Below are 115,343 nucleotides of genomic sequence, written 5' to 3'. Positions count from 1 at the left end.
CGTTTTTGACTTAACGACAAACGAGAGTTTGCCGTCGTCCACAAGCACTTTATGGCCCACTTCAATATCGTTCAAAATATATTGGTAAGTACAGCCGATCTCGTCTTTGTTTCCTAAAAAATCCCCATGATTATTGATCGAGATGATATCTCCTGCTTTCAATTCAACGGGCCCTGTGAGTTTGCCCGTTCTGATTTTTGGGCCTTGCAGGTCGGCAAGGATTCCGATCGAGGTGCCTGCTTCCTGTTCGCATTCCCTGAGGAGTTCGTAAATTTCTTTGTGATATTCGTGGGTAGCGTGAGAGAAGTTCATCCGGGCCATATCCATTCCGGAATAGATGAGATCGAGGATTGTTTCTTTATTTGCGGAAGCAGGTCCGATGGTACAGATGATTTTCGTGCGTTTTAAGGGGAGCTTTCTCTCTATGGGCATGCGTGAATTTTACTATTTTTTGCTAAACCTGCAAGCAAATTGCACGGTTTGATTTGACTATGTGTTTTTTTCAGGTCAGAATGATGGTGATGAGTTCCAACGGATTGGCTTTAATTTATCACTCTCAGTACAACCTCGAATTACCCGGACATATTTTTCCGGCACATAAATACTCTCACCTCTACAACCGGGTTAAAAAAGACCCGGTGTATGCGCAGTGGGATATTCTACTCCCCAAGATAGCGGAAGAACATGATTTGGAACTGGTTCATACCAAAGAATATTTGGATGATTTGTTCAGTTATGATCATACTCCACGCACAATGTATTCGGAATTACCACTCAATCGCAGTATTGTGGAAAGTTTCTGTTATGGAGTGGGTGGAACGATTTATGCAATGGAACTTACCAAGAAACACATGTTTGCTTTCAATATGGGCGGAGGTTATCATCATAGTTTTCCCGACAAAGCGGAAGGATTTTGTTATTTGAATGATATTGCGATTGCGATTAGAAAGTCAAAAGAGACAAGACCGAATGAGAAGGCTCTTATCATCGACTTGGATTTACACCAAGGCAATGGTAACTCGTATATTTTTCAATACGATGACAATGTTTACACGTTTTCGATGCACCAAGGCAATATTTACCCTAAAAAGGAAAACTCGGATTTTGATATTCATTTGGAACCGGGAACAAAAGATGATCAATATCTAACAATACTTAGAGATGCATTGATAAAAATTAAAAAAGAATTTGAACCTACTATCATATATTATCTTGCAGGCGCCGATCCCTATGAAGACGATTCTCTAGGAGAATTGAAACTTACAATGAAAGGTATGAAGGAAAGAGACAGACAAATACGACAATTCTCTTTGGAGACAGGAGCTCCGTGCGTGATCACTTTGGCCGGCGGTTATGCGAGAGATTTTAGGGACACAGTCGAAATTCATTTCAATACGATTTCGGCATTCGGAGAAAAATAATGGGAGTGTTTTCTTCGACGGACAAAAATAAAGATAATCCCAACTGGTTGAATTTAGATGAACTTTCGTTAGTCGATGTATCGCGTGAATTGAATACTTCTTTGAATATGGAACCGAGATTGTTCAATAGGTTCCGGAAAGAAGAAGTACAGGAACTTTTATTGGAATCCGGTTTGCTCAAGGCTGTTCAGTCCAGAGGGTTTCCCAATTGCGTACTCTCTCTTGAAATTCTAAATGATTACGACAACAGAGTCTATATCAAAACAGGCAAAGACAAAATCCTGGTTCATATGCGACTCAAGGTTTCCCAGTTTCATATGAAGGGGGACGACGAACAATTTCCCATGATTTATATCGATTGGCTTTTGACTCAGAATCTGAATTTTACGGATGATAAGATAAAGAAGGAACTTTATTTCGGACAGGAATATCCGGGACTCAATGTTCTAAATGAGATAACAGATTTTATACGACTTCTCTCTAAGAAACTGGGAACTTCGGGTGCTTTTAATGTTCCCGAGTATTTTCACGATGCGGTGCTCTTTTCCAGGAAATTCCGATTCATTGATCCGGAAAAAGAAGGCACTTTTCGCGCATTGATCCATTCTTTCAAGGGAATCAACCTTAGGCTTCTTTCTTCTCAAATTCACCAAAACAAAGTTTGTTTTGTATCTGGAGAACCTTATGAATGGAAATATGGAGAAATGATCTCTTGTACCGATATTTATTTAGAAAAGAAGGTTTTCCAAGACAGCTACTTTAAAAAAGTTGAAGAAATAAAACAAAAGCTTAGGTTCGTTCTCAAATCCGCGAACGAATCGATATAGCATAAATGGAAAATGGCAGATTATACCTTTAAACCTGAAATTCTAATCATAGATGATGACTCTGAGATTTGTGAAACTCTAGAGCTTCTTATCAATGGATTGGGTTATTATGTGCGCTATTTTACCAATCCATCCCAAGGTTTGGAATACTTCGAAAGAGAATTGAACCCGATTGTTTTTTTAGACGTGAATATGCCATTGATTTCAGGTTTGGATGTGTTGCCTAAAATCAAGGCGATTGATTCTAAAACTCAAGTATTGATGATGACCGGGGAAAGAGACATTCAAACCGTTGTATCCTCATTGTATCATAGAGCCGCCGATTTTATTTTAAAACCTTTTCATTTGAAAGCCGTTGAAGCAGCCATTTCCCGATCTTTTGAATATTATAATCTCTTAAAAGACAAAGAGTCCCAAGACGAAGCGATTACAAGAGACTTGAGACTTGCAGCACGCATTCAAGTGCGAACTATGAGTTTACCGAAACTCAAACACAGAATTTTTGCCGAAGTTTTTCCCGTTCGTTATGTTTCAGGAGATTTTTACCAAGTCGTTTCTTTGGACGAAGACAGAACTTTAATCCTTATGGGAGACATCGAAGGTCACGGAGTCACATCCGGACTGATTGCCATTTTGATGACTACGATTCATCGTGAGATCGCAAGAACTACTTCATTGAAACCCGGCATCCTTTTGGATCGATTGAATCAGGAGTTATGCAGGGAAATCGGAACTCACAGTATGACAGCTGTTAGTATTCTTGTGGATCATTCCAAAAAAACGATCACATATGCAAGAGGCGGACATCCTTTCCCGTTGGTTTTCAAAAAGAATTCTTTGGAAATGGAAATTCTTCAGGAAAATTCCGGACAACTTTTAGGCATCTTGGATTCCATTCAATTTACAGAGAAGACAGTCACAGTCGAAGAAGGTGACATTTTGTTATTGTATTCGGATGGATTGTTAGGTTCCACATCTCATCCTCTTGTCCAAACTTTGACTCATCTTCCCGGTGGGTTGCAAAGAATTGAGTCCATGCAAAAGGAAATCCGAAACTATATAGATTATCTTATCTCCTCGGCTAAAGCTCAGGATGACATATCTTATTTGCTTCTAGAGATTTAACATACTTTGTATTTGTAATCGTCGCCCTTGTGATAAAGTCTTTGTACCAGACCTTATCCTTGGGTTTTTTTGCCGCATAAGCGGCTCGCCATTCTTTTCTTAAATCAACCAAATCTTTCAACTGATTGTTCTTTTCCGGGAATTCGCAAAGACTATTTGTAATTCGTTCCGCTTTGAATAGGAAAAAATCTGTTTTAGCATAAAACTTCTTTTCCGTTTTGGGAAGATTACGAATCAGTTCTTTATTTTGTTTAGAATATTCTAATACTAATTGATTCGTTTGTTTTAGAACGATCTCTTTTTCCGGAGAAGTTTTAGAGAGAATGATTGCATTTCCTATTTGTAAAAATAAGGAGAAGGCAAGAAGAGGCAGAAAGTATACAGAAATGGAATCAATCTCCTTCCAAAGAACCCATGCAATCCATGTAAGAGGAATCCAATAAAATCCCATCAGATCCCAATCCGCGGGAAATCCCAATTGCGGGTTGTGGAAAAAACCGTGAAGTAGAAATGCAAAAGCAGCGATCAATACCAGTTTGTTTTCTTTTCTCCTGAAAATTTCCTTAAACCGGTTCCGATAAAAAATCAGGGAAAAAATCAAAATGGAAAAAGGAACGGATGCATTCCACCAAATAACGGATAGTATTTCTTTGAAATGGTTTGCGGAAACCAATCTTTTCAAAGGATAGAAAGGAGGGTGAAGTACATGACTACTTTGTCTGTCGATAGTCGGGTCACTTACGAATAGAAAATATCCGAATCCGATTCCAAGTAAAACGGAGCCGAGTATGGTACATAATAGCAGATCCTTCCATTTATTTTCTTTCGGAGAAAATTCATACCAAAGATAGAATAACAACACCGCCAGGTAACCCGCTACCAGATGAAAGTAGATTCCGATGGAAACCAAAATCGTAGCGGTGAAAAGTATCCTTCTATAGGAATTTTCTTTCCTGATTTGTTTTCGAAGAATGAATATAGTTAGAAAAATAATCAAACTAACAAGCGTATAATTCTCGGCGTAACCGAAGAATAATAAAAATCCTCCGGCTCCTAAAAATAAAAAACCGCCTGATACTTTACGGGTTCGGGATGTTTGATTTGGCAAATACCATCCGAGTAAACTTAAGATGATCAGCCCGGAAAGACTGGATAACAAACGATAGGAATTTCTAGGATCGGATTCCATTCCGAGGAAAGTAAGCAGTCTGGATACGAAGCTATGGATCGTGGTTTCTCCGATCTCATCCATCGCCAGCTGATATCCGAAAAGATCCGTTTCCAATGCATTGGTTTCCAGAAGCAAAATTCCGTCTCCCCAACTCAAATCCGCCAGAGGGAAAACGAGCATCAGTAGAAAATAAAGAGCAAAACAAACCGGTAAGATCGGATATAGAATCTTAGATTCGAATCTATGAATCGGATTCAGTAATTTGTCTTGTTTGATATAAAAGAATATCGTGAAAGTTGCAAATACCAAAGAGACCGGAATCAGCAGGTTGGAACTCAAGAGAATGAACCAAGGTGGTGTTTTTAACAAAGAGGAAAGAATATAAATCAGGTAAGGTAAAATTAGAAGAAAAATCATTTTGTTTGGAGGTTCTCTTGGAGATAGGATTTAGGCAGATCTTCGCTTGTTACATAGGGAAAAAAACCTTTGCGAATGTTAAAGAAGAATATTTCGGGCAAACTAAAAAAGACTCCTTCTGCAGCCTGTTTCAATCTTTTTCCTTTGTCCCAAGGGAGATAAAATAATCCTATGCCGGTATTCCCTATCCCCCATGTAATATTTGTTAGTCCGTAGATAGGACGAAGTCCTATGGTATCATCTGTGAAAAAAACAAAAGAAGGATCGAAAGAATTTTTTTTATATGTAGAAGAAAAAAATGTCACATCTTCTTTGATGTTGGAAAAAAATCCCAAATTCGCTTCCCTTTTTTTTGCAAGCCGGTAGGAGAGAAATTGTTTCGGCTCTTTGGTTTTGTAATTCGATTTCACCTGGTGGTATGCGATTGCCGGGACGAAAGAAAGAGAATTTGTTTTTTCGGAAACGGTTCCTCCCAGTCTTTCCTTTCTGGTCGCCGGATCCGGATAAAAAATATTAAGATAACGGAACAATTCATTTGTGCAATTTTTAGAAATCAGATGATAAGAATAGATACCCGATACCAATTTTTCGTAATGATTCGATCTTGTTTGGTACGTCAGCAGAAGATTGGAGTCGTTCGTTAGAGATGCATTTGTCAAAGTGATTTTGATTTTTGCTGCGGCCTTAGGATAAGTATCCATATCGGTAAATTCCAGATTTTCAGTGTAAATGGAATGCACTTTGCCGCCTATGGTTTCCCAGTCTTGAAAGGAAGTTGGATCGTAAAAGGAAAAGAATCTATTCTTTGTCAGTTGAAAAAGTTCTTGAGCTTCTTCTTTTTTTTTCGCCCAAACTTCTTTTGGAATTTCCAGACCGGTTATCTCTCTATAGAATAAATTCTTTTTTGTTTTTTTAGGAATTACGAAATATCCGGAGGAAAGGGAGAGCTCTATACTTTGCAATCGAATGAGTGTAAGTATTTCCTCCCAGCCTTTGCAAAGATCGGATTCCAAACAATATGTTAGTTCCGATTTCAAATTCCCTGAGTAGAGCTTGAGTTTTGTTTTTTCCTCATCCGTTAACAGAAATTCTTTTTTAAAATCCAGTCTGATAAACTGATCCAAGTTTGGTGTTCTATTTTCTTTTTGAAAATTTCGAACAAATTCTTTTTGTTTTTTATCTTCCCACCGGCTAATGGAAGATATATATCTGGAAGGGGGAGAGAGGGATAATGTTTCCGGATATTTTTTCGATTCATCCGATTCCGGATTTGTTTCTGTTTCAGTGATGAGCGAATCAAAAGAATTTTCCGGTTCATTCGGTAAACTCTCGTTTGGTGTATTTGTTTTCCAATATCCTAGTCCCGGTATTTCCCATTCCAACGTATTATTTTCCGCTTCCCGGATCTTTTTTACGAACAAGGCTTCCTTTTTTCTTTCTTCCCTGTTCTCAATCCATTTTCTTTGGATGATATAAATACCGTTCCATTTGATCTTCAGGTCTTCCTTTGTCATGTCGGACAAATCAAGCGGGACTAGTTCGATGGATCTGTTTTCCCAAACGGAGTAATGAAATCGGAATACTTCCCAAGGTTCTCTTACGATATGAAATACTTTGTCTTCGGAATCATATTGAAGATGATAGAGTTTGTCTCCGATGAGAAGGCCGGAATGTCCCCCACTTGATTGGCCTGTATTTGCATTTACATAGACAAATTGGATCGTTTCGGCGGGAGAAGGGGGAGGTGCTTCTTCGGATGCGAGGACTTGGAGAAAGCCGCAAAATAAAAGTAAGGCGGCAGAACGCCGCCAAAATCTTTTTAGCGTAAGGATTGGTAACCTTCTTTCAATAAGGAAGCCATTTGTTTGTGATTGAGGGAAACTTTGGAAGTGATCTCTTCCAATTCGGAATAGGAAGCACCTGCAGCGCGGATTCCTTGCCCCATCGCAATATAAGTGGCAGGGTGATTTTTCCAATGAACTAACCCGTGTTCTTTTGCGATTGCATCCAAATCATTTTCCAGATCTTTCTGAGAGTTCGGGTGATTGTGATATAAAACGAGAGCTGATTTTACATCTTCTCTGTATTCTCTTAGGGCTTCTTCTTTTCCACCGGAGGATGAACCAGAAATGGAAGTCACACTTGTGCTAAGCATTTTGAATAAACTGGAAGTGGAGTCCGATATGGAGAATCCCACTCGGCCACTGACGCCGGATGCGGAATCTAAAAAAGAGCATTGTGAAGTTAGAACCAAGGCAACTAACATGGAAACTATGAGACTGGCTTTGTTTTGAACCATAAAAACCTCTATGAAGCGAATATCTCCAATACCATAATTCCCATTTTGCAATGGTCAAGATTTTTTCTTTGTTTTTATACCGATAGGACTACGCTTCCGTAGGCGGGCAATTCCATCTCGATACTGTCTTTTTTTGCGGACAATTCCAGATCGACAATGGTTCCCGTCCAATAGTCAAGATAAGGTTCTTTGGATTTGATCGTGAATGGCAACCTGATCTTTACCTTTTTAGTTGTCTCTGTTGGATTCCAAATGCCTAAAAAACCGGCAGGGTTGTACATTGCTTGTGGAAAATCTTCTTCAAATATTCCTATCGGAATCGGAGTGTGCGCTTGGCAATCCGCATTCAATTGAAATGCTTTTTTGAGAAGTTGCAATCGTTCCGGTTCCAATTTTGTCAAATCGTCGGAAACAAGCAACATTCCCCCGGAGATTGCCATGATGGAAGCCATAAGAATGGTCTGGCTTTCGTTCATTTTATTTTTTTTCTTTCTGACAAGAAGACAATCGGGATCGTTTAACCAAAGATTGCGATGCATGGAAGCGCGGGTGAGGTCGTTGGTAAGCGCTGTTTTTGTGGAGAGCGCGTTTCTGTCTTTTAAAAAGACCCGTATCTTTTCCTGGTTCCAGAAAGGAGTGACGTCGCAAGAGATCCGCATTCCGTCAAAAAATCCAACGGAAGGCAACATGGGAGCACCGCACCCGAGTAGAAATGTATTTTTCCCTACGGTTTTGCGGATCAATTGCAGCGCTTCCATATAACGGCCTTGAGGCGATAGACTTTTTTTGTAAACTTCTCCGGGAAGTAATCCCGCATAAAGAAAATCCAATTTCAAATAGGAATAACCCCATTCTTTGACAATTGTGGAAAATACTTTTTCCAGATACGAAAGTGAAGTAGGATGAGTGATGTCAAGTGCGTACGTTGCGTCAAGCCCCCATAACGGCTGATAAAGTGCAGGAATCGGCTTTCCGTTTTCATCTTTCAGAATCGCTTCGGGGTATTTTCGGAAAAATTCCGATTTTTTCCGAACCAAAAAAGGAGCAAGCCAGATTCCAGGCTTAAGCCCCACACGTTTGATTTCATCCGCAAGGATTCGCATTCCTCCCGGAAATTTATCATTCGGAACAAGCCAGTCTCCTATTTCCTTTTGGTATCCGTCGTCAATTTGAAAAAATTCGATCGGCAGATTTTGTTCTCTAACCTTTGCTAGGTTCTCCAGAATGTTTTTTTGACTGATCTTTGTGTAATAATAATACCAGGAGCACCATCCCGTAGGTACTTTTTTGGGAAATACGGGTGTTCCCAATTTTTCTCCCAGTTCACGAAAATAACCGGCTAGTTTTTTCTCAGGATCTTTTACGAAAGATTCGACTTTGATTTTGGAAATCGCGAGTTTTGCGTTGGGACGTAAGTCGGGCAAACAGTAAAAATCGTAGATAGCCGATACTTTCCCCATTTCACCTGAATCCGTTAGACGGACATTGAATTTGATTCCGAATTCTCCCCTGTCGAGAGAAGCAAATAACAATCCGTGCCCATTGTAATTGGAATATAAGAGAGCGAAATATTCGGAAATGTATTCTCCCGGTTTGCCGGAATGTTTGGAATAAATGTTTTCTTGGGAATATTGCAAAAATGCAAGTCTGGGAGAGCGGTCTTCTTCACCGGAATTCATCTTTTTGGAAAGAGACCAGGATTGGTACCCGTGTTGGAATAATTGAAATCCGTTTCCGTCCAGACGCGTATCCAGGTCCAATTCCAGAAAATCAACGGAAAATCCCACTTCGGGCCTTGTGGATTCTCTCCAGATCAGCTTGGGAGAAAGGATCGTTTCCGCCTTACTTACGGAAGTGGAGACAATTTGAAGTTCGAATTTTTTACATTCACTGACGAATAAGCCTGGTTTTGTCGGGAGAAAGGAAGATAAGGTAATGGAATCGTAAACTCTGTATTGAATTTTCATTTAGGAAAAATCTATTTGATGATTTAGATGGGACTGAATCTATAGTAAGCCATTATGACCCAAAAACGTTCAAGTATAAAACCGGTAGTCTTTCAAGGTGACTTAAGCGACGAGTTTTTCGATGCCTTCAAAAAAGACGATCGGTTGGCGGTCGACTGTGAGATGATGGGATTGAATCCGAGACGCGACAGACTCTGCGTTGTGCAAATCGGAGACTCTAAAAACAGAGTGGCTCTGGTTCAGATTCTCCCCGGCCAAAAAGACGCACCTAAAATTCAAAAATTATTCGAATCCAAAGACATTGTTAAGGTTTTTCATTTTGCACGCATGGATCTTACTTTTCTCCGTGCCCGTTTGGGAATCAAAGTGCAAAGCGTATTCTGTACTAAGATAGGAAGCAAACTCGCCCGCACTTATACCGACAAACACGGATTAAAAGAACTCATTCGCGAGTTTTTTGAAGAGAACATAGACAAAAAAAATCAATCTTCCGATTGGGGCAAAAAAATCCTTACCAAAGATCAGGTGGATTATGCTTCAACGGATGTTCGGTTTCTGATTTCTTTGGAACAGATTCTCACAGAGATGATGATTCGTGAAAATAGATTCGAAATCGCTCAGAAATGTTTTAACTTTTTGGAAACCCAGGTAGAACTGGATTTGCTCGAAGTTCCCAATCTATTCGAACATTGATGGCAAAAAAGCCACCCGCAAAAATTTTCATCTGTAAATCCTGCGGAGCCCAGTCCCAGAGATGGGCGGGGAAATGTTCCGACTGCGGAGAATGGAATAGCATAGAAGAATTGGTGGGAAACGGAGGCGCGAGGTTTGAAACTCCCGCGGTCGTTCGTTCACATGATAGACGTTATGCGCCTCCGGTGCCGATCACTCAAGTGGAAGAGTCCAAATGGGATCGGATTTCCACAGGTCTTTCCGAGATCGATTTGGTGCTCGGAGGAGGAATCGTTCCCGGAAGTCTTATTCTGATCGGAGGGGAACCGGGAGTGGGCAAGTCCACACTTGTGCTTGAAATGGCGCGGGAGATTGTGCGTGCAGGAAAGGTTCTTTATATTTCGGGAGAAGAGTCGGCTGCGCAAATCGCACTTCGTGCAAAACGAATGGGGATTGAAGATAAGAATCTACTTCTTTCTTCCGAGATCTATGCGGAAAATATTTCCGCAATGCTTACGGATACAAATCCTGTTGTTCTATTTGTTGATTCCATTCAAACGATCTTAAAAGAAAATCTGGTGAACCAGGCAGGCACCGTCACACAACTACGCGAGTCGACACAAGTGTTTTTGGAGACTGCAAAACGTACCGGCATTCCTATTTTCCTTACAGGTCATATCACGAAAGAGGGACTCATCGCAGGTCCGAAAGTATTGGAACATTTGGTGGATACCGTTTTATATTTTGAAGGTGATCGTGTGAACTATTACCGTATCCTTCGTGCTGTGAAAAACCGTTTCGGTGCCGTCGGCGATACTGCTATCTTCGAAATGGTGGCCGGTGGATTGAAACAAGTGACGGATCGGAACAGTTTGTTTGTTACTTCTCATTCGGAAGAAAGATCGGGGAGTGTGATCTCATCGGTGATGGAAGGTTCCCGTGCGATCGCAGTGGAAGTGCAGGCACTTGTCACCAAATCTTCATTTGGTCAGGCAAGAAGGATGGCGGAAGGGTTGGACAATCGAAGGGTGATTCTACTTGCCGCAGTATTGGAAAAATATTTGGGCCTCGCACTTTCCCAATCGGATATTTTCAGCAATCTCGCTGGCGGCCTTACCATTGACGAACCGAGTTTGGATTTGGCGATTGCAGTTGCCATCGGTTCCTCATTCAAGGAAAGAGTTGCACCGCGTAACACTGCTTATTTGGGTGAAGTGGGTCTTTCGGGGGAAGTTCGTCCTATCGGTCAAATGGCTCTTCGATTGAAGGCGCTTGCCGGAGTGGGGATCGAGTCGGTAGTCATTCCTTCGGGAAATAAAGAAGAGGCTCTTTCCTTATTCCCAGCAAACAAAATAAAGGCGATCGGTCATTTGAAAGACTTGGGAGATTGGTAAACCGGCATAAAAAATAAATTTCAGCTTTTTCACCCAGTCTGATTTTTAAAAATTTCTCTCTCTTTCTCTCCTTACTTGCTTTAAAGAACATAGATCCACTCATGATTAATAAACAAGTGTCGACTTGTTTGCTGAATGTTTACGCATTTTGTTCTGAGTGAATGGCGTTCTCTTGTCATTTTGCTCCTAAAATTTTCGATTTCATGATATTTTGAAAAATCTTCCAAATTTTATCAAATTTATTGACAGGAATTTACATCATTGTCACATATTTGACAACTGAAAGGTAAAGGAACAGCCATATGAAAACAAAATTAGTTACGGGAATTTTTGCCCTCTTTCTCGCGATCCCATCATCGGGATTATTTGCAGGCCCATTAGATGGTCAGTGCATCGCACTCGTACACGGAATCTTAGGATTCGATGATACGAAAGGTCTTGCTGCAGGTTTGGTAAAATATTGGGGTGGATTGGATGCATACCTCAGAACTCAAGGTGCAAAAGTAACTACTCCTGGTAGCTCCGCAGCGAATAGCATTCCTGTTCGTGCTGAACAAATTCAGTCTGCCGTAACTTCCTGGATGAGCTCTAACGGTTGTTCTAAGGTTCAGTTGGTAGGTCACTCTCAAGGTGGACTTGTTGTTCGTTATATGGTTAAGAATTTAGGTTTTGCGAGCAAAACTGCTACGGTAACTTCCGTTGACTCCCTTCATAAAGGTGCTCCTCTTGCTGACATCGTTTTAGGAGTGATTCCTTCTTGGTTGCAACCATTCGCAAACTCCGCACTCAGTTTGCTTGCTAAATTGGTTTACCGTGACGGTCGTCCACAAGACGTAATCGCAATGGGTAAATCTTTGACTGTAAGTTACGTAAACAGTTTTAATACTACTACTCCTAACGTTTCCGGATTGAAATACTATTCTTATGGAAATGCTATGGCTTGGGCTGACCTTATTCAACATCCACTTATGGCACTCACTCACCCGATCACTTGGGCTGGTGGACTCTTCTACGGATTGGGTGGAGCAAATGACGGAGTGGTTCCATTGACTTCTCAAAAATGGGGAACTTACAAAGGTGAAGCTCCTTCTTATTGGTTCGCAACAGGTATCGACCATTTACAAGCAACTAACTTCGAATGGAGTGGTCAAACTTACTTCGACGTGAACGGTTGGTATTTGAACATTGCTAAGAACGCGAAAGCGGCTCTTTAATCACTCATAAAAAAAGATTGGATTAGAAAGGTAAGGTTGTGCTGCGAAGCACAGCCTTTTTTTGTTTGTAAGGACGGTATATAATGCTAGTTATACCATTGAGTACAAAATGAACGGTAGTTCGAAAGATTTCATGATATTTTGAAAAATCTTCCGAATTTTAACAAATTTATTGACAAGAATTTATATTATTATCATATATTTGCCAACTTGAAAGGTAAAGGAACAGCCTATATGAAAACAAAATTAGTCACAGGGATTTTTGCCCTACTTCTCTCCATTCCATCGTCTGGACTATTTGCAGGTCCGTTAGACGGTCAGTGCATCGCACTCGTACACGGAATCTTAGGATTCGATGATACCAACGGACTTGCCGCCGGCTTAGTGAAATACTGGGGTGGATTGGACGGTTATCTTCGTTCTCAAGGCGCAAAAGTAACTACTCCAGGAAGTTCCGCAGCCAATAGCATTCCTGTTCGTGCCGATCAAATTAAAACAGCTGTTACATCTTGGATGAGTTCCAACGGTTGTGCGAAAGTTCAGTTGATCGGCCACTCTCAAGGCGGACTTGTTGTTCGTTATATGGTCAAAAACCTAGGTTTCAATACGAAAACCGCAACTGTAACTACTGTTGATTCTCTTCATAAAGGTGCTCCTCTTGCCGATATCGTTCTAGGAGTGATTCCTTCCTGGTTACAGCCTTATGCAAACTCCGCACTCAGCTTACTTGCTAAGCTCTTATATCGTGACGGTCGTCCTCAAGACGTAATCGCAATGGGTCAATCTTTGACAGTAAGTTATGTAAACAGTTTCAATACTACTACTCCTAACGTTTCCGGACTGAAATACTATTCCTATGGAAATGCTATGGCTTGGGCGGATTTGATTCAACATCCCATCATGGCACTCACTCACCCGATCACTTGGGCAGGCGGGCTATATTACGGATTGGGTGGGGCAAATGACGGTGTGGTTCCGCTGACTTCCCAAAAATGGGGAACTTACAAAGGAGAAGCTCCTTCGTATTTACTCGCAACAGGTATCGACCATTTGCAAGCAACCAACTTCGAATGGAGCGGCCAAACTTTTTTCGATGTTCAAGGTTGGTATTTGAACATTGCTAAGAACGCAAAAGCGGCTCTTTAATCATTTATAAAAAACGAATTAGAAAGAAGGTTGTGCTGCAGAGCATGACCTTTTTTATTTAGAAAGGATATATGGATAAAAAAAATATTTTCATCATCAGTGGTCTCGCGCTAGTCGTAGTCATTTCTGTTTTTTTCTTAAGTAAAAAACTCGGTAACTCAAAGGATAACTCTAGTTATACGGAATCCGGAAGTCCGGACGGTAGTTCCGATCCGAACTTGAATCCGTTGGGAAGCTCTTCTCAGTTTTGGGATGAGGCGCTTTCTCCATTTCGGGATGAAGAGAAAAAAAGTTACTTGGAACTGGTGGGAGATCTCCAATCCGGAAAAATCAACTTTGTTTGGGAAATTTGGGCACTCAGACGCAAATGTGATCCCAGTTATAAAGCGGAGCAATGCAATGCTACCTTGCTTGCTTATATAGATGCTAATTATGAAAGTCCTGATAAGGAAAAAATAAAAGACCTGTTCGAGAGTTATTTTAAATACGAAACCGCAATTCACCAATTGGAAATCCCCGCAAGTACCAGTTTCGAAGATAAATACGAAATTCTGAAGGCGAAGAGAAAGCAAGTATTAGGTGATGAAAAAGAAGAATTGATTTTCGGAATGGAAGAAGCACAGGTTCAGTTTATGGAAGGTTCCAGAAATTTTATCGTTTCTTCCAAAAACATGAGTCCTGAAGATCGGGTTCGCAAATATCAAGATCTCAAAAAGAAAACTTACGGATCTTATTATGAGTCGGTAGTCGGCAGAGAAGACAAGTTCGATCATTATCAAACAGAGATCGAGTTGAGAGAAAAAGAGTTCGCAGGACTAAATGCCGAAGAAAAGGAAAAAAAATTAGCAACTCTCGAGACCAAATACTTTGGAAAAGAAAGAGCTGCTGCCATGGCAAAAGTTCGTAAAGAAGAATCGGATGAAAAACATAAAATCTCTGATTACGAAAAACAAGAAAAAGAATTTTTATCTCAGAACTCCAGCTTAAGTGCTTCCGAAAAGGAAAAAAAATTAAAAGAACTCAGAGTGAAAATTTTGGGTGAAGAGGAGGCGGACGCATATGCCCGCCGTGCTCAATTGGAAAAAGAAACCGGAAATTAAGGAGCGGAAGGTTTGGATCTATCCAAATCTTTTTCTTTTTTATATTCTTCGTAAGCTTCCAGTGTGTCGGCATAATCATTGCCGGCATTCCATACGATAAATCCGTTACCTCCAGAATCTTTTGCACCTAACATCTGCACCTTGATATAATCTTGATAGGAAAGTCTGCTCGGCCCTATCATCATCCTAAATCCTTGCACCCATGCGATTGCACGGGTTCCTTCTTTGGCTCTTTCCATAGTAAGATCCAATCCGTCTTTGATCGTTCCGTAAGGATCGGCGACTCTTTTCGTCAGCCCGTAAAAATGAGAAGGGTAGAGCATAGGGTAGAGTGCGTCCAATTTTTCGCTGAACGGCTCGACCTTTTGGCCGATCACGTCGTTTTCTATGAAAGGCACTCTTCCGAAAATATCAGCACTCCAGGTTACGTCCGAGCCGCAAACGTCTTTGGTTTTTTCCTTATGATCGGAGATGATGGAAAGAATACTTTCATATCTTTTTTCATAGCTCATACTGAATTTCGTTCCACCGTCCGCATAACGAATGTAATCCAATTGAATCTCTTTGAATCCTGCAAGGCAAGCTGTGCGAATTGCTTTTTGGATGGATAACATCAGACTCGGTGAAGGGGATTTTTCAAGCAGTCCTCCTTCGAAATTCACCACGCGTGCAATCGGATAGATCCCCCGTGACTTCAGGTCATCAACCTGATCTTTGGTAGGGGCAACCGGTTGAATGTCCAGGACCGCAGCATTCATTCCCCTTTCCTGCATGGTTGTAAAAAGTACATTCCAAAACTTTTTATCACGAATGGTTTTTGTATTAATATACAATCCTTCGATAAACGGAGGTGCTTCTCCGGAATAGGACTTTGCTTTTTTGGCGTCTTGTGATCCAATCGTAGAACAAAAATTGACTAGGATGGAAGTGAATACTAGTAATATGGGAGTCAGAAATTTCATTGGCTGTTTTTTTAGTCAGTTTTAAGAATGGAATTGGAAATTCAATCGAATCGAATGACCGGATGAAAAAGTTTCGAAGATTTTATACAGCAGGCAAATATGATCGAGATTTCTAAGGATTATGAATTGAAGTCTTTTGGACGTTTTTCAGAGGATCTTTCGATCCCGGAACGTTTGAAAGACAGGTTGCTCGAGCTGACCGGTTCTTTCAAAAAAGTGGGAAATCTTTATCTTTCTCATTTGGGGGATGACGGGAAAGTCACCGGTTTGGAAAAAAAGGAACTGGTCGAAGGACTGGAAGAGGTTTTGATCTTCGTAGTGATGCTTCGTCGGATTGATTTTGCACCTTCCCAGGATAGAGTTTCAATCGAAAAGTCGGAAGGAAAATTCAAACTGGAACTTAAGTTTGTGGAAAAATCCTTATGGCAGTTTACAGGTGTTATGTTGTCTGATTATCAAATCAGAAATCGTAACTTTAAAGAATGGTTTAACGTGACTCTTTCGGATGAAATCAAAAAATTCCTGGCGATTTACGGAAGTGCTATTGCCGATAAAGAGATCACTCCTGATGAAAGATCGAGTATTACCGCTCAGTTGGACAAACTCTTTTTGGAGATTGTAGAGATGATCGTTTATATTGAAAGGTTTATGTTATTTCAATGACCGATTTACGAGCTAAAACAGCGATCGCCTTTTGTGATGAATTTTTAAAACATGATACCGGAATCGGTCATCCGGAAACAAAAGGTAGGTTGGAATCCATTTTAGCGAAATTGCAAAATCTTTCTTCAGATAAATTTGTCTGGCAAAAAGAAATAACCGGGGCAACACCGGAACAAATCGGTATGATTCATGATTTGAATTATATTCGTTCTTTTGAAGATGCTTCCGCCACACATTCGTTCGGTTATTTTGATGCGGATACTCCGTTTTCTTCCGTCTCCTATCGGGCAGCAACTCTTGCCGCGGGTGCAGGAATCCATTTGGCGGATCGTATACTTGCGAGTGAAATTCAAAACGGATTCGCTTTGGTTCGCCCTCCCGGTCATCACGCCGAGTCTACTCATGCCATGGGATTTTGTTTTTTCAATAATGTGGCAATCACTGCCAAATACCTTCAGTCGAAAGGAATCAAACGGATTTTGATTTTGGATTGGGATGTGCATCATGGAAATGGCACACAACATCAGTTTTACGAAGATGACTCCGTATATTTTATATCTTTTCATCAATACCCTTTTTATCCGGGAACCGGAGCGGGACAGGAAAGAGGATCGGGAAAAGGAAAAGGTTTTACCCTCAACTTTCCTCTTCCCAGAAGTTCGGAAGAGTATGATTATCTGAAACTTTGGCCGGGTTTACAAAAAGAGATGGAATCGTTTCAACCGGAATTCGTTTTGATTTCCGCTGGATTCGATGCTCATAAGAATGATCCTTTGGGTGGAATGCAATTGACTACTTCATCGTTTGAGACATTTACTTTTAAGATTTTGGAAGAAGCCAAATTGTATGCAAAAGGAAGAGTTCTCTCCTTTTTGGAAGGAGGATATGATTTTACCGCTTTGGCAGAGTCGGTGAATGTACATTTGCAGGCTTTGGCAGGGTAATTGCGTATTTCATTTTCTATAAACGGATATGTCTTATAGAAAAATTTTATTTTCCTTTCTTATTCTAATCAAAGTTAGCTTTCCTTGCTTTCTTATTTCCAAAGATCAAACTGTTAAAGAGAAACCGATTCATTACGATGATTTTTCTCCTTCGGATGCGAAAGAAAAAGATTATCTTTCCGTTTTATTGATTCAAATTGAAAACCGGAATATTTATGAAGAAAAACATTGGAAGAACTTACTTCGATATAAAAAAAATATCTTCGGCTCGTTTGTCAGTGAAGTGGATTCGGAATATTATTTTCTTTCAAAGAAGGGAAAAGAAGATCCCAAGAAAGAACTCTTCGCCACTCTCCGGAGTTTTTTTGCGGACGAAAGTTCCGATTCCGAAGAGATTTTACACCCGCAATGTTCTTTTCCGGAGAGATACGATTGGTTGAAGAAACAATTGGATTTTGATCCGAGAATTCTGAAAGAAAGGAAATGTTTGCGTTTTGAAACCTGGAAACAATCACTCGGGGGACAAGGCCTACGGATTGTATTTTCTTCTTATTATATGCAATCACCTGCCTCCATGTTCGGTCATACTTTGATCAAAGTGGATTCCCGCCTCAACGAAAGTTCCGAGCTATTGGACTATGGAGTGGGGTTTGCCGCAAATACCGGAGATGCGAATGTCATTTATTACATGTTTGGCGGTCTAACGGGGAAGTTCCCGGGAACGTTTTCCATCTTTCCCTATTATCTAAAGGTAAACGAGTATAACGATTTGGAAAACCGTGATCTATGGGAATACAAATTAAACCTGAATGAAGAAGAACGTGCTCGATTTCTCCGTCATCTTTGGGAAATGAGAAGAAGTCATTTCGATTACTTCTTTCTCTCCGAGAATTGTTCCTATCATCTTTTGGGAATATTGGATGTTTCGGGAACAAACCTGTATTTGTCTTCAAAGGCGGGAAATTTGGTATCGCCTGCGGATACGATCAAATTGTATCTGAACGAAAAGGATTTGGTAATAGAGTCTTTTTACAGACCGTCCATGTATTCAAAGATTAAACAAAAGTTAGTTGCAATGACCGATACTGAGAAAGAATGCTTTTGGAATTTATTATCCGGTAAGATAAGCTATCGGGATTTGGAAGGAAAGGAAATTCGAAAATCATTGGTGATTGATGCGATTCTGGAAGCGTATCGCTACAAACAAACCAGATCTAAAAAAGAAGAGGAAGATCCTCTCTATGAACCGACCCTTCATTACAGAAGTAAATTGACGGATACATATTCGATTAACGAATCCATTTTCGTTTCCACTCCTCCCGAATTTTCACATTCTTTAAGTCGGGTGGGTGTATCCTTGGGAACTTCAAATTTGGGAACGTTCTCACAGTTCCAATACAGAGTTGCCTATCATGATTTAATGAATGCAAGCAGAGGGCATTCTCCCAATTCGGAATTACAATTTTTTAACGGAACCATTCGGAAATACGAATCCAAACCTTTGGAACTCACTTCGATGAGTTTACTTCGCGTTGTTTCCCTTTCTCCTTATAATCCTTTATCAAAACATTTATCGTATCTTTTCGATGTCGGTTGGGATACTGTTTTGTACAAAGAAAAAGATCCGATCCGGGAAAATGATACCGTTCGCAAGCAAGCAGGGAATTTGGAAGGGCTTGTCGGTTATTCTTTTCAGAATGAATTTAAGAATTTCAATCCATCTTCCACATTTTCCGTATTGGTGGGAGGGAAGGCGCAAGGGGCTGCTATTTTTCAAAATGGACTCAGATACGGTCCGGAGCTTATGTTGAATTATTTATGGGAGATGGGAGATTGGAAGCTGCAATTGGCGGGTAGTTATTATTATTTTCAAGCGAGTCGTGAAGCAGCCAATTTTGCAAATACGGCAAAGATACGTTATTCGATCACAAAGAACCATGAATTGCGAATTGAAGTCAATTCGCAGAGGTCATATGATGAATTTCTTTTTTCTTATCAGTATTTGTTCTGAAATATTAAGTGTCGGAGGCATTTCATTATTTCATATCGGTTTCTTTATTTAGATTCCGAAAAAATTTCATCCAACCATAAGAATAATTTTTTTGAATTTAAAATGGTGAAATGATTCGCCTTTTCTATTTCCAGTGTTCTGAGTGACGGATTCAATTTCTTGGAGTACACTTTGTCCGAAAGATAACGAAGACTTTGTTTTTCCACGATTCCGTCCCCTAAAAAATTTTGAATCGGATTTTCGATCGTATCGACAAGTGAGTAGGCTTCATAGGCATCGACTTCATCCAACTCACCGAAATATGTTTCCTGAAAGTATTGCGAAATGGGAGCCCAAAAGGATTTTTGTTCTCTACGGATTAAGCCAAAGGAAAGGTCTTTGATGGCATCACTGCGCAAATTCCCGATCATTCCTATGATTTTCAAGGCGGCGTTCGGGCTTTTTTCCAAAATCAGGCCCAACCAGAATCCCAGTTTTTCTAAATACGAACCTCTGTTTGGTGATGATATGGATATTACTTTTTGAAAATTTTCGATCCAAGGTTTGTTTTCTTCTTTAGCATGATATAAACAACTTCTCAATACCAAACTGCCCAGACTGTAAGCTACTATATGAGGTCTCGCTTCCGGGCACTCTGTGAAAAATGTATCCAGCAAATTCATTAATTTTTTTCCATTCTCATGAATGGGCATTCCATGATTATAACGAATGTAAAGCGGGTGGATGTTTTTTTTGGATAGTTCCGTGGAGATTCCCAAAGAGCGGACTTTTCTTTTTTTATAAGGAATCCATTTTTCCAACCAGACTGTCTCATCCGTAAATAGTCCCGGTAGAAACAGAACGGATTCTTTTTGTCCCGATTCCCTGAAGGATTGCGCTGCTTCCGACACGGAAATATCTTTTCCTATATCTCTGAAACTCATCTCTATTTTGGTGAGTATGATCTTTTGGTCGTGAGAACTTCCTATAATACTTGAGATCACCCGGTTGTCGAAAACCATTTGGTTCCCTTGTCTTCCTGCCGCATCCACGGCGAACGAAGCTTTCTCGAAAGCGACATTTGTGGAGTGAATCGCCTTTTCCATCGTTTCCGTAGTGTGGTCTCCTGTTTCCTTAAGAACGACACCTGCTTTTTTGAGTGCTTCCCTCCAGTCTTCTTTGTAAAGAAATGCATTGGAAAGCAAATCCAAACCGGCGCCTGTATTTTGCAAAGTTCCCTTCACTAATACTTTGATGCCTTTGAGTAAAGACTCTGTGGAATTATGGGTAAACTGGACTGTTTTGCCTGCGATGGAATGTACGATGGTTTGGATCACAAATAGAGTTTAACTGATTTTGATCTTAAATCACTGAAAAATTAGGCGGCTTCGGATTTTTTTAACCAAAACAAAAAAGGCTGATTTGTTGAAATTCAGTTGAACTCTAACAGGAAATAGGTGCCGGATACGCTATGATTTGTTCCGTCTCCGTTGTTATAACGGGTGATTTTTAAATTTGTATTTCCCGATGCTCCGCATCCCGAGTTTCTGAATTCATACGTAAGGGAAGATGAATCCAGTGCGGTGTCTTCCGCAACGGAACCGGTTCGATTGGAAGTGATCATCATGGATTTTAAATAATTTGTCACACCTCCGCCCGGGATCACATCACAAATATTGGTTTCGGAAGAGCTAAGAGTAAAGTCTTTCGGTTTCACAACCAAACCGGAAGGAACGGACACTGCAAAATACTGTATGGCAATCGTCCCTTGGGTGAATCCCCGTTGGAAGGAAAGTTGCGATGTGGATGAGAAAGACCCGGAGGTAAAGTAATTTTGTTCCTGACCTGTTCCTCCGTTCGGAGTATAAGAATGATTGAAGATCAAAAATGTTTTGGAAAGATCCACCGCCGAACCTAGATTTGCCGTTGTGCTTGAAGCCGTGTCCGCTATCGTAGCTGTTCCCGATTGAACTGTCGCCGAATGCCATTGCACAACTTGCCACTCTACCGTTGTAGCTGTACACCCGTTACATGAAAAATTCAGATTGTTTGCGTCGGCAAAAGATACCTGAACTTGTTTCCGATTGTCATTGGCCGAGCCTGTAGAAGTCGTTCTTACATAAGATATGATAAATGCTTTGCTGGTATTGACTGTTTGGGATAAGGCTGTCGTCGCCGTTCCTGATGTTAAAACGGTAGCACCCCTTTGAACCGAAATTCCGGAACTGAAATCCATTACATAATAATTGGTAGTTACGTTCGTGCCCGATGCCCCTTTCTTCACTTCGACCTGGGTTCCCGAAGAATTAAGCTGGCAAGTGGTCGCATTGACTATATCAGATCCTGCGGTTTGAAAATTGCAAATTACAAAGGAGGTAGCAGGATCAACTGTCGTTCCCAAAGAATAAGTGGTAGAATTGGAAGTCGTTGCCTGGGTTCCATTTTGAATATTTCCGTTGAGGGCAACCGGGACATTGTCCGTATCAATCGAATAACCGGCGCTTGCTGTCAGTCCGCTAAAGGAAATATCTCCGTTCGGAGAAGCGGGAACTGTCGTGGCAATATTGATTGTGCCGCTTGCCACATTGACATTGGATACCGCTTTAACTTGAATGGTTTGTGCAGTAGTGCTTCCACTTAATAAAGTGATTGAAAAACTACCATCCGAGTCATAACTCACATCTCCGGACTTTTTAATATTTATCTGGTTTTGCGTATAAGTGAAGCTGACTGTAATATCGGAAGTAGGCGCTACACTCGGTGCAACCGTAAAAGAATGAACTTCTCCCGCCTTCATACTTAAAGAGACCGGACTCGGGGAAAGAACAAGGCTTCTTGTATTGGAAGTGACCGAAGCGGAAACGGTTTTGGACTTGGAATTATAATCCGCATCGGAACTGAATGCAATAAAACCGATGTTAACCGATTCAGTTGTGTTTAAAAGGGATCTTAGGTTTACCGTTTGTAAAGTAGAATAGTTGGCGGGAGTGAAACTCAATCCCGGATGGGAAGAAGTCACTCCGTCTACTGCAAGTTTGGCTCCGGGGAAACTCACGGTTAAGCTTACATTATTTGTTGGTAATACATTCAGTCGAACTCCGAAGGAACCTGTTCCTCCACCGTCTATGGAAACAGTATTCACACTTGTGACAATGGCTGCGGTGGCAACTTGAATGGTTACTGAAAGTGATTTGGACAAACTATTGTACGGGGTATCCGTGCTTTGCGTAGCTAATGAAATGCTGGATGTATCGTTTGCGTTATTTAAAGCATCCAAGCTGAAATTTTGAAGAGTATCGAAATTGTTTTCCGTAAAAGTCAAACTGACGGGAGAAGCGCTTGCACCATTTACTTTTAGTTTGGTGGTATCGAAGGATAATGAAATAGTTACATCATGAGTCGGTTTCGCGGAAAGTTTGACTGCCAAAGTAGTAAGTGTGGCGTAAGTCACTGTCAAACCGGAAGAGCTGATTTGAATTCCTGTTTGGCGGTCCACGGCAACCGGTATTTCGGTGGAGTTGTTTGCGGAGGAAGATCCGCCGGAACTAAGGAGTAAACTTAAAAAGCCGACCTGTTCTTGGGTAATTACCTTCGCACAAGATATGTATATTGGAAAGGCAATGATCAGGAAGTATCGAATGGATCGGTTTAGGTTCATTGGATTCTCGTAGAGAAAATCTCTACATTTAAGCTAGCTCTTGAGCCCAAAATAGCAATCTTAATCCTTTTCTTTGCCAAGGAAAAAGATTAGGGAAAAACCGAATTATGTCTTAAAACTTGGTCTCCGTTCCTATAAATCGGGAAGATTTCGTTTCTACGATTTTGCGGATGATTTCTTTGCCGGATTCTTCGTCTTTTGTGGCAACCAGACTTCGGATGGAAAATACTCTCAAAGCATCCGTTACGGAAAGAGTTCCGTCGGCAGAATCCTTTCTTCCCGTAAATGGAAAACTATCAGGTCCCCTTTGGCATTGTGCGTTGATATTGACTCTTGCCACTTGGTTTACCAGTCTGTCAACTAACAGGCCGATGGTTTTCGCATCCTTCCCGAATATGCTTGCTTGTTGTCCCATATTGGAATCCCTCACATATTCCAAAGTCTCTTCTATATTTTCATAGGGGACAATCGGAACGATGGGACCGAATTGTTCTTCATGATAAACTCTGCTTTGTTTGGAAACAGGATATAATACCGCTGGGTTCATGAAGGACTCGGTGACCATTCCGCCTTTCGAGTTGTGAATTTTTGCTCCGTGAGTTACCGCATCTTCAATGAGTTCGGTAAGCCATTTCGTTTTTCCTTCTTCGGGAAGGGGAGTGAGCATAATATCTTTTTCCCAGGGCATTCCTCTTTTCCAGGTTTTCAATAAGGTAAGGTATTTTTCCAAAAACGGTTCCGCTAGTTTTTCCGGAACAAAAATGATTTTGAGTGCGGTACATCTTTGTCCGTTGTAGGCAAGCGAGCCCGCTAAAACTTCCGGAACTACAGCATCCAAATCGCAGTCCTCAAGTAGGATGGCAGGATTTTTCGCATTCAATCCCAAAACAGATCTTAGGCGATTGAGTTTTGGGTGTTTTTTTGTGATGATATTTGCAGTCGTGCTGGAACCTATAAATGCGAATACATCCACTTTGCCCGATTCCATAATGGGAGAAACCACTTTGGCCCCGTCGCCATACAATGTATTGATGACTCCTTTCGGAAAGGCTTTCTGAAAACATTCCAGCAAAGGTTCGAGGAGGAGCACTCCGAATTTCGCAGGTTTGAATACCACTGTATTCCCCATCGCAAGTGCTGGTATCAAAGTACAGAATGTTTCATTTAACGGATAGTTAAACGGGCCCATGCAGAGTACAACTCCGTAAGGAGCTCGTTTGATTTGGGCCAGGATTCCTTTTTCCGTTATGAATTTGGAGGAATCCTTTTCCATAGTTTTGAGAGCTTCGATAGTATCGTTGATATATTCTATCGTGCGTTCGAATTCTTTGATGCTGTCTTTGTGTGTTTTTCCTATTTCCCACATAAGAAAAAGAATGATTTCTTCGCGTTTCGTCTGCATAAGCGAAATGAAATTTTCAATAGCAGCTATTCTTTGTTCTACGGTGGATTGAGGCCATTCCCCCGCCCCTTGGTTGTAGGCCTTTACCGCGGAGTCAAGAGCTTCCAAAGCTTCTGCTTCACCGAACGAAGGATAACTTCCAAGTACCACTTGTTCCAAACCTGTTTCCGTTTCCAAAAAAATCGGAGAGAGAACGGTTTCCGTTTTTCCCGCCCATGTCCTTAATTCACCGTCCATGAGATAATGTTTTTGGTGTTTTGGGGAAATTTGAAATTCTTTGGGGATCAGGTCCTTTTTGGGAAAAGAAAAACTCATACTTGAGAGGGTTTTGTTCCAGCTTAAAAATGCAAGGATTTCCAAGAGAGAATCCCGATACTAAAAACGTGGAAAGTTTGCAAGAGGACTCTGTGCAATGGATTGAACTTTCGGAAAGGTTATTACGTAAAGTTCAGGAATTGGAATGCCTTATGGAAGAAGTCCGTTCGGATATGGAAGCCTATCGTGCGGCAAGAGAAGAGTGGCATATTTGGCATCAGGAATGGAAGAAGGTCCGGGAAGTAGGGTAGGCAAAAAGGCGAACTTATTTATAAAAAAACGAACAGAATTGCGATCCGAAAAGACAGAAACAGCGGTCTGTGGTAGTTAGGACGCATTGGGTGGCGGGTCTGGTACCCCACCCATCAATCAGGGCGGGGAGAGGATACTAAAAATTCACAACTCCCCAAACCCCACTCCCAAAAAATCAAAACGCCATCCCAAACAAAATTTTCAAATACACACCGCTTGTGCTCGTGTCTCGGCTTGCTCGCGAACCTGACTCGAATAGGGAATTTACCAGAAACGGCGTCGCCACATTCGGAGTGTAACTGGATGGAAAATAAATATTCGGCTCTATGGATCTTTTCGTATTCTCGGAGAACGACCGATAGGCGCCCATTTCAAATCCGGTCAGAAAATGTTCAAAAAATATAAATTTCAAACCTAGTCCAAAATCCAATACCAAAGGTGTTTTGTTTACATAATGGCTTGAGTAGGATTCGTATTCTCTTGTCAATTGGTTGTAAAGAGTGTTAGTCGATGAAAATTTAAAATCAGGCATGGTTGCCATTCCGAAATTCAAATAAAGAGGGGAACTTAAGATATAATAATTGAGAAATAATTTGAAAAAACCTCCTTCTTTCCTTGAACTGTAACTTTGTATGTTTTCATTGTTATAAGTGGCTGAACCGTACGCTGTTCTTTGGTAACTAAAATAATTGAAAGAAGCTCCCACCGTAAAACTCTCATTCAAATTATAAGCCACTGAAATATTGGGAACATGAATCTCCCGGCCTACTTTTCCGAAATAATCATTCGGAGCAAAATAAAAATCCATATAAACGGAGGTTCTTTTTTCCAACCGCCTTTGTTTTTGCGCTTCAAAAATACTGTTTTCATCCGCCTCGACCGAGCCGCCCAAACACAAAAGCAAAACCGGATAAAAAACCAGATGAAATAACAAATTCCGCATTTCTTTGTTATATGATATATTTCTATTTAACTGCTTCATCCATTCTCCGTTTCTCTTCGTCCCACCAAGAGCATCCGCACCACAGGCTCCACCTGGCAAACTCCGAACATTCTAAAACAATTCCACAGAAAGACAAGAAAGGTTTACAGACAAAACGGTTTTATCAGAGAAGAGGGTAGTCGGGCGAGTCCCCTTCGGGGCCCGAGCTTCTCCGGGCTCCGCTAACGCTGCGGTCGCTTCCGCGACCAAGCCCTCCGCATCTCTCTCGCGGAATTGTGATCGACTAACGGACTACCAACGGAAAAGAGCGGGTTTGTTGTTATCAGCTCCGTTGGAAGTAACCACTAATAGCTTCCCGGAGATTGGGTCGATTCTGATAGATGTTCCTACTCCGGAGTCAGTTCCTTGTCCTAAGGAAATATCAATGACTGTGCAATTGGATCCATCTAGATCACATCGGAAAAGACTTGGTTTGCCGTTATTTGTCTGGTTGGTCGTTGCTACAAGCAACTTGTTTAAAGCCAGATCAATAGTCGCAGAAGGCTTGATTCCGGACATAGCACTTTGCCCAGAAGAAATATCAGAATGTGTGCAATTGGATCCATCCAAGTTGCATCGGAAAAGGCTAGGTCTGCTTCCATTTGATCCATTAGATGCCACAACAAGCAATTTATTCGAAATCGGGTCGATTAAACTGAAGGGGTTAGATCCGGAATTGGTTCCTTGCCCGGCAGAAATATCCGTATGTGTGCAATTAGACCCGTTTAAATCACACCGAAATAAACTAGGTTTGCTGTCATTGAATCCATTCTGAGTCACTACTAGAAGTTTATTTGCAATCCGGTCAATCTTTGCAGAAGGAAAAGCACCCGAAGTACTTCCTTGCCCTACTGAAATATCTATAAATGCACAGTTTGAACCATCTAAATTACAACGAAATAAACATGGTTTACCATCGTTCATATTATTCATCATAACCAGAAGGAGTTTGCTGGAAGCAAAGTCGATTGCTGCAGAGGCACTACCTAACGAATTATTTGCTTGTCCTGCTGAAATATCTGTGTGTGTGCAATTAGAACCATCCAAATCGCATCGAAATAAGCTTAGCCCAAAATTGGTTGTATTATTCACCGTTGTGACTAGCAGCTTATTTGAAATTGGATCGATAAGTACAAAGGGAGAATACCCAGAATTGGCCCCTTGCCCCGCGGAAATATCAGTATGAGTACAATTAGAACCATCCAAATCGCATCGAAATAGACTAGGTCGATAACCATTTGCCCCATTTGCGGTCGCTACAAGTAATTTGTTGGAAATCGCATCAATGACTACGGACGGAGGACCTGATCCCGAAAATGCCCCCTGTCCCGCCGAAATATCCACATAATTCCCCGAACCAGCTGTCCCCGGCGGAGTAGAAATCGTAAAGACCCGTTGTTCCTGGGAAAGTGAACTGATACCACCTACACCATTCCTTGCTTCGACTTTCACATAATACATTGTATCACTGCTTAAGCCTGTGACCTTATGATAAAGACCACTAATCCCTGTTACACTGATGGAAGATGTGGTTACAGGACTTGTTGTGCTATAATAAACTCTGTATTCTGCGGCATTGGCGACAGGGGCCCATTGCACAAAAACTTCTGTTCCGACACCTAAAACAGAAACCTGCGACGGTGTAGCAACAGTCGTATCAATCATATAATTTTCACTGGAAACAGTGGAAGTATTTCCTGCCAAGTCGCGGGCAATGAACTTTACATAGGTGGTTGCAAGATCTGTTGTAGCAATTGCACTCGAATATAAAGTTCCCGAAGTGATAGCTCCCGTTGTTCCTGTAATCGCCGGACTAGTAGGAGCGGAACCAGTTTGCGAAGAGTATGCGATTTTATCACACCCGGCTCCTCCCGCATCATTACAAGTCAGTGAAATCGATGCCAAATACATATAACTACCGCTTGTCGGACTTGCAGTGATGGTGGGAGCAGTATCATCTCTTGTGATGGTAAGTGCGTAAGAACCTACAAGTCCGTTGCTTGTTCCTGTAACGCAAACTCGAATCGTAGTGTTTCCCAGACTCAAAGCGCTCGCATTGAAAGTGGTTGCGGTGTTGGAAACGGAAGCTGTTGCATTTCCGTTGGAAAGCTCAACTCCATCCGTACAATTTGTTCCACCGGATCGAACACTATAAGTTCCATTCATACTGCTTGACCAAGTCAGCTGCGAAGAATTGATCGCACCACCGTTGTTGCTCACATAAACGGAAGCGAGGCTTGCTGTCACAGCGGGAACATTATTGTCGATCACATAAGTCTCCGTATGAGCACTTGCAGATTCTTGGTTCCCCGCCAAATCCCTGCAAAGATAACGAACAGTATACGTTCCGTTTCCTTCCGCTCCGATCGTGAAAGTAGTGCTAGGTGGATTTTTTATCAGTCCGCTTATCGGACTAAAACCGGGAGCAGTTCCGTTGGTAGTATAAACTATGTTACTTGGGGCAATGTTGTCGGAACATAGGATCGTTAGATTTTGTGCGGAAGTGTAAGTTCCTCCGGCGGGTGTAATGACAGAAGTAGGGGGAGTTGTATCGTTTGCCAATTGCCCAAGAATAGGATTGTCCACAATTCCGTCCCCGTTGGAATCAAAACCTTGCCCGGGAACGACAGTTACCTGGTTCCCACCTCCGTTCGGCAGAGTTGTTAAACTGATCGAACCTCCGCTCCCAATCGTAATATAATAATCAATGACACCGTCTCCGTTGGCATCGACCCCGTTCGGAACCCCGTCTCCATCCGAATCGATTAAAATCAAACCGGGAGGTTTGTTGTTTGCCGAACCATTGTTCGAGTTGATTGCAATTGCATCCGCCACTCCGTCCCCGTCTATATCAACGACGGTTCCAGTCACATTGCCTTGTCCCCCGAAACTGACCGTTTGTCCCGGGTTAAGCGTCTTGGGGCCGCTGGAATTTGTGGTACCTCCGCCAAGCCCCAATACCATAGCCATGGAAGGGGCCCAATCCTCCGGGGCGAGAGGCCCGCAATGGTAGAGAAAAAATACCAGAAACAAACCGGAACTGTACCTAAACTTGCGCCCGGTTAGGCTCTTCCCTCTAAAAGGAGTTAGGTATAAAAATGGGTTTTGCATTGAATTTTAATTTCCGGTCCGCAAATTTTTCTACTATGTAACAATTATTACTGCTTTATTCCTTTTCGTGGTGAAAAAAGGAATAAAATATTCTTTTATTCGCATTTTATTTCTATTTTAAGAAACAAGGATTAGTTTCTCTGTTTTCTCAGAAACTTTATAAAATACCTTAAGTAAAAATGGCACTCCGGATGAGAAAGATTTTCTTCATTATAATTTTCTTATTTTCGATTCCTGCGTTCGCAGACAAACTCATTCTGAAAACGGGAGAGATTCTTTTGGGGAAAATTTGGGTTTCCGACGAATCTTTTCTTTGGGTGGAAGGTCCCAACGGAATCTACCGGGTTGCAAGACAAACCGTTGCAAAAGTAGAACCAAATGAATTGACCGGAAAAAAATTACGACTGGCATTGGCCGACGGCTCGGAAGTGAAAGGGCGGTTTTGGGCTTGGAATTCGGAATATTTGGAGCTCGGGAGCGAAACCGGCAAGGATTTAGTGCGTTATCCATGGAATTTAGTGAACCGATGCGAATTTTTCGAAGATTCAGAATAAAAAATTCCCTTTTTTCTCTCTCTCAAGGAATGAACTAGTAGAGGGCTTTTGGATCGGGAGTTTCTAAGTAAATTATTTCTAGCAAATAAGGGCGCACTTTTATCCTACTTGCGTAGGTTAGGTGCCGATTTTCACACCGCCGAAGATTTGACTCATGAAGTCTTCCTGCGTCTGTATGAAAAATCTCAGAAAGGTTTGGAATCAGTTGAATCCATTCCCCCTTTGATGATGGGAATAGGTAGAAACCTTTTTCTAAGACACCTTAGAAAAGCGGGTCAAGTGCATTTGGGATTTTCCGGTGCAGAGATACCCGCTTTGGTTCAAGGTAAAAGAAGAGAATTGATGCTTGTATTTGATTCTATTCTCTCTGGTGATGAGCTTCCCGATCGGGAAAAGGAGATTTTATATCTTCGTTTCTCCGATGGGAGAAAGTTAAAAGAAATCGCAGAGATTGTTAAGATAGATGAAAAAACAGTTCGCTCTTCTTTGGAAAAAGGTGTTAAAGTGATACGGAAGGTTTTTCTAAAAGAAGGCTGGACCTGGGAGGATTGGGAATGAAGCAAACTCCGTGGTGGGAATCTGACAATCCGGATGATTGGCCCAAACCTTTGCAAGAGCTTACTTGGAATTCAGACGAGAGAAAGGCCTCTACCTCTATTCAGCGTAGAAAGTGGTTAAGCTCGCTTTCTATACTTTCTTTTCCAATTTCGGCAGCGGCGATTTTCGCCGCTGCCTTTTTCCTCTTTAGCGGAAAAGACAAGCACCTAAATACTGTTAATCAATCTGTTTTAATCACCGATGTGTATGGGAACGTAGGATTGCGTCGAACCGGATCGAATGATGCTTCTGTTTTATCTCCCGGTTCCAATCTTTTGGCAGGGGATCTTTGGATACTTTCCGATCGGAGTAAAGTGCAGATTTCTCCTTCTCCCGGGATCTCTGTGCGATTGCAAGGACCGGGCATTGTCGCTTGGAAGGAAGTCATTTCAGAAGGGATCCCCCGTTTGCATCTTAACATTCGTTCGGGGGAAGTGGTTGTTTTGTCCGACCCGAGAGCGGCAAAATCTTTGGTTTGGGAAAGTACTCACCAAACCTATGTTCTACTAGGAACATTTGCCCGACTGAAAGTAGAAGGAAATTCCGATTCATTGGATGTATGGGAAGGGGAAATTCAGCTACTTTCTAACAAAGTCGCATTAGGTTCTGTTCGGGAAGGAAAATCATACCAAGTCCGGGAGACAGACGGAATTTACTCCGACAGCACTTCTTTGCTTTCTTATGCGTCTTTGCGGGAAGGGGGGATCATCAGAACGGAATTGGATCAAAAACCAATTATCGTTACAAATGCCCAGGAATCCCAATCAGACTCGGAGGGAAAACCTGTCAGGACTTGGAAAGAGTTGACCGCTCTCTATGGAAATGCCGCTAAGATTAAATTCAAAGATGGAACGGAAATCATCGCTGTATGGTATGTAAAAGGTGGCAAGTGGCATCTTCTTACACCGGATGAAACCAGAATTGTCGCACCAGAATCCATTTTATCTTTAGAAAACTAAGTATATAAATTTTCACTCTCATATATTTCATGAATCGAATTTCAGCTTTATCCGTTTTACTCTCGTTTGGTTTTTATTTTGCAGTTGGTCCTGTTTTCTCCGAAGAAGTTACGGATGATTTGCAAATGAGGGTTTTGGAAGAAGAAAACAAAGAACTCAAACGACAAGTCAAAGAAAAAGAGGAAGCTTCCCGGGTTTTTAAAATCAAAAAAGAAGCTTCCGAACTGCAGGAACAGGGAAATCGAAAAGTAAAAGAAAGTTCCATTGCGGAAAAAGAAGAATTGGAAAGAAGATGGATTGCAAAAAAGAAACGAGCGGATCAGCTTCGCAGAAATTTTTATTATCCGGGGATAGGTTATTTCCAAGCAGGAGAAATCAAAAAGGGGATCATTTCTTCCGGACTCTTTAGTCTTTGTCTATTGGGAGGGATTTATTTTCAAAATGAAGCTAACTCCAGTTTGACCCAGGCAAAATCCAGCAAATTGCTTCCTTGGGAATACACAAAAAGTTATTCTGAGTATGAATCCTCTTATCGAACTGCCAATTTACTTTTTCTCCTGGGAGCGATTACTTATTCATTCGTGATGTATGATTCCTTTCGGGCGGCCGAAGAAGAGACTCCCAATACAGGAATCAAAACGAATGTGGGTTTTGCTCCCGTCCAAGGAAACTCTCTTTATTCTCTGGAGGGAAACCAAGCCAAACTTTCTCAACAATCGGAAGTGAATGCTTCGATCCAGTGGTATCTTCGTTTTTAAATTTCGGGAAGCCTCTCTCATCATAGGTATTGGCAAAAAGGCGAACTTATTTGTAGAATTTTTTTACTTGCAAGAGATTGGTTTGAAATACCGCCAAACATGTGATAGAGAAAACACATTGGGTGGCGGGTGGTTAACCCCACCCAAAAGATCAGCTACGCTGATGGTTCTTCGAACACTTCTCCGCTTCTATTGGCGCGAAGAAGGGGCGGGGATACTAAAGATTCCACCCAATACTCCGATGAAAATATCGGTCGGACCCTGGTAGTGTTTCCAGTTCCTGCAGCAACGGTAAATGAGAGCTCAGTTTTTATTTCCCGGAAAAAAGAGCTAGCATCCTCCGGCGAGAAAGAATAAATTTATTTACTGAACTCGCATTTCATTGGTAAATATGTTGCAAGCGACAAACAAATGACAGATTTGAAAATGAAACTTCTTTTTGTTTGTAATATTCTGATGGTCTTATGCGGGATCGACTGCCATCCTCCGAAATTCCGCAATCCTTCGGATACTAGAGTCATTTCCTCTGATCGGATTCTTACGGATATATTGCAATGGAGTCAAATTAGCAACAGATTGCCGCAAAACAGTAGTAGTGGCACCGGACAAAATTCCGCTCTCTACAAAGTCAATTTCACAGTTTTCAATATAGGGGGACTGATCGGTGCTTCCACGATGAGTTTGTCACTCAACGGAACTACTCCTATGAACATCCTGTCCGCAGGAACTGGTTCCGTAACATCCGTCTTCCCTTTGCAAATACCAGCAAATGCAGGTTATACTGTAACGGTGGCCTCCCATACGAACTCGGGAAATGTTTTCTGTAACGTTCCTTCCGGCTCGGGAACCATTTCGAATTCCGACGTGAGCGTAAACGTTTATTGTTTCGGCCTGAATTATTCCACCACTCTGAATATGCCCTCCACTATTTTTTCCAACCAGGGGACTTTCTTTACACCGACCGCAGCCACTGGAGGAGACGTAACTTTGAATTTGGTTTTGAATGCATCCCCTTCGAATGCACTTTCTTTCAGTACAGCTGCCGGATTTCTAACTACTTCGGGAACCCTGAATGGAGTCGCATCCATTGGTTTCAATATCTCTTCCTTTGTCACAGGATTCGGAACTGTAACTCCTTCCATCGGTTCGGTAACTTTCACTAACATGAATGTGACAGTGCCCTGACTTCCTTTATTTCTTTCCCAGAAAAACTCTTTTCCTCCCGCATACCCCCTAGAACCTTTGTCCCATGGTAGAAAAAGCGATGACCCCCTTCGGTGAAATAGCACCGAAAACCCCAGCCACTCTTGATAAAATCAAAAAGAACATCTATGGACGTTACCTGGAAGAATTCACAGTTGGGGATATTTATGTTCACCCCCGCCAATTCACTGTGGATCGCAGTTTCGCTCAAGAGTTCGCAACCGTATTTATGGATGCAAATCCTTTGTATCTTTCCGCAGAGTATGCGAAAGCCCACGGCTTTCAAGATTTGCTCGTGCCTCCTCTTATGGTTTTCAACCTGGCGCTTTCCATCGGCGTGCAAAATAACAGTGAGAAGGCGTTAGCTAACCTCGGTTATTACAATGCTCAGTTCTTGCAACCGGTTTACCCTGGCGACACTCTCGGTTCCCGCACAAAGATTCTTGCGGTCGACGACAAAGGTCCTGATAAACCGGGGATCGTTCACGTGCGAACACTTTGTCTCAACCAAAAAAACGAAGTGGTTTTGCAATACGAAAGAAAGATCATGATTTATCAATCCAACGGAAAACCGAAAGGAAATTCCAAACCTGGTGACAAATCCGCATTCTTTCCCGAATCGGCAACTCCCGCACTCAAACTTCCCAAATTGCAATTCCCAACTCAACTAAAGGATGTTACTTGGGGACATACTTATTTCGAAAATTTCCAACCGGGTCAAATCTATGTGCACCAAAACGGCCGTACGATCACCGACGAGCATTATCAATGGACTTTCCGCGTAGGAAACACTCATCCTCTTCATTATGACAAATTGTATTCCGCAGGAATCTCCGGTCCTATGGGCGGCGAACCGGTGGTATACGGCGGACTCGTGTTTGGTTGGTTAGTTGGAAATGCTTCCCGCGATATTTCCGAAAACGCCCTTTGGGAAATCGGATTTACGGAAGGATACCACACTCAACCTGCTTTCTCGGGAGACACTGTAACTAGCATTAGTCGCATTCTTTCCGTAGAAGACAAAGGAACCGAATACGGCATCCCTGCCGGCGAAGTTCAAATCCAACTCATTGGACTCAAAAACATCAAAGCAAACGACGCTCTTGATAAATTCGGCGCGGATCTATTCCTAAAAGAAAACGACAAAAAGAAATTAGGAAAAGAAAAAATCCCCGAAAAGATTTTCGAAATCGAAAGAAAACTTCTCATCAAAAAACAACCGTAAGCTGGGCGTTACCCAAACACTTGCAGGTCTTTTTTAGTTTTTCATCCGATTGATTTCGCAGTGTTTGGGTCCGGGCTCGTCCGGACTCCGCGTTCGCTCCGGTCCCCCGCCGTTTTAACAAACGGACGGGCGACTTAATCCTACCGATCCCTAACGCGAAGAAACCTGGAATAAAAGTGACATATTCTGTGGTACCTATTACATTTACATAATCCATGATCGTCACAACTCCCAAAAAAGTTCCTCCTATGGAAGAGATTGGAGACCAGATCTACAAAATCGTCCTTCCTCAACCGTTTTATGCCCCCAACAATATCTATCTATTCGTAGATAACGACGGTTTGACCTTGATCGATTCGGGTTATATCGAATCCGTTCCTATGTTGCAGGCGTCTTTGAAAACCAGAGGGTTTTCCCTTCGGGATATCAAAAATATCATTTATACTCACAATCATCTGGATCATATTTCTTCGTCTCTGGTTTTAAAATCTTACGCGCCTAAGGCGGTCTATTACGGTTATCGTGCCATGCAAGACGGAGTGGGGAACTATCTGGATTCCATGCGACTTTTCGAGCAGGCGACTGAGGATCTGTTCACTGTTGCTTTCGGAGATCCCGCCCAATTGGAAAAAATCATTTCCGAATCCAGAAGTGGCTGGGTGAATTTTTACAGCAAATTCCAGGAAACCAAAAAAGGAGATCCCATTCTTAGGATCGACAAGGCGATCGACCATAACGATTCCATGGAGATAGGAGACAGACTCTTTCGTTTTATTTACACTCCAGGTCATAATCTTTATCATATCACTCCCGTGATTCAGGAGTCCGGTGTGTATTTTTCAGGGGATCTGATCATTGCCAACCTAACAGCGATTTATTCCGAAATGGATGGTAGTTTGGGAGATTATTATTTTACTCTTTCCAAATTATTAGAAGAGCCGATCAAAAGGCTTCTTCCTGCGCACGGTCATGAGATAGAAGATCCTATAAGAACGATCACTTTGGTAAAAAAAACTTTATCCATTTTGGAAAAAGGCGTAATCCGAAGGTTGAGAGAAAGTCCTTCCGATCTTTTGAATCTGATGGAGGCCGCCATCGGTAAAAAAGTTCATAACGGAGGTCATCTTCCCACCGCTCTCGGATTGATTTATTCCATTATTAAAAAATTGGTTTTAGAGGGACTCATTCGAATCGAAAAAAGAGACAGTGGTTATGAGATCTTTCATTTGAAAGAATAATTCCAAACTTCCACCAAATTACCTTCGTAAATAAGTTCCGCTTTTTTTTCCAGAAGCTTCGCTCGTAATCTTAAAAGTTCTTCCTTCGGATGAAATACCGGCTCCGTAAAATCCGGTGATAGGATCACATAACAGGAATGAGGAAGGTTTTGTTTCGATGTTGATTTCGTTCCGATTTGTTCCTGAAAACATTCCGATTCAAATAAACGAATCGGTCGGACGGGAATCTCTTTTGAAACATAGAAAGACAAATTGTACTGACTATAAACAACTCCGTTGTTTGGGATCGATTTTTTACTTTCCAAGAGTTCCGTTTGAACCGTTCTTTCTGTTTGTTTTTGTTGTAATTGTATTTCCGTTTGGATACTTTCTTTCTGAAAATGCAAAGGATAGTTTCCATCCAAAGAGTTCTTATAAAATATAAGTCCGACGATTAAAAAAAATCCCCAATAAGGAATTTCTTTTTTATTTCTCAACCAAACTACCCCGGAAAACAAAACAAAAGGGAGCAGTGTATAGGAGTAATAGGAATATATTTCATGGTGCCAAGGTCTGGAGGATATAGCATGTGTTAGGTAAATTAAACCCCATGCGATTCCTTCCGGGACTACGGACAGAATTCCTAGTCCCCCGCTGACTGCGATTTCCAAAAAGATCCTGACTGTTTTCTCTATCCCTTCCACTTTTTTATAATTTCCCACATACTCCCGGGATAATTCATCGGACCAGGAAATTGTAGAATTTCCCAGAACCCAGTGGGGATAAATCCAAAATGCAAACAAGAAGTAAGATATAGATAGAATTAAAATTCCGAAAGGCAAAGAGTTGAATCGGATATTTTTATAAAAGGGAATTTTTCTTCCTGAAAACCATTCGCCAAACCAACTAACAGCCGCAAATAATCCGATGTATACACCGACATCTTCTTTTACGGATAAAAACAAGGCCAGGCTGATGAATAATCCGGACCAAAGATAAATCGATTTGGTTTTATTTTTATCCCGGATTGACAGATAAAAATAAAAAAACAAAGCGGAGAAAGGTAAAACCAAAACTTCAAAATGATAACTTGTTCCCAACCGATAGATATAAAGTTGATTTAAAAGCGCGATCCAAAGTATCCAAAATACGGCCCCATGAGATGGGCTTTCTTTTTTTACCGATTCTTTGTACAATAAAAATCCCCAACCGAAAAGACCCAAAACGGTATAAGTATAACATCCAATCGCATAACCCACTCGATCCGGAAACAATCCGGCAAAAGGCAGATAAAAAACAAGCCCGGGAGAAAAATGATGCAATAGATAAGAATCTTTTCCCGATTCGGAGTAATATGCGGAATGAAATCCGTTACCTCTGAGTATCTCCCGAATGACTTCATCCATCCCGATGTAATCCGAGTCCTGGAAGAAAAATCGGGAAGAAAAATCCAGACTGATCTCATAAAAATGGAATCCGAAACTGATTATATAAATCAATAGACTGAATAAAGTTATAGATTGTATGAAAACTGCTCGGGAGAATAAGACTCTCAACCGGTTGAAAGCAACTAGAATCGGGGAGGGCAGGAAAAGAATTTTATTTTGTTTGAAATTCGAATTTCTAAAGTAAAAACAAAATAAGGAAGCAGTTATACAAAAAAGAAAAAGCCCTTTTTGAAGGGGCTTATGCAATGAGTAAGGAATGGCAAATAAAAATGCAGTGACAATGCTAAATATAAAAAATAAAAAAACCACCTAACGAATAAAGTACAATACCTTTCTTTCTCCGATTCTTTCCCTATTGATTTCTACACGGTTGCGATAGTAGTATCCTTTTTCGGGGAACACTTTGGAAAAGTATTCGTAAATGTCCATTTCAAATATCAACATACATTCCGCAACGTCGGTCGCTCCGATTTCCATCGCTTTGGAAGTGTCCACCATTACATGACGGGAATTGATAAAGTCGGGAGCAATTTCGGTCGCAATCAATTCAAAATTGGTTTTTGTGATGGTTCCGCCGACGGAAGTTTTTTTGCCTCTGCTCTTTGCTTCCGAAATGATTTTTTTAGAGATGCGGGTAACTTCCGGATCATCCGGTTTTTTATCCATGGATGCAGAGAGATCTGATCTAGCAGCTGTTACTTGCTGCAAATCGCCAAATGCTTGTGAATCGAAAATATCCAGAAGGTTTCTATATCCGGTGATCGTTTCCAGATTGATCGCTTTTTTTATTTTATCGAACTCGATAGCAGGGATCAGATTTTTCAATGTGGAGATGAAATTTCTAAGAGCGTATTCCGATTCCACCATGGGTGCGGAAATGCCGGCTACACCAATTTTATTGCATATTCTAATATCGTTACGTGCTTCGGGGCCGCCGATTTTAACGGAAAGCGGTAGAATTCCCTGGCAGATTTTTTGGAGTAGAGTGATTTCTCCCTCTCCCATATCTTCTGTTTCTGTTCCGGTCTTTAGACAAACAAAGGCGTACTGATCCTTCATTTCTTGAAGAGTTAAACGCAAAATAGAGAGGCTTTTTTCCATACTCAAGTAAAGGGCTCCAGGTATGGTATCGGTGAAATCCCGGATTCGTACAAGCCTTTCTCGGCATTTTTCCCTTTGTTGACAGAAAATTCCGCAAATCTAGGGTCACCGTATGGGAATTTTTTCCTCCAAAACCAAGCCAAATCCTCCAAAAACCAAGAAAGAAGAGCCCCAAGAAGGTATTTTTGCATCCAGTTTTTCCTTTGCATTCATCGTAGTTCTCGTTTTTGCTTTCAAGTCTTCCATACTTGACGCGAATAATATCCCGTCCGGGTCGATGATTCCCACTTTGAAAATCGGTGATTTTTTATTCGTGAACAAGATGCGTTATTCCATCCGAATGCCATTCACGGAAAAAGAAATCTTTCGAATCGACGACCCAAAACGGGGAGATATCGTCACTTTTATCCCGCCTGCCACAGCGCTAGCGCAGGAAGAATCCCGCACCGGAATCTTCGCCAAACGTTTCGTTAAGCGAGTCGTGGGTTTGCCCGGCGATACGATTCGTATCACAAGAAAATTCGTGGATACGAAAGACAGAGGCAGAGTTCATTTTGCATACTTCGAATACAAACCGAAAGACGGAGCCGAATTTTTATCCTACTCTCCCAGAGAAGTTCCTATTGGAGACGAGCTTTCCGATTTGGACAATATTGATGCTTCTCAAAGAGCTCTTTTTGTGGAACAAAAACCAGGCTTCGAACATTATATTCTGGAAGGATTTGAAGACGATCGAAGAGCCCATATATTCGAATGTTGTGATTTTGTAAAAGGTCATTTGATACCGGAAGGTCAGTATATGGTGATGGGTGACAATCGGGATGATTCTCACGATTCGCGCGCCTGGGGATTTGTGGGCAGAGAGGATATTCTGGGAAAGGCGCTTGTGATTTATTTCTCCATCGACTGGAAGGATTTTACCTGCGAGTATAAATCAGGTAAAGAGTTGGCTGAAAAAGGGGCCGAGTTCGCAGAACGTTATCAAGGCGAAGAATTGGAAAAAAAATGTCATCCTAGCGAAGTATTTTCCTCTTCTTCCTATAGATACAGAGAAGAAGAAACCCGTTTCGGTTGGATTGAGCGAACTTTAAAATACAGACTTTGGAGGCTGAACGTTCGATGGGATCGGGTCGGTCGTATCTTAAACTAATCGTTTTATGAAACAAAAAATTATTAATATCATACCATTTCTTATATTAATAATTTTTTCCTCTTATTATATCCATAAGCGCATCAAATTAGACGGGTTAGGCGTTCCTATGATTCAATCCGATGCGCAAATCAAATACTATCAACTCATTCAGTATTCGGAAGGTGGTTTGCAAAATCACAAATGTTTGTATCCGGGGAAAAACATAGATCCGGATTATCGTTTTTTTCCTTTTGATTATACATGGGCTGTAAAGGGAGAAGGGAAAACTTTTCGAGAGGAATGTGTTTTCCAATATCCGTATTTTTTTGCTTTGGCATCCATACCTATTTATTCTCTGTTCGGCGTTTTTGGGTTAACATGGGTTTGTTTGTTTCTGTATTTGGTTACATCTTTTATCGTATTGGGTTATATCGAAAAAATCGTAGGTTTGAAATCCGTTCTTTTTCGCTCTCTCCTTGCAGTGATTGTTATCTCGGGTTATCCGATTTATTCCGCTTATGAATACACTGAAACTACTTTAGCGGTAATCCTTGTTTTGGTTTTTTTATTTTATATTTTGGATCAGTCTTCCGCTTCACCAAAATTCTCCCGAAAGCCGGTGATCGGGCTTCTTCTTGGATTTGTTGCATCCATTGCTCCATACTTTCGTTCCGAGATGTTTATTTATCTGTTCTTAGCAGGTGCATTGTATCTTGTATTGAATTCGTTTCAAATCTTTCCACTCATTCGAAAAAACAGATTTACCCTCATTGGGTTTTTGATCGGAATCGCTTTCTTTGCGGTTTGGAACCAAATAGAGTTTGGTAATATATTCGGTGTTAGGGGACGAATTTCCCTCGGAGATCTTTCCGGTTCCGGCATTGGGCGTCAGTTGGTTTTGATCAAAAGTTTCTTTTTGGGAGATTCTGAAAAATTGGGATTTTTGAAGGCTGGCGGATTACTCGTAGTTCTAGGCCTTGTTTCCTTATTATACCCCCGCTTTAAAAATTTCCCGACCCATTCTTTGGAAATTGTTTTTTGGAGTATATTCGGTATCTTAAGCGTGATCATCGTTTCCATTCTTTCTCCGTATAACCCGGGAGGGTTGTTTGCCGGTCTTCGTTTTACGGATGTTAGTTTTTATTGTTTGGTGATAACAGCGGCTTATTTTTTATATCATTTGGAAAATTTTGACTCTTTCGGATTCAAAAAAGGGTTTCTGGTTTTTGCCGGTATAATCCTAATTTCGCAAGTTTATTTGCAAAGCCGTCTTCTCAAATCGTTTTTTCCATTGATGAATCGGGTGCAGGAGTCTCAGGTTCAGTTGTTAAATATTTGGAAGGAAGGAGAAAAGGAAAATCTCCCTGTAATTCACAAAAATCTTTTCGATGCTTTGTTAATCTCCGTTTCCTATCTGAACCAATATCATTTTTTGGCAATTAACGAAAAAGAAGCAAACGATCTGCAGGACATTCTCTATAAAAACGATTTTCCCGGATTCCATCTTTTTTGGTATGACGGCGAAAAACCTTACGATAACAATAGTTCCAAGAAACTATATGATGAAAAGATTAACAATCGTTATGAATTTCCTGCTCGTCATTATCAATTGGTTTCCGACAGGACCGAGTTAGGTTATCGAATCCAACGTTATCGAAAGATAGGGGAAAAATAGCCGGATGGATCCTAAGGATCAAAAACCGGAAGACAAATCCCCTCTCGCAATGGCAGGGGTAGGGTTTGAATTTGTAACTTCCATACTGGTTTTTGTATTGGGTGGATATTTTCTGGATGAAAAATTCGATACAAGTCCTCTTTGGCTGTTAGTAGGTCTTTTCGGAGGTTTTGGTTATTCGTTTTATATTCTGATCAAAAGAACAAAAGATCTCTGAACGTTTCCAATTTGCGCCTACCTATCTCAAAAAAAAAGTGACTGGATTTTCCGATAAAGAAATTCTGGTCTTAGAATGTTAAATTCGGACTTTTGCAATCTATGCTCTTTCAGCCAAGACCCTGCACAGGTTTCTTATGTACTCACCACTTCTCTCGTCCTAGTCGTCGTCACTCATCCAAATAGTCTTAGCTTTCCGTCGTTATAGCCTTCCCCCTTTGGGGCTTCCCGCCGGACGGAAAGCCTTATCGCGGGAAGAAAAACCCTAAGGACTATTTTATGCAAACCTCTATTACTGTTTCTGAATATTGTATTCGTTTTTTTGAATCCAAGGGAATTCGTATCCTCCCGGGATTGCCCGGCGGCACCATCTTACCGGTGTACGATGCTATGGCAATGTCCTCAATCACTCATGTTCTTGCGCGTCACGAGCAAGGAGCGGGTTTTATTGCCCAAGGAATCGCTCGAACCACGGGGGAAGTGACCCCGTTTTTGATTTCCTCGGGTCCCGGAGTATCCAATGCAATCACTGCAGTGGCAGATGCATTTCGGGATTCGGTTCCAATACTCGTCATATCAGGTCAAGTCCCAACAGGGCTTATCGGAACGGATGCATTTCAGGAATTGGATACTCTTTCTATCGTGGGATCCATCACCAAACGAGCGTATCTGGTAACAGACCCGAACCGTTTTCCGGAGATTTTGGAAGAAGCTTTTACGTTATGTAAGGAAGGAAAGCCGGGACCTGTTTGGATTGACCTTCCCAAAGACATTCAAAATGCCCCGATTGGCAACTTTGAAGAAAAAAAACCGATTCAAGACGAGGATAGAGATATGGAATTTTCCATCTCTGCAGATCCGTCACGGGAGTTATTTAATGAGGCGACAGAGTTATTGAAAAATAGCAATAAACCATTGTTATATATTGGCGGAGGAGCTGTGAAATCGGAGGAGTTGATTCGAAAAATTTCCAATCAATTCCGAATCCCGGTAGTTTCCACATTGATGGGACTCGGGATATTTTCCGAAGAAGATGAATTGTATTTGGGAATGATGGGAATGCATGGAACTGCGGTCGCAAATGAAGCATTAAGGGACTGCGACTTACTACTTGCATTCGGAGTGAGGTTCGACGATCGTGCTACCGGCAACTTGGAATCTTTTTGTAAAAACGCGAAAGTCATTCACATAGACATCGATAAAAGAGAGATCAATAAGAACCGAAAGGTCGACCTGTCTTGGAATGGAAATCTTCATTCGTTTTTGCCTGCCTGGATTTCCAATCTCGAAGCTAATTATAGAAATTCCAATAAAGAATGGTTAGGTGAAATCGGTCATCTCAAAAAAACATTGCCACAACCACCGAACAAAATTCATTCACTTGTTCGTTCGATAGCAAGTTTGACAAGTGAGGACGTTTTTGTTCTTACCGACGTAGGCCAGCATCAAATGTGGGTAGCACAAAGTTATCCGTTTCGAAAACCGAATTCCTGGATCACTTCCGGAGGACAAGGTACGATGGGTTTCGGTTTACCCACTTCCATCGGAGTCGCACTTGCCAATCCGAATGCAACTATTCTTTGTTTTACAGGAGACGGTTCTATCATGATGAATTTACAGGAGCTTTCCACTTTGAGAGAGTGGAACTTGAATGTGAAAATCATTCTAATCAATAATGGACATCTGGGACTTGTGCGCCAACAACAGGAACTTTTTTATGAAAATAGAAAGTCGGGGAGTAAATTTGAATTTCAACCGGACTTCCTCGGTTTGGCGGAAAGTTTCGGAATCGAATCCGCAAAGATTCATCTGAACGATGATTTCCATTTTTTCCCGGATTGGTTTTCGAAAAAAGCCCCGTCGTTTTTGGAAGTAATTGTTCCGGAAGAAGAAGGTGTTTATCCATTTGTCCCTGCGGGAAAAGCGAACCATGAATATCTGTTGGCTGCAGAGACAAAGGGCAAAAAGGCGAACTTATTTTGATTTTTTTCGCATTTGTTTGAAAAGGGATGGAAGTAGCCGGAAAAATGTAGTAGAGGAGAATCATTGGGTGGCGGGTGGTTAACCCCACCCAATGTAGGGCGGGGCTACTAAGGATTCCGCACCTTTCCCTGGCTGCTTTAGATTTCACAAAACCTCTTAAAAAAAAGATTGTGCACAACTTAATTGCCTGCCATTGTTGTAATATCGAGAGGTTTTCAAAATGGCAGAAGATTTTTATCAAATCAAAGTAAAACGGGGAAGTGAAGAAGTCCCTTTGTCTAATTTTAAAGACAAAGTTCTTCTAATTGTAAACACTGCTAGTGAGTGCGGTTTCACACCGCAGTACAAAGGTTTACAAGAAACCTATGACAAATTGCATACCAAAGGTTTTGAGATTCTTGCCTTCCCTTGCAACCAATTCAACGGACAAGAACCGGGCTCCGATGAGGAAATCAAACTTTTTTGTGAGAGAACCTTCAGCACGACGTTCCCTATTTTTTCGAAATTGGAAGTCAACGGACCGAACACAGATCCTCTTTACCAACATTTGAAAAAACAAGCTCCCGGAATATTCGGTTCGTTGGATTTGAAATGGAATTTTACGAAATTTTTAGTCGATAAAAAAGGGAATGTTGTTAAGCGTTATGCGCCTATCACAAAACCGGAAGCGATTGTGAAAGATATCGAGGATTTGATTGCAAAATAAAGCCAATAAGGGAGAAATTCTTTTACTTAAGAACCAAATCTGTTTTTCCCTGTATTCGGCGACGCATAGGATGATGAAATTATATCGTCCTTTGCTCACCGAGCTGAATTTAACTTATCCGCAGTACCTTGTAATGCTTGTTTTGTGGGAAGAGGATGGGCTTTCCGTAAGCGAAATCGGTGAACGCTTGAGTCTTGATTCCGGCACTTTGACACCTCTTTTGAAAAGAATGCAAACAGCGAATCTTTTGGAAAGAAAGAGGGGAGAAGAGGATGAAAGAGTGGTTACCGTAATGCTGACTTCTGCAGGGAAAAAATTACACACAAAAGCATTGTCCGTTCCTGAAAAATTGTTTTGCCAATTGGGGATTTCTCTTCAGGAAGTTTTTTCTCTTAAGGAAACTCTGAGTCGGTTGGGAGTATAAAACTTGGAACTAGGCGGAGGCTGTTTTTGGGAAATGGAAAAACAAAATGCGCGTTATTTTTTAGTAAGGATCTCCCCGCCCTGATCAAATGGGTGGGGTACCAGACCCGCCACCCAATGGCTACCTTCTATCACACCACCTTCTTTTTGTAAAGTGGTGTTGTCTTTTCCTCGGTTTTTTTTACAAATAAGTTCGCCTTTTTGCCATTGATTCGATTTGCATTTGAAATTTTCTCTTACCCGAAAAGAAGCCGATTCCATTTGACCTATCCGGCAATGAATGTAATCTGATTTTAGAGCTTATGGATTTATACCGGATCAATCTTAAAAAATTTCATTTACTTTACTTCGTTTATTTTCTGTTAAGTGGTCTGGTTTCCATTCCTTTACTCGGTCTCTGGGTCGATAAAAACCTACATTTTGTATTTTATTTGGGAGCCGGGATTTCTTTTTTCCTGCAAATCGCAGCGATGGAATTGCGATTTTTACCTAGGGTTTCCCCTGGATTGGGAGAGAAGGGATTTCCTTTTTTTACGGTAATCTTGTTTTTTTTTGTGAACCTGGGAACTATTTCCGCCCTCGCATTTTTAGAGTTTCCTTTTGAATCCATAGCTGGATTTTTAATTGCCTATTTCCTCCACCTACTTTTTCTTGTATTTGCGAGCTATTATAGTGAAAAATAAGTCTAAGTATCGGGCATTTTTCTCATTTCTATTACTTTTTTTCCTGACTTTTTCTGGTCTTTGGGCATCCGGAGGAGAACACGATTCTCACTCTGAGGAATTTGACTTCAGTGAAGTTATGGCACACCATTTGGGTGATGCTCCCATTTTTCCATTGAATTTTGGCGGGGAAAAGGTTTTCGAAGGACAACCGGGATTTGATTCGGTGGAACACGACGTGTTTGCGGATCATGATGGGAAACTTTACCACTACGTCGGTGGTTTTGACATGCACATCACAAAACGTGTAACGATGATGTGGATTGCTTCCTTCTTCCTATTTATCGTTTTTATCCCTGCTGCGAATTTGATTTCCAGAAATCCCAACAAAGTATACAACAAGTTCACTTCCGGGGTGGAAGCATTCGTATCTTATTTAAAAGAAAACGTAGTCGATTCTTCTTTAGAACACCACGGTCATTCCTACTATCATTACATTTTCAGTCTGTTTTTCTTCATTCTTTTCTGTAACCTATTTGGACTCGTTCCTTCGGTTGGGGAATTGACTGTTGCTGGATCGGACTTTTTGGTTTCTCTGGGAGTTTACGAACACACCCCTCATTCCTTGCATACTTTCGGACAGATCTGGTCGGGGATCACTCCTACCGGAGACATCGGGGTGACCTTATCTCTTGCCTCTTTAACTTTACTCATTATCTATGGAACTGCATTCTCCTACCAAGGGATTTCCTTCGTAGCGCACGCAGTTCCGAAAGGGGTTCCTCTTCCTCTTTGGCCTTTGATGTGGGCTTTGGAATTTATCGTGACTCATATCGCACGTTCCTTCGCACTCACGATGAGGTTGCTTGCAAACATGACTGCAGGTCACGTTATGATCTTGGCTCTACTTGGGTTTATCTTTATGAGCCAAAGTTATTTTATCGCTCCGGTTTCAGTATTGAGTTCAGTTTTGATTTATTTCTTGGAGCTTTTGGTCGCCTTCTTACAGGCGTTTATATTTTCTTTGCTCACTACCGTGTTCATTGGAACGGTAATGCATAGACATTAGATTTTGGTTTTATTTATATTTTAAAACAAACAGGAGTAAACGAAGACATGGAATTCGGTTTAGGATACATCGCAGTAGGACTCGCAGCTGGCTTAGCAATGCTCGGCGCAGGCATCGGAATCGGTAGAATCGGTGGTTCTGTCGCAGAAAGCATTAGTCGCCAACCAGAAGCGGCAGGAAAGATTCAACTTGTGCTTTACGTAGCAGCAGGTATGATCGAAGGTGCTGCACTTTTCGCAATCGTAATTGCACTACTTATCGCTCTTAAGCTCAATGGTTCAATTGACAAAACCATTGGATCAAGTGCATCTGCACCTAAAGTAGAACAAGGACAATAGTCTTGGCTATCCTTGCGGCTTCCGGCTTCAATCTGCTGAAAGTCAATCCGGGTCTGGTTGTCTGGACCCTGGTAACTTTCTCGATTGTAGTCATAGTTCTCAAAAAATTTGCCTGGGACAAAATCCTTCATGCCCTTGAAGAGCGTTCTTCGGGAATCCAAGGGGACATCGACAAAGCTGAGGCGCTCCGCAAAGAAGCAGAAAAGTCCCTAAAAGATTACCAAGAAAAACTTTATGCGGCAACTGACGAAGCTCATAAGATTATTGAAGAAGCGAAACGCGATGCGGGTGTGCTTCGAAATAAGCTTGTTGAAGAAACAAACAAAGAAGTTAAAAATTTAAAAGATAGCGCCCTTCGCGAGATTGATCTTGCAAAAGGAAAAGCTCTTGCCGAATTGCAAACCCAAATTGTTGAAATGTCAGTGCTCATTGCAAGTGAGATATTGGAAAAACAACTGAAGAAAGAGGAATATACTTCTTTCGTTGAAAAAGAGATTTCAAAACTCGAAAAACAAAAATTAAAATGAGTCGAAGCCAGGTTTCAAAGGTTTATGCCACAGCCCTTCTTGAGTTAGCTAGAGACGCTAACTCTCTTGAGGCTACAGAAGAAGAATTAGCAGGTGTTATATCCGCTTTTTTTTCTGATGATTCCGTTCGGCACTATTTTCTTTCTCCGTTGGTAGACCCGATCACGAAAGAAAAATCTGCTGCAAAGGCAGTCAAAGGACAAGCGTCCGAGATAGTTGCCAATTTTATAACATTAGTTATACGCAAGAATAGATTCTTGTTTCTGCCCGCAATATTAGAGGATTTCAAAGAAGGTGTGGATGTTCTTAGCAATCGCACTTCTTTAAAAATTTACTCAAAGGAAACTCTTTCTTCTTCTGAAAAAGAAAGAATCGCAAAAGCAATCACATCCCAATTCGGACGACAATTGCGGGTGCAGGAGTTTTTGGATCCTTCCCTCATCGGCGGATTCAAACTCTATGTAGACGACTATTTAATCGATGCCTCCATCCGTTTCAAACTGGACGGAATCGAAGAGGCACTCCTCCAAAAGAAAATCCCTGTCGGAGCAATGTATGAAAATTAAAACAGACGAAGTAACATCGGTACTCAAACAAGAAATTAAAAATTTCAACAAAGACCTCCAAGTAGATGAGGTCGGAACCGTTCTCGAAGTAGGGGATGGTATTGCGCGTGTTTACGGATTAAACAACGTGATGTCGGGAGAACTTCTGGAATTCCAAAACGGAGTTCGCGGACAAGCTTTCAACTTGGAAGAAAATTCGGTTGGGGTAATTATCTTCGGAGATTATATTCATATTCAAGAAGGGTTTACCGTAAAACGAGTAGGTAAAGTACTCGAAGTTCCGGTCGGTCCGGAGCTTTTGGGTCGCGTAGTAAACCCGTTAGGTGAACCAATTGACGGCAAAGGCCCGTTAAACACCAAAAAAACCCGTCCTGTTGAATCTCCGGCTCCCGGAATTGCGATGAGAAAATCAGTCGCAGAACCGATGCAAACCGGTATCAAAGCGATTGATGCCATGATCCCTGTCGGTCGTGGACAAAGAGAGCTGATCATTGGAGATAGAGGAACCGGAAAGACATCCATTGCTATCGATACTATCATCAACCAAAAAGGAAAAGATGTAGTTTGTGTTTACGTAGCGATCGGTCAAAAAGCATCTACAGTTGCTTCCACCATCGAAATGCTTCGTGAAAAAGGCGCTCTTTCTTACACGATCGTAGTCACTGCGAACGCATCCGAACCTGCTCCTCTTCTTTTCATTGCACCTTATTCCGGTGCTTCCATGGCAGAATACTTTATGTATGAAGAAGGAAAGGCAACTTTGATTGTTTATGATGACCTTTCCAAACAAGCCGTTGCTTACCGCCAAATGTGTCTTCTACTTCGCCGCCCACCTGGTCGTGAAGCTTATCCTGGAGACGTATTCTACCTTCACTCCCGTTTGCTCGAAAGAGCGGCAAAGTTAGATGATAAATTCGGAGGCGGGTCTATGACTGCTCTTCCTATCATCGAAACACAAGAAGGTGAGGTTTCCGCTTACATCCCTACCAACGTAATCTCCATCACTGACGGTCAGATCTATTTACAATCCAACCTATTTGCATCGGGTCTTCGCCCGGCGGTAGACGTGGGGATTTCAGTTTCCCGCGTTGGTTCTGCGGCACAGATCAAAGCGATGAAAAAAGTAGCCGGAACCGTGAAGTCGGATTTGGCTCAGTTCCGTGACTTGGAAGCTTTCGCGCAATTAGGAACGGAACTTGATCCGGTGACACAAGCACAGTTGGATCGTGGTTATAGAATCTTAGAAATTTTAAAACAACCGAACAACTCTCCTTCTCCAGTGGAAGAGCAAGTGATCTCTATCTTTGCAGTGACTCGTGGATTTGCAGATACGATTCCTACTGCGAAAATTCGTCAGTTTGAAGCGTTTCTTTTGCAAACGATCAGAGAACAACATCCTGAGATTTTGGAAGAGATTCGTACCGCAAAGGAAGTGAAAGGTGAAGCGGCTCTTCAAAAAACGATCAAAGCTATTGTTGAACATTTCTTGAGCAAGAATAAGTAAGGGGAAAGATCTTGGCGACACCGCGTGAGATAAAAAAAAGGATCACTTCGGTCAAAAACACCCGAAAGATCACTCGTACTATGGAGATGGTCTCCACTGCGAAGGCAAAAAAAGCAACGAACAAAGTGAATGCGGCGAAACCATACGCCGCACTCACGATGGAACTTGTTGAATCGCTTTCGGGGTTGGCAGGCGTTATCCAAAGCCCTTTCCTTCGTAGACCGGAAAAAATCCGCAAAGTTGCCATTCTTGCAATTACAGCCAATCGTGGATTATGCGGTGGGTTTAATTCCAATGTATTGAAATTGGTTCGTAATCGCATTGAAGAATGGAAATCCCAAGGTGTGGAAGTAGAAGTTCACGCTGCGGGCAAAAAAGCGATTTCTTATTTTAAGTTCGCCAAGATTGCACTTAAGTCAAGTTATACGAACATTGATGACAAAGCCGGCTCGCATGAAGCAAATGCACTTGCAAATTATTTTATGAGCGCTTTTGCAAAAGAAGAAATAGATACAGTGGAGATTATCTCTACTCATTATTATTCTGCTGCTTCTCAGAGGCCGGAGAGTATTACAGTGCTTCCTTTGCAAGTCAATGAAAGCCAATCAAAGTCATCCAACACCGGACCTGAGATCATTTATGAACCAGATCCGAAGACCATTCTAGAAAATCTGCTACCACTTGTGATTCGAACTACTTTTGTGAAGATCATTCTAGAAACAGCCGCCTCGGAACACATTGCACGAAGAATTGCAATGAAATCCGCAACGGATGCTGCAGGTGACATGATCAAACTTCTCACTCGAGGTTACAACCGGGTCAGACAAGCAAAGATCACACAAGAAATATCAGAAATCGTCGGAGGCGCGGAAGCGATCTCTTAATCAGATCATTCGGAGTAATATATGAATAAAGGCAAAATCAAACAAATCATCGGTTCGGTATTAGACATTAGTTTCGAAACAGGAAACATTCCTGAAATTTACAATGCTGTTGAAATCAAAACAAAAGTGAATGGCAATGATGTGAAAATCACTGCCGAGGTTCAACAACACATCGGTGACAATACTGTCCGTGCCATTTCCCTTCAATCCACTGACGGTCTCAAAAGAGGCTTGGAAGTGATTGATACCGGATCTCCTATCACTGTTCCGGTAGGAACAAAAACTCTCGGTCGTATTTTTAATGTGTTAGGTGAAACTATCGACGAATTAGGCGATATGCCGAAAGACATCGAAAAAAGACCGATTCATAGAAACGCTCCTACTTATGAAGAAATCAAACCGAAGACTGAGATTTTTGAAACAGGAATCAAAGTCATCGACTTACTTGCTCCTTACATCAAAGGGGGAAAAACAGGTCTTTTCGGTGGTGCGGGAGTTGGTAAAACAGTTCTCATTCAAGAGTTGATCAATAACATCGCAAAACAACATGGTGGATATTCCGTGTTTGCCGGTGTAGGGGAAAGAACAAGGGAAGGAAACGACCTTTGGCATGAGATGAAGGACTCCGGAGTTATTGACAAAACTGTATTGTGTTTTGGTCAGATGAACGAACCACCGGGTGCCCGTCTTCGTGTGGCTCTTTCCGCTTTGACAATGGCGGAACATTTTCGTGACCAATCCGGTTCCGACATTCTATTATTCGTAGATAACATCTTCCGATTTTCCCAAGCGGGTTCTGAGGTTTCGGCGCTTCTAGGTCGTATGCCTTCTGCCGTAGGATACCAACCGACTCTGGCAACAGAGATGGGGGGATTACAAGAACGAATCACTTCCACAACAAAAGGTTCCATTACTTCCGTGCAAGCGATCTACGTTCCTGCCGACGACTTAACTGACCCGGCTCCAGCTACTGCATTCACTCACTTGGATGCAACTACAGTTCTTTCCCGTGCCATTTCCGAAAAAGGGATTTACCCTGCTGTGGATCCGCTCGATTCCACATCCAGAATCATGAACCCTGCTATTCTTGGGGATGAACATTATGATACGGCAAGGGAAGTACAAAGAATTCTTCAAAGATACAAAGATTTACAAGATATCATCGCCATCCTTGGTATGGACGAACTTTCCGAAGATGATAAAATTCTTGTGGCTCGTGCGAGAAGATTGGAAAAATTCCTTTCTCAACCGTTCCATGTGGCGGAACAATTCACTGGCCGTCCTGGTAAGTATGTGAAATTGGCTGATACTATCCGTTCTTTCAAAGGAATCATTGAAGGTAAATTCGATAGCCTTCCGGAACAAGCATTCTATATGGTCGGTTCGATTGATGAAGTGGTGGAAGCTGCAAAACAGTTGAAATCTTAAGGATTTAGGCCCACCCCATGGAAAAAAACCTATCTCTTACAATCATCTCTCCTGACAAGATCCTCTACGAGGGGAAGGTGGAATCTGCCATCCTTCCCGGCGCGATAGGATACTTTGGAGTTTTACCGGGACATGCTCCTTTGGTTTCCCAATTGGATCATGGGCTGATGCGCCTTAAAATTGAAGGAAAAGAGTTCCGAATTGCCATTGATGGCGGATTTTGCGAAGTGAAAAACAACGAGATTCGGGTTTTGACCGAAGGTGGCGACTCGGAAGACGACATCACTCACGACCACGCAGAAGAATTGCTTCGTGATATAGAGGCACTTCCTCATTCCCAAGAAAAAGAAATTCAATTAAAGAAAGCAAAAGTTCGCATTTTACTGCACCAACGTTAATTTTTTTCCCCTCTAGTTGCCGAAAATAAACAAGAGGGGACTATTCCTTTGATTCAAAAATTTGCACTCGGTACTGCGCTCGTTGTAAGTGTTTTGGCTCTTGCATTTTACTTGAAGGAACATCCATCTCTGCAAAAAAGAATCTATTCTCCGGAAGAAATTCATGTTAAAATAACGGGGCCAGTGAAAAACCCCGGAATTTATACTATGGAGTCAGGAGCTACCGGGAAGGATTTGATTGAGCGGGCAGGGGGATTATTGCCCCATGTGCATGTATCTTTGGAGGAGAATAGCTTGGAACAATTGTTAGTCGATGGCCAGGCTATAGATTTGGGAAAACGGTAATCGAAGCGAATGGCGGATCAGGACAAAAATAAAAACGAAGATCTAGAAAATCTCGACCCAATTTTAGATGAGGATACTTTCTCGCTTGATCTTGATGATTTTGATTTAGGCGATGATGATTTGGATTCTTCTCCGGGAATGGAACCTCCCGATTTAGACGATATTGAAAATGATGCACAAGCCGCTGCATCCCAGTTCGAAGAAGACGAAGATGGTTTAGGAGATTTGATTGTATCTTCTTCCGATGATTCGGACGACGATCTTTTGGATATTGATTTGGATTCCGATTTGAACTTACTCGGTGAAGAAGATCCTATTCTCCACGATGAAGATATACATTCCGATTTTGAAGATTACGATATAGAGGAATCTTCTCCTTCTAAAACTCCAAATGACTCCATTGATGACGAACTGGAACTAGAGTTCGATGATGATATTATAGATTTAGATAAAGAAATTGATGCGATTCTAAACGGGGAAGACGGAATTCTTTCTCAGAGAAAGGAATCTGCAACGGAGGATTTCGGCTCCGACTTCAATGTAAACGAAGAGGATGACGGTCCGATCGCTCTTTCTATGGAAGAGTTGGAAAATATTGCAGGCATCTCCGAAGAAGAGGAAGAATACGGAATTGGAGCCGAAGAGGGCGATTTCGGCGTTTCTTCCATCTCCGATGAGCATGAGTTAAATGATACGGATCCGAGCCTTGATCTGGACTTGGATGATTCCGAAGTCGACACCAAACTTACGTTTAATGATGATGGTCTTCCTGAACTTGATCTCGAAGAGGAAGAGGAACGGGGCGGATTTAAACCGATTCGTGATCCTGAGGAAGAAGAGCTTTTCGGTTCCGCTAAAGAAGATGAAAATCTTACTCTATCCGATGACGAACTCGGGAATATTCTCGGTTCCAACGGAGAAGCAAGCCTGGAGGAAACTCTCGGATCGGAAGAAGATTTTGCAGAGACTGAAGAATCTCTTCCGGGATTCGGAGAAGATGAATTTTCGTTTGATGCAGAAACTGAAGAATCGGAAGAAGAGTCTTCCTCTTTAGATGAAACACCTAGCGCGGATTTTGCGGATGAAGAAGAGGATGACGGCCCGATTACACTTTCTTTGGAAGAGCTGGACCATATCAGCGAAGAAGCTGAAGAAGAAACCACACTTGATATTTTAGATGATGAGCCTGAAGACGAAACTATTACTTTAAGCCCTGATGAACTTGGTAATATACTTGGGGATGAAGAATCGGAAGAAGATACGGAAAGTTCGGAACACTCCGACTTTGATATCGATTTAGGATCCGATGAATTGCCTTCAATGAGTCTTGATTTGGATTCTGAAGAAGAAACTTCCGAATCTAGTTCCGGCTTGGAAGGGGAATACGAAGAAGCTCAAAACGATATTCTTTCCGAAGATTTGGAAGATGATGATGGTCCGATCGCACTTTCTATGGAAGAATTGGAGTCCATAGCCGGTGATGCTGAAGAAGCACCTGACGAAGAGTTGGTGGACAGTTTGGATAGAGCTCCGCTTCCTTATGAAGAAGAGTCTCCGGCTGCCGAAGACGCTTTCTTGGAAGAAGATCTGGAAGATGAATCCATTGCACTTTCCATGGAAGAGTTGGAAAATATTACCGCCGGTGAAGAAGATGCGGTAGAGACATTATCCAATGAACGTATTGATGATTTACTGGGAGAAGTTCCCGGAGACGGTTTAGAAGATATAGGTGAACTCCCTGACGAAGAACATGTTCCCGATTTGGATCTGAACAATGATGAAGATTCCGAAGAAGATCATGAAATTGAACTTACTCTTGATTCTCCGGATTTCAATGAAGAAGAGAGCTTGGTTTCTTTTGACGAATCCGAAGAAGATGTAGCACCTGCTAGCGGGAACTTGCCTCCTACTTTGGCAGGCGATTCAAGCACGGGAATAGAAATTGATTTGGATGAATATGCTCTGGATGGAAAACTTTCTCCTCTGGAAGAGCTAAGAGCGGAAGCTGCGCCTATTGAACCTGTTCCTACCCAACAGACGAAAGACGCTACGGAACCGGTCGCTTCCGAACTATCCGTAGTGGAACGTAAAAAAGTTCTAGGTTATTTGGATAACTTACTCGGCAATCTCCCTGATGAAGTCATTCAAGAGTTTTCCAAATCCGATTATTTCGATCTTTATAAAAAGCTAATGAAAGAATTGGAGTTATGAGGTGGGACTTCTAGATAAAGCAGAGAAGGTTCAATCTGCTGTGGCCAAATCCGGTCCTGCCGATAAACCTTCCGCAAAACCACCTTCCTTACTTAAAAAAGCGGAAGATTTTTTAAAATCAAACGAGACTACCGATTGGATTGATGATGATCTTTCCATGCCTGCAAGTGAAATCAGTGATGATCTTCCTGTTCCTGACGGGGAAGAGGAGATTGATTTAAGCGATCTTCCCGACTTTGAACAGTTATCCGACGGGGATGACAGTGATTTTTGGAACGATGACGAAGAACACAAAGACGATACATCCGATATAGGCGACTTGTTCGGTGATGAAGAAAACACTTCCGCAACCGATGAAGCCGAAGACGATTCCCTTCTGGAATACGAACCGGAGTTAGATGAAAGCCCCGAACCTCAAACTTCCGAAGAGGAGGAAGATCTTTCCATGGATCTTCCGGAAGAACCCGAACCTATAACAACACCTGAACCGGTAGCGGAAGAAGAAGAGCCGGGTTTTGAATTGCCTTCCGAACCTGAGGACGATTCCAAATCGGAAATTGCCGAATTACCGGAAGTCAATCTCTTCGATGAATGGGAGAAGGAAGCTCAAACAGAATCATCCAAACATCCGATCCAACCTCCCGAGGAAGATGCCGCATCAAGCGACAAACAGTTCTTATTCGATGATGAGTCCGATTTTGGAACAGCTCCTATGGCACATCATCTCGCTTCTAAAAAAAGAATAGAGAACTACCAGGCTGTATTTGAAATCACAAAGGAAATCGCATCTTCCAACGAGTTCTCCGAATTTTTTGAAAACCTGGTTTATAGTATCATTGGCCAAGTAGGATGTTCTTCCGTAGTTATTTTTACATCGACAAATCCTGAAGTAAGCAGATGGGATGCAGTGGAAGCGCAAGGGTTGGACTTAAAAGAAAATTGGTCTTTATTTCCTTCGGATGATATCTATCAAAGAATTTTAGACAGTGAGACGGTAATATACGCCGGAGATTTAAAAAGATCCAGACTACCGGAAAGAGAATTAACCATCTTAAACGAGTTAGACGCCGAAATATTGGTTCCACTTCGTAATAAAGAGGAATGTTACGGATTTTTATCTCTTGGAAAACTTATCAACGGCGAAGAATACATCACTGATGATTTGGAATTCGTTAAAATAGTAGGCGATATCGCAGGCTCCGTATTTACCAGAGTAGCTCAGTTTGAGAAATTAACCGAAGAATTGACCAATGCCAAACAAGTGATCGAGACGAATGAGTCAGTTCTTCAATTCGCACGGGAATTCGCATCCGTTCGCAAAATGGATGATGCTTACGACCTTCTGATTGAAAACGTCAAAAAGAAACTGGGAGTGAAACAATTTTCCTTCCTGGTTCTCGATTCGGAAACCCGTTCCGATTATGTGATCTTCGGCTCTAATTTCATTTTACCGGAAAGAGCAAAGGATTTCAAACTCAGTAAGGATTCGGATATAGTAGGTATGGTTTCCAATGTTCCCGGTGTTTACAAATTGGAAAATTTTCGAGATGACGTTGAATTAAAATCCATATTTACAAATGATGAATTGGGCGTAATGTCCGAATTTACCATTCTTCCGATTATCAACTTGAATTGGTTAGTTGGTATGGTGATCGTCCATTCTACGGGAAAACCTTGGACTGATATCACTCGTGATGTGGCGGTCGCAATGTTGGAAACATCGGCACCTGTATTTGCAAATCTTTTGATTCTTTCCGAAAAAGAGGCTTTATTCCGAAATCCTTTCAATCCTTTGGAATCGAAAATCCTTTCCGAAATTGAAAAAGCAAAAGATTTGAATCTTTCTTTTACCGTATCATTGTTTAAAATCCAAAATGTTCCCAGGATGATCAATCTGTTCGGTGCGGGAAAATTTGCACGTTATGCGGATACTTTGCGTAAAACAATCATTGATCATATCGGTGAAAACGATTTTTTCACAAGGGTAGGGCAGGGCAAGTTTGCTATTATTCTGCACGGAAAGGACAAAGAAGAATCGGAAATCGTAATTCGAAAGATAAAATCATCCTTTGTTAAAAAGGATGATTTCTTTGATGCGAATTTCAAACCTTCCTATCGGATTTTGACGTTGGCTTATCCAACCGATACAAAAGACAAAAACCAATTTCTGGAAATGATCGAAGAAGCATAGAGAGGCAGGCCCTTTATGTTGTTCAATTCAATTCCGTTTTTAGTAAGCTTTATTGTTTTTTTTATAATCTATTCGTTTCTGGATAGAAAAAAACAAAACATATTACTTTTGTTATACGGAATTTATTTCTATTCCTATTGGAATTGGAAAATGACAATACTACTTTTGTTTTCCATATCCGTGAACTATCTACTCGGGATTTATATAGAACAACAATCCGACTTAAAGAAAAAAAAGAAAATATTATATTTGGGAATTTCGCTCAACTTAATTTTACTCGGCTGGTTTAAGTATGCACTTTTCCTATTGGGGTTGATTGGAGACGGAATTCATTTATTCAACGAAGGGTTTAGCATTTGGAGACCGGAAATTCTTTTGCCCGTTGGAATTTCATTTTATACATTCCATAATATTAGTTATTTGGTAGAAGTGGAAAGTGAAAGAATTAAGGCTTCCCGGAGTATTGTGGAATTCGGCGTGTATGATATTTTTTTTCCGCTGTTGCTTGCAGGACCCATTGAAAGGCCAAATTCACTTCTCCCTCAATTGGCGAGGGACAGAAGGATTGAAAAAAATTCCATGTTTCATGGTATAAGTCTTGTTTGTTGGGGAATTTTTCAGAAGGCAGTCATTGCAGATCCGTTGGCAAAATTTGTAGACGGATCATTGGCGAATACAGGTCAGTTGCCGGATGGTTTGTTATGGGTAGTCGCTCCTGCCTTCGCTTTTCAAGTATATGCGGACTTCTCCGGTTATTCCAATTGTGCCCGGGGGCTTGCCTACATGATGGGGTTTCAGTTGATGAATAATTTTCATAGGCCTTTTTTCGCAACAAATCCATCCGAGTTTTGGCAACGATGGCATATTTCACTTTCCAGTTGGCTAAGAGATTATGTATATATTCCGTTAGGTGGAAATAGGTTCGGTTTTGTAAGACAAAATATAAACATACTGATTGTGTGGATTCTCGGAGGTTTGTGGCACGGGGCAACGTACGGGTATTTGATTTGGGGTATTTATTTGGGACTTTGCATTGTAGTTTACAACGTATTTAAACGATCTGTTCCAAAGAATAGTTCTGAATTCCAAGATAGCATCTTCAAATATATAGGACGAACGTTAACATTTTTTAGTTTTGCTTTCGGCCTGTTATTATTTCGAGTCAATGATTTTCAGGATTTACTTGTTTGCATAAAGAACATTCTTTCGTTTTCCAAAGAAGTATTCAGTTGGGCTTATGTTTTTATTTTTATCTTACCGATTCTTTTGTTTGATTCTTGGCAGGAGAAAGAAAAAACCAAAGAAACGGACTGGAAGTTGACGGAAAAACCTTATCTGTTTCCTGTTTTATTTGTTTTCGGTTTCGTTGTCTTCTCACTTATCTCTCCATTCGCCAAACAAGAGTTTTTCTACTTTCAATTTTGATATGAAAGAACTCCGGATATTTTCATTCATTTTGATTTTTACATCTGCTCTGATGTATATCATCTATCCTTTCTTGGTTCCATATTGTGAAATCAGTTCTTATTATTGGTATTTGGACCGGAAGGATGATTCTACCTACAAGAATCCTCAAATATTGGTTTTGGGAGATAGCCAAATCATCAGTGGGATCACACCGAAAACGATAGCTGAAATTGAGAATGTAGATGTTCGTCAGGTAATTTATGAACCAAGACCGAGTGAGCAACCGGAAGGCATGTTGGATAAATACTATCGAATCAAGAAACAGTATCCTTCGATTCGGAAAATTTATCTGAATATTTCACCCATCTCTATCACCAGAAATTCGGTAACGGATGCTCATAAACAATTATATTATAGCTTCGGAAAATTCAATACACATCAGTTAGTTGATGAAGATCTGAGAAAGATATATTTTTCATCTTTCTACGACTTGGTTTGGAAGTGGAGTATCGAAGTTTTTCCTTTCTTCGGCTTGAATGGAAATTTTGCTTCTACTTTCTCCATTCTACCGTCTAACTCTCAGTTTTACGAATTTGACATCAAAACGAATTCTTCCCTTTCGAAAAACCCGATTTCGGATATTTTAAAAATGAGAAAGAACGATTCGTCCTATTTGGAAAAACATTGGGATAGCGTAGGTAGATCCTGGGTATGGAAGGATTTTGGAACCAAACAAGTGATAAATGAAGCATCCGTTTTTCCCAAAGGCAGTGCGATTGCTTTTACCAAAAAAAGGGATGTTTCGATCCGCATATTCCGCAAACTGATCAATGGAACGAAGTCGGCGAACATTGCCATTGTATGTTTGGATATTCCTTTTTCCTTTTCTTTGGAGAAAGATATGGAGGATCACGGAGTGAAATTGTTATTTGAGCGGGAATTACAGACTTTGGAAGGATGTCAAAATATCCGATTGAACAGGGAAAAGTTCAAAGATAGGAATTTGTTTGCGGATTGGACACACCTCAATGAAGAAGGCAGAGGTGTGCTTCACCAAATATTGCTTAATCGGGAAAAGGATTAGCGAACTAGTCCGATCTTTTTGCCAACTGCATGAAGATTGATTCCCCATCCGAGTCCAAGGAAAGTTTTAGGAGTTAGGATCTCGTCCGTTGTCGGGTCCCAAAGATCTTTTACCAAAGCTTCCGTGCTAATTTCAGTTCCGTAAGGTATACCCCAAAAATTTTTTTCATCTTGGCTTCTCATAAGTCGTCTCCTGCTTATCCTTTTATAGTTTTGTTTACCATTTCATAAAATTCTTGAAAATGATACGCTGAGTCGTGCGGTCCGGGACTTGCTTCCGGATGGTATTGAACCGCCATCACCGGTAAACCTACTTTTTTCAGACCGGCAACAGTATTGTCAAACAGATTGATTCTGGTTGTAGGAGTGTCTTTGTCGGAATCTTCCAATACATGGAAACCATGGTTTTGAGATGTGATTTCGATTTTCTTAGTTTCTTCGTTTCGAACCGGATGGTTTCCTCCACGATGACCGAACTTAAGTTTGGTGGTCTTCTTCCCGAGCGCCAAACCTATGATTTGGTGGCCTAAGCAGATTCCAAAAAGAGGTTTCTTTTCTTTCATGATCGCTTTGGCAGCATCGATCGCATAGGACAACGGTTCTGGATCTCCCGGGCCGTTGGAGAGGAAGTAGGCGTCAAAATTTTCCGACAATAATGATTCCGGTTTTGTTTCAGCGGGGAAAACATGCACGTTAAAACCGGCACTATCCAATAATTTCAAGATATTTCTTTTTACACCGAAATCATAGACAGCAAGCTTGTACTTATTATTTGTATGTTCGCCGAACTTGTATTTTTCTTTAGTTGATACTACTTTGGCTAAGTCGGCGCCTACCATGCTGGGAGCTGATTTTACTTTTTCTAAAAAACTTTCCGAATAGGAATCAGCTACAAAAATACCCCCGGACATCGCTCCAGAGTTTCGTATAATTCTCGTTAGTTTTCTTGTGTCTATTCCCTGGATTCCGGGAATCCCGAATCTGATTAAAAAATCTTTTAATGTTTCTTTGGATTGAAAATTGGACGGTCTGGAAACGTATTCTTTTACGATGAGTCCCGAGGCATGAATCCGATCTGATTCCATATCGTCCGGATTGATGCCGTAATTTCCGATCATCGGATAGGTCAGGTTAATCATCTGACCTTTGTAAGACGGGTCTGTTAGAATTTCCTGATAACCAGCCATAGAGGTATTGAAAACAACCTCACCCAGAGAGGATGTTTCGGCTCCGAAAGAGACCCCTTCCATCACGACTCCATTTTCTAAAACTAAAAAAGCCTTCATTGATTTTCCATTCCGTCGGATGAGGTCAAAAGGGCGAACTAAAAGATAAAAAAAATAATGCGTAGTTTACAAAAAATGCCGGCCGTCGTAAGGGAAAATCGTAAGGTGCGGTCGCCCACTGCCCACACCCCCATCCTCTGGCAGTTTCCCTTTTCCTACACTCATTCCTCCACATAATACCCTTTTCCCCGGTCGTAATAAAAATTACCTCGGATTTCTACTGTTTCCATCCTTTCCAGTTTCTTCTTAAATGCGGAGGCAATGTTTGGGTCGATGTTCAGATGGCTTCTTCTGCCGTTGGAAGTATAAACGATTTGCCCGTTTTCTTCCGCTTCCACTACTTGCCCGTAAATCGCCCGTAAATTGGTTTTTTTCAAGCTAGGAGGCTCTACGGAATATTTTTTTCTGATATTCGGCCTTCCTACGCAAACCCAAACATCGGAAGTTAAAGATAATTGAGTCGCTTTCCCTTCTGCAAATAATCCGGATTCATTTCCTACGAACTCGGAAAAACCTTTCATCATATCCTGATCACAATAAATTTTTTTAATCCTTTGTGAGGTAGAATCTTCGTATTCTATAAATGCTTCCCGCCCGGATGTTTCCAATCGGATCAATTTTCCTGAAAATCGAACAACTTTCCGCTCCCTGGCTTCCAGGGAAAAACCGATTGCTACAATTATAGACAAAAATAGCAAAAAAGCAGGGGCAGATATGCTCTTAGTATGTTTTCTCAGATCTACCACTAGGTCATTGGTGCAATGCGTCACAGATTCCATAAAAATTACATTTTTCATCCAAATTTAACAATTTTATTTGACAGAAGTTTTTTTACCGTCTAATGTCCTTCCAATTGTCGGAACATTACTTCTAACATTGGCAAGAGTATGCTGGCAAGGAAACCAAAATTCAGGAAAGAAAACTCACAAGGGGTAACCATCGAATGTTGCACTCACTTCGTTTAGGTATAATGGGGATTCTGTTTTTAGCTACGGCTCTTAGCCTTAGCGCTCAAGCAGGACCTCGTTCTTATGTCATGTTCGGTATCGGGGGTCAATTTGATTTGGCTCAAATGGGCGGAACCATTTTAAAAGACGGACTTGACGCTCGCAGTCCTGTACGGGACTCACAAGGAAATATAGCTGGTGGACAACAAAAAGCCATCTATGCGGAAAACACTTTAATTGGTCTGAACAGATCTACTAACGGTTTAGTAGGTGTGAAAGACAACGGAGCTATGACAGGATTAAACCTGAACGTAGGTTACGAGAAAGAAGGTATTTTCGGAATCAACAATCTCTTCTGGAGAATCAACGTAAACTATACTACTAAAATCGCAGGTGGTTACACTACTTCCACTTTCGCAGGATACAAGTGGTTAGAACAAGAGTGGAATTACACTGCTTGGACAGTTCCTACTTACTTAGGAATCAAACTTTTTAACGCTGCAAACGACACTGCTGTGTACGTTGCCGGTGGTGTGAACTACTACAAAGGCGGATGGGGAGTTGCAGGAACAATCGATGGAGACATTCTTAAGAATGCACTTCCTGGTGTTGCTGGTCCTGGTGGATCTTTTCTTAGTGATGCTCCTACTCCTGGGATCTACAAAGAAAATGCACAATTCCGTGCTAGCGGATTCGGTTTGAACTGGTTGATCGGTGCGCAAACAAAAGTAGCAGAAAAAGGACATATCTTCTTTGAACTAGAAACTATCCTTTCTGCAGGTATGGGAACTGCCGGAACAAGATCTGTGGGTGGAGCATCTGCTCTTGCTCCTATTGCGGCTTACCCAGTCGTAATCGGTGGTCAAACCTACCGTTTCGGTTACAAACTCGAGCTATAATCAGGAGATATAGATGAAACGCAATTTTATAAAATTTACAGGCATAGCACTTGTTAGCACTCTCGCTTTCACTGCATGTCACAAAGAAGCTGTAAAAGAAGAGCCGTTTTTGGCAGCACTTCTTGCAGAAGCAGTAAAAAGTGCTGCAAGTGGTAACTGCGCGATCAGCATCAACCATGCAGGTCTAGCTTACGGTGCTGTGATTCAAACTGCAGTCATCAACGGTGGAACTGCAAGTGCTATATATGGTAACGCAGCATTGAACGGAAGTACAACTACTTTCACTCAGACTGAATTCGAGTCGGCAGTCGGTGGAACCATTGCTTCTCTTGGATACAATACATACGCGGAAGTTCCTTATAACGTGAAGTATGATGCTTTCTTTAAGTGGGATGCTACAAAAAGAAATACTGCACTTACTTGGACTAAAACTTTTAGAGATTACTTCCTGTTTATCGGTAACCTTGCTGTTGGTGATAACACTGGTGCAGCAGCGGCTTTCCCTACAGGCACTGGTGCAGCTGTTGTTTCCTTAGTTGCAACAGGTGGCGTGAGTTCTACAAACTGTAACTCTTTTGTTAACTATGCTGGAACCTGCTCTACTGCGACAACAACGCTTGCAGCTTCTTTTGGTGTTGTAGACAGAACCAATGGAACTGCAACTTTAGCTTGTGCCCGTATTCCAAAATCTAGTTGCTCTATCGCAGGTTTAACTACTGCAAACAGAGCTGCAGATATTGACAGTGCTTCTGCTGTTTACAATGCGGTTTTAGGAAATAGCGATTGTCGCAAGTCAGGAGTTAATTTCCCTGGAGCTTTGGCAAAAGTTGGATTCAAAGGATTACCTCATAACGTATCAGTCGGTTTATCCTCTGGAACTTTCGTGAATACAAAAACGAATTCTGCATCTTCTTCAGTTGATTCTTTAACAAGAATTCTTCCTGAAAATGCATATCCAAAATTTGGTAGTTTGGTTAGTCTTGGTTTTGGAGCATTGATGCCAGTTAACAAAACTGATGCAGCTTATCCTACTACTGCTTCCACTAGCAATACTCTCTACTACGGTGGTAAGAACCTTTCCGTTACGTCAGTTGATTCTTGTGAATCTATTGATTTAGGATCCGGTATCACTACTAAAGTTCCTGAGCCTAAAGAGTTAACATCAGCAGCTGAAGTATCTTATTCTGTTTCCACAAATGGATCTGCAGCAGCTCTTTATTATGATTTGGCAAATTCAGCTTCCTTTTCCGGAGCAGCGGCATCTTATGACGCTACTACTTTTACATCGCCAACTGTAAGCGATGGAATTGCTTGTAACAACTCATTTAGATCCAAAACTTCTATTCCGCTTGCAATTGGAGGTGGTAAATACCCTTCAATTTCTTCCGGAGTATCTGCTGGTGCAAAAGGTGATGGAGGAGCTACTTCTCTACTATCCATTTGTGTTTACGGTGGTGCAAACGTTGCAGCTAGATCATATGCAAAAGCATTGTTAGCAAGTGGACTTACTACTGCTGGAACGACTACAACTTCGGCTCAAATTCCGGATTGTTCTTCTAAAGCATTTGCTGTATCTAACAATTTTAGTGAATTAGGAACTAATCCTCCTAGCTCTACTAGTTACCCAAATAACGCTCAATAGTTTCAAAAACTAAACTGCTGAGAATTTTAAAACCCCTCAAAGTGAAAACTTTGCGGGGTTTTTTTGTATCAAACCAATCTATCTCGGCAACTTTGCAAGACGTGTCTTAGAACTAGAACCCTGACAGCTCTGAGTCGAATCGATCCTAAACTAAATCAACTTTTCTATTTCTTCCGCTACTTCCCGGTCTAAGTCGGTGATCTTGGTTTTGGTATGAGTGTAGAGAAGGATGCGAACAAAATTATATGTATTATAAATCTCTGCATGGTGGTCGAACTTTTCGGAAATCTCCGCCACTTTGTTTAGAAAGGTAAACGCTTCTTTGAAATCTTTGAACCGAATTTCTCTACTTAGCTTTTGGATCTGGTTTTCAGTTACGATTTTCCATTCGGTGAGTTTTTTTAAGACCTCCTCCAGTTCGCTCGGGGTAAGGGCTTTGGGGCGACTTGTGCTCATAGATACTCCTTAGGTTCTAAATTTGTTTTCTTTTGTGAAAAAAAAGTAAATACAAACCAAGCAAAATCAAGCCGGACCCAATCAGCTTACGAATGCTAAACGGTTCCTGCATAAATAGAATCCCGATTCCCATAAGAAAAATAGGTTCTATCAGCAAAGCGGCATTCAGTTTGCTGATCGGTAGATAATTATGTGCCTGAAAATAAAAAGCTCTACCCAAAAAATACCCTAAAAGGGAAAAAAACGTAAGGGCCAAAATCAATTCGGTAGATAAAACTTCCCAAGTTCCTATGAAATAAATATATCCGATAAAAAATACGGATAGTAACAGTAATCTTAAATATGCAAATTCCAGTCCTAGGATCTCGGGAACGAATCGTTTGATCAGATAACTTTGAGAGGCAAAGAAAAAAGCCGAGATAAGAATCAGAATCGAAGACTCTACGCTGATTTGACCACTCAATGTGGATATGAAATAAATACCGACTAATGCGAGTATAATGCCGAAAACTTCAAAATTCCGTAGTCGCTCTTTTAGAAACAAAACTCCAAGTAATACATTATAAAGAACTGTTGTTTTGATTAGAATCGCAGAAGGCCCTAGGTCGGAAATCCGAAGTGCCTGGTAATACAATACGATTCCGATTGAGTTTAAAAAAGTTCCCAGTAATAAAACTTTTCCATCTCTTTTTACTGTTAAAATCACCTTATCTCTGTTTATTTTCCGAAATAAAAAATATCCCGATACAATTATGAAAGACCCGAAAACTCCATAGAAGGCTGCAATTTCAGGGGCGAGTTTGTATCTTCGGAAAATTTCTTTGAAACCGATGACTTCGAAAGCAAAAAAAACGCCGGTGAGAAATACGAAAAAATATCCCTTTTTTTCGTTACCAGTCAATTGGTTCTTTCCCGAATTGTTTGAGATACTCGTTTGTTTTACTAAAATGTTTGTTTCCGAAGAAACCTCTGTGAGCGGAGAGCGGAGAAGGGTGAGGGGATTTTAAAACCAAATGTTTTGATTTGTCGATCAGTTCTTCTTTTTTCTGGGCAAATGTACCCCAGAGAAGAAAAACCAAGTTCTTGGTATTGTCAGCTAATATTCGTATGGCGGTATGAGTGAAATCTTCCCAACCTTGATTTTGATGGGAACCTGCTTGGTTGGCTTTTACGGTAAGACTTGCATTCAAGAGCAGCACCCCTTGGTCAGCCCAGCGGGATAGATCTCCGTCTTTGGGAATGGGTTTCCCTAAGTCCGACTGAATTTCTTTGAAGATATTTTGCAATGAAGGAGGAAAAGGGATGCCGGGTTGCACGGAAAAACAAAGTCCGTTTGCCTGTCCCGGTCCGTGGTAAGGATCTTGTCCCAGAATCACCACTTTCACCCGGTCAAAAGGACAATGATCGAACGCAGCAAATATCTGTTTGGCGGGAGGATAAATTACGGAAGACTGATATTCTTTTCTTACGAATTCCCTTAATGTTTGGAAATAGGGTTTTTGAAATTCATCTCCCAGGGCCTTTTTCCAGCCTTCCTCTATTTGAACGTCTTTCATCGCGGGTTTCGGTCTTTATTTCAAACTAGAAAGAGAACTTATTTTTTCAAATCAAAAAATAAAACACGCAAATCGATTCCTCCGTGCGTAACATGGATTGTTTTTTGCGAGAACTTTCTCAAACTGTTTCTGACTTCCATCCACTTCTCTTCGCTTGGGCAGAGTAAAAAGCCTGAAAATTTACCAACTATTGTCTTGTTAGTTGACAAAAATTCGTCACCTAGTTTTGCGAGAGTCGATCCGATCTTAGAATATAAATTTGCATCGTCATTACTGATTTCTTTTTTTCTAAATCCATAAGGCGGATTGAGAGGAAGGAAAACGGAAATAGGTTCTTTCCTATGAATTTCCTTTAAGAGAGATGCCAAAGGAATTTTCGGTTGAAAAAAATCTTCTATGGAAAATTCCCAATCGGGATCTTCGTTGAAAATGGTTTTCCAATTGGATTTTTCTTTGGACCAGTAAGTGGATAAGGCTGGATCGGTATCTTTCCAGAATATTTTTTGTGATTCGGATTTGTCGGTTTCTTTTTTCTGGCGGATTGTCTTTTCGAAATGGGCAATCGTTTTTTCCGGGAAAATCTGCAAGTGGGGAAATACGAATTTTCTTTTCAAAGAAAGAGAAGGAAGTTTACGAATATGCATTTCCCATTCCGTGGCAAAGGTTCCTGTCCCAGCAAACGGCAGATATACGATAGAATGAAGAGCCGGTGCCCAACCTGCAAATTCCAACCCGTATTGAATCAAAGCGGATGCAAGGTCTTCCGGCACGGGAGCACTGGAAGCATATTGCCCTTTCACTCCTCGGATATAAGCCGGCTCGCCGAATAAAGAGAGTGTAACAGTGATTTCATTTTCATAATAACTTCCATGAAGATAAGACAGTATCTCGCTATGAAGAAATGAGTCCGATTTGGGGAAGATGGATCTGGCCAAGGGAACGGATGCTTCGATGATACGTTGGGATTCCATTTGTGCTTCGGATGCGTAGTGATTCCAATCTTCGGTTTTTCCCAGAACCAACCGAATGTCTTTGATAAAATGCGCGTATTGGAAAAGATAAGCAATCTGATGAGCATTTGCATTTTCCAGTTTGATTTTTTCCGTAAAAGTTCTGAGTTTCGGCAAAGGCTGGTTTGGTAACTTAATCTCAGCTAACAAAGAGTCTATTTTTTCCGACGACCAGGTGGCAAGTCCCGGGGGAAAGTAGATCTCCCAATTGAGGGGGGAGCCTGCTTCCGGTTTTCGAATTCTGTATTTCCAGTTCATGTTTTCCTTGATCTATTTGGTAAGTCTATACAAGGTTCATTAAACATGTCTCGCATATTTTCCCCTGAGTTCTTTCTTCTCTTAGCAGCGTTACTTTGGGGAGGTACTTTCGTTGCCATAAAACTAGCATTAAATTCAGTTCCCCCCTTCTTTTTTATAACAATTCGGTTTTGGATCGCGGGTTTCGCCATACTCATTTTATTTCGCAAATCCATATTTAAAAAGGAAAATCTAAAAAGGGCAGTCTGGTTTCCTTCGTTGCTAACCGCGATTTCCGTCTTTATTGGATACTCTTTTCAGACATTGGGACTCGTCTACACATCCGCAACCCAATCCGGATTCATCACAGGCTCCTATATCATTTTCGTTCCTATTTTGCAGATTATATTTGAACACAAATACCCTTCTTCCCGAACGTGGGCTGCCACTTTTATAGTTTTAACAGGATTGTTTTTTATTTCGCAAAATGATTCCTCTTTTGATCATTTATTCACTAAAATAAACTTCTCTTTGGGCGATCTATTAACATTGATTAGCGCATTTTGCTTTGCAGTTTATATGATTCAGATCGATTATTTCAGTAAAAAAGTTTCTGAAACTTCATTCGTATCGTTTCAGATATTATTTACAGGACTTCTGGCAACGATTGTTTGCCCTCTTGAATTTTACTATTTTCCAAGATCGGAAGCGATCCAATTGGATATTTATTTTTGGGTCGGTGTGATTTATACTTCGATCTTTGCCACGATTCTTACTACTAAGATCCAAACGCGCTTTCAAAAAATCATCTCTCCTGCGAGAGCAGGAATACTATTTTCATTGGAACCGGTGTTCTCCTATTTACTCGCCTATTTTGTTTTAGGCGAAACTTTGACCAGGATAGGAACCTTAGGTTCCGCATTCGTTCTTTTCGGGGTTTTGTTGTCCGAGATGGGGAAATGGAACAAAAGAAAAGATTAAATGATCTGATGTTCCTTTAAGGTTTGGTAAAGAATTCCGGTCGTAACTTTTAAAATGGAAAGTACCGGTATCGCAAGCAACATCCCGAAGATTCCGAAAAAGTTTCCTCCGACGGCAATCCCGATCAAAATCGCAAGAGGGTGAAGAGACACTGCATTTGCAATTACCACCGGTTGCACGACTGCGTTATCGATCAGCTGTGCGACTACGACCACGCCTACGATCGATCCCAAAGAAGGAGAGAGTTCGGGAAATAAAAAACAAAATAACAAAGGAGGAAGAGCACCGAGCAAAGGCCCTAGATAAGGAATTGAATTTGCGATTCCAAGCACACATCCGAATAAAAAGAAAAATTTGACACCTACAAGATAAAATCCTAGCGAAGCAACAACCGCCATGATCCCGCATTGGATCACAAGACTCTTCAGATAACTTGTGATCTGCTGATTGGTTCTGTACAATACCATTAGGAACATTTCGAAAAAACGATTAGGGATCAGGCTGATAAATGTTTTGTAAATCAAATTTGCATCGAGTAACAGAAAGAAGCTGATAATCGGAATTATGATCATCCAGCTTAGGAAAGTAGGGATCATTAAAACCAATTCTTTCAAAAAGCTCTCCAATGATTCCGTAAACAATTTGGCAATCTCTTCCGGTTTGATGATCTTTTTCCAAAGTTCCGGGTTTTGGGAAACAATAGGCAATTCATTAAAGTCTACAATTTGAAAACTGGGATCGGACATCTTCAAAGACCAATCGGCTATCACAGGTTGGGCTTTCTCGAACAGATTCGGAATATAATAGGCGAGCAACCAATACCCGAACGAAGTGATGACTCCGAATAATACGAGTATGGTGATCCATCTGGGCATCCCTCTGGATTCCAAATGATCTACGACACCGTGTAGGATATAAAAATGGATCCCTGAAATCAGCAAAGGTACTGCTAAGAATTTTACACCAATTAGCCCGATGCATACCGTGATTCCAATCAGGGTAAAAAACGAAATCTTGACGATTAAGGAAGAGGTACTATTCGGATGCATTTTTTTTCTTCGCTCTTTTGCTTTTGAAATACGCAGTTTCCAATGTATCGTTTGTTTTGCGAAGTCTGTCTGCGATGATTCCAGCAAAACTCAAAAGCAGATCGTTTCCCACTCTCGGTTTTGTTTCGAGTAGGGTTTTCAACTCCGGTTGGAAAAATCCTAGCAAGATGGAATCAACCACCGCAACCGCCGTTGCGGAGCGTGGAATATCCTGGAATAACGCCAGTTCACCGAAAAAAGCACCTTTCTCCAGTTCTGCGAGCTTGAGGGTAATTCCTTCTCTTTGCGAAGAAATTTCCACTTTGCCGCTCAAAATCAGATACACTCCGGTGCCCGCCTGGCCTTGAAAGAAGATCGTTTCCCCGGCATAATACTTTCTTTTGTGGATCAGTCTTGCGACTTCCCGCAGAGTCCTTCTGGGCAATCCTTGGAAGATCGCGGTTTCCCTAAGAAAATGTGAAATTTCTGTAATGGGGTTGTCGTCACGTTTTAAAATCGATTTCCAAAGTGGGAGTTGCATAGATCCTCTCTTATATAAATCGGATAGACGGGGGCTGGAATTGAAAAATCTTGAGATATGTGAGTCAGGCTTTTTTTGTTACTGGAACAGGAACGGATGTGGGGAAAACTTTTTTTTCCTCCCTCTTTATGGCAAAGTATGCCCGTAAGTACGAGTATCAGTATTGGAAACCGATCCAAACCGGACTTTCCGAAGTAGACGACACAAGTTTTATCCGAAAAGTGACAAACTTCGAAGATAGTTTTTTTCAAAAGCCCATTTATGGCTTTTCCCATGCTTCCAGCCCTCATTATGCCGCCAAAAAAGAATCCAATGAAATCGATCCGAAACTTGTACTGAACCGAATCAATTCCCAGAGACATAAGCGAATTTTGATCGAAGGTGCAGGCGGAATATTCGTTCCCTGGACGGAAAACTTTCTGGGATGGCAGGGAATCCAACAAACCAATCTTAAAGTAGTGGTAGTCGGTTCTTCCGAACTTGGCACGATCAATCATACACTCATGACCTTGGAGTGTTTGTTGAATCGTTATATTCCCGTAGTTGGATTTTATCTTGTGGGCCCTAAAAACGAACTTATCGAAGACAATCGGAACATGATACAGAAGTTTGGCGGTGCTCCTTGCCTCGGTCATACTTCCTTTCCAATGCAAAAACTTTCACCACCTGAATTTATTTCTTATGCGGAATCTTTCTTTGATACGGATGGTTCCGTGATCCATTCCGTTATGGATACGGAAGGGGATGAATTTGTTCACTGAAGAAACTTCCACCTGGATTCCACTTACAATCCAAAACGCAAAAGAGTCCATTATACCGATTCAATCCGCATTCAAGGAATTTCTCTACGGAGTAGACGGAAAAGAATACATCGACGGAATCTCTTCCTGGTGGACTTGCATTCACGGACATCGTCATCCGGAAATCATGCAAGCGATACAAAGGCAAACAGAGGTCTTGGACCATGTGATGCTTGCAGGTTTTCTCCATGAACCGGCAGAATCTTTGTCGAAGAAGATTCTGAATCAGGCGGGAGGAAATTATAAAAAAGTTTTTTATTCGGATAACGGATCTAATGCGGTAGAGATCGCTCTCAAACTAGCCATTCAATATTACAAAAACCGGGATGGAGAAAAAAGCGGAAGGCATCGTTCCAAATTTATTGTTTTTTCCTCTTCTTATCATGGAGATAGCATAGGTGGGATGAATGTCTCGGGGATTACATATTTCAATCGGATTTTTGCCGAACTGAGGTTTCCCGTTTTTGAAATAGACGCACCCAACCCGTCAGGATTTTCATCCGATGAAGAGATTAGCGCTTATTATGCGGATATCCTTTCCCGGGTAAAAAATACGATTTTGGAAAACCCGGACGAATACGCAGGTGTGGTGATCGAACCTTTGGTCTTTGGGGCAACGGGGATGGTGTTTTATGATGCCGAATTCCTGCGTGGGTTAAAAAAGATCACGAATGAATTGGATGTGCTCTTGATCTTTGATGAAGTGTTTACCGGGATGGGAAGAACCGGAGAATACTTTGCATTTCAAAAGGCGGATGCGGTTCCCGATTTGGTAGCTTTTGCGAAAGGGCTGACCGGGGGATCACTCCCTCTCGCGGCGACGCTTGTGACTGAAAAAATTTATAATGCTTTTTTGACGGAAGACCCGTACAAATCCTTCTTTCATGCGCACACGATGACAGGAAATCCTTTGGCATGTAGCGCCGGTTTGGCGAGTATCGGAATTTTGGAAAAAGAGGGTTTGGATCAGGTAAAAAAACTGGAGATATCCTTTCGAAAACGAATGGAGGAGCTTGTACTTTTGCATCCGGACAATATTTTGAATCCAAGGGTTTTGGGAGGAATTTTCGCTTTCGAATTGAACCAGAAGATCGGGGAGGACGAGTATCTCAATCCGATCGGGAAAAAGTTGCGGGCGAAATTATTGGAGAAAAACATTCTTTTGCGACCTCTGGGAAATACGGTCTACATCACTCCTCCTTATAATATTTCGGATTCGTCTTTGGACCGGATTTTTTCCGCCTTGGAGCAGGCGATCGGTTCTATCTGATTTCTTCGTTTACAAGACCGACTCTTCCACTGACATTGCAAACATGATTGCAACCCAGTCTATAGCGACTACTTCTTCCGAACCTTCCGTCATTACCCCCGAAGAGGCCCTTGCCATTCTGGAAGGGAAACAACCTTTCCTACATGTTCTCAAAGAAGCAAGTGATCAAAGATTCAAATACTTCGGAAACAAAGTCCGCATTCATATTTTGGATAATATTAAAAACGGATACTGCCCGGAAGACTGCGGATACTGCGCACAAAGAAAGGGGGGAGATTCCGGGATCAAAGAATACTCTCTCAAATCCGAAGAAGAAATTTGGGAAGATGCCAAGTTGGCAAAAGCAAGCGGCGCCTATCGTTTTTGTATGGTTACTTCAGGACGAGGTCCTACGGACAAAGCCGTGGATAAATTGGCAACAACGATCAGCCGCATCAATTCAGAGTTAGGTTTGAAAGTTTGTCTTTCTGCCGGGATTTTGGATGCCAAGAAAGCCAGAGTATTGAAAGATGCGGGCCTTGATAGATACAATCACAACCTCAATACTTCCGAATCCAATTATAACGAAATTTGTTCCACTCATACTTTCAAAGACAGGCTTTCAACTTTGGAAGCTGCATCTTCCGCAGACATCGGTCTTTGTTCCGGACTCATCGTCGGGATGGGAGAACAAAACTCCGATTTGGTTCAGGTTGCTTTCGAATTAAAAAGACTGGGAGTTATTTCCATTCCGGTTAATTTCTTTATTCCTATCAAAGGACATGCTGTTACGTTGAACACCAGTTTAACGCCTGAATATTGTATTCGTGTGTTGTCTGTATTCCGATTGGTAAATCCCGATTCTGAAATTCGAATCGGAGCAGGAAGAGAAGGCCATTTGGGATCATTGCAATCCATGGGGCTTTATGTTGCGAATTCCTTATTCGCAGACGGATACTTGAATGTAAAAGGAAGTGAGATTTCTCAAACCATGAATCTTATCCGTGATTGCGGAATGATTCCTGAATTTTCAGAAGGAATTCCTCAAGGTTGGGAAAACTATGAAAAGGAATTTTTATATGAGGAAAAAAACTTTCCGGACTTATATAAATTCAAAAAGTAGTTTGCCTTTTTAAGATAGAGGAGTAATATCTTTCTACTTTCCCTCAACCAGAGAAAATAGAATGCCAAAACCCTCTCTTCCTTTTGGAAAACAGATCAGTTATGCAGTGGGCCAACTCGGTTGGTCTACTCTGATCAATATCATCGGCCTTCACCAAGTTTATTTTTACCTCCCTCCTGCTACAAAAACGGGAGAAGATTGTTTTCCCGATCTGATTGAAAAGATGGCGTTTTGGGGTCTTTCCACTATCGGTGTTGTGGCAGCCGTAGGAAGGTTATGGGATGCGATCACTGACCCGATTGTGGCCAATTCTTCCGACAGGTTTCAGTCCAGGTTCGGTAGACGTATGCCCTATCTGGCGTTAGGCGGGATTCCTGCTGCGATCTTTTGTTGGCTGATCTTTCTTCCTCCGAATCACTTCATTTCCGGACTGAATTTGGTCTGGATGACAGTGTTTATGCTCTTATTTTACCTGTTTTTGACCATCTATGTGACCCCGTATTTTGCACTTATCCCTGAGCTCGGCCACACCCCGAACGAAAGACTCAATCTTTCCACTTATATTTCGGTTACCTACGCTTTGGGGATCATTGTGGCTTCTACAGAGCCTATGATTGCCAATGTTTTGAGTGCTCATTTCTCGTATTCTTCCGATTCCGCAATCCAGTCCCTTTTGTCCCGTCAATACGCCTTGGGAATTCTTTGCGGATTTGCGGCCATTTGTATGTATTTTCCGGTCTTTGCCATCAAAGAAAAAACATACTGTGAATCCGAACCTTCCTCTGTTCCTTTTCGGGAAGCGGTAGCGCTTACTTTCAAAAACAAAAATTTTCTGTATTTCGCATTATCGGATCTTTGTTATTTTCTCGCATTAACGGTGTTAACTACAGGAATTTCCTATTATGTTACCGTATTGCTTCAGTTAGAGCGTGAATTTGTAACTCAGCTTCTTACGATTATGCTTCTTGTTTCTTTTGCTTTTTATCCGGTAGTCAATATAGTCGCACGAAAAGTAGGAAAGAAACGTACTGTTCTTTTCGGATTTTATATTTTTTTAATACTCTTCCTCTCCATCTTTTTCATCGGAAAAGATAGTTTGCCGATTCCGCCACATATCCAGGGTTATTTGATTGTTGCCGTTGCAGCGGTTCCTATTGCCATTTTGGGCATTCTACCGAATGCAATACTTGCGGATATTGCAGAGCTTGATGCTTTGAAGACAGGTTCCAAACGGGAAGGATTGTTTTATGCAGGCAGAACCTTTATGCAAAAATTGGGGCAAACACTAGCAGTTCTTATTTTCAGTTCTGTTATTTTGATCGGACTTTCCCGGGAATCTAAAAAACAAGTTTCTCCGAATGTTACGGGAATCATTGCACCTTCTGTTACAGATGCCACGGCAAAAGAATCGCAGATTCAATCTGAATCCGGTTCAGAGGTAAAAAATATAGGAGAAAACAATAAAAATCTAATAGAAAAGATCGTCTGTAAAGTGGAAGAAGAAGAGAATGGTGGAGAGCTGGGTGTTCGTTTAACAGGACCGCTTGCCTCTGGGTTCTGTCTTTTGGCAATTTTTCTTTTCGGAAAATACCGAGAAGAAGAGACTTTAGAAGAGATTGCCAAGATACGTAATAAATAAATTCTGGTATTCGGAGATAGATAGATGAGATATCGCATAGAGACAACCAAGCTGAAGAATGGATACATCGAAGCTAAGCTCATTGAAACTACGACAAATAATCCGATTGAATTTCGCATATGCGACACGGAAGAGTACGCTCAGTCGCAAATCAAAGATTGGCAAAAACGCTTCCGAATGAATGAGCCGGGCGAACAAGAATAATTCAATTTCCGCCCATCTCCTCCTTTGGGTGCTTTTCTCTCTCTCCTTAGTGGGTTGTAGCCTTCGACCCAGCAAAGATTATTACGATCCGAATTTTGTATGTTTCAATGAACCTGGTTGGCGCAACCAAAAGGATTTCAAACAGTACATAGAAAAGATTTGGTTTCCTGTAAGGCTGCTTTACAGCGAAGACAATAAGTCCAAAAAATCTTCCCGGGTTGTTTTTGTAGGAAACAGTCTGGTTCATTTGTTTTTACCCGAATTAATCAAAAAAGAATTTCCTAATCAGAGTGTCACTAATCGCGGGATAGGTGGTGATATGACTGAGACATTACTTTCTCGTATCCAGGAAGATGTTCTCACTCTTTCTCCGTCGGTGATCGTTATGGAGATAGGAGGGAATGACATGATTCAGGGGAAATGTTTATCCCTTGTCCAAAGAAATTTCCAATCCATTATAGAGACCGTTCATAAAAAGAATCCGTCCATCCGTGTGATTGTGATGGCAGTTCCTCCTACCAAAGTGCGGGAGTTGAATCAAATCGTTCCCGTATACAATCTGTTTTTGTCAAATTTTGCCCGTAAAACAAAGAATGTGGAATATGTGGAAGTTTGGGATGATCTCCGAAAGCCGGACGAACTCTTTCTGCGTGAGGAATTTGTCAGGGATAACGGGGACAAACTTCATTTTAATGAAAAAGGTTACGAAATCTGGGGAAAAAAACTACGTCCTCTCGTTCCGTAAAAGTTTTATATTCATGGCTGTATTATTATTTATCAAAAAGGGAAAGTTTGAGAATTTTTCCTTTGTTTCTTCCCTCCAAAATCAGGACTTAAAAAACAAATTTCCTTCTGATCCTGTATCTTCTTTTTCCTTCGGTCATTCCTGTATCGAAGTCCTATTGGATACCCCTCTCTCTCGTGAGGAATTGGTGGACCTTCGGCTTTCCGTTGCCTCCGACCGGGTGGATGTATTGCAAATGGAAAATCATCTCAATCCGAAAGAACCGAGTCTTTTCTGTTTTGATATGGACTCCACCGTGATTCAGGAAGAAGTGATTGATGAATTGGCCCGCAAACACGGAGTCTACGAACAAGTCGCTTCCGTCACCAAACAAGCGATGGACGGTGGAATGGGGTTTGAGGAAGCGCTTAGGAAACGAGTGATTCTTTTGAATGGGTTGTCCCGAAAAAGTTTCGGGGAAGTTTATGAACTACTCCATTTGAATTCGGGAATGGATATTTTATTCCAGGAGCTTCCCAAGCTTCATACTAAGATTTCGATTCTAAGCGGGGGCTTTACTCCTGTTTTGGATTTGTTTGCAAAAAAATATCCTGTTTCCTTTTACAGAGCAAATCATTTGGAAGAAAAGGATGGGATCTTTACAGGTGAAATTTTAGGTGAGATCATCGGTAAGGAAAAGAAAGCCGAGTATTTGAATTTTTATTCCAAAGAACAAAGTATCCTCAAAGAGCAGATTGTTGCCGTCGGGGATGGTGCCAATGACGGTTTGATGTTACAATCCGCACATATTGGAATCGGCTTTCACGCGAAACAGGGGTTAAAAGATCAGATTTTGAATTGGATCGATTTTTCAGATATGAGTGTTTTACTCTTTCTCTTTCGACCAACGACTTAGTTCTTCTAATATCTGTAAGGCTTCGATCGGCGGAATGGAATTGATCGACAGGTTTTTCAGTTTTTTCAGAATCCTTTCTTCGCTTACCGATTTTCCGGGTAATGCGGACTCCAAGAGATTTCCGAAAAGAAGAGGTTCTTCTTTGCGAACTTTGATTTCTCTTTTTTTAGATTCGAGTCCGAGAAGTATATTGGATGCTCTCTCCGTCACTTCTTTGGGAAGCCCTGCCAATTTTGCCACGTAGATTCCGAAGGATTGTTTTGATTTCCCCTTTTTTACTTTTTTAAGGAATAATACTTCTCCTTCTTTTTCAAAAGTATCCAGGTATAAATTGAAAATCCCTTTTCCTTTTTCAAGTTCGGTAAGCTCGTGATAATGTGTGGCAAAGATCGTTTTCGGTCTGGGAAAACTCCCTGATAGAAATTCTATGATCGCCCAGGCAATCGATAAACCGTCGTAAGTTGACGTTCCCCGTCCCACTTCGTCAAATAGAATCAAACTGTTTTCTGTGAATTGGCTTAAGATATAGGCGGTTTCCTTCATTTCCACAAAGAATGTGGATTCTCCCGTGGTAAGATTGTCGCCGGAACCAATCCGGGTAAATATTCTGTCCACGATCGGAAGAGATGCCGATTTGATGGGAAGATAAGATCCCATTTGGAATAGGATCTGATTGATCGCCACCTGACGCATATAAGTCGATTTACCCGCCATATTGGGTCCGGTGAGAATGGCGATGGAGTCTTCCTTCGGGTCGAGATCCAGTGAGTTGGGAACAAACCGATCCCCCAAAGGAAGGAAGGCTTCTACAACGGGATGGCGGGCATCTGTTAGGATCATTTTACCGTCTTCTCTGATCTCAGGGCGTATCCATTGGTATTCTTCCTTACATTGGGTGAGGGAGATATGGTAGTCCAGGGAAGCCACCTCGGCTGCCATTTGCAGGAAATTGGAAAAACTTTTCAATGCTTCCGCAATTAAAAAATCGAATTCTTCTTTTTCGATCCTTTCTATGATTTCATCCGCTTCCAGGATGGATCTTTCTTTTTCCTCCAGCTCCGGAGAGGTGAATCGTTCCCCTGTAACGAGTGTTTGTTTTTTTATGAAATGACTCGGAGCGTCTTTTGCTTGCATCCTTGAAATTTCAAAAAAATAACCTAAGATTTTATTATAACGGATCTTTAAAGAGGAGAGTCCCGATTCTTTTTTTTCTTTTTCTTCCAGCTCTAAGATCCAATCTTTTCCTTTCTCTTTGGCAAGAGTGGCAAGATCGTATTCTTTTGAGTATCCTGCTTTGATAAAAGGAGAGTTTCCCAAGAAGACGGGAAGTTCACCGGGGAAAACCCTTTCTTCGAGGAGAGTTCCGAACAAAACAAGTTCTTTGGATAAATCGGCGAACGGATAAGCTATGGTATCCAGGGTCTCTTTTACGGATTTATAAGCGGAGATGGTTTTTTGAATTCCGCTCATATCTCGGGGGGAAGCTTTGCCTCCGCGAAATCGGGCTAACACCCGTTCCATGTCGATCATTTCGGAGAGTTTCGTTTGAATCTGGATTCTTTCTTTTTTGCCTGTAATTAAAATTTCAATTTTGTCCCAATGGGATCTGATCATCTCCGGATTTCTTGTAGGGAAAAGAATTCTTTGTCTTAAGTATCTCTTCCCGCTCGGGGTAGTGCAACGATTCAGAATTCCGAATAGAGTATGATTCTTATTGTTTTCGTTTTCCACCAGTTCCAGATGGGAAATGGTTCTTTCATCCAATCCTAAAAATTCGGATTCATCAATGAGCCTTGGAGATTTGAAACTGAAATTATGTTGGCGGTAATTGTATTTGAGATAACAATCCAAAACATGTACAAGCACCTGAGCACCGGTCTGTTTTTCGCCGGGTAAAAACTCAGGCAAAAGGGGAGTTAAGATCAGTTGCTTGTCCCGCCCAAGTTCAGGGATGGACTCTTTGGAAGTTTCTGCATACAATAATTCTTTCGGAGAAAATCTTTCGATCGTATCTTTGATTTTTTCTTTTTCCGTGGCGGTGTAATAAAAATAAACCAACTCAGCGGTTGTTACATCAGCAAACGCAAGATAGACGGTATTTTTTTCCTGCCAGAATACGGATAAATAATTGTTCTGGTATCCGCTGAGCAAATGATCTTCAACGACGGTTCCGGGAGTGATGATCCGCACCACTTCCCTAAGCATGATTTTTGCTTTCGGATCATCCGATTTGATTTGTTCGCAGACGACTACTTTTCTGCCTGCGGAAAGTAACCTTGCAATATAGCCTTCCGCTGCATGGTAAGGAATCCCTGCCATGGGGATTTGATTTTGTCTTTTGGTGAGAGTGATGTCCAGTAGAACTGCAGCGTCTTTTGCATCGTCTTGGAACATTTCATAAAAGTCCCCCATCCGAAAAAAAACAATGGAATCGGGGTGCTGCGTCTTTACTTCCGCAAATTGCCGCATAACGGGCGTATTTAGTGCATCATCCTCTGACATATTTCACCAATTGTCTGATTTTTTCCGGATCTTTTTTTCCGTCCGTTTCCACGCCGCTGGCCACATCGATTCCGAAGGGATTTAGATACTTTAATGCTTCCCGGACATTGACAGGAGTGATTCCTCCGGCAAGTAAGTAGGGGCGTTTTACGTTTTTTACATACTCCCAAGGGAAACTTTCACCCGTCCCACCTCCCAATCCTTTTTTATAACTGTCTAAAATCACAAAAGGGAGTTCCGGATAAAGAACGGATTCGTCTTTTACTTCTTCACTGATTCTAAATGAAGGAAGTAATTTTTTACTGTTTAGATATTTGTTCCATATATCGGACGTTAGTTTGCTATCACCTTGAATGAACTGCACATAATCTGGTTCATGCTTTTCGATAATGGACCGAATCTCTGTGATTTCGTTATCGTAAAATAAAAAAACGATTTTGGGAAAACCTTTGGTATGTCTCTTTTGAATCAGATTCGAGACTTCATTTTCTTTGATGTTTCTGGGAGAGTTCGGAGAAAAATTCAGGCCGATCAGATCTACTTCCAAATCCGTACAAACTTGTATGATTTCGGTGGTTCTGATCCCACAGATTTTGATTTTGGCTCCCATAGGAGCCAGATTGTATCAATTCAGATCGGAGGCAATCGAACCTTTGTATCCGTAATGCAAAAATTTCAAGAAACTATCTTCGTATTTGAGCATTTCCGCCTTGGTGATATTTTGGCGTATCATTTGTACGAATATATTCAAAAAGAAGGATAGAATATTGCGAACTACAAATTCGTTGATTTCCCCGCGAAAATTTGCATTCGCCGCTTTGAATTCCTGGTATTGGTCAAAACTGATTTTTGTAAATCGGGTGAGAGCTTTTTCAGGAAAGTCTTCCAATGAAGATCCTTGAGACTTTAGCAGGAGTAAGATGAAATCATCTCTGTTAGCATCCACATAATCCAAGGCGATATTGAATCGTTCTTTCCAGTTTTCATATGAATCATTGAATCTTTTTTCAAAGTAGTTTGGCTGGGAAATAAACTGAAATGCTTTTTCCATGCCAGAAAGAATGGGACCAAGTATCTCAACAAGCAAGTGTTCTTTGTTTTCGAAATAGTTGTATATATTGCTCGTTGAAACTTTCGCTTTTTTGGCAATCGTTCGCATGGAAGCTTTTTCAAAACCTAGTTGGATGAATTCTTCTCTTGCGGCTTGTAAGATCTCTCGTCTTGTGTGTTCTTTCGGGGTCTGCATGATCCTGAACGTTGTTTCCTAAAAGAAGATTTTGGATCGGATCGGAAATGTAAAGCTGAAATTTAAAGAGCAAATGTTTTGTGGATGGCGGACTGCAATATCCCGTAAAGTCGAAAGCTTCCCGATACAAGAAGTGGTTTTTTCCTACCGGATAGAACAGAGACCAAGTTGGTTTCATTGACAATTTGAAAATGGTTCCCCGTTTTTGGGGGGTAGTCCGTATTTTTCCCTTTTAAAAAATCCCAGTTTTGGAAACCGTTTCCTTCCCAGAGATAGACTGAATCTGCTTTGAATTTTTGAATCACCTCCCAGATCCCTTCCGCGTCTTTGTCAGGAAGAGAACCCACTAAAAAATCAAAAGGAGTTCCGGGGGCAAGGGAATCCAAAAAACATTCCAGAGTTTTCCCGATGGCATCGGGGTTGTGTGCCGGATCAAAAACGATCTTAGGAGAGGGGTGAAGTGTTTCCATTCTCCCTTTGGGCAAAAGGAAATTTTTGTTTTCCCAACTGACTTTATCTTGGTCGATCCAACCAAGAGTTTCCAATACGAATTTCGCAAAATGGAAGTTAGACTTCAGGTAATCGTTGGAAAATTCTTCGGTTTGAAAATAAACTTGTAAGCCGAGTTTTTCGGATTCGTTTCGAATGAATGTTTCCAGTTCCGGACTTTGTCGAAAGCTGAATAGGATTTTGGATTTCTCTCCTTTGATCCCAATTTTTTCTTTCGCAATAGTTTCCAAATCATTCCCTAAAATCTCGCAATGATCCAAACCGATTTTTGTAAGAACGATCACATCCGGGTTTGAAAGTTTTGTAGCATCCAATCTTCCCCCGAGACCTGCTTCCCAAATTTCGAAATTACAGTTCTGTTTTTCGAAGTACAAAAATGCGAACAAAGTTAGAAATTCGAAATAACTCAGCTTGGATAATAGTCCGGTCACGGAATTCAAAGACTCTAACAACTGATCCGCTTCCCGTTCCGGGATGGCTTCCGATTGAAAGCTGATTCTTTCCAAAGGAGAAACCAAGTGCGGGGAAGTATAAAGTCCGACTTTGTTCGTAGGATTTGTAAGTTTTAAAATCTCACTTAAGAAATGTGAGGTGGAACCTTTTCCATTGGTTCCTACAACGGAGATTCGAAACGGTTTATAATCGGTATGAGTCGGAGTGTTCCCATTCCGAATCGTTTCCAATATGGAGGTAAACTCATCTAAATTATAATTTTTGAATTTATTAAAATTCCTGGTTTTTTCCGGATTTTCCAGTCGGGATAAAAAATATAAAAACGATTTCATTTTCTTTTTTTCAATTCTCGGAGAAGAATCGATTCGATTTTCCCTATCCATTTTTTTTCCACATCCATCCGGGTAAAGAGTTCGAATTGCCTGATTCCTTGGTAGAGTAACATGGAATAACCGGGGATGATCTTCGCCTTTTTTCTTTTTGCTTCTTTTACCAAATCCGTTTCCAAAGGGTTGTAAACAATATCGAATAGAGTAGAATGTTTATGAAAAAAATCCCGGCCCAAGATAGGTTCTCCTCCTATTCCCTTCATTCCTACTGGAGTGGTATGGATGGTAAGTGAAATATTCTTTCTTTCTTCCATCGCTTCTTCTTTGGAAATAGATGAAATCAATTCGCCCGCATTCAAAGATAGAATGATTTCTTCTACTGCGGTTTTGTTTCTTGCCAGGATTCTGATTTTTCCTTTTGGCAAAGAGGAGGGAATGGAAGTTAGATGATTTGTAGCATTTTCCTTGATTTTTTTCACCAATGAAAACAGGATTCCCTTCGCACTTCCTCCGCTTCCTATCACGAGTATGGAAGAAGAATCTTCCGGAGATAATAATTTCTTATTCTCTTCTAATATGGATCTGACGGCACCTTCGCCGTCGGTATTATGGGCGGAAATTTTACCATCTGCAAAACAAAGAGTATTGGAAGCTTTCATTTGGGCGGATGCCTCACATGCAGTATCAGCAACCGAAAATGCCCATTCTTTGAATGGAATCGTTACGGAAACTCCTTGGACTTTTAAGTCCAAGAGAGACGATACGCCTTTTTCATTCCAAAATTGATCTTCAAAAACGAGATAAACTCCGTCAAATCCGGAAAGTGAAAATAGATGATTGTGGATCCATGGGCTTAAGGTATGACCTAAGGGGAATCCGAGGATACCAAATATTTTTGTTTGTCTTGAATACAAAGATTTCTCCTTTTTGGATTTCCATAGTTTTATCTTATGGACTTACTCTCTAATACCGAAAATTTAGTATTGAAGGCAAAAGATTTATGATTCAAATCCCATTAGCAGCTCCCTCTGAACCTTGGACGATTCTGGTAGATATACTCTTCTTTTTTCTCGCCTCTGCTGCCTGTGCCTATTACTTTTATTATTATAAAAGAAAAGATTTGCTGGGTAAATTCTGGGGATCTACTTTCGTTGCAGGCATCGGCGCCTTGATCGTATTCGCCACCTTACAAACGTACATCAGAGACATCATTATGTGGCTCATGTCTCCTAAAATCGGATCAACTCAACTTTCCAATGTGAACCTGGTCGCTATCTTTCTCGGCGGATTCATTGCTCTTTATATCATGAACCGAATCAACCATAATAAAGAAAGAAGAGACTGATAGATTATTGTTCTTTTCATAAAGTTTTAAGTATTTTAGAAAATTATAATAAAACCCGAGTACTGCCAAAACAAATCCCGCTTTCCCGTCGAAAATTCCCATCCGAATGAAATACATATAAAAGGCTTTGAAAGAGCCTTTTAATACAGCCCAAGTCACGGAACTTTTTTTACCCTTTCTATGTTCCTCTTCCGCAAAAAGACTGGAGTATCTGTCTATAAAGCCCAGATGGTCGGAGATATTTTTATAAGAATAATGAAATAGAGGATGTTTCAAAGGAAGAGGTTTGGATGGAAGTTTGACTCTTTCATGAACCAGTCCTCCTCCGAATTTGCCTTTGTCTTTTCTGAATAATCTCAATTGATAGTTTGGAAAAAATCCTCCGAAACGAATCCATTTCCCCAAATACCATGTTAGGCGGGGAATCAGATATCCGTCCGAACGGGAAACATCATTTTTAAAAAGAGAGATGATTTCTTCTTTTAGTCTTGGGGAAACGACTTCGTCCGCATCCAAAGCCAAAACCCAATCTTCTTTGGTTTTGCTGAGTGCAAAATTCTTCTGATTGGAATACGTATCGAATTCCCTTTCGAATAATCTTGCTTTAGGGCAATTTTTTTTGATCAGTTCCAAAGTATTGTCTTTGGAGCCGGAATCTATAATGACGATGTCATCGATAAAATCAAGTGCTTCCAGAGTTCGCACGATATTATCTTCTTCGTTGAATGTGATGATGGTAGCGGAAAGAGGAAGAGGCATGAAGTTAAGCGGGTTTCGTTTGGCGGATAGGAGTATAGTTTTTGGAAAGAGGGATTTCCAATCTTGCAGTTGTGGAATCTTCTCCGATGATGATTCGGAAAAAATTAGGATCGATTCCTTCACCCTTTAACATGATTAAGATGAGTGCGAGGCCGAGTCCTGCGCCTTCCGTATTGTCGGCGTTGTCCATATAGAATTGAGCGATGTCATCGTATGCCATCCCTTTTTCCAGCCTTTCCCGGATGGCCTTTTCTTCCTGTTTGGCGATAGGAGTGTTATTGATTACTTCTATGCTGATCCCACTATCCGTATAATTGAAATTGATCAGACAGTAGTAACCTTTCTTTTTTGCTTTTGCTCCGAATTCATTGGACATTTCTTCGGAAAACATCTCCTTATACTCCCGAACACCTTGCGCGTATTCGGCTGGATCGGACATGCTGTAGCCTCTTTCCTCAAAAAATACCCTTTTTTGATTCGCTTTGCAGGCATTGATAGCAAGTTCTTTGATAATTGTATAAAGAGTAGGGATAAGAGTAGAATGGGTGAGACGGTCCAGGATCCTTTCTACGGCCTCTTTGATATGTTCCTCGACGGATTTCGAGACCCTATGTGTCTTTAGGGATAGGATTTTTCCATTTTCCACGTGCAATTTGATGTGGTCAGAAATCTCGCTTGTTTCCTTACCCATACCCGAAATCATTTTCATTCTAAGCCTTGTTGTCAAGGTACTAAGACCGCAAGTATGAAAAACCGCAGGCTCCCTTGTTTCCTATTCCTTATTTATTTATCGGCTTTTTCCCCCTCCCTTCTTTTGTCCCAAAATCTGAAAATGCTCGGAGTTAGGGTTTGGGAGTCGGAAAAAAAGCAATTTGGCGAAGTCAGTGACCTGGAAGTGATAGGGGGAAAAATCCGTTCCATCACTCCTAAAACTACAAATTCCAGAGAGCCGATCCGTTATATCTTACCCGGTTTCTGTGACGCAAGTGTTACGATTGGAGCAAATTCTTTCGGAGGAGAGACCGGCCGGGAAATTTTACCTCAACTTTTGCTCGGGTTTTTGGCTACGGGGTTCAGTCATGTGGAATCCGTAGGAGACGGAGATCTAACAAAGGTTAAAGATGAGATCTTGAAATCCAAAATCATCGGCCCTTTTATACTTCAATCCCAAAAACCTTGGGTTTATGAGGCTAATTTTCGGGAAAATTCTCCTTCTAAGGATCAGTATTTTGCTTTGGGATTGGAATCAAAATCTTTGGAAGCGGGAGAAGGGAAAAAGGATCGTTCCCGCCACCAACCTATTTTTCTAAAAAAAGCGGAAGGCCAGTCCTTCCCACAGACCACTCTTTTCCAGTGGAAGTCCAAATGGGACAAACAAGGATACACTCCGATTGCTTATACATTTGCAGACAGACTTGCTTGGGAAGATGCTTTGGACACAGGATTTCCGGTCATATTTCATCCTATGCCGGCAAATGCAAATTTATCCCAAGTGCAAACCCGCCAATTTTTATGGGCCCCTTTATTGAATGTGTCTTACTTTTTATCTCTTAAAAATGATCCTAAATCTTTAACAGTAAGATTGCAACAGATAGGAGATCATTTCCCTTATTTCAAAGAAAAGTTTCTTTCCAATTTTACGGAGGGTCTTCCCGACAATGTAGATTCGGAAAAATCAAATCTTGCCAAATCGGAATTTTATTCTCTCTGGGAGATTTTCAGACGGGAACATAGAAAGGAACGACTGTTATTCGCAAGTGGTTCCGGTCATTGGGGATCCTTTCCGGGAGTGGGTGCGATTCAGGAAATTTCCCTTTGGGAAGCGTCTTGGAAAACCTTGGCCAAAGAAGAAGAGAGCCTAGCGGAAGAGGAAACTTTGCCTTGGTGGAAACGGATTTTTTCCCGGCCCGAATTTTCAGAAATACGAAAGCCGGAGAGAGATCCTGAAACTTTGCCGGTAGAAAGAAAGGAACTAGTCCAAATTTTAACCGAGAAAACCTGCGGGTTTATCGGGGCCGATCACGAAGGGAAAATCTCCGTTGGCAAACCTGCTCATTTTTCCGTTTTTAAGGAAAATCCTTTGAAAAAGCCTTTGGGAATATTTGCTATTGAATCTATGGTTCTCGGTGGAAAATTGGTTTATACCCCAAAACCTGAAAAAGTAGGTAAAAAGCCATGAAAGGGAAGAGTAGCCCGTCCAGCGAATTTGAGCGCCTATTAGAAGAGAGTTTCGAAAAGAGAAAGTCCATTGAACCGGGATCTTCCCATTCGGCCAAAGTGATCTCTGTCAAAAACGATTATGTATTCATACGTACAAACGGTTCCAATATCGTAGGAAATATTTCTTCGGAAGAATGGAAGGATGAGACTCCTCCGGTGCCAGGCACGATTCTTACCGTTTATTTTTTAAAAGAAGATTCGGGAGATTACCACTTTACGTCTTGTTTGGTGGGGGATTCCATAACGGAAGAAAATCTCCAAATCGCTTTGAATTCCGAAATCCCCATACTCGGTCAGATTTCAACGGAAGTGAACGGAGGTTACGAAGTCAAACTAGGTTCCGTTCTCGCATTCGTCCCCTTTTCCCAGTTAGATGCCGAAAACAAGGGGAAAGAAATTTACGGGAAAAAATTCAAATTCATCATCAGCGAATTCAATTCCAAACAAAACAAAGTAGTCGTTTCTCAAAAGAAAATTTCCGATCGCGAAAAGGAAGCCAAACGAAGGGTCCTCAGAGACGAATTGAAAGAAGGAATGTTTGTCACTACCCGCATCAGATCCATTCATAAATTCGGACTCATTGTGGATATGGACGGATTCGATGCTTTGGTTCCCGCAAGCGAAGCAAGTTTTCGGAAAAATGCCGATCTGGAAAAAGAATTTCAAGTCGGAGAAACACTTCGTGCCAAAATCATTTCTTTGAATTGGGAAGAAGGAAAGTTTTCCTTAAGCGCTAAAGATTTTCTACAAGATCCTTGGGCGCAAAAAGTTCCTTTCAAAGAATCCGATATTGTTACCGGAGAAATCGAATCCATAAAACCGTTCGGAATTTTTGTAAGACTGAATGAATCTTTCGGCGGGCTTATCCCGAATAAGGAAACAGGCGTTCCTCAGAGAACCCCAGTTAACACCGTTTACTCCCCAGGGCAAAAGGTGGAAGTTTTCGTTTTGGAAGTGAATCCTGAGAAAAAACAAATCGCTCTTTCCATCACAAAAGCGGCCGATGCCAAGGATAGATTGGAATACCAACAGTATTTGGGAAATGATACGAATACGGGTGCGGTTTCCAGTTTCGGGCTTTTGCTAAAACAGTCGTTAGAAAAGAAAAATAAAAAATAAGCCGTGGAAATTGCATTATTTGAACCGGAAATTCCCCCTAACACGGGGAATATTGCCAGGTTGTGTGTGAATGCGGATGTTCCCCTTTCCATTATTGGAAAACCTTCTTTCGATCTTTCCGAAAAAGCAGTCCGGCGCGCTGGATTAGATTATTGGAATGATCTAAATCTCTCCGAGTATGGTGATTGGGAGGAATTTCGGTCTAAGAAAGAGACCGAAGGGCAAAGAATATTTTTAATTTCCAAGTTTGGGACAAAAACTTACTGGGATGTACAGTTTTTACCCACGGATGTGCTGGTTTTTGGAAGGGAAACCAGTGGTTTGCCCGATTCTATCAAGAAAGTTCACGATAGCGAACGAATTCTTTCAATACCCATGTCTCCCAAATCTCGCTCAATCAATCTTTCGAATGCGGTTGCAATAATATTATATGAGGCAATCCGGCAGCTAAATCAAGGAAATCCCCATAAGATATAAAACAATTTACAAGTCGTTCCTTCTCACTGAAATGGGAATATTATGGCGTTCCTTCTTTCCCAATCAGAGTTAGAGAAAGAAATTAAGACCCTTTTTTCCCTGGGGCTTTCCGGGAATGCCAAAGATTTTTTTTCTTGGGTCCAAATGGAGGTCTTTCGAAAGTTCAAAGACCTTCCCAACACAAATTTGGAAACCGTTCAAGATATTTTAAACCATCTACAGTCTAATGGGGACATAGTCACCAATCCATTTGATCCGAGAGAATACAATTTATCGGAAAAGTCTTCTCTCGCCCGCAAAGTTGGCAGTTCGGAAAAATATGTCATATTGGGAGCGCTCGAATACAATCCGATGCAGTACGTGCGTGCCCGCTTGGACTATTTTTTGAAATGCAATCAGGTAGTGGAAGATTTGCGAATGGATCTTTGTATTGCGACTGTGGAAGCGGTGGAAAATGCGGCGAAGTACGGAGACGGATTGAACGTTGAAATCAACTATCAAATCGACAAATCAAAATTGTTTATAATCGAGATGTTGAATACTGTAAAAGATTTTAATTTGGAAGATGATATCCAAAGAGGCAAATTTTCTTCTACGGCGACTCTCATGCGTGGAATGATGGTAATGCAAAAATTATTTGATGTAGTGGATCTCGAAATTTTAGACAATCGAAAACAAGCGTATCTTAAAGCGTCCCGCAAACTTTCTTAATATTTCATAACAGGTCTTTTATGGCAAATTTTAAAATGGTGTCCCCTTTTTCGGCAGCTGGAGACCAAGTCCAAGCTATTGAATCGATCGCAAATGCCTATAAAGAAGGCAAAGACAAAGTTACGTTAGTTGGAGTTACCGGCTCGGGTAAAACTTTTACCATGGGAGAGGTGATCGCGAGAGTCGGGAAGCCCACTTTGATTTTATCACATAACAAGACTTTGGCGGCACAGTTGTTTCGCGAGTTCAAGGATTTTTTTCCGGAAAACGCAGTGGAATATTTCGTTTCCTATTACGACTATTATCAACCGGAAGCATATGTTCCCTCTTCGGATACTTTTATAGAAAAAGATATGTCCATGAATGAAGAGATCGATAAACTCAGGTTACGTGCTACTTCCAGCCTTTTGGAAAGGGACGACGTGATCATCGTGAGCTCCGTTTCCTGTATTTATGGTTTGGGTTCTCCGGAAGACTATATGGCTTCGGTTGTTATGTTGAAGGTGGGCGACAAAATAGATCGGGATCAGATCATCCGGAAATTCCTTCATATTCAATACGCACGCAACGATATAGATTTCAGTCGCGGCAATTTCCGGGTGAGAGGGGATTCGATCGAAATCATGCCTTCTTACCAGGAAGAAGGAATTCGGATCGAACTTTTCGGAGATGAAATAGACGGGATTTCCAGGTTTGATCCGATCACCGGAAAAACAAAACTCAAACTCGATCGTACGATCATTTATCCCGCAAAACACTTTATCACTTCAGGTCCTAAAGTCAAAGATGCCATAGAAAAAATCAAAGAAGAGATGTTGGTCGCCAAGGAAAAATTTCTCGCACAGGGCAAACATCTGGAGGCGGAAAGAATCGAGTCTCGAACCAATTATGACATGGAGATGCTTGCCGAGCTAGGTTATTGCAACGGAATCGAAAATTATTCCCGTCACCTAACAGGAAGAGCCGAAGGGGAAAGGCCGGCATGTCTTATGGACTATTTTCCCAACCTGGATTTTTTGCTGATTGTGGATGAATCTCATGTTACTTTACCCCAAGTCGGCGGTATGTATGCGGGAGACAGGACCAGAAAACAAACGTTAGTTGATTTTGGATTCAGATTGCCCAGTGCGCTGGACAACCGTCCTCTTAATTTTCAGGAATTCGAGAAGATGACTCCTAAAACACTTTATGTGTCCGCAACTCCGGATGAAACCGAAATTAAAAAAAGCGAACTCGTTGTTGAACAAATCATTCGACCTACGGGGCTTTTGGATCCAATTGTGGAAGTTCGTCCCACAAACAATCAGATAGAAGATCTGCTCCGCGAGATGCAGATTAGGATTCAAAATAAAGAAAGGATTCTGATCACTACTTTGACCAAAAAGATGGCAGAGGATCTTACCGATTATTATAAGGAAGTAGGTTTGAAGATCGCTTATCTCCATTCCGAAATCGATACCATCCAAAGGGTGGAGATCATCCGGGACCTTCGCAAAGGAATTTACGATTGTTTGGTGGGGATCAATTTGCTTCGGGAAGGATTGGATATTCCTGAAGTGTCTCTTGTTGCCATATTGGATGCGGATAAGGAAGGATTTCTCCGAAATTACAAATCTTTGGTCCAAACCATCGGTCGCGCCGCGAGGAATGCAAGCGGTAAAGCGATTCTTTACGCGGACAAAATGACCGACTCCATGAAGAAAGCGATCGGTGAAACGGAGAGACGTAGAAAGATTCAGGAAGAACATAATCTTCGTTTTGGGATCACGCCTCAATCGATTATAAAGGAAATCCACGATATGCTTCCTCGCGAGATGGCTGAGAAAAACAGTCAGGAAGAAGCATTACAGGAAATGGAAAGGGATTTTACTTTGAAGAAATACAAAACAAAAGAGAATCTGAAAGAAGCTTTAAAGAAAGAAATGTTACGTTTTGCTCAGAATTTGGATTTTGAAAAAGCTGCAATGTTTCGAGATAAAATGTTGGCCGTTGGGCCGGACAAGATAGAAACTTAACATATGGTAAAACTTGAGGAGAACTCATTGGATCAAAACGACTCTTGGGAAAGTGCGACCAAACTCGTAAGAATTGAAGACGCTCTTCCGAAACAAATTTTCCTTTTGCCTATCAAGGTAAGGCCCGTATTTCCAGGCATCATTACTCCGTTGATTGTTCCTCCGGGAAGATTTATCGCTTCAATTGAAGAAACAACAAAGACCGCCGGATTCATCGGTTTGATTCTTTTGAAAAAAGACGAATCGGATGAGGATTCGGAGAATAACATCTATCAGGTGGGAATCATCGCCCGCATACTGAAAAAAATCAATCTTCCCGACGGAAGCATTAATATATTGGTAAACACGATCCAACGTTTCCAAATTCAAAGCATTCATTCTAAAAAACCGTTTTTGATAGCAAATGTAACTTATCCTCCCGAGGAGTTCGGAACCTCCAAAAACAATATCAAGGCATTGATGAGAACACTACTTGTTCTTACGAAGGAATTGGCGCAAAACAATCCTTTGTTTACCGAAGACATGAAACTCACAATGATCAATGTGAACGAACCGGGCAAAATGTCCGATTTCGTCTGTTCCATACTCAATTTGGAAAAAGAAGAATACCAAACTGTCATCGAAGCGACTTCACTAGGTGATCGTTTGGAAAAGGTTTTGCTTTTTCTTAAAAAAGAGATAGAGCTTGTCATATTACAAAGAAAAATCCAAGATCAGATCAATGACAAGATAGATAGTCAACAAAGACAGTTTTTTCTGAGAGAGCAACTCAAAGCCATCCAACAAGAGTTAGGGATCGGAGAGGACAAGGCCGAAATCAAATACGACCAATTGGTCGAAAGATTGAAAGCCATTCCTGTTAGCGAAGAAGTGATTCGGGAAGTAGGCAGGGAAGTCGAAAAAGCGAAAAACACCGATCCTATAGGAAGCGATTATAATGTGGTTCGCAATTATCTGGATTTGGTGGAAGCTCTCCCTTGGGAAGATCCGAAACCTAAGGAAGTCAATTTAGCCAGTGCTAGAAAAATTTTAAATAGAGATCATCATAAACTGGAAGATGTCAAGGAAAGGATTTTGGAATTTCTTGCCGTCCGTAAGTTAAATCCGAAAGGGAGAGGAACTATCCTATGTTTGGTGGGACCTCCCGGTGTAGGAAAAACATCCATAGCCAAATCCGTTGCGGAAGCATTGGGCAGAAAGTTTTATCGTTTTTCTATGGGCGGGGTAAGGGACGAAGCGGAAATCAAAGGTCATCGAAGGACTTATATCGGAGCAATGCCGGGTAAAATACTGACTGCTTTGAAGATCACAGGCGAAAGGGATCCGGTGATTCTTTTGGATGAAATAGATAAAATGTCCCAAGGATTTCAAGGGGATCCGCAGGCATCTCTTTTGGAAGTGCTGGATCCGGAACAGAACGCAACATTCAGAGATCATTACCTGGATTTGCCGTTCGATTTGTCCCAAGTATTCTTTATTGCTACAGCTAACACGTTTGAGCCGATACCACGAGTGCTTTTGGATCGTATGGAAGTGATTCAATTATCAGGTTATATTACCGAAGAAAAAGTTCAGATCTTTCAAAAATATCTTTGGAACAAGATCTTCACAAAAAACGGATTACTTGCTAAAAATTTTTCCATTCAAAAAAACACTCTCATCACATTGATCAATTCCTATTCCAGGGAATCAGGCCTTCGGGGATTGGAAAAAACTTTCGATAAATTGGTAAGAAAGCTCGCACTAAAACACGTGCTAAAGGAAAAATATTCCAAAGAAATCAGAGAGAAGGATTTGATTGAGTTATTAGGCGCCCCTCCTTTCGTCGATGATCGAATGACCAAACCGAAACAACCGGGAACTGCTCTCGGTTTGGCTTGGACAAGTGCAGGCGGATCTACTCTTCTCATCGAAGCTGTTTTTGTTCCCGGAAAAGGAGGAATTCTTTTGACTGGGCAGATGGGGAAGATGATGGAAGAGTCGGCAAATATCGCACTTTCTTTTATTAAAAACTATTCGGGACTTGAATCCAAGTTTGAAAACAAAACCATCCATTTGCATGTTCCGGACGGAGCGACACCCAAAGACGGACCGAGTGCGGGTATAACGATGGCATCCGCACTTTATTCACTTGTATTGGGACAGACAATAGCGCCTGGCTTCGGAATGACAGGCGAACTTACGTTAACCGGCGAAGTTCTTGCGATCGGGGGACTACGGGAAAAAATCGTTGCCGCGAAAAGAGTCGGTGTTAAAAAAATCATTTTCCCTCGGGACAATGAAAGTTCTTTCAAGGAAATTCCCGATTATGTGAAAAAGGGAGTTAAGTTTTTTCCTGTTTCTCATTTTGATGAAGTATCGAGTTTAGTTTTCCCAAAAAAGAAAAAGAGCAAATAATTTGAAATGAATAATAAAGAGACCTGGGTTTTATTTTTACGTGCATTAGGTGAACATTCGATTGATTTTTTGAAGAAACTTTGGGAAAAGAGAGTAACTCTTGTTATATCGGGGAGTATTCTTTTTGTTTTTCTTTCCGCTTTCTTTTTGGGAGGAGCTTACGTTGTTTGGTCGGGCGAGCAGGCCCGCGTGGAACGTTCTCTTGAAAAATACCGATCGGAAGTTTCTAATTTTTATGATAACTTTCAGCCGAAGTCGATTAAGATCCTGGATCGGGGAGGAAAAGTAATCGGAGAATTCTATCGCAGAAACTTTCGGCCCATTCGGACAGACAATTTGAAAAAACACCATATGATCTTATGGGCAGTATTATCTTCCGAAGATAGGGAATTTTATTCTCACGGAGGCGTGAATTATGCCGCTATCGGTAGGGCTGTTTTTACAAACCTAATTCAATTCCGACTTTCTCAAGGTGGTTCTACAATCACTCAGCAGTTGGCAAAACTCACATTAAATCTAGGGAAACGAAGTCTGTTTAATAAACTAACAGAGCTTTACTGCACGTTTTATATCGAAAGCCAGTTTTCAAAAGAAGAGATTCTGGCGATGTATCTCAACCAGATTTTTTTGGGGGAGGGAAACACCGGTGTAGAAGAAGCTGCACGTTATTATTTCAGGAAACCGGCAACCGAGCTGACTCCGGAAGAAGCTGCGATGCTTGTAGGAACAATCCCCGCGCCGAGTGTTTACAATCCGATTCGGAACCTGGGGATTGCACTTTCCCGCCAAAAACGGGTGTTATACGATATGGCACGCAATCCCGAATTGAATCCGGATCAGTCGGAGATTCCCAAAAAATTCGGAGAATCCATCGAACCCAATGTTAAAAAATTTAAAATCTTTTATAAAGTAAAAGAATACAAAGGCGAAGAGGGTGAGCCGAAATATTCCAGTGATATAGGAAAATACGGTGCCGATAAGGATTTTAGAATCAACCTTGCTCCTGATTTTAATGCCGAAGTAAGAAGGTTTGTATTGGAGAGTTTTTCCAATGAGGACTTGGAAGAAAGGGGCCTTCTGGTCTATTCTACATTGGATTTGGATAAACAAAGAATGGCGGAAGAATCACTTCGTATCGGTGTGGATTCCGTTCGGGCCGACTTGGTAAAACAGGAAAGAGAACTGGAAGCCAAAGGCAAACCGGAACTTGCGGAAGTTACAAAACAAATCCTTCCGCAGATGAGCGGTTCCGTGATTTCAATGGATCCTGAAACAGGCGATATAGAAGCATTAGTCGGTGGATATAAAATATCAAATAGTTTTCGGTTCAACAGAGCAGAAGACGCTCGCAGACAGCCAGGTTCTACCATCAAAGCGCTGGTATATGCACTTGCTTACGAGAAGAGAATTGTAAATCCATCTTCCAAAATCAAAGATGAGAAATTGGATTTTTCGGGATATTCTCCTAAGAACTGGTACAAAGGTTATAGAGGAGAGATCACGGTTCGAACTGCACTTGCTCAATCGGTTAATACCGTTTCGGTAAAATTGTTGAATGAAGTAGGTGTGAATTATTTTCTCTCAAAACTGGGACAGATTCTTTTTTTGAGCGAAGAAGAAATCGAATCCAGATTTCAGAAAAATCTTTCGCTTGCTCTCGGTTCAGGGGAACTTTCTCCGATGGAGCTTTCCCTGATTTATGCAACCCTTGCAAACGGGGGAAGAAGAGTAACTCCCAGAAAAATCATAAAGATCACCGACTTGGACGGAAACGAATTTTATCAAACAATTCCAAATGAAGCCGCCGAACAAATATTAGATCCGGTAGCTTGTGCCATGGCAATTAACACTCTTGAATCCGTTCTGACGGAAGAAGGAACGATGACTTTGAAAAAGAAAGAAGGAGAAGTGAACTTATTTGCAGGCAAAACGGGAACAGTCCAATCTCCTAAAACCAAAAAGAGCAAGTGGATGGGAATCAAAGGAGTTCGAGACGTTTGGTTTGCAGGTCTCGCTCCAAGAAATGTAACAGTTGTTTGGGTTGGTCATGATGAAGGCGCCCCTTTCCCGGGTTCCGGCTCGGGTGTATCCGGTGGTATTTGGCTTCGTTATGTGCAAGGTGTCAAATCGAAGATCGGATTTGGAAATCAACTTATCCCTAGTTTCGTAGGTGATTTCGTAAAGGTGGACGTATGTGCGGATGATGGAACTCTTTTGGAATCTTCTCCATCCTATATTTGCAAGTTACCTCTCTACTCTCAGTTTTATTATATTGGAGATCTTCCTCAGAAAAGAGCAGGATTTGCAAAGCCGGAGATCCCTCCGCAAACAATCGTAGGTGACGGCGAAGAAGACGAATCCGAGATTTCCACCTATCAGCTGCAAAATGGTAAGGAACCGCCTCCTGGTGTTGACGCTGTAGAGCTGGAGCCTCCCGTTATAGAAACTCAGAAAGTCCCGCGTAGCGAATGAACTTATCCGAAACCAGATAGTTCTCCTGGATGGACCAAAGGAAAATCCAAGGGGCATCTTCTTCGATTTGTTTTATTATTTTAAGTGCGTTCGGTAGGTTTCTTTCTTTTCTATCGTTTAAGAGTTTTGTAATATCGCGATTGGAATAGAATGCTCTATTCCCTCCGTTTCCCGGTTTCTCTCCGTGAAAAACCGGATCTAAAAAATTCCAAACCGATTCGTAATCCGCATACCATGTAAGTAGCGTTAAATCTCCTTTACCTTCTCCGTTTTCTTTATAGAGGGGCGCTTTCTCCATGCCTTTCAGTTTGATTTGCAACCCGATTTCTTTCAGTGCTTGTTCAATAGCTCTTCCTTTCGCTTGGTTTTCATCGTCTCCGCGCATTCTCAGTTCCAGCGTTTGGTTCAGGATCCCGGGGAAACAAGCGGAGTTTTTCAAAAGGGAAATAGCTTTGTTTTTATCATAGTAAAATTCGGGAGTCAAATCGGATTTAGTTTTTGTTAGCTGGGAAAGAAACGGAATCGCAATCGGACCTTTCAGTAAATCCGCTTTGTTTTCCAATAATTTTTCGATGATGAGTCCTCTAGGTATTGCGAAGTTAAGTGCGTGTCGGAAATTTTTATCAAAACAAGGATTGTTTTGATTGATAGCTACGTACTGAACGGATCTTCCTCGTTTAACGATCGTATTGTGGCTTTTCGCATCGGGCGAGGATAATAAAAAATCCGTCAGTTTGAAGGAATCCAATTCTCCTTTGCGGAAAAGAAATAAGGAAGTCGTGGATTGGGGAAGAATTCGAATTCGGACGGTATCAGGAAGTTCCGTATCGTTTGAATCTCTTTTTATCAATTCCAGGGATTCGTTTTTTTTCCATGAGACCAGACGGTATTTTCCGAACGAATGAAATTCCCCTCTTTCCAAAAAGTCTTTTTTTGATAAGATAGAAGCGAAGGGTAAGGAGAGTTTTTCTTTCGCCTCTTCTTCGTTTACAGTATCATCTAACTGAAATTTGATAGTATTCGGTTCGGAAGCCGCAGAAATCTCTTTTATGAATTTATAATCTCCTCCTCTGGGAGAATTTTCCTGTAATAATCTTTGAATGGAAAAAACTACATCTTCCGTTTTCGGACCGAGAGGTTCCGATTTGAGTCGGATTTCCCAAATGATTCCCTTTTTCTCTTTCCAAAACTTGGAATTTTCTGCCCAATTCATTTCGGGTTTGGCATTTTGAATTTGAAAGAGTCCACCGAATAGTAGAGCTGAAAGTTTTTGACTGACCAAATCAGTTGCAAACAGAGGGTCTAGGCTCGGAGGATCGCTCGGAAAGCCCAAAGATACGTCTGCAGTCGTTGTCTTCTTTTGGCAAAAAGTGAGGGACAGGATGAGGAAAATGAGGGAAAAGGTTCTCATACGTGAAGATTTACCGAAAACTTTGGCCTTACTTAGTGAAATACAAATACAGACTGAGTTTTGGTATATTCCTTTCTCTTTTTGTTTCTATTTTTAATGGCGCTTCTCTTACCTCACTCATTCCTATTTTTGATTCTTTAGGAACTGGGGAAAATTATAAATTCCAAATCGCACTTACTAAAAAAGACCAAACCATCCTGACTGAGAAAGAGAGCGGTAAGGAATTTTCCGGTTTTGCTTATTGGGAATTCAAATTTGCGGAAACAAAATTGAAACTCAATTCGGAACTTGCTAAAAAAAATCCCGATGAACTTGTCTTTCTATTTTGTCTGATTATACTTCCCATCTATGTTCTGAAATTGATTTGTCTTGCCGGCACGATTTATTATGTGAATTCCGCAGGACTTCTTGCCGTCCAGGATCTGAGGCTCTCTCTGTATGAAAAATTGCAGGAATTACCCCTAAATGATTTTGTAAAAGAAAAAACAGGCGTACTTATGAGTCGCGTGATCAACGATGTCGATACGGTAGGGAAAGTTGTTTCCAATGATTTAAAAGATGCTGTTAATGATTTTTTCTATATTATCACCCATTTGATCATATTACTCGTGTTAAGTTGGAAACTTTTCTTTCTTATCTTTATAGTGATTCCAGTGGTCATAGGCCCGGTAAGCGCGTTCGCAGACAGAATCCGTCGTACAACCAAAAACCAACAGGAACAATTATCCGCATTGAACGGTGATTTGCAAGAGGTGATCTCCGGAATCCGGGTCATCCGTGCTTTTTCCATGGAAGAAAAGGAATCCGATCGTTTTTTCGGAGTTAATAACGACCTATCCGAAAAAACTTTCAAAACTCATTTTTATCATCAAATCGGTCCCGCATTGATTGAATTGTCCGGTTCCGTTGTGACTATGATCTTTCTCGGATTAGGTGCTTATCTTTTGGAAGATCCTTCTTTTTCAAAAGGGATGTTTCTTGCTTTCTTTCTAACTCTTATCTTTCTCATGAGACCTCTCAAACAAATGAGCATTCTGATCAATTTGATCCAAGCATCCGTTTCGGCAAGTGATCGTGTTTTTGAAATCCTGGATCGCGATACTGCAATCAAGGAACCGACTTCTCCGAAACAACTCGGCCCTCTCAGCAAAGATATCGTATATCGGAATGTTTCCTATATTTATCCGGGAACGGAAAATTATGCATTGCGTGATCTTAATTTCACAATCCCGAAAGGAGGGACGATCGCAATTGTAGGATCTTCCGGCGCCGGTAAATCTACGTTAGTTGATCTTCTTCCGAGGTTGATTGATCCGAGTTCAGGCAGTATTCTTTGGGATGGAATCGATGCAAAGGATTTGTCTCTTGACAATCTTCGTAAAAGAATAGGCGTTGTTTCCCAAAATATATTTTTATTCAACGGTTCAATTCGGGAAAACATCGCATATGCAAAACCATCCGCTTCGGAAGATGAAATCCGAAAAGCGGCAGAGGATGCGTTTGCATCCGAGTTCATTGACGGATTTGAAGAAGGTTACGATACGATAGTCGGCGAGAGGGGAGTGATGCTCTCCGGGGGGCAGAGGCAAAGAATTTCCATTGCCAGAACCTTGCTTGCCAATCCGGAAGTTTTGATTTTAGACGAAGCGACTTCCGCACTCGACACCGAATCCGAACGATTGATTCAGCAGGCGTTTGTAAGATTATACGAAAACAAAACAGTTGTTATCATTGCGCATCGTCTTTCCACGGTTAAGATTGCGGATATTATCTATTATTTGGAATCAGGTGAAATCGTAGAGAAAGGTAGCCACTCCGAACTCATCGGTTTGGAAGGATCGAAATACAGAAGATTGTATGAGATGCAATTTGCCACAAACAAACCCGCTTAAGCGAGTTTGCTTGATCCACAGGAAGGACAAAAATTTGCGTTCGGTATGGAAATAGAAGTCCCGCAATTTCTGCAAGTCCAGCCCTCAACAGTTCTCTGTGGCTCCAGGGTTTGGATTGTTTGTTTTGTTAGGTTTTTTGTTTCTTTGAAATTTTTAATTTCCAATTCCACTTCATCCAGTTTTTGCAAAAAAGGAACTGATATAGATTGAAACTCTTCTTCCGTTAATTTTCTGGAATGAAAATCGGATCTGACGTCTTTCAATGAATCCAAAAGATTTTGTTTTTTTTGCGTGAAAGGAAGTAACTCTTCTTCCGAATCCTTTCCGAAAGGAGAACTATCTGTCTGAAAATAATAATAAAAAATCAAGAAGGGAGATAAGAGAATGAGTCCAAATAGCAGAATATAGAAATAGAGGAGAAAATCCATAGTCTCATTTTTTGGAGTTTTTCTTTTTCTGCAATCTCTTTATCTTTGCATATAGCATGGCAATCACGAATCCATTTATCGAATCCAAACTGAAATCTCCGGAAGAAGTGGCACTTGCGCTTCCTCGTCATGTCACCTTAGGATGTTCCGGATTTACACCTGCCGGTTATCCCAAGATTATCCCTCCTGCATTTGCAAAACGAATCGAATCGGAAAAAAAAGAAGGCAAAGATTTTTCGATCAATCTTTATTCCGGCGCTTCCACAGGGGAAGAGTTAGACGGTGCCTTGGCACGTTCGGGAGCTCTAAAACTTCGAATACCCTATCAATCCAATTCTTACCTACGCAATCTGATCAATGAAGGCAGTGTCGATTTTATTGACATGCACCTTTCCCATGTAGTGAAATACATCGAACATGGAATTTTACCTTCCATAGATGTTGCGATTGTGGAAGCGGTTGATGTGACTGCCGACGGTAAAATTTACCTGACTACTTCATCGGGAATGAGTGCGACTTATCTTTTGAATGCAAAAGAGATTTATATCGAACTCACCGATATTCATCCGGCGGAATTGAAAGGTTATCATGATATTTATCTACTTCCTCATCATTCCAGAACATTACCTATCAATATCGTTTCTCCGGAAGATCGAATCGGGACGGATTATATTCAAGTAAATCCCGATAAGATCAAAGGGATTGTTCGTTCCAGTGTTCCCGATTCGGCCTCAGAATTCAAGGCCCCCGACTCAGATTGTATTGCAATCGCCAATCATGTGTTAAGTTTTATTCAAGATGAAATTTCCAAAGGTAGGATTCCTAAAGACTATCTTCCTTTTCAAAACGGTGTAGGAAATATTGCCAATGCAGTCCTTGCGAGTATGGCAAAAAATGATGACTTTCACGAAATCCAAATGTATACGGAAGTGGTTCAGGATTCCGTATTCGATTTGATCGACGCGGGTAAACTAAAATTTGCTTCCACCTCTGCGTTGACTTTTTCTAAGTTAGGCTTAAAAAGATTTCATCAAAACATATCTCAGTGGAAGTCCAAGTTTATTATCAGACCGCAAGAAATTTCAAATCATCCGGAAGTGATCCGCCGTATGGGACTCATTGCCATGAACACTGCTTTGGAAGCGGATATTTACGGAAATGTAAATTCGACCCATGTGATGGGTTCTTCCATGATGAATGGAATCGGAGGATCAGGCGACTTCACACGTAACTCTCATTTAAGTATTTTTATGACTCCCTCTCTTGCCAAAAACGGTGATATTTCAGCAATTGTTCCTTTTGTTTCGCATACGGATCATAATGAACATTCGACTATGGTGATTGTAACGGAACAAGGATTAGCTGATCTTAGAGGATGTCCTCCGAAAAAAAGAGCGGAACTCATCATTTCAAAATGTGCACATCCGATGTATCGAAGCAAACTTTTGGAATATTTTGAAAAAGCGAAGGAACTTTCCAAAGGAAAACACACCCCCCATTATTTGGAAGATTCGTTGTCCTGGCATATTCGATTTTTAAAAACCGGTAGTATGAAATGATCGCGGTAATCGGTTCCGGAATTACGGGTTTAACAAGTGCTTGGTTGCTGTCGAAACATTATCCCGTTACCTTATATGAAAAACATTCTGAAATCGGAATGGCAGCCTTCAGTGCAAATCATCAGATTAATGGAAATGTTTTTGAATTCGATATTCCTTTTCGTACGATCAAAAGGGATTACTATCCTACATTGTTTCGAATCTACGATAAGGCGGGCATTCAAACGAGACCCGTTGATTATTCTTTTCGTGTGGAATCAAAAGGATCTCCCGTGTTCGGATTTCGTTCTTATTCTTTTTTAGGAACCAATTTCGGATTTCCCACATTTGATTCCTTTCGGAATGGGAAAGGGATTAAAATATTTTACGATTTACTTCGGTTTTATGCGAATTCGAAAACGGATTGGTCGAAAGAAAAAACTTCGATTAGCATACGTCAGTTCCTGGAGAAAAACAAATACTCTTCCGAATTTATAAATGAGTTTTTACTTCCTACTTTTGCATTGGTGAATACCTGCAAAACGGAAACAGTAGGAGGTTATCCTGCGGATACAATTATCGGTTATCATTCCAGAGGATACGCTTACACTCCCCAAGAGACGGCAAAATTCGGAACAAGGGATATTACAAATCGATTAGCTAATGGAATTTCCAATATCGAATTGGGCGCAAAGATAAAATCGATTTCATTTAGAAAGGGAAAGCCTGTCATTCAATTTGAATCGGGCGAAAAAGAATTCGAACATGTGATTATGACTACTCAGGCGAACCAGGCGTATCAATTGTTAGGTGATGATTTCGCAAAGGAAAAAGAAGCACTCTCCTATTTTAAATACGAACCGAGCGATGTCATCTTGCACACGGATGATTCCTTTTTTGAAAAAAGAGACGTGTCTCTTGTTTTCAGAGTAAACGAAGAGTTTGATAAACCGGAAGTCACTCTGGATCTGGGACGGATTATGCCGGAATTAAAAGGTCAAAATTTATTCCAAACCTGGAATCCTCATAAGATCCCCCCTAAAGACAAAATTCTGAAAACGGCTCAATTTGAAAGACCCATCGTCGATGAAAAAACCATTCATGGAATCAAGGGACTTGCAAATTTACATAAATCGGAAAACCGAAGACTTTGGTTGTGCGGTTCCTACTCTCTGTTTGGAATTCCTCTTTTGGAAGCCGGCGCGAAGTCCGCAATGAACATTGCGGAAATCATTACCAACAAAACCAGCTCGGAATTGATTTTATAAAGAATATTCCGATTTCTCTACCACATAAAATTGATAGTTTAAAAAACCGGAATGATAAAAATGAAGGATCGTATTTGCAAATATTTGCAGAGTTCCTGTTTGTGATTTGGCAAATTCAGCAAAGCCTGGATATACAAATTCTCCCCATTCTTCCGTACGGATGATTCTGAATCCTATATCATTTAATGTATGTAAGGTTTGATCCGTTGTGTTTTGATTTTCTTTGGGAACGAGGGCTACGGAAGTCAGAAATTCCAAAAATTTATAATATAAGGAAAACCTGCCGATCGATTTGGGAAAAGATAGATCGGTAAATACAAACTTTCCATTCGGCTTCAACAATCGTTTCACTTCTTTGTAAAAGGACGGTTTGTCTTGAAAATGATAGATACAATCCAGGCAGATGATATGGGTAAAACTGGAATCTTCCAAATTCGAAATGATCTTCCAGTCGCCTTCTTTCCATATAACTGAGTTTAGTTGTTCATTGGTGATCAGATCTTTTGCAAATTTGCTTTGTTCTCCTTCCAAATTGACTGCGAGTATTTCCCCGACGGAAAAATCCTTTGCCCAAACAAATACGCTTCCTCCGAGCCCGCTTCCTACTTCCAATAGTTTGGAATCTTTATTCAAACCCGCTGCATCTCCGGTTAAGATTGCCATTTTTTTGGCGGCAGTCGGATAATCGTAACCTTTTTCCCAATAACCGAAGTTAGAGAAATAATACGGATGGTTTTGCGGAAAATCGAAAGCAGGACCTGTTGTAAATGGATATGGTGTCATTGATTTAAGTTTGACAGATTTAATACCCATACGGGTATAAGTTTATGGCACTCAGCGAAGAAAAAACAAAACTCATTCATAGACTGAATCGAATCCAAGGACAACTGGAAGCGATAAAAAATTCGATTCTTAACGAAGAAAAAGACTGTGAGAAGGCACTTCTTTTGCTAAAAGCCTCTCATCAAGCGATGAAAAAATTCGGTGAAGCTTATGTTTTGGACAATATTGAAACCTGTTTTGATGAAAAGAAATCAGTAGGGGTCCTTGAGATGGACGTAAAAAAAGCAATCCGAGCAGCTTTTTCTCTGTAATCTTTAATACCTTCCTTTTTTTCTAAACCCAGAAAAATTTAGATTGATCGTCCATATACCCCGGTAGGTATATGGATTAAAAAGCAATATACTATAGGGGGTATGGTAATGTATTTGATTTCAACAAAAGAATGGTATTTAGAAAGGGTTCTTTTTTTAATTGCTGGATCAGTGAGTTTGATCGCTCTAGGGCTTGGGCTGTATGTATCGCACTGGTGGTTTGTAATCAACTTACTCGTTGGATTTAATCTTGTTTTGTTAGCCTTTACCGGTTTTTGCCCGATGATCCTCATTTTAAATAAGTTTGGATTTTCTAGTAAGAACGCTAGGGGATAAATTTTTATGTTTCGGATCCAAATATTAATCTTATGCTTTGCATTTCCAAGCCTATTGATTGCAGAACAAATTTCATTCTCGGATCTTTGGGTGCTGATAAGGGAAAATTCTTCCATACAGAAATCGAAAAATCTAGAATGGAAGGCTTCTGAAATTGTAAAAGATAGAACTGCTAAGCATTGGTTACCTCGTTTTTATACGGATGTTCGTACCTATAATACGAATGATCCTACTTTGAATTTTATGGGAAAATTGGGGCAGAGGTCTGTTACTGAATCGGATTTTTCCACTAATTCCATAAAAACAAGGCCTGGTAATTATTTGGATTCGAATAACCAGCCCTATACGAATATAAATTCCGATACATTGAATGCATTTGGAAAAGATTCTCTAAATTATCCGGGTTTCAATACTTACACCAAAGGAAGTATGGGCGTTGATATTCCTTTGTACGAAGGTGGTTCGGGAAGAACCCTTAGTCGAATTCAAGAGAAGAAATCCAATGCTTTATTTTGGGAAAAAGAAGCGCAAAAAGAAAGAGACTATATACAATCGGCCTTTTTTTATAGGGGTGTAGAATCGTTGAATGAATTCATTCGGCGAACAGAAGATATAAAGAAAATTGAAACTCGTTTTCGTTCTAATTATCAATTTGCAAATAAATCAAATCCTGTCGGCTATTCTGGGTATCTTGCATTAAAAGGTCTGGACAATCGTCTTTCAATATTGATAACACAGACAAATACTCAATCCGAACAATTTAAAAATAATCTTGCGGTTCTTTCGGGAATCCATTCTGAAGATTTAAGATTAGTAAATGAAGATTTACAATCATTTTTGAATCGGTATTTTCCATTGGCACCAACCGATGAATCCAGTTTGGCTAAAGCAATGTCTTCTTATGTGGAAGGAGAAACTTTTAAGTCTGACCTGGAAGCATCCAAGTTTCTACCTCGTATCGGTTTTTATTCCGAAGCGAATACTTATAACGGTTCAAGAAATACCCAAACAGCCTATAATGCAGGTGTTTATTTGCAGATGAATCTTTATAACCCAAAAGATATAGGCGTGATTGAAGAAGCGAAATTAAACGCAGAGGCTTTCCAAAAAAAATTGGAAGAAGTAAGGAGGCAAGAGGATTTAAGTATACGGAATTTAAGAAACCAAGAAATAACACTGAATGAAAACTATTTACTTCTGAAGGAATCTCTAAAGCTTCAGGAAGAGCAAACTTCCAATATGCTGAGACTATTTCAAACTGGAGTTGTATCGGCAATTCAATTTACCGAATCCCTTAATCGAACGACGGATATTAGTAAATCATTGTTAGATGTTGAATTGGAATTAATTAGAGTTAGAACTGAAAAGTATTTATTTCAAAAAAAGGAGTATGTCGATGTCGCAAATTAAAAACTTGAAGCTGGATTTTGCCGGGAAACTAGCTTCTGGTTTTCTCCATTCTCAGCTTACTCCTGTTATTATTTTTATCAGTTTGATCGTCGGGGGTTTTTCTGTAATCTTAACTCCGAAAGAAGAGGAGCCACAAATCAGTGTTCCAATGGTTGATATTCAATTCACTGCTTTGGGCTTTTCTCCCGAAGAGACGGAAAGAAAGTTAACCGAAGTAGTAGAGAGAGCAGTTTGGGGGTTGGAGGGAGTTGAATATGTTTATTCTTCTAGTAAATGGCATGGATCTTTAATTACCGTTCGGTTTAAGGTAGGAGAACCTATTGAACCTTCTCTTTTTAAAATTCATCATAAATTGAAAGAAATCGGGAGTAAGTTGCCTAAAAATGTTTCCGAACCATCAGTTAGATCATTTTCCATTGATGATGTGCCTTTTTTAACTTTGAGTTTTAGTTCTGATTCCAGAGACGATTATGAAATTAGAACAGCAGTTTCTCCTATCGCAAGAGAACTTTCTTCAACCTTCAATGTATCTAAAATAGAGTTGTTAGGTGGTAGAAAGAGAGCGGTACGAGTGATTGTCGATTCAAAGAAGATGTCTAATTTCGGTGTAAACTTACTTGATGTTTCCTCTAGTTTAGAAAGTCAAGGTAGCTTTTTGCATGCCGGAAAAAACTGGTCTGATTCTGAAGTTTTAGATGTGGATGTAGGCGGAATCATTCGGGATATAAATACAGTTAAAACACTTCCCGTGGCACAAAGAGGAGGAAGAGTAATTCGGCTGAATGAAATTGCTTCGATTAGTGAGGGCCCTGAAGAAAGAACCAAAACCTCTGTCTTGTATGATAAAGCATTAGGTGGTGTAAAGAGGGAAGCAGTCTCGATCGTTTTTGCTAAACGAAAAGGAACCAACGTTGTTGTTTTAGCAGAAGATCTGTTAGAGAGAGTGGAAGTATTTAGAGAAGGTCTTCCTAAAGACATTAAAATGTCAGTGATGCGTAATTTTGGTAGTACTGCCGCTGACAAATCCCGCGAACTAATCGAACATTTGATCATTGCGACGTTATCCGTTACGATTCTTATCGCAATCTGGATGGGATGGCGAGCTGCTTTCGTAGTGGCTATCGCCATTCCAGTCACTCTCGCTTTAACGCTTGCTATATATTATTTTATGGGTTACACGTTAAATCGAGTAACTTTATTCGCTCTAATTTTTTCCATCGGAATTTTGGTGGATGATGCCATTGTCGTCGTAGAAAACATTGAAAGGCATTTAAGAGAAAATCCTCAGTTAGGAATAGTGAAAGCCACCGTAAATGCTGTCACTGAAGTAGGAAATCCGACTATACTTGCGACTTTTACTGTGATCGCTTCCATTTTGCCTATGGCGTTTGTGAGCGGGCTTATGGGGCCTTATATGAAGCCGATCCCGGTAGGCGCCAGTTTAGCTATGATAATTTCTTTATTTGCCGCTTTTATCATTACACCTTGGGCATCCATTCGCCTTCTGAAAAATAAACACAAAAGTAATAAACCGGAAGTGATTTCGAAAACTTCCATATTAGATTTCACATATATCCGTATTGTTAATTGGCTTTTGAATTCAAAAAGAAATGCGGGAATATTCGTGTTCTTTACGGTTTTTTTATTACTCATCTCTATTGGCTTTATCGGGTTTAAATGGGTTAAAGTAAAAATGTTACCTTTTGATAATAAGGAAGAATTTCAGATTTTAATTGATTACCCTTCAGATACTTCCTTAAGTGAAGGTATATATCGTTCTCAAGAATTAGCTGAAGATTTATTGACGGATGAGAATGTAATTAAGGTTCAGATATTCGCGGGAGAATCGGCGCCTTTTTCCTTTTCTGGCATGGTTAAACATTCATATTTAAGAAATTACGAGTATATGAACGATTTTCATATTGTTCTTAAAGATAAGAATCAAAGAAAAAAATCAAGTCATGAAATTATAGAATCTTTAAGAAATAAGATAAAGATCTTTTCTAATAAGCACAATGCTATCTCGAAAGTGTTAGAAGTTCCTCCCGGTCCTCCTGTGATGGCGACTATGGTTGCCGAAGTTTACGGTGCTGATACAAGTCAAAGAGAAAGAGTTGCAAAAGAAATATTTAATGTTTTTTCTAAAGAACAAAGTGTGGTTGATCTGGATACCAGTCTCCGCAACGGAAGGGATAAAATAGTTTATCCAATTGATTATGAAAAAGCAGGCATTCTAGGAATCAAAGCCACATCTTTAAGCTCAACTGGCAAATACTTGTTCTCTGAATATTCCGCTATTAGTTTAGCCGAGACTATTGCACCGGAAGAGGTAGCTGTAAATCTTTCCGTTTCACAGAAAGACCGATCTTCTTATTACCCTTTTAAAAATCAAAAGCTAACTTCTTCGGAAACAGGTATGATTCCTGCCGAATCAATATTAGGCATTCCTTATAGAACGGAGGATCGAACACTGTTTCGCAAGAATTTAAAACCGGTTTCTTATGTGACAAGTGAATTTTCAGGAGATGAGGAAGCTCCCGTCTATGGAATGTTAAAGATTGCACCAAAAATTCAATATCAAACCCAAACTGCAGAAGTCCCATGGGATACGCGACGACCTGTGATTAAATGGGATGGGGAATGGTTTATTACTTACGAGGTATTTCGTGATTTAGGATCTGCTTTTGCAATAGTCATGATTCTTATTTACATTTTAGTTTTGGGATGGTTTAAAAGTTATTCTGTTCCTCTTATTATAATGGCACCTATTCCAATTTCCTTAATCGGGATCCTACCTGGTCATTGGATGGTCGGTGCATATTTTACTGCTACATCCATGATCGGATTTATCGCCGGTGCGGGAATTATAGTAAGAAATTCCATTATACTTGTGGATTTTATAGAAGAAGAAGTGAAGAAAGGTATTCTTTTGAAAGATGCTGTTATTCATGCAGGGTTAGTTAGATTTCGCCCGATGTTATTAACTGCTTCTGCGGTGATAGTAGGTTCGTCGGTTATGCTTTTTGATCCGATTTTTCAAGGACTTGCCGTATCACTTATATTTGGCGAAATAGCTGCGACCTTTCTTAGTCGTTTCACGATTCCAATTTTATATTATTGGTTTGTTGGGAAATCAAGACAGAGCCGACTACAAAGTTCGAATGAATCTATCCTAACAACAATCCGATAAAGTTTTTATTTGGGCAAAGAGTCAAAATGAAACAGGTAGATTATTCGATTCTTTTGAAAGAGACGATTACGTTTCTTGTGTTTCCGTCTTCTGAAACGTAATATTCTCCGAATTGATTTTGGATCAGAGTTTGAATGATCTCCTCTCCAATTTCGAGAGAAATGGTAAAGTTATGAGTGCCTGTATATTCATCCAAAGGACTCAGATCCAGAAATTTTTCCGATTCCCATTTGATCTGAAGATGATCTGCAAAATTGCGGGTTGAGACTGAAATTTTTCCTTTATTGCCGATCCAACGTAACGACGATTTCAGGATATGAATCCAAATTTGAAGGACTTCGCTTTTGTAACCGAAGATGAGTCCTTCTTTCAGGTTCTTTTGAATTAGAATTTGTTTTCCAAACCTGGAACGAAATAAAGATAAGGCAGTGCGAATGGTAGAGGCAACATCAATGGGTTCTGCGGATGCAGTTTGGAAATGATCTTGCGCATACTCTTTGAGTTGGGAAACGGTAGCCTTTGTTCTTAAGCTGGCATTTTCGATCAGCTGAATGTGAAATAAGGACTGCAAGTTCCAAACGATATATTCCATAATTGTAATGGAATCCTTTCGTTGTAAAATGGATTCCAATTCCTTTGGTAATTCTATAAAACCCAAATCCACCAGGTTTTCTATTAGAAAATTAGAATCTTTGAATTGTTCATAAGCAGACATTTGTTCTCTGATTTTTCTTCTGGTATAAACTCTATCCAAACCTGTAGGCATACTGGCGGGAGAAGGAGCATTCCGGATGATGGAAAAAATTTGAATCTTTGTATCTTCGTCGATTTTGGTCCAATCGATTTTTAAAGGAGGCGGTTCACTCTCACTAAAAAGAGGATTGGATCTTAGATTATTGACACTTGCGTAGATCGCTCCGATAGGATTATTGATTTCGTGCGCGATATTCATGGACAAGATGCCGAGAGAACTCATTTTTTCCGCTTCGATCAGTTGAAGCTGGATCACTTGCAATTCATCCGTTCTTTCCTGGATTTTTTCCTCCAGATTGTTTTTCAATTCATTCAATGAAACCGTCATTTTGTTGAATGTTTGAAGGATGGCTGCCACTTCATCCCTTCCTTCCGTTGTGAGTTTAGTATTCCATTTTCCCGATTCGATATCTTGAATCCCTGAAAGTAATTGTTGAAAAGGTATTTCTATCGTGGATCTGAGTACGACCGGAAACAAAAATGCAATTCCCAGAAGGCAGAAGAATAAAATGATTAAATCGTGTCTTACATACTGATCGATATAGACTCGATAATCCAGATAACTTGCATTTTGCGAAATTCTGTTCTCGACTACAAAATAAAACTGCGACCAGCTCATAAATGAGAATATGATACAAGCAATTCCTATGGCAAAGATGATGACTCTTGTCTGAATTTTAATGGATGAAATGCCGTATTTCAGAAAAGAAAGAGTGAGCGCGAGAAATAGTATAAGAGATGCGTTTCCGATCAATGTCGAATTTAAGGAATTGGGAATGATCTTCATATCTCTTGTGACTGACAATATTGTGATTATCATAAGACAACCGAAGGCCAAGCGAAGTTCCTTATAAACGTTTTTGAATTTGTTTTTATGTAAGAGGTAATATGTGATAAGAACAATATATGTTGTTAGATGGAATAAATTGTATCCAAAGAAAACGATCGCATAGATTTTTTGATTGGGATCAAAATCAGGAAGGTAAGTATGGGAATTTTCATCCAAATGAAATTGGATGTGAAAAATACACCATAAAAAGGAAACCAGAGCTAATAAAACAAATACTCCGTAGATTTTGTAATGGTATGTATTCGGTTTTTCTCTTGAAACTTCAAACAGTAATCCCGCCAAAGAGAAAACAAAACCAGAGCCTCCGATGCTACGCATTGCATAGAGATAAATCGCATAGTCTTCCGTAACGACAAAAAACAGACCTGCATAAGCTAAAGAAAAAACGGCCAGAAAGAAAGACAGGTATCTGTATTTTCTAAAATGAATGGATAAGGTTTCTTTTCTGAATTTGAATTGAATGAATAAGGATGCTATAGAAAAGAAAAATAATGTTACAAAGTGAATACTATTATAATGAAATAAAAAAAGAGAGCCGCTCATTTTTGTTGTCCAAGCCTGAACAAGAATATCAGTAAATTTTTCAATACCTAGTAGAAAATTTTATTAAGTTCAAAAAAAAACCCGAACAGAATGTTCGGGTTTTTCCTTTCAGAAAAAGGAAGATGGATCTTTCGATCTATCTGTAACCTTCAGTTTTAATTTCTGAGTGGTTCAAATATAATCCGGTTGCTGTAACGGAAGGAGCTCTGTAGTGGCCACTGAATTGGGTGTATGTCACATTGGAGTTGAAAGGCCAGATTCCTTCACTTTGAGTGAGAGATGCTTGGCATTTGTCCAATCCACCTGCTTTGTTATATCCGCAAGAAGAGTGGTAAGCCACTGCATAGTCGTCTTCACCAGGAAGAATGAGAGATGCGCCTGCCATACCTTTGTAACCAGGAACATGGTAAACACCAACAGAACCTGTGTTGTTATGATTGAAAGCGCCACGAGCAGTTCCAACGATCAATGCCTTATCCATTGCGTTTCCTGCGAAACCGAAAGTAGCGCCGTCGAGAGCGGAAGCTAGTTCAGAACCACTGGAAGCAGCAGCAAGTGCAGTTACTTTAGTGATGTTAAAACCTTTGGAGGAAGCAGTTCCACCTAAGTTGGACAACCAATATTCGATTGCGTAACAACCGGCAGAGTGGCAAACGATCTTACAAGAGTTTCCACCTTTACAGTAGTTAGTAAGTCCTGTAGTCACATTTGTTTGCGCGCGGGAAGAACCGTAAGTTCTTGGATCAGTTGTTCCATCGTAACCGATGAAAATTTTAGATCCGGAAACAGTGCTTGTAGAAGTTCCCCAGTAGTTGTTAACGTCTGTGGTACCTACTCCGTTGTGGTTAGATCCTGATTTTCCGTGAATGAACACGGTGTAAGTTTGTGCGCTGATCCCTGTTGTAAACAGGATGGCAGCTATTCCCGTAATGATGCGTCGCATACTTTTTTTCTCCAAAGTGTCTTTGAAGAAATAAGACGAAAATATTACAAATGTGGCAACATATTTTTAAAGAAGGCAGAAATAAATTTCTGAACATGGTTTTGCAAGGTTTTAAGTAAGCCGTGGGCAAAAAAAAAGGCTAACCTTTCGGTTAGCCCCTTTCGGAGAAAGAATGAAATTAAAAGTAGAGACTATCTAGAACCTTCCGCTTTAATTTCAGAGTGGTTCAAGTAAAGACCATCGGATCCAACAGAAGGAGCTCTGTAGTGACCGCTGTATTGAACATAAGTTTGATTGGAGTTGAAAGGCCAGATTCCTTCACTTTGAGTGAGAGATGCTTGGCATTTGCTAAGTCCGCCTGTGCGATTGTATCCGCAAGAAGAGTGGTAAGCTACTGCATAATCGTCTTCACCAGGAAGAATGAGAGATGCGCCGATCATACCTTTGTAACCAGGAACATGGTAAACACCAACCGAACCAGTGTTGTTATGATTGAAAGCGCCACGAGCAGTTCCAACGATCAATGCTTTGTCCATTGCGTTTCCACCGAAACCAAAAGTGATTCCGTTCAGTGCGGAAGCAAGTTCAGAACCACCGGAAGCAGCAGCAAGTGCAGTTACTTTAGTGATGTTAAAACCTTTGGAAGAAGCAGTTCCACCTAAGTTGGACAACCAATATTCGATTGCGTAACAACCGGCAGAGTGGCAAACGATCTTACAAGATTTTCCGTTTTTGCAATAGTTAGTAAGTCCTGTAGTCACATTTGTTTGTGCACGGGAAGAACCGTAAGTTCTTGGGTCAGTTGTTCCATCGTAACCGATGAAGATTTTAGAACCGGAAACGCTATTTGTGGAACTTCCCCAATAGTTGTTAACGTCTGTGGTACCTACACCATTGTGGTTAGATCCTGATTTTCCATGAATGAAAACTGTATAAGTTTGTGCGCTTAGTGATCCAGCAAGTGCTAGAGTCATTGCCGCAGCCAGTAAATTTAAAATTGTTCGCTTTTGCATTTTCGTTCTCCTTTGAACCTTCCTACATGTTGTATAGATTTGGCAAAATTAAGGCAAGAGTTTTTTTACCAATTTCGACATAATTTTAGCACAAACTTGCCATTGAGCCAGGAAAATTTACGGAATTTCCCCCGTTTCTGTTCCCCGGGGCAGGGTAAGCGGTTTTAAAAAAGCAGCAAAATGAGTTATTTTATAGGAAGGGAAGTGAAATGGAAAAGGAAGTATTTCCCGGTTCGCTTTGGACTATGATTTTCCCTCCATGATTATCCACTATCTTTTTGACTGTGGATAATCCTAATCCGGTTCCCATCCCCAATTCTTTCGTTGTGAAAAAAGGTTCGAAAATCTGCGTTAGGTGTTCTTCCGGAATCCCTTTGCCGTTATCTCTGATGGTGATTGTAATTTCGTCTTTGATTTTCCCGACGAATATTTTGATTTTACCTTTCTGCGACGGGCAAGCTTGTACCGCATTGTAAAGTAGGTTCGTCCAGACTTGTATCAATTCATCCGGATAACCTAAGATTTGCGCGTTGTCCCGGTAATCGGTTTCAATTTGAATTCCTTGTTTCCAGGAAGAAGAATACATAAGCAAAACGGAATCGATACCATCCGTTAGAGAGAATTGTATTTTATTTTCCTTCGGCCCCGAATAAGAATAATGTTTCAACGCAAAGACAATTTTAGAAGCTCTGTCCACTGCGGTTTCGATCAGAGATAGATGAAAGTTCCTTTGTTTTTTATCCAAAAGATCGATAAACATCTGTTTGCCTTTCTCGGACTGAAATAAAATTTTATGCGTCTCTGGAATGGATTCGATTCCCAGATCGGAACAAGTATCCGCGACGGAAGCAGGTTCTGAAAAACCTATGGAAGCGAAAAACTTGGAGAGCTCTCTTTTTCTTTTGAGGCGAAGTCCTCCGTCCGAATTGAACTGATTCTTTTCTTCATTTAGAATTTCAGTCGCCAGTTTATAATTCATATCATCATTTTGATCTTTTTGATTCGGAAATTCATTCGATTCTTCATTTCTTAAAAAGCTTGCACTCGCTTTGATGGCAGCCAACGGATTATTGATTTCGTGTGCGACACTTGCCGCAATTTTCCCTAATGTGGAAAGTCTTTCCGCTTGCAATAATTGTGATTGGGTATTCCCCAATTCCACCAACTTGTCTTGCAGCTCCCTAGTTCTTTGCCGGATTTTATCTTCCAAACCCAAATGGGAATTTTTCACTCTTTGGATCATCTGATTGAAACTTTTCGTGATTTCTCCGATTTCATCTCTGGTTTGCACGGATACTTTTACATCCAAATCTCCGGCTTGCATTTTTCGGATTCCTTCCAAAAGACGATTCAAAGGAGTTATGATATTGTTCTTATGAAGTACGGGATAAAGTAAAAATACGGAAAATAGAGATATCGTAAGAGTGAAAATCAACCAAAGAACAATGGATGCGATTGATTTTCTATAATCCAGGTAGGAAATTCCGATAACATAATTTTTGTTATTTGCATTGAAGTCGCTTAACCAATAAACTCCTTTCGCGGTATTTGTGACCACTTCGATTTGGAATCGATTAGGTATGGTGATCCTTTCGTTTTGAAAAAAGGGATTATGAATCGATAGGTTGGGCTTGTTGATGAGAAAAACTTTGTTTTCCGTTTCCAAGACAAACTCGGATTGATAGATAATCGGAAATTTTATGCCTTCTTCGATCTGTGTCTTTACGATTATTTTTTCCCGTTCCAAATTGGTTTCAAAGTCGGAACGGTAACGGGCGAAAAGAATATTGGCAACGACGGATAACACCAGATAAATTAAAGTTACATTGAAAGTCATGATTTTAAATCCGACGGAAGTAGGGATATTATCCTGGCTGAGACCCGTCATAATCACTGCCGTAACCGCAAATATAGTAACATTTGTTAATATGAATAAATAGATTTCCTTATGCATCAGATCCAAATCGAAAAATACATCGAGCACTGCTAAAAATAAAATGGAAAGTGCCGCAAATATGAAATTCCTGTATTTGGATTTTGTTGTCCCGTTCGCCTTTCCGTATTTAATTACGAGTACGATCAAAGTAACGAGCAATTGGATGGAAAGAGTTACCGCTATGCTTAGAATACTCAGTTGAATGAAAAACGATTCACTGGATTGGATGGGAACGAAAAATTCCATCGACTTGTTGAATACGATCGGTCTGAAAAAAAATCCCCAGACATTGCAAATGATCGTAATTAAAGACAGAAGGTATGATAGTTTAACAAATAATAAACGGTATTTTGAGTTGTCTTTTCCCTGAAATCTAAAAGAAGCCGAAAGTAGGGAAGTGCCAAGAACCAGGACTGCAGGGTTTTTTAGGAAGATAAACACCACTCCTGTCCATGGGTGCAAAACGGAATTGCAGATCATCCAGGAGAACGACCAAAGGAAAAGACAAAATAGAAATAGGATAAAGTCCGAGAAAGAAGGCGGTAGGTTTTTCCTTCTGAGAAAAAAATAAAAGAAGGCAGTGGCACTGACCAAACAAAGCCCAAAGTAGTAAAAGCTATAGAAGTTAAGATGTAAGTCCAATCTTCCCCTATATCGGAAAGCCGATTTTCAAAGAATACCAAAAGAAATCTGGATCATCCCATTTGTGCACCGCACAAAAATGAATGGACAATTGTGCGTCGCATAAAAACCTGGTCCTATCTTGTGCGATGCACAAGAGGAGCGAAAACAATGCTACGCGAAAATAGAAACCGAATTTCAAAAATCATCGCTTTATGTCTAAGCCTGGGTGTATTTTTCCTGGAATCCTACGGAAAAGCCAGTTCCGAATCCGATTTTGGCTCTAGGCGAACCGAAGTGGCAAAAATTACGGAGTATATTTCCCGTGTAAGGCCCGGTCTTGAAAAAACAGAAAGAGAAACACTTTCTCTTTCCATCTTATCCGCTTCCCGAATGCTCCAATTCCCGAAACGCTCCGAGTTTGCGGGAGAAAATGAAATCGACAAAGTAGCTTTTTTATTGGGAGTCATTCAAACCGAATCCCAATTCAAACGAACTGCAAAATCCCACAAAGGGGCTTTGGGTTATATGCAGATTATGCCTGCCACAGCGAAATGGTTGTCCAAAACCAAAGGGATTGCCTATTCGGATAAGAGTGACCTGTTTCATGCTACCACCAATCTGAAACTGGGAGTACTATTTTTGAATGATCTAATGAAGGAAACCGGCTCCCCAAAGGATGCGCTTCTTGCTTACAATGCGGGTCTTGGCGGTTGGAAAAAGTGGGGAGGGCTACCTTCTTACCCGAGATCGATTGCAAATCATTATCAAACTTGGAAAGAATTCGAAACAACCGGATCTTTCTCCTATGATTTAGCTCTCTTCGAAGAAGAATAAATTTTACTTTACATCCGAAGGATTAGATCCAGCCTCAAAACCGTTTTTTAAAAAAGGTGGTTCGAGGTATGGATCTTTTCCGTAAATACGGTGTTTATCTAGCAGTTGTTTTGTTATTGATTGTTGCAGTCCTCTTTTTCGTTTTGAAAGAGAGTGGTGATTCCGAGTCCGAAAGAAGACAAAAATCAAGACAAGATATAATGTCTGGAACCAGTGATCCAACAAGCGGGGATTATGCGGGCCGGACGGGTGATTCCGGAGACGCAGGCATCCCTGACGACGGAGCTACCGTACAACATGTACTGGAACAGTATGTCGAATGGGCCCAATACCCTCCTTTTTCCAGGCCGATGTCGATTTTAAACCATGATTTGGCATTTCCTTTCATTATTGAAAATTCCCCCGACTATCAGTTGGACCCGAAAACAAAGGAGGGAAACGGTTACGTGTGTTTGTTCCAGCCTAAAACTTGGGCCGTAATCGGTAATAAAGATTCCATTTATGTTACTCTGGAATGTAGGGACAAGTCCCGCAATCGTGTGAAAATATCCATTGATTCCCATCAAGTGTTCAGAGAATGGGAAGGACAAAGATACGGCGCGGTCAGTGCTTCCGTAAATGATAATGGAGTCGACGGAGATCAAA

Annotated in this window: 102 protein-coding genes (2 of these 102 only partly in view); 66 read left to right on the top strand and 36 right to left on the bottom strand. The window is 40.9% G+C overall.

Features of this window, described 5'->3' with window-relative positions:
• Positions 1-432: the 5' portion of a pyruvate kinase gene (gene pyk / locus DI077_RS14160; protein ID WP_109020505.1), read on the bottom strand. Its footprint begins 1,002 nt before the window's first position; the window shows 432 of its 1,434 coding nt (coding positions 1-432); its start codon is at positions 430-432; the stop codon falls past the left edge of the window.
• A gap of 89 nt (positions 433-521) precedes the next feature.
• On the opposite strand from pyk, the gene DI077_RS14155 reads away from it, so the two are divergent.
• The 3 genes from DI077_RS14155 to DI077_RS14145 are packed head-to-tail and all read left to right on the top strand — an operon-like array spanning position 522 to position 3,373.
• Positions 522-1,421 carry a histone deacetylase family protein gene (locus DI077_RS14155; protein ID WP_109020602.1) on the top strand — a complete coding sequence of 300 codons (900 nt, stop codon included), beginning with the start codon at positions 522-524 and terminating at the stop codon, positions 1,419-1,421.
• Complete coding sequence (locus DI077_RS14150; RefSeq protein WP_109020504.1) at positions 1,421-2,248, top strand: hypothetical protein; 828 nt, start codon at positions 1,421-1,423, stop codon at positions 2,246-2,248. The genes DI077_RS14155 and DI077_RS14150 overlap by 1 nt, the downstream gene beginning before the upstream one ends.
• Before the next feature lie 12 nt (positions 2,249-2,260).
• Entirely contained in the window at positions 2,261-3,373 is a 1,113-nt protein-coding gene (locus tag DI077_RS14145) for a SpoIIE family protein phosphatase (protein WP_109020503.1), read from the top strand.
• On the opposite strand, the gene DI077_RS14140 is transcribed toward DI077_RS14145, so the two are convergent.
• From DI077_RS14140 to DI077_RS14125, 4 genes are all read right to left on the bottom strand, one after another.
• A complete protein-coding gene (locus DI077_RS14140) occupies positions 3,330-4,961 on the bottom strand; it encodes a dolichyl-phosphate-mannose--protein mannosyltransferase (protein WP_109020502.1) in 1,632 nt (543 codons plus the stop codon). The two genes, DI077_RS14145 and DI077_RS14140, sit on opposite strands and share 44 nt — an antisense overlap.
• On the bottom strand, positions 4,958-6,475 hold the full coding sequence (locus DI077_RS14135; protein WP_135354887.1) for a hypothetical protein: 1,518 nt from the start codon (positions 6,473-6,475) through the stop codon (positions 4,958-4,960). Before DI077_RS14135 ends, DI077_RS14140 begins: the two co-directional genes overlap by 4 nt.
• A gap of 305 nt (positions 6,476-6,780) precedes the next feature.
• The gene (locus DI077_RS14130; RefSeq protein ID WP_109020500.1) at positions 6,781-7,260 is read right to left on the bottom strand and encodes a putative lipoprotein; all 480 of its coding nucleotides are present in this window, start codon (positions 7,258-7,260) and stop codon (positions 6,781-6,783) included.
• A 74-nt stretch (positions 7,261-7,334) separates the two neighbouring features.
• A complete protein-coding gene (locus DI077_RS14125; RefSeq protein ID WP_109020499.1) occupies positions 7,335-9,227 on the bottom strand; it encodes a glycoside hydrolase family 36 protein in 1,893 nt (630 codons plus the stop codon).
• Positions 9,228-9,281: 54 nt separating this feature from the next.
• Here DI077_RS14125 and DI077_RS14120 point away from each other — a divergent pair, with 54 nt between their 5' ends.
• From DI077_RS14120 to DI077_RS14100, 5 genes are all read left to right on the top strand, one after another.
• A complete protein-coding gene (locus DI077_RS14120; RefSeq protein ID WP_109020498.1) occupies positions 9,282-9,920 on the top strand; it encodes a ribonuclease D in 639 nt (212 codons plus the stop codon).
• Entirely contained in the window at positions 9,920-11,293 is a 1,374-nt protein-coding gene (radA, locus tag DI077_RS14115; RefSeq protein WP_109020497.1) for a DNA repair protein RadA, read from the top strand. The genes DI077_RS14120 and radA overlap by 1 nt, the downstream gene beginning before the upstream one ends.
• 302 nt (positions 11,294-11,595) lie before the next feature.
• Positions 11,596-12,507: an esterase/lipase family protein gene (locus tag DI077_RS14110; protein ID WP_109020496.1), complete on the top strand. Its 912-nt coding sequence runs from the start codon at positions 11,596-11,598 to the stop codon at positions 12,505-12,507.
• A gap of 234 nt (positions 12,508-12,741) precedes the next feature.
• Positions 12,742-13,653, top strand: coding sequence for an esterase/lipase family protein (locus DI077_RS14105; RefSeq protein WP_109020601.1), 912 nt, complete (start codon positions 12,742-12,744; stop codon positions 13,651-13,653).
• Between the two features lie 71 nt (positions 13,654-13,724).
• Complete coding sequence (locus DI077_RS14100; RefSeq protein ID WP_109020495.1) at positions 13,725-14,753, top strand: lipase secretion chaperone; 1,029 nt, start codon at positions 13,725-13,727, stop codon at positions 14,751-14,753.
• Here DI077_RS14100 and DI077_RS14095 read toward each other — a convergent pair.
• Positions 14,750-15,715 (bottom strand): putative glycoside hydrolase, encoded by a 966-nt coding sequence (locus DI077_RS14095; protein ID WP_109020494.1) that lies wholly within the window; start codon positions 15,713-15,715, stop codon positions 14,750-14,752. The two genes, DI077_RS14100 and DI077_RS14095, sit on opposite strands and share 4 nt — an antisense overlap.
• A gap of 99 nt (positions 15,716-15,814) precedes the next feature.
• Here DI077_RS14095 and DI077_RS14090 point away from each other — a divergent pair, with 99 nt between their 5' ends.
• Genes DI077_RS14090 through DI077_RS14080 form a run of 3 tightly spaced genes read left to right on the top strand, consistent with a single transcriptional unit; the run spans position 15,815 to position 19,333 of the window.
• The gene (locus DI077_RS14090) at positions 15,815-16,378 is read left to right on the top strand and encodes a hypothetical protein (protein ID WP_109020493.1); all 564 of its coding nucleotides are present in this window, start codon (positions 15,815-15,817) and stop codon (positions 16,376-16,378) included.
• Complete coding sequence (locus tag DI077_RS14085; RefSeq protein WP_109020492.1) at positions 16,375-17,322, top strand: histone deacetylase family protein; 948 nt, start codon at positions 16,375-16,377, stop codon at positions 17,320-17,322. Before DI077_RS14090 ends, DI077_RS14085 begins: the two co-directional genes overlap by 4 nt.
• A gap of 28 nt (positions 17,323-17,350) precedes the next feature.
• Positions 17,351-19,333, top strand: coding sequence for an Lnb N-terminal periplasmic domain-containing protein (locus tag DI077_RS14080; protein WP_109020491.1), 1,983 nt, complete (start codon positions 17,351-17,353; stop codon positions 19,331-19,333).
• A 44-nt stretch (positions 19,334-19,377) separates the two neighbouring features.
• On the opposite strand, the gene DI077_RS14075 is transcribed toward DI077_RS14080, so the two are convergent.
• The 3 genes from DI077_RS14075 to DI077_RS14065 all read right to left on the bottom strand — a co-directional run bounded on the left by DI077_RS14075 (position 19,378) and on the right by DI077_RS14065 (position 24,687).
• Complete coding sequence (locus DI077_RS14075; RefSeq protein WP_109020490.1) at positions 19,378-20,649, bottom strand: esterase/lipase family protein; 1,272 nt, start codon at positions 20,647-20,649, stop codon at positions 19,378-19,380.
• 95 nt (positions 20,650-20,744) lie between these two features.
• On the bottom strand, positions 20,745-22,970 hold the full coding sequence (locus DI077_RS14070) for an autotransporter outer membrane beta-barrel domain-containing protein (RefSeq protein WP_109020489.1): 2,226 nt from the start codon (positions 22,968-22,970) through the stop codon (positions 20,745-20,747).
• 112 nt (positions 22,971-23,082) lie between these two features.
• Positions 23,083-24,687 carry an NADP-dependent glyceraldehyde-3-phosphate dehydrogenase gene (locus DI077_RS14065; RefSeq protein WP_109020488.1) on the bottom strand — a complete coding sequence of 535 codons (1,605 nt, stop codon included), beginning with the start codon at positions 24,685-24,687 and terminating at the stop codon, positions 23,083-23,085.
• 29 nt (positions 24,688-24,716) lie between these two features.
• On the opposite strand from DI077_RS14065, the gene DI077_RS14060 reads away from it, so the two are divergent.
• The gene (locus tag DI077_RS14060; protein ID WP_242935211.1) at positions 24,717-24,938 is read left to right on the top strand and encodes a hypothetical protein; all 222 of its coding nucleotides are present in this window, start codon (positions 24,717-24,719) and stop codon (positions 24,936-24,938) included.
• A 176-nt stretch (positions 24,939-25,114) separates the two neighbouring features.
• Here DI077_RS14060 and DI077_RS14055 read toward each other — a convergent pair whose 3' ends face one another.
• Both DI077_RS14055 and DI077_RS14050 read right to left on the bottom strand, forming a co-directional pair.
• Positions 25,115-25,921 carry a hypothetical protein gene (locus DI077_RS14055; protein WP_109020487.1) on the bottom strand — a complete coding sequence of 269 codons (807 nt, stop codon included), beginning with the start codon at positions 25,919-25,921 and terminating at the stop codon, positions 25,115-25,117.
• Positions 25,922-26,173: 252 nt separating this feature from the next.
• A complete protein-coding gene (locus DI077_RS14050; protein WP_109020486.1) occupies positions 26,174-29,032 on the bottom strand; it encodes a chitobiase/beta-hexosaminidase C-terminal domain-containing protein in 2,859 nt (952 codons plus the stop codon).
• A 191-nt stretch (positions 29,033-29,223) separates the two neighbouring features.
• On the opposite strand from DI077_RS14050, the gene DI077_RS14045 reads away from it, so the two are divergent.
• The 7 genes from DI077_RS14045 (at position 29,224) to DI077_RS14015 (ending at position 35,566) form a co-directional block, all read left to right on the top strand.
• A complete protein-coding gene (locus DI077_RS14045) occupies positions 29,224-29,586 on the top strand; it encodes a hypothetical protein (protein WP_135354886.1) in 363 nt (120 codons plus the stop codon).
• A gap of 48 nt (positions 29,587-29,634) precedes the next feature.
• On the top strand, positions 29,635-30,144 hold the full coding sequence (locus DI077_RS14040) for an RNA polymerase sigma factor (protein ID WP_109020484.1): 510 nt from the start codon (positions 29,635-29,637) through the stop codon (positions 30,142-30,144).
• The gene (locus tag DI077_RS14035) at positions 30,141-31,142 is read left to right on the top strand and encodes a hypothetical protein (protein WP_109020483.1); all 1,002 of its coding nucleotides are present in this window, start codon (positions 30,141-30,143) and stop codon (positions 31,140-31,142) included. Before DI077_RS14040 ends, DI077_RS14035 begins: the two co-directional genes overlap by 4 nt.
• A gap of 29 nt (positions 31,143-31,171) precedes the next feature.
• Positions 31,172-31,900: a hypothetical protein gene (locus DI077_RS14030; RefSeq protein WP_109020482.1), complete on the top strand. Its 729-nt coding sequence runs from the start codon at positions 31,172-31,174 to the stop codon at positions 31,898-31,900.
• Positions 31,901-32,311: 411 nt separating this feature from the next.
• The gene (locus DI077_RS14025) at positions 32,312-33,085 is read left to right on the top strand and encodes a hypothetical protein (protein WP_109020480.1); all 774 of its coding nucleotides are present in this window, start codon (positions 32,312-32,314) and stop codon (positions 33,083-33,085) included.
• A 64-nt stretch (positions 33,086-33,149) separates the two neighbouring features.
• Complete coding sequence (locus DI077_RS14020; RefSeq protein ID WP_109020479.1) at positions 33,150-34,328, top strand: MaoC family dehydratase; 1,179 nt, start codon at positions 33,150-33,152, stop codon at positions 34,326-34,328.
• A gap of 215 nt (positions 34,329-34,543) precedes the next feature.
• Positions 34,544-35,566: an MBL fold metallo-hydrolase gene (locus DI077_RS14015; RefSeq protein WP_109020477.1), complete on the top strand. Its 1,023-nt coding sequence runs from the start codon at positions 34,544-34,546 to the stop codon at positions 35,564-35,566.
• On the opposite strand, the gene DI077_RS14010 is transcribed toward DI077_RS14015, so the two are convergent.
• Together DI077_RS14010 and DI077_RS14005 are read right to left on the bottom strand one after the other, a co-directional pair.
• The gene (locus tag DI077_RS14010; protein ID WP_135354885.1) at positions 35,551-37,044 is read right to left on the bottom strand and encodes a DUF2079 domain-containing protein; all 1,494 of its coding nucleotides are present in this window, start codon (positions 37,042-37,044) and stop codon (positions 35,551-35,553) included. The two genes, DI077_RS14015 and DI077_RS14010, sit on opposite strands and share 16 nt — an antisense overlap.
• Positions 37,045-37,302: 258 nt before the next feature.
• Positions 37,303-38,094, bottom strand: coding sequence for an aldolase (locus tag DI077_RS14005; RefSeq protein WP_109020475.1), 792 nt, complete (start codon positions 38,092-38,094; stop codon positions 37,303-37,305).
• A gap of 112 nt (positions 38,095-38,206) precedes the next feature.
• Here DI077_RS14005 and lepB point away from each other — a divergent pair, with 112 nt between their 5' ends.
• The 20 genes from lepB to DI077_RS13905 all read left to right on the top strand — a co-directional run bounded on the left by lepB (position 38,207) and on the right by DI077_RS13905 (position 58,843).
• Positions 38,207-39,244 (top strand): signal peptidase I, encoded by a 1,038-nt coding sequence (lepB, locus tag DI077_RS14000; protein WP_109020474.1) that lies wholly within the window; start codon positions 38,207-38,209, stop codon positions 39,242-39,244.
• Positions 39,245-39,251: 7 nt separating this feature from the next.
• Positions 39,252-40,901, top strand: coding sequence for an LA_3751/LA_3752 family putative glycosyltransferase (locus tag DI077_RS13995; RefSeq protein WP_109020473.1), 1,650 nt, complete (start codon positions 39,252-39,254; stop codon positions 40,899-40,901).
• A gap of 4 nt (positions 40,902-40,905) precedes the next feature.
• Positions 40,906-41,118, top strand: coding sequence for an AtpZ/AtpI family protein (locus DI077_RS13990; RefSeq protein ID WP_109020472.1), 213 nt, complete (start codon positions 40,906-40,908; stop codon positions 41,116-41,118).
• Positions 41,119-41,396: 278 nt separating this feature from the next.
• Complete coding sequence (gene ilvB / locus DI077_RS13985; protein WP_109020471.1) at positions 41,397-43,100, top strand: biosynthetic-type acetolactate synthase large subunit; 1,704 nt, start codon at positions 41,397-41,399, stop codon at positions 43,098-43,100.
• A gap of 220 nt (positions 43,101-43,320) precedes the next feature.
• Positions 43,321-43,806, top strand: coding sequence for a glutathione peroxidase (locus DI077_RS13980; protein ID WP_109020470.1), 486 nt, complete (start codon positions 43,321-43,323; stop codon positions 43,804-43,806).
• Positions 43,807-43,876: 70 nt separating this feature from the next.
• Complete coding sequence (locus tag DI077_RS13975) at positions 43,877-44,230, top strand: MarR family winged helix-turn-helix transcriptional regulator (protein ID WP_109020599.1); 354 nt, start codon at positions 43,877-43,879, stop codon at positions 44,228-44,230.
• Positions 44,231-44,531: 301 nt separating this feature from the next.
• A complete protein-coding gene (locus DI077_RS13970) occupies positions 44,532-44,912 on the top strand; it encodes a hypothetical protein (protein WP_109020468.1) in 381 nt (126 codons plus the stop codon).
• Complete coding sequence (gene atpB, locus DI077_RS13965; protein WP_423241794.1) at positions 44,881-45,960, top strand: F0F1 ATP synthase subunit A; 1,080 nt, start codon at positions 44,881-44,883, stop codon at positions 45,958-45,960. The genes DI077_RS13970 and atpB overlap by 32 nt, the downstream gene beginning before the upstream one ends.
• A 47-nt stretch (positions 45,961-46,007) precedes the next feature.
• The gene (gene atpE, locus DI077_RS13960; RefSeq protein WP_109020466.1) at positions 46,008-46,298 is read left to right on the top strand and encodes an ATP synthase F0 subunit C; all 291 of its coding nucleotides are present in this window, start codon (positions 46,008-46,010) and stop codon (positions 46,296-46,298) included.
• Positions 46,299-46,300: 2 nt separating this feature from the next.
• Entirely contained in the window at positions 46,301-46,825 is a 525-nt protein-coding gene (locus DI077_RS13955; protein ID WP_109020465.1) for a F0F1 ATP synthase subunit B, read from the top strand.
• A complete protein-coding gene (gene atpH, locus DI077_RS13950) occupies positions 46,822-47,391 on the top strand; it encodes an ATP synthase F1 subunit delta (RefSeq protein WP_109020464.1) in 570 nt (189 codons plus the stop codon). Before DI077_RS13955 ends, atpH begins: the two co-directional genes overlap by 4 nt.
• On the top strand, positions 47,381-48,895 hold the full coding sequence (atpA, locus tag DI077_RS13945) for a F0F1 ATP synthase subunit alpha (RefSeq protein ID WP_109020463.1): 1,515 nt from the start codon (positions 47,381-47,383) through the stop codon (positions 48,893-48,895). The genes atpH and atpA overlap by 11 nt, the downstream gene beginning before the upstream one ends.
• An 11-nt stretch (positions 48,896-48,906) precedes the next feature.
• On the top strand, positions 48,907-49,779 hold the full coding sequence (gene atpG, locus DI077_RS13940) for an ATP synthase F1 subunit gamma (RefSeq protein WP_109020462.1): 873 nt from the start codon (positions 48,907-48,909) through the stop codon (positions 49,777-49,779).
• 21 nt (positions 49,780-49,800) lie between these two features.
• On the top strand, positions 49,801-51,207 hold the full coding sequence (atpD, locus tag DI077_RS13935) for a F0F1 ATP synthase subunit beta (protein WP_109020461.1): 1,407 nt from the start codon (positions 49,801-49,803) through the stop codon (positions 51,205-51,207).
• A gap of 17 nt (positions 51,208-51,224) precedes the next feature.
• On the top strand, positions 51,225-51,605 hold the full coding sequence (gene atpC / locus DI077_RS13930) for an ATP synthase F1 subunit epsilon (RefSeq protein ID WP_109020460.1): 381 nt from the start codon (positions 51,225-51,227) through the stop codon (positions 51,603-51,605).
• A gap of 48 nt (positions 51,606-51,653) precedes the next feature.
• Positions 51,654-51,950 (top strand): SLBB domain-containing protein, encoded by a 297-nt coding sequence (locus tag DI077_RS13925; RefSeq protein WP_242935210.1) that lies wholly within the window; start codon positions 51,654-51,656, stop codon positions 51,948-51,950.
• A 9-nt stretch (positions 51,951-51,959) separates the two neighbouring features.
• The gene (locus DI077_RS13920; protein WP_109020459.1) at positions 51,960-54,161 is read left to right on the top strand and encodes a hypothetical protein; all 2,202 of its coding nucleotides are present in this window, start codon (positions 51,960-51,962) and stop codon (positions 54,159-54,161) included.
• 1 nt (position 54,162) lies between these two features.
• Complete coding sequence (locus DI077_RS13915) at positions 54,163-56,352, top strand: ICP22 family protein (protein ID WP_109020458.1); 2,190 nt, start codon at positions 54,163-54,165, stop codon at positions 56,350-56,352.
• A gap of 15 nt (positions 56,353-56,367) precedes the next feature.
• Positions 56,368-57,777, top strand: coding sequence for an MBOAT family O-acyltransferase (locus DI077_RS13910; RefSeq protein WP_109020457.1), 1,410 nt, complete (start codon positions 56,368-56,370; stop codon positions 57,775-57,777).
• Positions 57,778-57,808: 31 nt separating this feature from the next.
• Positions 57,809-58,843 carry a hypothetical protein gene (locus DI077_RS13905; protein WP_135354883.1) on the top strand — a complete coding sequence of 345 codons (1,035 nt, stop codon included), beginning with the start codon at positions 57,809-57,811 and terminating at the stop codon, positions 58,841-58,843.
• On the opposite strand, the gene DI077_RS13900 is transcribed toward DI077_RS13905, so the two are convergent.
• From DI077_RS13900 to DI077_RS13890, 3 genes are all read right to left on the bottom strand, one after another.
• Complete coding sequence (locus tag DI077_RS13900) at positions 58,840-59,025, bottom strand: hypothetical protein (RefSeq protein WP_109020455.1); 186 nt, start codon at positions 59,023-59,025, stop codon at positions 58,840-58,842. The genes DI077_RS13905 and DI077_RS13900 overlap by 4 nt on opposite strands.
• Before the next feature lie 14 nt (positions 59,026-59,039).
• Complete coding sequence (gene carA, locus DI077_RS13895; protein WP_109020454.1) at positions 59,040-60,128, bottom strand: glutamine-hydrolyzing carbamoyl-phosphate synthase small subunit; 1,089 nt, start codon at positions 60,126-60,128, stop codon at positions 59,040-59,042.
• Positions 60,129-60,289: 161 nt separating this feature from the next.
• Complete coding sequence (locus tag DI077_RS13890; RefSeq protein WP_242935209.1) at positions 60,290-60,925, bottom strand: hypothetical protein; 636 nt, start codon at positions 60,923-60,925, stop codon at positions 60,290-60,292.
• 146 nt (positions 60,926-61,071) lie between these two features.
• On the opposite strand from DI077_RS13890, the gene DI077_RS13885 reads away from it, so the two are divergent.
• Together DI077_RS13885 and DI077_RS13880 are read left to right on the top strand one after the other, a co-directional pair.
• Positions 61,072-61,974, top strand: a complete 903-nt coding sequence (locus DI077_RS13885) for a porin OmpL1 (RefSeq protein ID WP_109020453.1) — start codon at positions 61,072-61,074, stop codon at positions 61,972-61,974.
• Positions 61,975-61,987: 13 nt separating this feature from the next.
• Positions 61,988-63,616, top strand: a complete 1,629-nt coding sequence (locus tag DI077_RS13880; protein WP_109020452.1) for a hypothetical protein — start codon at positions 61,988-61,990, stop codon at positions 63,614-63,616.
• A gap of 150 nt (positions 63,617-63,766) precedes the next feature.
• On the opposite strand, the gene DI077_RS13875 is transcribed toward DI077_RS13880, so the two are convergent.
• The 4 genes from DI077_RS13875 to DI077_RS13860 are packed head-to-tail and all read right to left on the bottom strand — an operon-like array spanning position 63,767 to position 66,896.
• Complete coding sequence (locus DI077_RS13875) at positions 63,767-64,072, bottom strand: 4a-hydroxytetrahydrobiopterin dehydratase (RefSeq protein ID WP_109020451.1); 306 nt, start codon at positions 64,070-64,072, stop codon at positions 63,767-63,769.
• 16 nt (positions 64,073-64,088) lie between these two features.
• The gene (locus DI077_RS13870; protein WP_109020450.1) at positions 64,089-64,973 is read right to left on the bottom strand and encodes a DMT family transporter; all 885 of its coding nucleotides are present in this window, start codon (positions 64,971-64,973) and stop codon (positions 64,089-64,091) included.
• Positions 64,963-65,628, bottom strand: a complete 666-nt coding sequence (gene ung / locus DI077_RS13865; protein ID WP_109020449.1) for a uracil-DNA glycosylase — start codon at positions 65,626-65,628, stop codon at positions 64,963-64,965. The genes DI077_RS13870 and ung overlap by 11 nt, the downstream gene beginning before the upstream one ends.
• A gap of 38 nt (positions 65,629-65,666) precedes the next feature.
• Positions 65,667-66,896 (bottom strand): hypothetical protein, encoded by a 1,230-nt coding sequence (locus tag DI077_RS13860; RefSeq protein ID WP_109020448.1) that lies wholly within the window; start codon positions 66,894-66,896, stop codon positions 65,667-65,669.
• A gap of 45 nt (positions 66,897-66,941) precedes the next feature.
• On the opposite strand from DI077_RS13860, the gene DI077_RS13855 reads away from it, so the two are divergent.
• Positions 66,942-67,856: a DMT family transporter gene (locus DI077_RS13855; protein ID WP_109020447.1), complete on the top strand. Its 915-nt coding sequence runs from the start codon at positions 66,942-66,944 to the stop codon at positions 67,854-67,856.
• Here the strand turns inward: DI077_RS13855 and DI077_RS13850 are convergent.
• Both DI077_RS13850 and DI077_RS13845 read right to left on the bottom strand, forming a co-directional pair.
• Positions 67,853-68,905 (bottom strand): AI-2E family transporter, encoded by a 1,053-nt coding sequence (locus DI077_RS13850; RefSeq protein WP_109020446.1) that lies wholly within the window; start codon positions 68,903-68,905, stop codon positions 67,853-67,855. The two genes, DI077_RS13855 and DI077_RS13850, sit on opposite strands and share 4 nt — an antisense overlap.
• Positions 68,892-69,425, bottom strand: a complete 534-nt coding sequence (locus DI077_RS13845) for a cyclic nucleotide-binding domain-containing protein (protein ID WP_109020445.1) — start codon at positions 69,423-69,425, stop codon at positions 68,892-68,894. The genes DI077_RS13850 and DI077_RS13845 overlap by 14 nt, the downstream gene beginning before the upstream one ends.
• Before the next feature lie 59 nt (positions 69,426-69,484).
• Between DI077_RS13845 and bioD the strand changes: the two genes are divergently transcribed.
• From bioD to serB, 7 genes are all read left to right on the top strand, one after another.
• Positions 69,485-70,186: a dethiobiotin synthase gene (gene bioD / locus DI077_RS13840; protein WP_109020596.1), complete on the top strand. Its 702-nt coding sequence runs from the start codon at positions 69,485-69,487 to the stop codon at positions 70,184-70,186.
• A complete protein-coding gene (bioA, locus tag DI077_RS13835; protein WP_109020444.1) occupies positions 70,170-71,495 on the top strand; it encodes an adenosylmethionine--8-amino-7-oxononanoate transaminase in 1,326 nt (441 codons plus the stop codon). The genes bioD and bioA overlap by 17 nt, the downstream gene beginning before the upstream one ends.
• A 43-nt stretch (positions 71,496-71,538) precedes the next feature.
• Positions 71,539-72,597 (top strand): biotin synthase BioB, encoded by a 1,059-nt coding sequence (bioB, locus tag DI077_RS13830; protein ID WP_109020443.1) that lies wholly within the window; start codon positions 71,539-71,541, stop codon positions 72,595-72,597.
• A 61-nt stretch (positions 72,598-72,658) separates the two neighbouring features.
• On the top strand, positions 72,659-74,236 hold the full coding sequence (locus DI077_RS13825; RefSeq protein ID WP_242935208.1) for an MFS transporter: 1,578 nt from the start codon (positions 72,659-72,661) through the stop codon (positions 74,234-74,236).
• A gap of 24 nt (positions 74,237-74,260) precedes the next feature.
• Positions 74,261-74,440 carry a hypothetical protein gene (locus DI077_RS13820; protein WP_109020442.1) on the top strand — a complete coding sequence of 60 codons (180 nt, stop codon included), beginning with the start codon at positions 74,261-74,263 and terminating at the stop codon, positions 74,438-74,440.
• On the top strand, positions 74,418-75,185 hold the full coding sequence (locus tag DI077_RS13815) for a GDSL-type esterase/lipase family protein (protein WP_109020441.1): 768 nt from the start codon (positions 74,418-74,420) through the stop codon (positions 75,183-75,185). The genes DI077_RS13820 and DI077_RS13815 overlap by 23 nt, the downstream gene beginning before the upstream one ends.
• Positions 75,186-75,198: 13 nt before the next feature.
• Entirely contained in the window at positions 75,199-76,080 is an 882-nt protein-coding gene (gene serB, locus DI077_RS13810; RefSeq protein ID WP_109020440.1) for a phosphoserine phosphatase SerB, read from the top strand.
• Here serB and mutS read toward each other — a convergent pair.
• From mutS to DI077_RS13785, 5 genes are all read right to left on the bottom strand, one after another.
• The gene (gene mutS / locus DI077_RS13805; protein ID WP_109020439.1) at positions 76,051-78,582 is read right to left on the bottom strand and encodes a DNA mismatch repair protein MutS; all 2,532 of its coding nucleotides are present in this window, start codon (positions 78,580-78,582) and stop codon (positions 76,051-76,053) included. The two genes, serB and mutS, sit on opposite strands and share 30 nt — an antisense overlap.
• Complete coding sequence (locus tag DI077_RS13800) at positions 78,569-79,192, bottom strand: phosphoribosylanthranilate isomerase (RefSeq protein WP_109020438.1); 624 nt, start codon at positions 79,190-79,192, stop codon at positions 78,569-78,571. The genes mutS and DI077_RS13800 overlap by 14 nt, the downstream gene beginning before the upstream one ends.
• A gap of 15 nt (positions 79,193-79,207) precedes the next feature.
• Entirely contained in the window at positions 79,208-79,828 is a 621-nt protein-coding gene (locus DI077_RS13795; RefSeq protein ID WP_109020437.1) for a TetR/AcrR family transcriptional regulator, read from the bottom strand.
• A gap of 62 nt (positions 79,829-79,890) precedes the next feature.
• A complete protein-coding gene (locus DI077_RS13790; protein WP_109020594.1) occupies positions 79,891-81,123 on the bottom strand; it encodes a bifunctional folylpolyglutamate synthase/dihydrofolate synthase in 1,233 nt (410 codons plus the stop codon).
• Positions 81,120-82,034 (bottom strand): shikimate dehydrogenase family protein, encoded by a 915-nt coding sequence (locus DI077_RS13785; protein WP_109020436.1) that lies wholly within the window; start codon positions 82,032-82,034, stop codon positions 81,120-81,122. The genes DI077_RS13790 and DI077_RS13785 overlap by 4 nt, the downstream gene beginning before the upstream one ends.
• 86 nt (positions 82,035-82,120) lie before the next feature.
• On the opposite strand from DI077_RS13785, the gene DI077_RS13780 reads away from it, so the two are divergent.
• Positions 82,121-82,465, top strand: a complete 345-nt coding sequence (locus DI077_RS13780) for a hypothetical protein (RefSeq protein ID WP_109020435.1) — start codon at positions 82,121-82,123, stop codon at positions 82,463-82,465.
• Here DI077_RS13780 and DI077_RS13775 read toward each other — a convergent pair.
• Positions 82,361-83,224, bottom strand: coding sequence for a glycosyltransferase family 2 protein (locus DI077_RS13775; protein WP_109020434.1), 864 nt, complete (start codon positions 83,222-83,224; stop codon positions 82,361-82,363). The genes DI077_RS13780 and DI077_RS13775 overlap by 105 nt on opposite strands.
• Before the next feature lie 4 nt (positions 83,225-83,228).
• Positions 83,229-83,927 carry a histidine kinase gene (locus DI077_RS13770; RefSeq protein WP_174705639.1) on the bottom strand — a complete coding sequence of 233 codons (699 nt, stop codon included), beginning with the start codon at positions 83,925-83,927 and terminating at the stop codon, positions 83,229-83,231.
• A gap of 111 nt (positions 83,928-84,038) precedes the next feature.
• On the opposite strand from DI077_RS13770, the gene DI077_RS13765 reads away from it, so the two are divergent.
• The 7 genes from DI077_RS13765 to DI077_RS13735 are packed head-to-tail and all read left to right on the top strand — an operon-like array spanning position 84,039 to position 94,635.
• Complete coding sequence (locus DI077_RS13765) at positions 84,039-85,403, top strand: hypothetical protein (protein ID WP_242935207.1); 1,365 nt, start codon at positions 84,039-84,041, stop codon at positions 85,401-85,403.
• The gene (locus DI077_RS13760; protein ID WP_109020431.1) at positions 85,400-86,563 is read left to right on the top strand and encodes a S1 RNA-binding domain-containing protein; all 1,164 of its coding nucleotides are present in this window, start codon (positions 85,400-85,402) and stop codon (positions 86,561-86,563) included. Before DI077_RS13765 ends, DI077_RS13760 begins: the two co-directional genes overlap by 4 nt.
• A 3-nt stretch (positions 86,564-86,566) precedes the next feature.
• Positions 86,567-87,040, top strand: a complete 474-nt coding sequence (locus DI077_RS13755; protein WP_109020430.1) for a tRNA (cytidine(34)-2'-O)-methyltransferase — start codon at positions 86,567-86,569, stop codon at positions 87,038-87,040.
• 42 nt (positions 87,041-87,082) lie between these two features.
• On the top strand, positions 87,083-87,751 hold the full coding sequence (locus DI077_RS13750; RefSeq protein WP_109020429.1) for an ATP-binding protein: 669 nt from the start codon (positions 87,083-87,085) through the stop codon (positions 87,749-87,751).
• A gap of 20 nt (positions 87,752-87,771) precedes the next feature.
• Complete coding sequence (uvrB, locus tag DI077_RS13745; RefSeq protein WP_109020428.1) at positions 87,772-89,766, top strand: excinuclease ABC subunit UvrB; 1,995 nt, start codon at positions 87,772-87,774, stop codon at positions 89,764-89,766.
• Positions 89,767-89,793: 27 nt separating this feature from the next.
• Complete coding sequence (gene lon, locus DI077_RS13740; protein WP_109020593.1) at positions 89,794-92,163, top strand: endopeptidase La; 2,370 nt, start codon at positions 89,794-89,796, stop codon at positions 92,161-92,163.
• Positions 92,164-92,169: 6 nt separating this feature from the next.
• Positions 92,170-94,635 (top strand): transglycosylase domain-containing protein, encoded by a 2,466-nt coding sequence (locus DI077_RS13735; RefSeq protein WP_109020427.1) that lies wholly within the window; start codon positions 92,170-92,172, stop codon positions 94,633-94,635.
• Here DI077_RS13735 and DI077_RS13730 read toward each other — a convergent pair.
• Entirely contained in the window at positions 94,601-96,046 is a 1,446-nt protein-coding gene (locus DI077_RS13730; RefSeq protein WP_109020426.1) for an ABC transporter substrate-binding protein, read from the bottom strand. The two genes, DI077_RS13735 and DI077_RS13730, sit on opposite strands and share 35 nt — an antisense overlap.
• A gap of 2 nt (positions 96,047-96,048) precedes the next feature.
• Here DI077_RS13730 and DI077_RS13725 point away from each other — a divergent pair, with 2 nt between their 5' ends.
• Positions 96,049-97,938, top strand: a complete 1,890-nt coding sequence (locus DI077_RS13725) for an ABC transporter ATP-binding protein (protein WP_109020425.1) — start codon at positions 96,049-96,051, stop codon at positions 97,936-97,938.
• Here DI077_RS13725 and DI077_RS13720 read toward each other — a convergent pair.
• On the bottom strand, positions 97,935-98,366 hold the full coding sequence (locus tag DI077_RS13720; RefSeq protein WP_109020424.1) for a zinc ribbon domain-containing protein: 432 nt from the start codon (positions 98,364-98,366) through the stop codon (positions 97,935-97,937). The two genes, DI077_RS13725 and DI077_RS13720, sit on opposite strands and share 4 nt — an antisense overlap.
• 56 nt (positions 98,367-98,422) lie before the next feature.
• On the opposite strand from DI077_RS13720, the gene DI077_RS13715 reads away from it, so the two are divergent.
• Positions 98,423-99,925: a succinate CoA transferase gene (locus tag DI077_RS13715; RefSeq protein WP_109020592.1), complete on the top strand. Its 1,503-nt coding sequence runs from the start codon at positions 98,423-98,425 to the stop codon at positions 99,923-99,925.
• Positions 99,922-101,172, top strand: coding sequence for an FAD-dependent oxidoreductase (locus tag DI077_RS13710; RefSeq protein ID WP_109020423.1), 1,251 nt, complete (start codon positions 99,922-99,924; stop codon positions 101,170-101,172). Before DI077_RS13715 ends, DI077_RS13710 begins: the two co-directional genes overlap by 4 nt.
• Here the strand turns inward: DI077_RS13710 and DI077_RS13705 are convergent.
• Complete coding sequence (locus DI077_RS13705) at positions 101,167-101,955, bottom strand: class I SAM-dependent methyltransferase (protein WP_167837148.1); 789 nt, start codon at positions 101,953-101,955, stop codon at positions 101,167-101,169. The two genes, DI077_RS13710 and DI077_RS13705, sit on opposite strands and share 6 nt — an antisense overlap.
• A 44-nt stretch (positions 101,956-101,999) precedes the next feature.
• Here DI077_RS13705 and DI077_RS13700 point away from each other — a divergent pair, with 44 nt between their 5' ends.
• From DI077_RS13700 to DI077_RS13685, 4 genes are all read left to right on the top strand, one after another.
• Positions 102,000-102,266: a metal-sensitive transcriptional regulator gene (locus tag DI077_RS13700; RefSeq protein WP_109020421.1), complete on the top strand. Its 267-nt coding sequence runs from the start codon at positions 102,000-102,002 to the stop codon at positions 102,264-102,266.
• Between the two features lie 108 nt (positions 102,267-102,374).
• Entirely contained in the window at positions 102,375-102,602 is a 228-nt protein-coding gene (locus DI077_RS13695; RefSeq protein WP_109020420.1) for a YgaP family membrane protein, read from the top strand.
• 366 nt (positions 102,603-102,968) lie between these two features.
• Positions 102,969-104,012 (top strand): TolC family protein, encoded by a 1,044-nt coding sequence (locus DI077_RS13690; RefSeq protein ID WP_242935206.1) that lies wholly within the window; start codon positions 102,969-102,971, stop codon positions 104,010-104,012.
• Entirely contained in the window at positions 103,999-107,202 is a 3,204-nt protein-coding gene (locus DI077_RS13685) for an efflux RND transporter permease subunit (RefSeq protein WP_109020418.1), read from the top strand. The genes DI077_RS13690 and DI077_RS13685 overlap by 14 nt, the downstream gene beginning before the upstream one ends.
• Before the next feature lie 40 nt (positions 107,203-107,242).
• Here the strand turns inward: DI077_RS13685 and DI077_RS13680 are convergent, their stop codons facing one another.
• The 4 genes from DI077_RS13680 to DI077_RS13665 form a co-directional block, all read right to left on the bottom strand.
• Positions 107,243-109,348, bottom strand: a complete 2,106-nt coding sequence (locus DI077_RS13680) for a HAMP domain-containing protein (RefSeq protein WP_109020417.1) — start codon at positions 109,346-109,348, stop codon at positions 107,243-107,245.
• 136 nt (positions 109,349-109,484) lie between these two features.
• On the bottom strand, positions 109,485-110,291 hold the full coding sequence (locus DI077_RS13675) for a hypothetical protein (protein WP_109020416.1): 807 nt from the start codon (positions 110,289-110,291) through the stop codon (positions 109,485-109,487).
• Between the two features lie 191 nt (positions 110,292-110,482).
• Positions 110,483-111,304, bottom strand: a complete 822-nt coding sequence (locus DI077_RS13670; RefSeq protein ID WP_109020415.1) for a hypothetical protein — start codon at positions 111,302-111,304, stop codon at positions 110,483-110,485.
• Between the two features lie 190 nt (positions 111,305-111,494).
• Complete coding sequence (locus DI077_RS13665; protein ID WP_242935205.1) at positions 111,495-113,702, bottom strand: HAMP domain-containing sensor histidine kinase; 2,208 nt, start codon at positions 113,700-113,702, stop codon at positions 111,495-111,497.
• A 330-nt stretch (positions 113,703-114,032) separates the two neighbouring features.
• On the opposite strand from DI077_RS13665, the gene DI077_RS13660 reads away from it, so the two are divergent.
• Positions 114,033-114,698, top strand: coding sequence for a transglycosylase SLT domain-containing protein (locus DI077_RS13660; protein ID WP_109020413.1), 666 nt, complete (start codon positions 114,033-114,035; stop codon positions 114,696-114,698).
• 68 nt (positions 114,699-114,766) lie between these two features.
• On the top strand, positions 114,767-115,343 hold the beginning of the coding sequence (locus tag DI077_RS13655; RefSeq protein WP_109020412.1) for a hypothetical protein. Its footprint extends 626 nt past the window's final position; the window shows 577 of its 1,203 coding nt (coding positions 1-577); the start codon lies at positions 114,767-114,769; its stop codon lies beyond the right edge, outside the window.

Source organism: Leptospira kobayashii, from assembly GCF_003114835.2.
Taxonomy (GTDB): Bacteria; Spirochaetota; Leptospiria; order Leptospirales; family Leptospiraceae; genus Leptospira_A; species Leptospira_A kobayashii.
The sequence above is the reverse complement of the archived record's forward strand: the minus strand, read 5'-3'. Positions and strand labels throughout refer to the sequence as shown.

Bases quoted from the DNA above. Each gene is read 5' to 3' on its own strand.
- uvrB (WP_109020428.1), top strand. From the start codon at position 87,772: ATGGCAAATTTTAAAATGGTGTCCCCTTTTTCGGCAGCTGGAGACCAA.
- DI077_RS13815 (WP_109020441.1), top strand. From the start codon at position 74,418: ATGAGCCGGGCGAACAAGAATAATTCAATTTCCGCCCATCTCCTCCTT.
- DI077_RS13660 (WP_109020413.1), top strand. From the start codon at position 114,033: ATGCTACGCGAAAATAGAAACCGAATTTCAAAAATCATCGCTTTATGT.
- DI077_RS14090 (WP_109020493.1), top strand. From the start codon at position 15,815: ATGATCGAGATTTCTAAGGATTATGAATTGAAGTCTTTTGGACGTTTT.
- serB (WP_109020440.1), top strand. From the start codon at position 75,199: ATGGCTGTATTATTATTTATCAAAAAGGGAAAGTTTGAGAATTTTTCC.
- atpC (WP_109020460.1), top strand. From the start codon at position 51,225: ATGGAAAAAAACCTATCTCTTACAATCATCTCTCCTGACAAGATCCTC.
- DI077_RS13845 (WP_109020445.1), bottom strand. From the start codon at position 69,425: ATGCAACTCCCACTTTGGAAATCGATTTTAAAACGTGACGACAACCCC.
- DI077_RS13795 (WP_109020437.1), bottom strand. From the start codon at position 79,828: ATGCAGACCCCGAAAGAACACACAAGACGAGAGATCTTACAAGCCGCA.
- DI077_RS13820 (WP_109020442.1), top strand. From the start codon at position 74,261: ATGAGATATCGCATAGAGACAACCAAGCTGAAGAATGGATACATCGAA.
- DI077_RS13970 (WP_109020468.1), top strand. From the start codon at position 44,532: ATGGATTTATACCGGATCAATCTTAAAAAATTTCATTTACTTTACTTC.
- DI077_RS13780 (WP_109020435.1), top strand. From the start codon at position 82,121: ATGATTCAAATCCCATTAGCAGCTCCCTCTGAACCTTGGACGATTCTG.
- atpE (WP_109020466.1), top strand. From the start codon at position 46,008: ATGGAATTCGGTTTAGGATACATCGCAGTAGGACTCGCAGCTGGCTTA.
- DI077_RS14065 (WP_109020488.1), bottom strand. From the start codon at position 24,687: ATGAGTTTTTCTTTTCCCAAAAAGGACCTGATCCCCAAAGAATTTCAA.
- DI077_RS14055 (WP_109020487.1), bottom strand. From the start codon at position 25,921: ATGAAGCAGTTAAATAGAAATATATCATATAACAAAGAAATGCGGAAT.
- mutS (WP_109020439.1), bottom strand. From the start codon at position 78,582: ATGTCAGAGGATGATGCACTAAATACGCCCGTTATGCGGCAATTTGCG.
- atpD (WP_109020461.1), top strand. From the start codon at position 49,801: ATGAATAAAGGCAAAATCAAACAAATCATCGGTTCGGTATTAGACATT.
- DI077_RS13685 (WP_109020418.1), top strand. From the start codon at position 103,999: ATGTCGCAAATTAAAAACTTGAAGCTGGATTTTGCCGGGAAACTAGCT.
- DI077_RS14095 (WP_109020494.1), bottom strand. From the start codon at position 15,715: ATGAAATTTCTGACTCCCATATTACTAGTATTCACTTCCATCCTAGTC.
- DI077_RS14020 (WP_109020479.1), top strand. From the start codon at position 33,150: ATGGTAGAAAAAGCGATGACCCCCTTCGGTGAAATAGCACCGAAAACC.
- DI077_RS14105 (WP_109020601.1), top strand. From the start codon at position 12,742: ATGAAAACAAAATTAGTCACAGGGATTTTTGCCCTACTTCTCTCCATT.
- DI077_RS13975 (WP_109020599.1), top strand. From the start codon at position 43,877: ATGATGAAATTATATCGTCCTTTGCTCACCGAGCTGAATTTAACTTAT.
- carA (WP_109020454.1), bottom strand. From the start codon at position 60,128: ATGAAGGCTTTTTTAGTTTTAGAAAATGGAGTCGTGATGGAAGGGGTC.
- DI077_RS13710 (WP_109020423.1), top strand. From the start codon at position 99,922: ATGATCGCGGTAATCGGTTCCGGAATTACGGGTTTAACAAGTGCTTGG.
- DI077_RS14125 (WP_109020499.1), bottom strand. From the start codon at position 9,227: ATGAAAATTCAATACAGAGTTTACGATTCCATTACCTTATCTTCCTTT.
- DI077_RS13680 (WP_109020417.1), bottom strand. From the start codon at position 109,348: ATGAGCGGCTCTCTTTTTTTATTTCATTATAATAGTATTCACTTTGTA.
- DI077_RS14145 (WP_109020503.1), top strand. From the start codon at position 2,261: ATGGCAGATTATACCTTTAAACCTGAAATTCTAATCATAGATGATGAC.
- DI077_RS13730 (WP_109020426.1), bottom strand. From the start codon at position 96,046: ATGAGAACCTTTTCCCTCATTTTCCTCATCCTGTCCCTCACTTTTTGC.
- DI077_RS13760 (WP_109020431.1), top strand. From the start codon at position 85,400: ATGAAAGGGAAGAGTAGCCCGTCCAGCGAATTTGAGCGCCTATTAGAA.
- DI077_RS14150 (WP_109020504.1), top strand. From the start codon at position 1,421: ATGGGAGTGTTTTCTTCGACGGACAAAAATAAAGATAATCCCAACTGG.
- DI077_RS13705 (WP_167837148.1), bottom strand. From the start codon at position 101,955: ATGACACCATATCCATTTACAACAGGTCCTGCTTTCGATTTTCCGCAA.
- DI077_RS14080 (WP_109020491.1), top strand. From the start codon at position 17,351: ATGTCTTATAGAAAAATTTTATTTTCCTTTCTTATTCTAATCAAAGTT.
- atpA (WP_109020463.1), top strand. From the start codon at position 47,381: ATGAAAATTAAAACAGACGAAGTAACATCGGTACTCAAACAAGAAATT.
- DI077_RS14110 (WP_109020496.1), top strand. From the start codon at position 11,596: ATGAAAACAAAATTAGTTACGGGAATTTTTGCCCTCTTTCTCGCGATC.
- DI077_RS14045 (WP_135354886.1), top strand. From the start codon at position 29,224: ATGAGAAAGATTTTCTTCATTATAATTTTCTTATTTTCGATTCCTGCG.
- DI077_RS13775 (WP_109020434.1), bottom strand. From the start codon at position 83,224: ATGCCTCTTCCTCTTTCCGCTACCATCATCACATTCAACGAAGAAGAT.
- ilvB (WP_109020471.1), top strand. From the start codon at position 41,397: ATGCAAACCTCTATTACTGTTTCTGAATATTGTATTCGTTTTTTTGAA.
- DI077_RS13910 (WP_109020457.1), top strand. From the start codon at position 56,368: ATGTTGTTCAATTCAATTCCGTTTTTAGTAAGCTTTATTGTTTTTTTT.
- DI077_RS13675 (WP_109020416.1), bottom strand. From the start codon at position 110,291: ATGCGACGCATCATTACGGGAATAGCTGCCATCCTGTTTACAACAGGG.
- DI077_RS13995 (WP_109020473.1), top strand. From the start codon at position 39,252: ATGAAACAAAAAATTATTAATATCATACCATTTCTTATATTAATAATT.
- DI077_RS13920 (WP_109020459.1), top strand. From the start codon at position 51,960: ATGGCGGATCAGGACAAAAATAAAAACGAAGATCTAGAAAATCTCGAC.
- DI077_RS13700 (WP_109020421.1), top strand. From the start codon at position 102,000: ATGGCACTCAGCGAAGAAAAAACAAAACTCATTCATAGACTGAATCGA.
- DI077_RS13670 (WP_109020415.1), bottom strand. From the start codon at position 111,304: ATGCAAAAGCGAACAATTTTAAATTTACTGGCTGCGGCAATGACTCTA.
- DI077_RS14035 (WP_109020483.1), top strand. From the start codon at position 30,141: ATGAAGCAAACTCCGTGGTGGGAATCTGACAATCCGGATGATTGGCCC.
- bioB (WP_109020443.1), top strand. From the start codon at position 71,539: ATGATTGCAACCCAGTCTATAGCGACTACTTCTTCCGAACCTTCCGTC.
- DI077_RS13790 (WP_109020594.1), bottom strand. From the start codon at position 81,123: ATGAAATCGTTTTTATATTTTTTATCCCGACTGGAAAATCCGGAAAAA.
- DI077_RS14050 (WP_109020486.1), bottom strand. From the start codon at position 29,032: ATGCAAAACCCATTTTTATACCTAACTCCTTTTAGAGGGAAGAGCCTA.
- lepB (WP_109020474.1), top strand. From the start codon at position 38,207: ATGGGAATTTTTTCCTCCAAAACCAAGCCAAATCCTCCAAAAACCAAG.
- DI077_RS13980 (WP_109020470.1), top strand. From the start codon at position 43,321: ATGGCAGAAGATTTTTATCAAATCAAAGTAAAACGGGGAAGTGAAGAA.
- DI077_RS14085 (WP_109020492.1), top strand. From the start codon at position 16,375: ATGACCGATTTACGAGCTAAAACAGCGATCGCCTTTTGTGATGAATTT.
- DI077_RS14030 (WP_109020482.1), top strand. From the start codon at position 31,172: ATGAATCGAATTTCAGCTTTATCCGTTTTACTCTCGTTTGGTTTTTAT.
- DI077_RS13695 (WP_109020420.1), top strand. From the start codon at position 102,375: ATGTATTTGATTTCAACAAAAGAATGGTATTTAGAAAGGGTTCTTTTT.
- radA (WP_109020497.1), top strand. From the start codon at position 9,920: ATGGCAAAAAAGCCACCCGCAAAAATTTTCATCTGTAAATCCTGCGGA.
- DI077_RS13825 (WP_242935208.1), top strand. From the start codon at position 72,659: ATGCCAAAACCCTCTCTTCCTTTTGGAAAACAGATCAGTTATGCAGTG.
- DI077_RS14100 (WP_109020495.1), top strand. From the start codon at position 13,725: ATGGATAAAAAAAATATTTTCATCATCAGTGGTCTCGCGCTAGTCGTA.
- DI077_RS14005 (WP_109020475.1), bottom strand. From the start codon at position 38,094: ATGGAAAAAAGCCTCTCTATTTTGCGTTTAACTCTTCAAGAAATGAAG.
- ung (WP_109020449.1), bottom strand. From the start codon at position 65,628: ATGAAAGACGTTCAAATAGAGGAAGGCTGGAAAAAGGCCCTGGGAGAT.
- bioA (WP_109020444.1), top strand. From the start codon at position 70,170: ATGAATTTGTTCACTGAAGAAACTTCCACCTGGATTCCACTTACAATC.
- DI077_RS13735 (WP_109020427.1), top strand. From the start codon at position 92,170: ATGAATAATAAAGAGACCTGGGTTTTATTTTTACGTGCATTAGGTGAA.
- DI077_RS13715 (WP_109020592.1), top strand. From the start codon at position 98,423: ATGGCAATCACGAATCCATTTATCGAATCCAAACTGAAATCTCCGGAA.
- DI077_RS13900 (WP_109020455.1), bottom strand. From the start codon at position 59,025: ATGAGAAGCCAAGATGAAAAAAATTTTTGGGGTATACCTTACGGAACT.
- DI077_RS14130 (WP_109020500.1), bottom strand. From the start codon at position 7,260: ATGGTTCAAAACAAAGCCAGTCTCATAGTTTCCATGTTAGTTGCCTTG.
- DI077_RS14135 (WP_135354887.1), bottom strand. From the start codon at position 6,475: ATGACAAAGGAAGACCTGAAGATCAAATGGAACGGTATTTATATCATC.
- DI077_RS13720 (WP_109020424.1), bottom strand. From the start codon at position 98,366: ATGGATTTTCTCCTCTATTTCTATATTCTGCTATTTGGACTCATTCTC.
- DI077_RS14120 (WP_109020498.1), top strand. From the start codon at position 9,282: ATGACCCAAAAACGTTCAAGTATAAAACCGGTAGTCTTTCAAGGTGAC.
- DI077_RS13800 (WP_109020438.1), bottom strand. From the start codon at position 79,192: ATGGGAGCCAAAATCAAAATCTGTGGGATCAGAACCACCGAAATCATA.
- DI077_RS13750 (WP_109020429.1), top strand. From the start codon at position 87,083: ATGGCGTTCCTTCTTTCCCAATCAGAGTTAGAGAAAGAAATTAAGACC.
- DI077_RS14140 (WP_109020502.1), bottom strand. From the start codon at position 4,961: ATGATTTTTCTTCTAATTTTACCTTACCTGATTTATATTCTTTCCTCT.
- DI077_RS13890 (WP_242935209.1), bottom strand. From the start codon at position 60,925: ATGAAAAATGTAATTTTTATGGAATCTGTGACGCATTGCACCAATGAC.
- DI077_RS13880 (WP_109020452.1), top strand. From the start codon at position 61,988: ATGAAACGCAATTTTATAAAATTTACAGGCATAGCACTTGTTAGCACT.
- DI077_RS14015 (WP_109020477.1), top strand. From the start codon at position 34,544: ATGATCGTCACAACTCCCAAAAAAGTTCCTCCTATGGAAGAGATTGGA.
- DI077_RS14060 (WP_242935211.1), top strand. From the start codon at position 24,717: ATGCAAGGATTTCCAAGAGAGAATCCCGATACTAAAAACGTGGAAAGT.
- DI077_RS13855 (WP_109020447.1), top strand. From the start codon at position 66,942: ATGTCTCGCATATTTTCCCCTGAGTTCTTTCTTCTCTTAGCAGCGTTA.
- DI077_RS14155 (WP_109020602.1), top strand. From the start codon at position 522: ATGAGTTCCAACGGATTGGCTTTAATTTATCACTCTCAGTACAACCTC.
- DI077_RS13875 (WP_109020451.1), bottom strand. From the start codon at position 64,072: ATGAGCACAAGTCGCCCCAAAGCCCTTACCCCGAGCGAACTGGAGGAG.
- DI077_RS14025 (WP_109020480.1), top strand. From the start codon at position 32,312: ATGACAGATTTGAAAATGAAACTTCTTTTTGTTTGTAATATTCTGATG.
- DI077_RS14070 (WP_109020489.1), bottom strand. From the start codon at position 22,970: ATGAACCTAAACCGATCCATTCGATACTTCCTGATCATTGCCTTTCCA.
- DI077_RS13885 (WP_109020453.1), top strand. From the start codon at position 61,072: ATGTTGCACTCACTTCGTTTAGGTATAATGGGGATTCTGTTTTTAGCT.
- atpH (WP_109020464.1), top strand. From the start codon at position 46,822: ATGAGTCGAAGCCAGGTTTCAAAGGTTTATGCCACAGCCCTTCTTGAG.
- DI077_RS13850 (WP_109020446.1), bottom strand. From the start codon at position 68,905: ATGCATCCGAATAGTACCTCTTCCTTAATCGTCAAGATTTCGTTTTTT.
- DI077_RS13990 (WP_109020472.1), top strand. From the start codon at position 40,906: ATGGATCCTAAGGATCAAAAACCGGAAGACAAATCCCCTCTCGCAATG.
- DI077_RS13770 (WP_174705639.1), bottom strand. From the start codon at position 83,927: ATGATTTCGGGTATGGGTAAGGAAACAAGCGAGATTTCTGACCACATC.
- DI077_RS13860 (WP_109020448.1), bottom strand. From the start codon at position 66,896: ATGAACTGGAAATACAGAATTCGAAAACCGGAAGCAGGCTCCCCCCTC.